This window comes from Luteibacter sp. P1_D3 (assembly GCF_056406135.1).
In genome coordinates this window covers 172383-286235 of sequence record NZ_JBFUAT010000002.1, presented here as the reverse complement: position 1 = coordinate 286235, position 113853 = coordinate 172383, and the positions used below count along the sequence as shown (strand labels likewise).

The following is a 113853-nucleotide window of genomic DNA, read 5'->3' as shown; positions in this document are numbered from 1 at the left end:
TAATCGTCGGCGCCGACTTCCAGGCCGATGATGCGGTCCGTGTCACCGCCCAGTGCGCTAAGGATGATGACGGGCGGCCCCTTGTCGGCCGCCAGGCGCCTGGCCGCGCTCAAGCCATCCTCCCCCGGCATCATCACGTCGAGCACGACAAGGTCGGGGCGCTCGCGCTCGATCGCCAGGTTCATCTGCAGGGCATTCTCGGCCGACTGCACGCGATACCCGTGACCACCGAGGAATTCCGTGATCAGGCTGCGCAGTTCGGGGTCGTCGTCGACGACGAGGATGAGCGACTGAAGATCCATGGCCATGCATAGCTTGATACCAGATCAGTCTACGGCGCGTTTGCCGGCTCGGCAAAGAAGCCGACACAAAGCGGACACACGCGGACAACCGGCGGTGACGGGCGCCCATTAGCGTGGGCTCTCCCGCTCGGTCCCATGGATGCCCAACGCATGAAGCCCTTTCCCACGCTGCCTTCCCTGTTGTTCGTTTTTGGCGCGCTCCTCGTCGCGGTCGCATCGGCCCAGGAGCCGCCGCACGCCCGGCCACCGCAGGATCCCCAGATCGAGGCGGCGCTCGACGATTGCTGGATCGATATCGACGGCAAGGCGGATGACCCGGACGATGGCGTCGATGCCGACCTGATGGATCTGTGCATGGCCGACAAGGGCTTCGATACACCGCCGGAACCGCCTCCGCGCCCCGATGGCGGCCCGCCGCCTCGTCGTTCCAGTCCCTGATCCGGGAGTCGCACGCATTGTCTACCTCGTACCACGACTTACCGACACGCTCCGGTACGCCGGCATACAGTCCTGCCGCGCTGCAGTTCTGGCAGGACTTTTCCCGGCGGCAGGGCATGAGCACGATGCTCGATGGCTACGCCGGCGAACACCTGCGCCTGGCCACCTTCCGGCACAGCCCACACGTCATGACGGGCGACTCCCTGGCGCGCATCCACCGGGGCGCCGCGCTCCTGTGCCATCACGTGGACGGTGGCGCCAGCGTCGAGCAGCACGGGCGGCGGGGCGATATAGCCACGGGCGACTTCTGCCTGATCGACCTCTCCCGGCCCTTCCGCCTGCAGATCGGAGTTGCCACGGTGCAGACGCTTTACCTGCCCCTTACAGCGCTTCGCGAGGCCATGCCGAGGCTCGATCAGTTGTCGGCGATCGGTCTTCACGGGCACCTGAGCGCCGTAGGCTATCTGCGCGTGCTTTTCCACGAGCTTTTTGCGCACGCCTCCGAACTCACGGAGGCCGTGGCCGATCGCGTGGCCGACGCGATACCGCACATGCTTGCGGCGGCCTTCGAATCCATGGCGGCGGTAGAGACCTCGCCTTCGCAACTTCGCCAACAGTACAAGCAGCAGGTGCGGCGCTTCGTGCGGGACCGCCTGGCCGATCCTGCGTTATGTGTCGAAATGATCGGTGCCGGGGTCGGGTTATCCCCTAGCTACCTCTTCGAGCTGTTTGCCGACGAATCGATGACCCTGATGCGCTGGGTGCGTGCCGAGCGGCTCGCGCGGTGCCGTCGTGAACTTGCGGATCCCGCCCTGCGTCACCGCAGCATCGCGCAGGTGGCGCAGTCATGGGGCTTCGGTGACATGACGCACTTCAGTCGTTGCTTTCGCGACGCTTTCAGTACGTCGCCGCGCGAATTTCGCCAGTCCAGCCTTGAAGGAAGGCAGCAGCAATAAGTTCCTCCGGACGTCTATACGTCCGACAAATCGTCAAGTTGCACGGCATTTTCCGCCGCATGCGAACGTCGACTTAACACTAAATTGAGGTTGTGGCGATCGCCACGACTCACGACGTTTCAAGCGCGTCGCCGGGCCACGTGGGGAACAGCGCCTGCCGGGCGCCCGCCCGGCGGCGACGCCAATCCATCTTTCGGGGAGTGCTTCACAGTGCTGATGAATCAATTCAAATGGGTGCGCCTTAGCCGGATCAGCCTCGCGCTGAGCGTGGCCTTGGGTAGCGCGGGGGCCATCGCCCAGTCGACGACGGGCAGTATTTTCGGACAAGCACCGGCGGCCGCAGGTGAAACAGTGCAGGCCAAGAGCACGTCGGGCCTGACACGCGAGGTGGCTGTCGACGCGGAGGGGCGCTACAGCATCGGTTCGCTGCCGCTGGGCACGTATACCGTGGCACTCATGCAAGGCGGCAAAGCTGTCGACTCACGTGGTGACGTCACACTCCGCGTCGGCTCGGGAACGGAGGTCTCGTTTGCGGCCGCCGCAGCCGGTGCGACCGCGCTGGGCTCGGTGACGGTCTCCGCCAACGCCTTGCCGGCGATCGATGTAACCAGCGTCGACGCACGCACCGTCATTACGTCCGAGCAGCTGGCGAAACTGCCGCTGTCGCGCAGCGCCGAAGCGATCGCCTTGCTCGCACCCGGTGTCGTTCCGGGCTATAGCGGCTTCAAGAGCGGCACCACCGGTGGATCGCTGGTGTCGTTCAGTGGCTCCTCGGTCACCGAGAACGCTTATTATCTCAATGGCTTCAATACGACTGATCCGTTGAGCGGATTCGGCGGCATCAGCCTTCCGTATGGTGCGATCGACCAGCAGGAAATCCTCAGCGGCGGCTACGGTGCCGCCTACGGTCGATCCGACGGCGGTGTGATCAGCCAGAGCGGCAAGCGCGGCACCAACGAATGGCACTTCGGTGCGCAGGTGCAGTGGACGCCGGGGTCGCTCGAAGGCGTGAGTCCCAGTTCGTACTACGTCACCGGAGCGAACGCAGGGGACATCTACCGTCGCTATTCGGACAACAAGTCCTGGACGACCACCGAGAGCGCGTATGTCGGCGGCCCCCTGATCAAGGACAAACTGTTCTTCTTCGCCGCCGTCGAAGAGTCGAAGAACGTCGGTAACAGCGTGGGTTCGGTCACGTCGTCGTACAACACGAACTACGAGTATCACGATCCGAAGTGGTACTCGAAGATCGACTGGAACATCACCGACAACAACATCCTCGAATTGACGGGCGCCTCGCAAAAGGATTCGTACAAGGGCAACCTCTACAACTACGACTACGCGACCAACACGACCGGGTCGTTGAACAGCTACGACACGTCGACCAAGCAAAGTGCCGACGTCTACGTCGCCAAGTTCACCAGCTACATCACGGACGATCTGACGCTTACCGCCCTCTACGGCAAGCAGAAGATGACGTACTACAGCACGACGCCGGGATACGATCCGTCTCTCACGTACATCAATGGTTCGGAGTTCGAGAACCCCGCCATCACCGGCGGCAACTCCATCGTCAATTCGCAGACGGTGCTGACCGCCAATGATCCGAGTCACCGTGCCACAACGAACAACCTGCGCCTGGACCTGTCGTGGAAGATCGGCGATCACACGATCACCGGTGGTATCGACAACCTCAATTCGCACGATATCGATGACGGCGAAACCGGTAATGCCTGGCTATACGGCTACGGTGACCCGGCGACCGCTATCAGCGACAGCCCGTTTGTCGCCGCACCGAATACCGGCGCCGGTGGTGAAGAGGGTTACTACGTATCGAAGTATCTCTACAGCACGGCAGCGTCGGTGCGGGTGAAGCAGCGGGCGCAGTACATCGAAGATAGCTGGCAGGTGGACGATCGCTGGCTGGTGAAGATCGGCCTGCGTAACGACCAGTTCACCAACTACAACCCGAACGGCGATGCTTTCCTTCGCATGACGAAGCCGCAGTGGGCACCTCGCCTGGGCTTCAGCTGGGATGTGAACGGCGATTCGACGCTCAAGGTCTATGGCAATGCGGGCCGCTACTACCTGGCCATGCCCGCCTCCGTCGCCCTGCGTGCGGCCGCCGGCTCGCTGTACACGAACCAGTACTACACCTACACCGGTATCGACGGTAACGGTAATCCGACCGGCCTGACCCAGCTCGCTTCGGCGACGGGCGGCGCGGTGTCGGCGAACAACGAATACGGCCAGTCGCCGGATGCGAAGACGGTGGCGGCCAGCAACATTCAGTCCGAGTACCAGGACGAATACCTGCTTGGCTTCACCCAGCAGATCAACCCGGACTACGTGTGGGGCATGAAGGCGCAGGTCCGCAAACTGCGCAACATCCTCGACGATATCTGCGATACCGACACGATCACCGCCAAGGCCCAGTCGCTCGGTTATGACGTGGACGCCAGCTCGCTCAACGGCTGCTACCTTTCGAACCCGGGTCGTAGCAATACCTACCGTATTCCGGACGGCGCGGGCGGTTACAACAGCGTCAGCGTGTCTGCCGACGATTTCGGCATGCCGAAGGCCAAGCGCAGTTACTACGGTCTGGAAACGTTCCTCGAGCATCCGTTCGATGGCACGTGGCAGGCCAAGGTGGATTACGTCTTCTCGCGTAGCTACGGCGATACCGAGGGACAGGTGCGTTCCGATATCGGCCAGACCGACGTCTCGGCGACGGTGGACTGGGACTTCGGCAAGCTCATGGAGAACTCCAACGGCCTGCTCTCCAACGATCGCAAGCACCAACTGAAGATCTACGGTTCCTGGCAGGCGGCGAAGGAGTGGATGCTCTCGGCCAACGTGGCGATCCTTTCCGGTACGCCGAAGACCTGCCTGGGCTATTACGGTGCGGATGAAAGCAATCCGGTCGGTTACGGCAGCTACTACCACTACTGCGGTGGTGAAGCCTCACCGCCGGGTGCGGCCGGTCRCCAGCCCTGGCAGCACATCGTCTCGCTTTCGGCGGAATACCGTCCGATGTGGGCAAACCAGAAACTTGGCTTCAATGTAATGGTCTATAACGCGCTGGGTGAATCCGTGCCCACGGCGACGTACGTGCTTTATGGCAGCACTGCGGCGCTCAATACCAACTACAACAAGGTCACCTACTTCAGTCAGCCGCGTTATGTGCGTTTCGGCATCAACTACGACTTCTGATAGCGCGCCTGCTTAAACCCGAATACCAATAATAAGTGCTCGAGCCGGTGACGGCTCAACTCCCGGGCATAACGAGTCTCCCCAGATAGGCCGCCGATACCCCATCGGCGGCCTCTTTTTTTATGCGGATAGCTCGCGACGCGAGCTCATGTTTCTGCGGCTTTGCCGCCTCACGCTCGTGCTGCTGGGGAGTCGCGATCGGGTCGACCCTTGGGACCGCCGGCGCAGCTCTTCGAGGCGGGCCGTAGCTGCGCTTTCGCTCGCACGGGAACTGAGCGGCCCTCAGCTCATGCGGCCCCAAGGGCCAACTCGACCGCGACACCAGACGGTGAGGTTGCTTGATGCAAAAGCGCAACGCGCGCTTCGCCAGTCATCATTTGACAGGGGAGAGGCTGCGCAAATGCAGGAGCCGCTTCAGCGGCGAACCCTCAGGCTCTCGCGCTTTCGAGTGAGGCCTTGTGCTGTTCGGGCGAGCGGTTCAACAGCCCGCACGATGCGAGATAGAGCTTCATTCGTGACACCAACGCTGAGGGTTCGCCGATGAATCGGCTCCTACACCAGAAGCGCTTCGAGCTTGTGGGCGGTGAGCTCGACCGGAAACCACCTCAGCGTTCGGTGGCGCGAGGGGCAAGGCCCTTGGGGCCGCATGAGCTGAGGGCGGCCCCGACCAGCTGACGGAGCGAGGGACCGGCTACCGCCCGCCTCGAAGAGCTGCGCCGGCGGCCCCAAGGGCCTTGCCCCTCGCGGCTTTCGTCAGCGATTACGGCGCCGGCTTCATCGCTCTGTTGGCTTTTCGCCGATGAATCGGCTCCTACATGGCTTCATCGCCGATGAATCGGCTCTTACCGTTTTTCTAGGGGCGCTGCTGCGAGCGGAGCAGGTCGCGGATCTCGGTGAGGAGAACGACATCCGCGGCCGGTGCGGCCGGGGCTTCTTCTTCGCGGCGGGTGAGGCGGTTGATCGCCTTGACCACGATGAAGATCGCGATGGCGACGATGAGGAATTGGATCAGCACGTTGATGAAGACGCCGTACTGGATCGCCACTTCGGCTTTCTTCGCGACCGCATCGGCCGGTTTGAGCACCCACTTGTAATCGGAGAAGTCGATGCCGCCGATCAACCAGCCGATGGGCGGCATGATGATGTTCTCGACCAACGAGGTGACGATCTTGCCGAAGGCGGCACCAATAACGACACCGACGGCCAGGTCGACGACGTTACCGCGTAGAGCGAATTTCTTGAATTCCGCGACGAAACTCATCGGTGGTTTCTCCTTATTGGCTGAACGTGGAACGTAGGAAACTAGCGGGCTGGATGTCGGCAGTTTGCGAAGTCAGCTCACGCGCCCTTCGAGCGTGGCCACGCCATCGAGGGTCGCACGGAATGTGTCGCCACGCATCAGGGCGGAAACACCGGCCGGCGTGCCGGTGTAGACGATGTCGCCCGCCTTGAGCTCGAACAGCTTCGACAAGGCGCTGAGGATTTCAGGCACGTCCAGGACCATGTCACCCAGGGTGGCCTCCTGGCGCAGCTCGCCGTTGATTTCCAGCGAGATGCGCGTGGCGGCGGTCGGGATGACTTCCGATGCCGGGACCAGGGCCGAGATGGGCGCCGAATGGTCGAAGCCCTTGGCGACGTCCCACGGTGCGCCCTTGGCCTTGGCCTGCGCTTGCAGGTCACGGCGCGTCAGGTCCAGGCCCACGCCGTAGCCCCAGACCAGCTTGCCCGCCTCTGCGACGGACAGGTCCGAGCCGCCAGCGCCCAAGGCAACCACCATCTCGACTTCGTGGTGAAGATCGCTGGTGGCCGAGGGGTAGGGTACGTCGGCGCCATCGGTGACGATGGCATCGGCGGGCTTGGTGAAGAACATCGGGTTCGCCTTGTCCACCGAGGCACCCATTTCGCGGGCGTGGTCGGCGTAGTTGCGGCCAATGCAGAAAATGCGGCGGACCGGGAAACGCGCGGTCTGGCCGACGACGGGAATGCTCGGCTGGGCCGGCGCGGGGATGATCGTATTCATCGCATCAGGTTAGCAGGTGACACCTGTCACGGCAGATGACTGATGGGCGGAAGTGGTGCAGCGTCGGCCCGGGTCGCATGATCTTGCTATCCAGTGGGATCTCAGGGGCAGAGGGAAGCATGAATTCGAACGCTGAGCTGCTGCGGCAGCTGAAGATCGATAAATCGCACAAGGAAGCCCATGGGGGCGGGGGCGGCGGCAAGGGCCTCCGCCTCGCGCTTATCGTTGGGGGCGTCATCGTGGTGCTGCTCGCCGTGGGCGCCGGTGCCTGGGCCCTGGTCGCCCATCGGCCGGTCGAGGTGACGACCGCCACGGCGGTGGTGCCGTCCGCCCATGCGGAGGCAGGGGCGGTGCTCCAGGCCACCGGTTACGTGACGGCGCGTCGCCAGGCCACGGTCTCCGCCCAGATCACCGGCACACTGACCGAGGTGCTGATCGAGGAGGGCGACCGGGTAAAGAAGGGGCAGGTGCTCGCCCGCCTCGAGGACAATGCCCTGCGCGCCGGTCTCGACGCCGCCCGTGCCAGTGCCGCGGCGGCCCGCGCCACCGTCGCCCAGACCCAGGCCCAGCTCGACCAGAACCTGCGCGACGCCGATCGCGCCGAGTCGCTGGTCGGACGGGGGTTGGTATCGAAGCAGGTGTCGGAGCAGGCCCGCACCCAGGCCAATACCTTTCGCGCGCAACTCAACACGGCGCGACGTCAGGCGGATTCCGCCGACGCGCAGGTGCAGGTCGGGCAGGTCAATCTCGACTACACCGTCATTCGTGCGCCCTTCGACGGCGTGATCACGGACAAGGCGGCACAGGTCGGCGAGATCGTCTCGCCGCTCTCCGCTGGCGGTGGATTCACGCGCACCGGCGTCGGCACGATCGTCGACATGGACTCCCTGGAGATCGATGTCGACGTCAACGAGGCCTATATCGGCCGCGTACAGCCCGACATGCCAGCCGAGGCGGTGCTCGACGCGTACCCGGACTGGACGATCCCGGCCCATGTGATCGCCATCGTGCCGGCCGCCGATCGGGGCAAGGCCACGGTGAAGGTGCGCGTCGCGCTCGAGAACAAGGACGCACGCATCGTGCCCGACATGGGTGTGCGAGTGTCTTTCCTGGAACGCCGCGCCACCGCGACATCGACGCTTCCCAAGGGCGTGTTCGTTCCCGCCGCGGCCATCGTGCAACGCGACGGTCACGACGTCATCTTCGTCGTCACCGACGACACGGCACGGCGCCGTGTCGTGACCGCCGCGACAACGGGCAGCGCGGACATGCGCCTGGTCAGCGACGGCGTGACGCCGGGCGACACGGTCGTCGTCGCACCCCCCGCATCCCTCGCCGACGGCACCGCCGTCAGCATCGCCAAAACCACACCCTGACGCGTACGGAGACAGAACGATGGCTACCCTGATCGACATCCAGGATCTCTCCAAGGTTTACGAACGCGGCCGACAGAAAGTGGAAGTGCTGCACGGCGTGAACCTGAAGATCGAGGAAGGCGACTTCCTCGCCCTGATGGGACCTTCGGGTTCGGGCAAGACCACGCTGTTGAACCTGATCGGCGGACTGGATACGCCCACGGGCGGCAGCATCACGGTGGCCGGTGAGCGCATCGATCGACTCGGCTCCGGCGCGCTGGCCAAATGGCGTGCCGCGCATGTCGGCTTCGTCTTCCAGTTCTACAACCTCATGCCCATGCTGACCGGCCAGCGCAACGTGGAACTGCCGCTGTTGCTGACCAAGCTCTCGGCGGCGCAGCGCAAGCAGAACGCGTCGATCGCGTTGCAACTGGTGGGTCTGTCCGACCGCGCCACACACAAACCCTCGGAACTCTCCGGCGGCCAGCAGCAGCGTGTCGCGATCGCACGAGCCATCGTGTCCGATCCGACCTTGCTCGTCTGCGATGAACCGACCGGCGATCTCGATCGGCAATCCGCCGAGGAGATCCTCGGTCTCCTGCGTGAACTCAATCGCGAGCATGGCAAGACCATCGTGATGGTCACCCACGATCCCAAGGCCGCCGAGTACGCCAACCACACGCTACACCTCGACAAGGGCACCCTCGTCGAACAAGCCGTGGCCTGAGGGAGGACCTCCGCATGAAATACATGCATCTCATCTGGGCGGCGCTGTTCCGGCGCAAGTCCCGTACCTTCCTGACCCTGGTGTCGATCCTTGCCGCCTTCCWGCTCTTCGGCATGCTCGACGCCACACGCGCGGCCTTCGATTCGGGCGACAGCGTGATCGGCGTGGATCGCCTGATCACCACCTCGCGTTATTCGATCATCCAGTCGCTGCCGGCCAGCCTGCAGACGCGCATGGAAGCCATCCCCGGTGTGAAGTCGGTGGGCTACGCGAACTGGTTCGGCGGTATCTACCAGGATCCGAAGAACTTCGTTCTCAGTTTTGCCGTCAGCGACAATTACCTCGACATCTACCACGAGATGGAATTGCCGGCGGACCAGCGGAAAGCGTACGACAACACGCGAACCGGTGCGATCGTCGGCGATGCGCTGGCCAAGCGCTTCGGCTGGAAGGTGGGCGACAAGATCCCGCTGCAGTCGACGATCTTTCCCCAGCGTAACGGCGACAAGACCTGGCCCTTCGACATCGTCGGCATCTATACGCCGGCCAAGGGCGCGGCCAACGGCACGGACCAGCAGTTCTTTTTTCATCACAAGTATTTTGAAGACGCCAACGCGTTCCACAGCATCGGCACCACCGTGGGCTGGTATGTGGTGAAACTCACCTCCGCCGACAAGGCCGACAGCGTGGCCAAGGCGATCGACGCGCTGTCCGCCAATTCCGATCACGAGACCAAGACGCAGACCGAGCAGGCCTTCAATGCCTCGTTTGCCAAGCAGCTCGGCGACATCGGCCTCATCGTCTCGGCGATCATGGGTGCGGTGTTTTTCACTCTCATCCTGCTTACCGGCAACACCATGGCGCAGGCGGTGCGCGAGCGCACGAACGAACTGGCCGTGCTGAAGACCATCGGTTTTTCCAGCCAGAGCGTGCTGGGCATGGTGCTGGCCGAAGGCGTGCTGTTGCTGGTCTTGGGAGGCGTGTTGGGGCTGGCAGCGGCTGGCGTTGTCGTGCCCATAGTCACCAAGCTAAGCGGTGGCGCACTCAACCTCCCGCCAATCGGTACCTCCACCTGGATCCTCGGACTCGTGCTGATGGTCGTGATCGGTGCGCTCGTCGGCGCACTCCCCGCCATCCGCGCCATGCGTCTCAACATCGTCGACGCGCTCGCCGGGCGCTGAGGAATACTCCATGACTGCCTTGAAGAAACTCGGTTTCGGCCTACTGATGCTGCTCATCGTCGCGGCCTTCCTCGCCCTCTGGATCGCCTTGCCCTGGCAAGGTGTCGTGGCGCTCGCTGTGGTGCTCGCGCTTTGGATGGCCCTGACCCGCCGCGGACGACAGACCTGGCAGGTAACCCGCGTGGGGCTGGCGACAATCACCCAACGGCTGGGCTCGTCCTCGGTCGTCGTGGTCGGCATCGCCGGTGTGGTCGGCGTGCTGGTGGCCATGCTGGCCATGAGCGACGGCTTTGCGGAAACGCTGCGATCGACGGGTAACGATCGCACTGCGATCGTGCTACGCGGCGGATCGCAGGCCGAACTCAATTCGATCCTCGACCGCGACAGCGCCAATATCGTGATGCAGGCGCCAGGCGTGAAGAAGGATGCGCAAGGCAAGCCGATCGCGTCCGGTGAGTTGGTGGTGGTTGCCAACCTGCCACGCCGGGGCGATCCGAACAGCGACTCCAACGTACCCATTCGTGGCGTGAGCGACGACGTCTGGAAACTGAGGGACCAGGTAAAGATCGTCGAAGGGCGCACGTTCCGACCCGGGCTAGGCGAAATCATCGTCGGCAAGGGTGCAAAGGCGCAGTTCGAGGGTATCGACGTGGGCAAGACCCTCCGCCTTGCCGGGCAGAGCTGGACCGTGGTTGGTGTCTTCGAGTCGCACGATGCGCTCGAGTCCGAACTGTGGGCCGATACGCAGAGCGTGGCATCGGCCTATCGCCGCGGCAGTAGCGTGCAGTCGGTCACCGTGCTGCTGGATTCGCCGAAGGCCTTCGACACGCTCAAGGCCAGCCTCGTCGCCGATCCGCGGCTGAAGGTGGATGTCAGCACCACCCAGGAGTACTTCAGCAAGCAATCCGAAGGCCTGACCAAGGTGCTGCGTGCGGTGGGCATCACGGTGGGCGTCATCATGGCCATCGGCGCGATCTTCGGCGCGCTCAATACGATGTTCGCCGCCATCCAGGCACGCGCCCGTGAAATCGCCACGCTGCGTGCGATCGGCTTCCGCGGGGTTCCGGTGGTGGTCTCGGTCATGCTCGAAACGATGATGCTGGCCCTGCTTGGCGGACTCATCGGGGCGGGCGTGGTCTGGCTCGTCTTCAATGGTTATTCGACCTCCACACTCGGCGCCAACTTCAGCCAGGTGGTGTTCCGCTTCCATGTCAGTGGCGCGCTGTTGTGGACCGGCATCAAGTGGGCGCTCGCCATCGGCTTCATCGGCGGGCTGTTTCCGGCGCTTCGTGCCGCGCGCGTCCCCGTGACCACGGCGTTGCGGGAGCTTTGAGCCGGATTCCCGCGCGGCGCATTACAGCGCGTCGCGCGGTTCGCGAACGCCTGGCTCGCCCTGCTCGATGCACGCATGAGCATGCATCAACCAGCGTCCGCCACGGTCCAGGCAGGCGTCGTACTCCAGGTAATCCGCGACGGGCGAGGCGGCGCCCGTCGTCGGACCTGCGCGAAAGCTCTGGCAGGAGGCCACGGCAAGGATGGCGATACCAAACAGTGTGCCGCCGCGGGCACAGCTCAGGTAGACGCACCGCGAGCACTGCGACGACTTCGGGGTAAGGCCAGACATGGGCGCTCCTGCGAGTGAGAGCCCGAGCCTAGGTGTCGCTATGACCGACCAACATCGAATAATTCTGAAAAGTGATCTGCAAAGGGTGTAGATGCGACCGACTTCACAAAATACGGTCGTCAGGCCTTGCGCGTACGCATCAGTGTGATAGTGCCGACGCCCACCAGGATGATGGCCATGCCGGCGAGATCGAACGGCCCCACGTGTTCGCCGGCCACGGCCACGCCGAACAGCACGGCGACCGGCGGGTTCACATAGGCATAGCTCGTGGCCAGCGCCGGACGCACGGTCTTGAGCACGTAGAGGTAAGCGCTGAAGGCGACGATGGAGCCGAACACGATGAGATAGGCCAGGGCGACGGTGGCGCCGACCTGCGGATGCGCGGGGAATCGCTCGCCATGGAGCAGGGCGATGATGGTCAGCGACACGCTTGCGCAAAGCATCTGTGCCGCCGTGTTCATCGGACCTGACGGCATGTCCTGGCGCTTGGACCAGACCGAACCGAATGCCCATGCCATCGCGGCGCAAATCAGCGCGATCGCACCGAGCGGCGATCCGGACAGCCCGGCGCCCAGGTTGAGCACGACGACGCCGACGAAGCCCAGCAGGAGGCCGACGGTCTCGCCACGGGTGGGCCATTCACGATAGAGGCCACCGAACACCGCCGCGAACAGCGGCATGCTCGCCACCGCGACCGCGGCGATACCCGAACTCACCGATTGCTCGGCGAAGCAGACCAATCCGTTGCCCCCGGCCAGTAGCAGGGTGCCGACGATGGCCGCGTTCTTCCACTGACGGGCGGTCGGCAAGGTCACCCCGCGCAGGCGCAACACGGCGAACAGGAGCACGCCGGCAATGGCGAATCGGATCGCCGCGAGCATGAAAGGCGGGTAGCTCACCAGGGCGTAGCGGATGCCGAGGTAGGTCGAGCCCCAGATCAGGTACATCGATAACAGGGACAAGGGCACCAACCAGCGCGGGCTGGTGGCGACCGGGGCATCTTTCACGGTACAGGCGGCGTCGGACATGGGGGATCCAGGCTGAATCCGGAACGATATCGTCGCCGCGCGGGCGGCGGTAGCGAAACGTTCGAAGGTCAGCCTTGAGCGGCGCTCATGGCGCGTTCGGTCGCCAGCAACTGCTGCTTGATGTCCACGCCCCATCGCCAGCCGCCCAGGCTGCCATCTTCGCGGATGATGCGATGGCAGGGCACGAGCAGGGCGAGCTTGTTGCTGCCACAGGCGCGGCCGATCGCCCGTGCCGCCTTGGGCACGCCGAGCTTCGCGGCGAGCTCGCCATAGCTGAGGGTTTCGCCGCGTGGGATACGCGTCAACGCATCCCAGACACGCCACTGGAACGCGGTGGCGGCGACATCGATCGGCGGCATCGCCGGCGTATCGCCCTCGTCCCAACCGAGGTCCCGGGTGACGCGCGCGATAGCGGCATCGAGCCATTCGTCGCGGCCTTCGTCCACGCGTTCGCGGGCGGCGAGCGGGAACTCGTCGGCAAGTCGCGTTTCCAGGGCCGCATCGTCGTCGCCCAGGGTCACCGAGCAGATGCCCTTTGCCGTGGTGGCGACCAGCAGGCGTCCGAGCGGTGTGCCGGTGGTGGTGTAGCGGATCGAGGCGCCGGCACCGCCGGCCCGATAGCTGGCGGGTGTCATGCCCAGCTGACGGTCGCTTTCCTCGTACACGCGACTGCCCGAGCCAAAACCTGCCTCGTAGACCGCGTCCGTCACGGGAGCGCCGCCTCGCAAGGCCTCGCGCAGTTGCCCGAAGCGCCGCGCACGGGCGTACTCCGCCGGGCTGACGCCATAGCGGCGACGGAAGGCGCGTTGCAGGTGGGTCGGGCTGAGTCCCGCCACGGCGGCGAGCGTGGCGAGATCGCTGGCGCTGTCGTCGCGATCGAGCGCGACGCGGACACGTTCAAGGGCGTCGTCGGTGGCGGGGCGCATGGGCTGGACCTGGGTTTTCATCGTGGCCTCCAATCGTTGGAGACCAGCGTAGGCGGGGGCGTGCCCCGTCACCATCCGCTTCTTGCGCGGACAGGAACTTAGTGGTGCACCGGGTCGTGCTGGCGGATCACGACGAACTCGCCCTCGAGGACCTTGGGCTCCTGCGCGTGCGCGGTCGACGCCGCCGACGGGCGGGGCGCGGCAGAAGCGCCACCGCGAGCGAGCTTCCACTGGCGCACGGCCAGGAAGACGAGGCCCCCGGCCAGCAAGACGCCAATGACGACCACACCGAACACCAGCAGGACGCCAAGCACGGCCAGTCCGGCCACGATGGACAGGGCGCGGGCGAGTGGATTCCGCGAGCGACGAACGGGCGGGAAGACGAAGCGCATTGGTTAAAAATCCGTATGGCACAATGACATGCGTGGTACCCCTTTACCTTGGGGCAACCCATCCTCATAGACAAGTGCCATGACTCCTAACGCCGACACCCCTCCTCTCTGCCTTCTGGCCGACATCCCCGACGGTAACGCCATCGAAGTCGAAGCTCTCGTCAACCATGAGGTGGAGTCACTTCTGGTCTACCGGCACGGCGACGAAGCGCGCGCCTATTTCAATGTCTGTCCGCATGCCGGTCGGCGGCTCGATTACGCGCCTGGCCGCTTTCTGGTCCGCAGTGGGACGATTATCTGCGCTGTGCACGGGGCCACTTTTACGGCAGACAGCGGTGACTGCACGGCGGGACCCTGCCGCGGCGACCGGCTCAGAGGTGTGCCTGTCACGGTGCTCGACGGTGAAGTACGGCTAGCTTGAGATATGTCTCAAACTTAGCGGTACATCAGGTTGATCGTCACCAGGGTCAGGGTCAGCACGATGATCGTCAGGGGCAGGCCGACACGCAGGAAATCCTTCGCGCGATACCCACCGGGACCGGCGACCATCATGAGTGCCGGGTGGCCCGAGGGGAGCAGGAACGTGTTCGATGAGGACACGGCTACGATCAGCGCATAGGCCGACGGATTGCCGCCCGTACTGACGGCGACACTGATCGCGATCGGCACCATCATCACCGTGGCGCCCACGTTGGACATCACTTGCGAGAACATCAGGGTGAGCACGGCGATGGACAGCTGCAGCGTCCACTGCGGTGCGTGGCCGAGCACGGCCAGTACTTCCTGGGCGATCCACGAGGCGGTGCCGGTGGAATCCATCGACCAGCCGAGGGGAATCAGGCACGCGGTGACGAAGATCGTCTTCCAGTTGATGGCCTTATAGGCCTCGTCCATGTTCAGCACGCCGGTCAGCAGCATGCCGACTGCGCCGGTCATCATGGCGACGGACAAATCCAGATGGGTGAACAGCGCCAGGCACTTCGCCAGCACGAAGAAGCCCACGGCCTGCCAGATCTTGCCGGGGCGCGCCTCTTCCTTGGGGATATCGGTCACGACGACGAAGTCGCGATCTTCCTCGGCCAGCAGCAGATCGCGCCATTTGCTGTGCAGGACCAGGGTATCGCCGGCGCGCAGGCTGACCGCGCGGACGTCTTCGCGGAAGACTTCGTCGCCACGGTTCACGGCGAGCACCGAGATACCGAAGCGCTTGCGCAGCCGCAGTTCGCCCACGGTCTGCTTGATGAAGCGCGAGCTGGGCGGCACGACCGCCTCGGAAATACCGGCGCGCGTGGTGTTGAACTGCTCGCCGAGTTGGCGCATGCGCATGGAAACGCGGCACAACTGGTTGTTGGCGAAGGCATTGATGGCATCGCGTGGGGCCAGCACGCCGAGCACCGTGCCTACCCAGATCATCTGGTCGGACGGCGGCGCCACGCGGCTCTCGTTACCATTCTTGATCGCCAGGATCAGCGGAGCGCCGTGCAGTTGCTCCACTTCACCGATGCTCATGCCGACCAGCGGGCTCTCCGCGGTGACCGTAAGTTCGGCGGTTTCGCCGGCGATGCCATAGGTGTCGGCGAAGTAACTTTCCGTGCGGCCGGGCGTCACCTTGAGTCGATCGTCTTCGCGCTCGGGCAGCAGCTTGCGGGTGAACAGGTAGAAGAACAGTACGCCGACGACCGCCAGCACGAGACCCACCGGCGTCACGCTGAACAGGCCGAACTTGGGAATGGTGTGCGCGCCGGGCGGCAGGTTGCTGTTCGCACTGGCGATCAGGTCGTTGAGAACGATCAGTGGCGAGTTGGCGATCAGCGTGGTGTTGGTGGCGGTGAGGATGCAGAACGCCATGGGCAGCAGCAGGCGCGACATCGGCACGCCCGTACGGGCGGACAGGCGGCTGGTCACGGGAATCATCAGCGCCGCCAGTGCCTGGCTGGGGATCACCGCACTGAAGAGGCTGGTCACGCTGTTGACCACCACGCCCAGCCGCGATTCGACGCCGCGGGCCATGCGCATGACGAAGGCAGCGGTGAGGTTGAGCACGCCGGCGCGGTCGAGGCCGGCGCCCATGATCATGATGGCGATGATGGCGATGACGGCGTTACCGGCAAAGCCGTTGAACACCTGGTCGCCGGGAATCAGGCCGGTGAGGCCGATCGCGACCACGACAAGCAGGGCCACCATGTCGGCCCGGATCCACTCCAGAACGAGCATGAGCATGGTGAAGCCCACCAGGCCCAGCACGAGCATCATTTCGGGAGTGAGGGTAAGAGCCACTAGCCGGCTATCCGGTTCCGGTCGATTGGGACGTGCGGTGGCATGGTCTTGCCAGGCGGCGATTGATGCCGCAGGAGTATACGCGTTGGGGGTGGCTCCCGGCTGAAGCGGGCCGCATCGCAGCCCGCTTTTCTGTGATCAGCGACGTCCCGTCATCGGCTCAGGTTGCTCAGGGCGAGATCGAGGATCGAATCGCCCCGGCCGCTCATGACCGCTTTCAGCGCGTAGAGGCTGAAGCCCCTCACTTGCTCCCCGCTGATCTTCGGTGGCATCGACAGCTCCAGGCGGTTGCTGACCACGTCGAGCAGGGCCGGCCCCTCGTGCGAAAGCACCTCCGCGACCGCCGAGGACAGGTCACTGGCGCGGGTCACCCGACGGCCGTGGATGCCCATGGCGTTAGCCATCGCCGCGAAGTCGGGGTTCTTCAGTTCGACGCCGGTTTCGAGCAGTCCGGCCGCCTTCATCTCCAGCTCGACGAAGCCCAGGGTGCCGTTATTGAGCACGATCACCTTCACCGGCAGCCCTTGCTGGGCGAGCGTGATGAAGTCGCCCATCAGCATGGTGAAGCCGCCATCGCCGGAGAGCGAGATCACCTGGCGGCCCGGATGCGAGGCCTGGGCGCCGATCGCCTGTGGCATGGCGTTGGCCATCGAGCCGTGCACGAAGGAGCCGAGCAGTCGACGCTTGCCGTTCATGCGCAGGTAGCGCGCAGCCCAGACCGTGGGCGTACCGACGTCCACGGTGAAGATCGCATCCTCTTCCGCGAGCTCGCTGACCAGTCGGGTGAGTTGCTGCGGATGGATCAGGTCGTGCCCCGGTTCGATCGCCGCCAGTTCGTCGAGGTCCTCGCGGGCCCGTGTGTAGTGAGAGAGGCAGCGATCCAGATGGCCGCGCACGCGCTTGGGTTCGAGTCGCGGGAGCAGGGCACGGATCGTCTCGCCCACGTCGCCGACCACGCCGAGGTCGACCCGGCAGCGCCGGCCGATATTGCCCGGGCGCAGGTCCACCTGGGCAACCTTTGCCTCCTCCGGATAGAACTGCCGGTAAGGGAAGTCGGTGCCAAGCATCAGCAGCGTGTCGCAGTCTTCCATGGCGTAATAGCCGGAACTGAAGCCGATGAGGCCAGTCATGCCCACATCGAAGGGATTGTCGTACTCGACGTATTCCTTGCCGCCAAGCGCATGCACGATCGGCGATTTCAGCGCATCGGCGAGGGCGATGAGGTCGTCATGAGCGCCGGCCGTGCCGCGGCCACAGAGCAGGGTGATGCGCTTGCCCGCGTTGAGCAGGGCAGCCAGGGCGTCCAGTTCACGCTCGGCGGGGATGACCTTGGGCTTCGGTGGCAGCAGGCCGGCCGCGGGCGTCACCGCCTTCACGAGTGCCTTGCGCATCGCCACGTCGCCGGGAATCACCACCACGGCGACACCGCGCTGGCCGACGGCGGCGCGAATGGCCGAATCAAGGACATGCGGCATCTGCGCCGGGTCGGACACCATCTCGCAGTACACGCTGCATTCGCGGAACAGCTCGGTCGGATGCGTTTCCTGGAAATAGCCGCTGCCGATCTCGCCACTGGGAATGTGTGCGGCGATCGCCAACACCGGCGTACGCGAACGGTGGCAGTCGAACAGGCCGTTGATCWGGTGCAGGTTGCCGGGACCGCAGCTGCCCGCGCAAACGGCCWGTTCGCCGGTGAGCTGGGATTCGCCGCCGGCGGCGAACGCCGCGGCTTCTTCATTGCGTACATGGATCCACTCGATGCGCTTGCGCTCGCGCAGGGAGTCGGTGATGGCGTTGAGGCTGTCGCCGACCAGACCGTAGATGCGGCGGACACCGGCTTCTTCGAGGGTCTCGGCAATCAGATCGGCCACGCTGGAGATAGACATCGGGGGGACTCCGTAAGCACGAAGCCCCCTTTATGCCGGGCGGACGGTCAAGGTGCCGTCGTCGTGCCCTGCCATTCGTACAGGTAATCCCAGACGCCATGGCCCAGCCGGGTGCCGCGGCGCTCGAAGTGGGTTTCGATGCGCCATGCGGGACGATCGGCACTCACGCCGGGGCCGACGCGGTTGTGCCAGCCCGGTGCGGCTTCCATGGTCTCGCGCATGTGTTCGGCATAGGCCTCCCAGTCCGTGGCCAGGTGAAGCAAACCGCCTGGGGCCATGCGCGAGGCGAGCAGATCGATAAACGCGGGCTGGACCAGTCGGCGCTTGTTGTGGCGCTTCTTGTGCCACGGGTCCGGAAACCAGATGCGCACTTCGGACAGGCTGCCGGCGGGGATGTCGTGTTCGAGCACTTCGACGGCATCGTGCTTGTAAAGCCGCACGTTGGTGGCCTCGCGTGCCGCCAGCGCGTTCATCAGGCGGCCGACGCCGGGACTGTGGACTTCCACGCCGATGTAGTCGCGCGCGAGATCGTGCTCACTGGCCCAGGCCAGCGCTTCGCCGTTGCCGAAGCCGATCTCGAGCACGCGCGGCGCCTCGCGCTGGAAAATGGCACCCAGGTCACGTTCGCTGCCGTGGTAATCCAAGCCGAAGCGGGACCAATGGTCGTCGAAAGCGCGCTGCTGCGCCGAGGTCATCCGGCCTTCGCGCAGCACGAAGCTGCGGATGCGGCGGAGGTAGGGCGCGTCGCCCGTGGTGTCGTCGTCGTTCGTCATCTCAGCCGACCAGTCCGTCGACGGGGCTCGATGCCGACGCGAAGCGCTTGCGTGGAATGCGGCCCGCGCGGAACGCGGCGCGACCGGCTTCCACGGCGAGTTTCATCGCATGCGCCATCAGCACCGGGTTTTTCGCGCCAGCGATGGCGGTATTCATAAGCACGCCGTCGCAGCCGAGCTCCATGGCGATGGCGGCATCCGAAGCCGTACCGACGCCGGCATCGACGATCACCGGCACCTTCGCGTTCTCGATGATCTCGAGCAGGTTGTAGCGATTCTGGATGCCGAGGCCCGAACCGATCGGCGCGGCCAGCGGCATGATCGCGGCGCAGCCGATGGCTTCCAGGCGACGGGCGAGGATCGGGTCGTCCGAGGTGTAGACCATGACGTCGAAGCCGTCGGCGACGAGTTTCTCGGCGGCGACCAGCGTCTGCACCACGTCGGGATAGAGCGTGCGCTCGTCGCCGAGCACTTCGAGCTTGACCAGGTTATGGCCGTCGAGCAGTTCGCGGGCGAGGCGGCAGGTGCGCACGGCATCGTCGGCGGTGTAGCAGCCRGCCGTGTTCGGCAGCAGGGTGAAGCGGTCCGGCGGCAGCGCGTCGAGCAGGTTCGGCTGGCTCGCGTCCTGGCCGATGTTCACCCGGCGAATGGCCAGGGTGACGATCTGCGCGCCGGCGGCGTCCGTCGCCCGACGGGTCTCGTCGAAATCCTTGTACTTGCCCGTGCCGGTGAGCAGGCGCGAGTGGAACGTGCGTCCGGCGACGGTGAGCAGATCGTCGTCGGCGGGGGAGTAGTGATTCATGCGGAGTCTTCCGTCGGTGGGCGCGGCTCAGCCGCCGCCAATGGCATGGACGATCTCGACCCGGTCGCCATCGGCAAGCAGGTGGTTCGCGTGCGCGCTGCGCGGCACGATCTCGAGGTTTATCTCGACCGCTACGCGCTTGCCGGCATAGCCGGCGGCATCGAGCAGGGACGACACCGATGTGCCTGGCGCGCAGTCACGCGCATCGCCATTGAGGGTGATATGCATCCGCCGATTGTAACGGGCGGCCGTGGCCGCCGCGAACTACGTGCCTGAGCGAGCTGGCCTCAGCGGCCGCGCCCGTAGCCGTTGCCGCCGCCATTGCCGCCGCGTAGCGGAACCCCGGTGCCTGGCTGGTTGCCCGTGCCCATGCCGGTACCCGGCTGCGAGCCGCGATTGGCGTTCGCGCCGGTGTTGACGGGAATCGGCTGGGGGTACGGGTTCCAGCGGTTGTCGCCGTTGTGGTGCGAGTCGCGATCCTGGCGGGGTGGCGGAGCCGCTACGACGCGGGGTGAGCCGTTGGGTGGATTGGGCTTCTGGCCGACGCTGACCGAGTTTCCGGGGGGCTGGTAGCCGTTGCCACCGTGGTTGTTGCCATTGCCGGGGTAGCTACCGTTGCCGGGGTAACCCCCGTGATCGTGGTCGTGACCGCGGCCGTAGCCGTTGTTGCCACCGTTGTTCGGGTAGTTGCCGTTATTCGGGTAGTTGCCGTAGCCGCCTGAGTAGTAGCCGCCGTAGTTGGCTGTCTGGTCGCCATAGCCGCCGTTGCCGTAGCTCCCGCCCTGGCCTTCGTAGCTGCCGGTGGAGACCTGGCCGTTGACGTAGAGGCGAGCGGGTTGGGGCAGGCTTCCCGTGCTCACGGTTTCCCGGCGCTCCGGCGTGGACGGGCCCGAGATGTAGCTGACGCCAGGCTTGGGCATGTCGGCCGTGGACACCGTACGGGACTGGGCCGAGGCCGCTCCGGCTGCGGCAAGCGCGAGCCCGGTGACGACGGAAAGCGAGAGCATTCGATGCATGGCCCGGTCCTCGTAAGAATTCCCTGGCACGATTATGCGCCCGCCACCGGGGCTGGGCGGGGCGGCTCCCTGGAGCGTTCAGCCGGGCGCTACCTTTCCCCTGATGGCGTCGACGTATTACCATCCCCTGCCGACGCGGGTGTAGYTCAATGGTAGAGCTGTAGCTTCCCAAGCTACTGACGAGGGTTCGATTCCCTTCACCCGCTCCACAACCTGCTGTAGCCCTTGGGGCACAACGGGTTCGGGCAATAAGCGATACCCGGGAACGGCCTTCGAATAGGTATCGTTTGAGGTATCGCCCTCGTGCCAAAGCCCCTCTTCCTGCATCGCCCCGCCGGACTCTATGTCCGCTTCCGTGTGCCTGCCGACCTCCTTGGCGTCGTCGGTTCCCGCTTCCTGGTCCGCCCGCTCAAGATGGTCAAAGGCAACCGTGTACGTCGAGAACAATCCCCGGATTACTCAGGATGAAATGCGGGATATGGTCGAGAAGGTGTTTCTACACCAATTCTATTTTGGCAAGCGGCGACCCCCTTCCAGCCCTTCTGTCATTGTGCAATCCAAAAAAGAGGCCGACCTCCTCGCATACGCCGACAGTCTGCTCGGCATTATGGGGCGGTACCTTGCATTTTCCGGAAACCAACCTGACGGACACTTTGTGCGTTTCAAGCGACTGTCCATGTCTTACCAACTCATTTTCGACGGCGTTAGGAAGCGGGTTTGGCGTGGAACAGCATCCCTGATGCCCTTTTCGATGACGCCAGAGCCTGAGCAGACCAAACCTCGACCTGTTGCCTAGAGCGCGTCTTAGTGTTGGCTTCGCCAACACGACACTAAAGCAAAGCCCGGCAGACCCGTCCGCTGTGCAGACCCGGCCGGCTCCAAAAGCAGAACAGCTGAAAAGCAGGGCGCCTGGCATTGCCGGCGCCCTTTTTCTTTGGGCCAGAGGCAGACCACTCCCCGCTGGTCCCTGCAATTCATTTGGACGTCCAAACGCTTGACAGGCCGCGATTCTCTGCTTTGATGTCTGCGACAGGTCGCGCACATGTGCGACACATTGCCCACCCCAGGACAGGGCGGGTAGACCAGACCAAGGAAGGCCATGACCGCAACTCCAGCCAAACACGCCCGCCCCCATCTCGAAACCCATAGCCTGTGAGGTCGAGTCCTCTTTGCCACCCCGGCTGTATTGCAGCATGTGGATGTCGGAGAGCCCCTGGAGGTCGTAGGGCAGCTCGTCCGCATCAGGTTCTGCCGTGGCGCCGGCGGGGGCGGATCTGTCTTCCGGAGGTACAAGGGCGGCCACGGGTGGGGCGGCAGGCTCCGGGGCGGACAACGGCGCCTTTACCTCGACCGTGGCCGGGACCATCACCACGGGCGGGATGGCCGTGGCAGGGGATGGGGCGGTCGGAGTGGACACTCCGGACCGGGGCACGCCATTGCCCACCACCGCAGCATGCCTTGCCACATGGTCGAGTACCGGCAGCAAGTGGTCCAGAAGACAGGCCAGCGTGCCGGCAGTGTCCGTTTCAGACGCCGTCAGGCGAAAGCCGTGATATTCGAGTTCCCAGCGCGGGGCACTTTTTGCCGCATTAAGAACGGAGGTAATGGAGGGGGGATGCATGGCAGCGGAACCTTGTTGAATTGGCCGCTGGTTTATAGAAAAAAAGAGGTCTGTCAAGCATTTTCCAGCCCGATCAAAATAACATACGTTTAACGAAATATTTGGCTCTGGGCCTTGTTTGACGCCATTTTGGCGATCAAGGTTTTTCGGATTTGACCCAAGCCCAAGGAGCGCCGTTCACAAATATATGCAAATTCGGCAAAATAATTCGAGGCGAATTGGCCTTTTTGGTCAAATAATCGCCAATACCGGGCTTGACAAAACCGGCACTGTTGTCAGATTGGGGGAGTCAATTCAGAAAGGTCCACTCCAGTGCCGCAACTGAGAAAAAATCTCGAAAATCGCGTCTAGAAAAGGAGTAGGGGAGTATTCGCAGTCTAACGTATACATGCTACTTCTCCAACCTAACTCACTGATTTGACTAATCCAACCAAAAGGCTAATCAAAATGCCAATTGGCTAAACTCTATCCAAATCGGAATAAGGATTTTCCATTGAACGTGCCATCCGCCCCATCCCTCGCCCGCCATTTCGCCCAAGTCCACCTAACCCTCCAGTCCTCCCAGCAATTTGACCCCGACGGCCGCGTCCACACCGTCTGGTGCCTGACCCAGTCGGAGACGGGAAAACCCTATTGGATAGGCGACCAGAAGCACTTCACGTCGACATCTGAGCTCTGGGCATCATGGAAAGCCCACCAGCTCTCCCTGCATCTCCAGCACCAGCAGGCCCTGCGCCTCGTCCGCTTCTACCTCCGGAATGAAGCCGACCACTTCGAACCGTTCAATGCGTGGCTCGATTACCGCGCGGTTGCCCGCGCTGCCCAGTTCGACGAAGTAGACGTTGAGTGCTGGCCGTGGACGGCTGCCACCGCCTCGATGGACCGCAGGGACCGCCTGCAAACCCCGGGATGGCCATGGTCTGATGCACCGACGCTGGCAGTCATTCGCAGGTGCATAAAGCGGTCTGACGGCAATGGCTGGGCACGCCGTGCGCTGAAGGTCGCGGACTTCGACCGTCAATCTGCGGTTCGTTACACCGCCGCAGTCAGACAGCTTGTGCAGTCAGAGCGCAGGAGGATGTTCGACCGGAAGATGCCGAAAGCCAGCAGCACAACGACTGCCCGGCCATCCCGCCGGCTTTGAATTCAAACATGGACGACGGACGGGCAAGGAGGCCCTTTCATATGGACAAGAAGCTACAGCGGTTGCTGGAGGACGCAGCGTGGGACGGAGATGCCATCGCTGTTGTTCGCCTCATCAAACATTCGGATGTCGACCCTGCCGCTGACCACTCGACAGCACTGTTGCACGCCGCCCACCGGGGACACTGGCGGTGTGTTGAATTGCTCTTGCCAGTGAGCAATCCGCTCGAACGAGACAGCGAAGCACTGTGGCGGGCCGCAAAGTATCGGCATGGCAGAGTGGTACGGCTGCTGGCACCTGTGTCGGACACATGGGGCTGGTCGGAGGACCTCTGGACCCAGCTCCCGTCGCGTATGCGAGCCATGATTGAGCGGGCCAATAACGTGTAGGAAAACCCTGACAGAAATCGCTGTGCGTGCGTGCTCAAATCAGGCCAGGACGGGCGTTACAAGACCGGGCGCCCGGTACGCGTCATAAACAGGGGAAGTGAATGGCAGTTCCGGAAGATGTTTTTGATGTGGTCGAACCGTTCGACATTCTCAGCAGGCTCGAAACAATCAGCGACCCGCGCGGGGAAATGATGGCCGCTTTTTATCGCGCGTCCACCATGGAGACCATCGACCGCACGACGGGCCAGGAGGTGGTCACGTATGGCGCGCTGCTTCGGGACTTCCGTACGCAAAGAGCAACCGAGGTGATGCCTCACTCAGGGCTCGAAGGTCACTTTGTTGATGAGGATTGGTTTCGCGACACCGTTAACCTCGAATTCCAGTTTCTCCTCGCACCCGCGATTGATGCCATTGACCGTGTGCTCAACGGTCCCTCCGCGTTGCGGGACGAAGCCGGCGTCAGCATGGCGACGCTTCACATCTTTGAAGACGAAAACAAACAGCTCCTGGAAGACCTTCGCGCTGACCTCGAAGAGCGGGTGCCCGACCTTTTGGAGTTTGGCCAACTCCGCCTCGCGCTCACCATCGATGCTGCCAGCGATTCCTTTGTTGGAGACAACCCTCACACGGGCCAGCCTGCCGTGTCCGGCTCGGAACTAGCGCGAATCCTTCGCAAACTGGCGGACGACATCGACGGGAAGAGCGGTCGGGTGCTGCAGGGAATGGTGTGTACCTTGTATGACACGCCGGGACGCCCGGTCGGTAAAGCAAGCGCCATTCCGCTCTAGGTTCCTACTGGTACGGGAAAGGCGGATGCGCAAAGGCTTCACTCAAAGCTCCACGCCAGCGGTCGCCGCCCTGCATGCCCCTTGGCCGGACCAGCCCGGGTCAGGAAGACGGCTGGAGGGTGTCGGACGCGGCCTTGGGCCGCTTTTTCTTGGAGAGGTAGCATGCCGTCGGGAATGGCGTATCTGGATGAGAGTGGGGACTTGGGCTGGGAGCTGAGCCTGTCTTACCTACATGGGGGGCTAGCCGATATTTCGTTTGCCGCTGTAAAGGTTGGTCTCCACTATCGCAGGTTTGGCAAGGTCGTCGACCAACTAAGAAACCTACAAAAGCGGACTTCTGAATCAGAGAAGACGTGGCAAAACGTCTCATGGTCGCGACCGCACCAGGCGACCCTTCAACGTCCGAAAAAGCCTGACGTCAAACAGACGGCCAAAGCCGGATGACACCCGCTGTCATTTAACAAATCCGGCGTACACTTGCCCGATGCTCCCCGTCCGCCATGTCCTCGTCGTCCACCACGCCCCCATGGTCGTCGAAGCACTCGACATGACCTTGACCGGGCAGGGCTTCACTGTGCATCCGGCGGCAACGTTCAGGGATGCCAAGGCGCTGTTGTCGGCCCTCGGGGAAGGTGTTGTGGCTGTTGTGGTCCATGCCGACATGCCAAACCAGCCCAAACCCGGAACTCTTCTCAGGCTCGTGCGCGTGTCGCACCCGGCCGCCGCCCTGGTTGTCTTGTCCGCCCGAGGGCGCCAAGAAATAGGACCATTGCCTCGCCGGGCAGTCTTGCTGCGCGAGCCCTTTGACCGGGCAGAATTGATGCATGCCATCGCCCATGCATCGGACCCGAGAATTGCCGGGCTGGCGACGCGCACCCTTGAGTGAGTCTGGGGGGCCCTGAACGCGACCTCCGGTGCGACCCGGTTGGCGGGCAACCTACCAAGACCCAACCCGTCGGTGCGCACCGTTTCCCGGCTATCACCTGCATTACCCACATCGCGCCATGCGTCGGCGGCGTTTACCGCGTTCGTGGAGGCGTTCCGCCACCTTGCACCGGGCAGGCCGCGCGCGGTCTCGGGGGTTGATGAGCGCGGCGTGCACCGGAAGCGACTGCGGCGTCATCACTTATCGCCCACGAGGGCGCATCATCAGGCGATGACCCAGCGAAGTGTTCCACCGGACGCGTCTGACCTTGCCTCGCAAACCCGGCGCAGGGCCAACCTTCGCCATCTTGTCCAGTCGCTCGACGCCGCCGGTGTTCAATCGTCGAGTGTCCAGGCGGGCATCGTGGCGAATATCAGCGGTCGCGAGCTTGACGCATTGCTGGACTGCGACCCCATCCCGGACGCGCTTGCGCGAGAAATCGAGTGGGCCATGCATCGCCCGGATGGCTGGCTCGACCGAAAGGCGGAAGATGTGCTCGACGACTGAGGGCGGCCGGCATGGCGGTTCTGATAGAGCGTCAAACGCCAGCTGGAAGCGGTGAATTCCGGAATTTTGACTCAATCTCCAGGACCGCTGCTGCAAAAGCCATTGGCGCCTCCAGAATCATCATGTGACCGGTTCCTGCGATGATGCGCTGTCCCGCTGCCCTTGAGGTCACGGTCGTCGGTGCGACCAGGGCCTGCACGGAGCGTGCGCCGCTGATGAGGTAAGTCGGGACGGCTTCCATCACGGCGAAGACCGCCTTTGCGTAATCCGGATGAACCGTTTCCACCAGCAGCGACCGCGCCATCGCCTGAATGACGGGCGCGCTCTGGTGATGCAACCACTCATGGGCCTGTCGCACATTGGCTTGCGTCGGTTCCACATGGTCCTGGGCCAGAAACGCGCCAGGGTTTTCCCTGACACGCTTTAGCCAGAGGGTCACGTTGTCGAGCGTCATTGGTGCCAGGCGAGACGACAAAAATGCATCGCTCGGCATGAGGTTGCCTTCCGCGCTGACCAGGGCAGCAACGCCTCCCGGATAGGCCTGCGCATACCGTACACAGAGGGCAGCGCCTGCCGAATGACCGACCAACACCACGGGCTCGAAGCCGAAGACCCGCTCAATGGCCTCCCGAAGATGGGTTACCTGCCCGGAAACGGTCACGCGGGAACTGGGTGCATCGGCATGTCGGCCGTACCCCAGCATGTCCGGCGCCAACACCCGGGACAGGTCCAGGCCTTTTCGCAGCTCCGGATTGTTCATGTGACCGATGAAACCATGGACGTACACAATCGGACGTTGCATCGCGCGTTTCCCCCGAAACACGATGGACCATGACCGGACCGAAGATTTGTGTCCACGCCGCCGGGTGCCTTGCCGCCCGGACGCCGGAATCTCTAAGGTCGCCTCAGACGACTGTACTGCTAAACAGGCGCAAGAAAGTGGCCATTGACCCGTGCCGAGCACTGCTCCCAGCCGGCTCCCTGCGGTTTCATTCCTGCCACCGGGATGGGACCATGGCTTCTTGCCTCCACTGGAGCAACCGTTGATAAAGACCCTTATTTGGCGTCCCCTGCAACGCCTTGGCGATTTCATGTCCGGGTCGGCGACGGGCGGTCTCGTGCTCATGGGCGCGGCAGCCCTGGCCATTGTTGTCGCCAACTCGCCGGTGGCGCCGGCTTACTTTGCAGCATTGCACGCCACCATCGGGCCACTGAGCGTGCTGCATTGGGTCAACGACGGCCTGATGGCTGTGTTTTTCCTGCTCGTGGGACTGGAAATCAAGCGCGAGTTCATTGATGGCGAGCTTGCTTCCAGCCGATTGCGTATCTTGCCCGGCATTGCAGCGCTGGGCGGCATGGTCGTGCCCGCGCTCCTGTACCTCTTGGTTAACCGGGGCGACACGGAATCCCTCCGTGGATGGGCGATTCCATCGGCCACCGACATCGCCTTTGCGCTCGGTGTCGCGGCGTTGTTGGGGAGCCGGGTTCCGGCATCCCTCAAGGCGTTTCTGGCCGCGCTTGCCATCATCGATGACCTCGGCGCCGTCGTCATCATCGCCCTGTTTTATACGCCGGACATCCAGATGCTCTACCTCGGCCTCTCAGTGGTGGTGGTTGTCGGAATGGCAGTCATGAACCGCCTCGGTGTGCGTCATCTGTGGCCGTACCTGCTCGCCGGATGCGCGCTTTGGATTTTGGTCCATACCTCCGGTGTGCATGCGACCCTTGCCGGGGTCGCCACGGCCCTGTGCGTGCCCCTTCGTGATGCCCAAGGGCGCTTGCCCTCGGACGGGGACTGCACGCATTCGCCCCTGTTGCGGCTCGAACATGCCCTGCACCGGCTGGTTCCTCTGATGGTCCTGCCGTTGTTCGGATTCGCCAACGCTGGCATCTCGTTTTCCGGAGTCGGGGTCGACCAGTGGCTGGCCGCAACGACTGTCGGCGTGGGCCTCGGGCTCGCCCTCGGAAAACTCATCGGGGTCTTCGGGACATCCTGGCTTGCCATCCGGCTGCGGTGGGCAGCCATGCCGGGCCGCGCATCAACGACCCAGCTGCTTGGCACCGCACTGCTGTGCGGCATCGGATTCACGATGAGTCTGTTCATTGGCATGCTGGCGTTCCCCGCCCATCCCGAACTCCAGGACGAGGTCAAGCTCGGCATTCTCGCCGGCTCGGTCCTGGCCGGTCTTGCCGGGTGGCTGGTCTTGCGCTTTGCCACAAGATCCACACCGGGCGGTGCCTCGGGCTGAGCGCCCGGAAGTTCATGCGGTCGCCAGACGCCCGCAGACCTTTGCGTTGACGCGGCCTTTCCACGGGTCTTGCGACAGTGCCCATCATGTATTCCCCAAACTCCCGCCGCCTGGACCCCATCCGGGTCGCGGCCCTGCGGCGCAGTGGCATCCTGGACCAGCCGGGTGATGCCCAGTTTGGTCACCTGACTGAACTGGTCCGGATGATGCTCGGCGCGCCCGTGGCCATTGTCTCCATCGTCGACGAACACCGGCAGGTGTTCGCGGGTCACTGTGGCCTGCCTGAGCCATGGGCGTCACTCGGGGAAACCCCCATCACCCACTCGTTTTGCCAACATGTGGTCGAGCGGGGGGAGGTCCTGTCGGTCTCCGACGCCAATGCCGAACCACTGGTCAGGCACAACCTGGCCATTGAAGACCTCGGCGTCATCGCCTACCTCGGCGTGCCCATTCACCTGCCGGGTGGCGAGCTCATCGGGGCGCTTGCCGCCATCGACACCCAACCGCGCTTGTGGACCGACCACGACCGGAAATTGCTCGAGTCAGTCGCGGTCATTGTCGACAAAGAGATTCGGGTCGGCGCATCGGAACGGAAATTCCGCACCTTGTTCCGGGAGATGCAGGAAGGCTTTTATGTGGGTGAAGTCATACGGGACGAAAGCGGGCGTGGCGTCGACTTTCGCTTCGACGAAGTCAACCCGTCGTTCGGCCGGCTGACCGGACTGGATATCGCGCAGACCAATGGCGCGCTGCTCAGTGCCGTCGCCCCAGACGCTCTCCCGGTGATGCTTCAGGTGTTTACCGAGGTTGTCGACAGGCATGCCGGCCGGGTGCATGTGGGGCCCTCGGCGCTGCAGGGCGGCCGCTGGTTTGAGACGCGCATGACCCCACTCGGCAACGACCGCCTCATTGGATTTTTCAGTGACGTCACCGACCGGAAGTCGGCCGAAGAGCTCCAGGATGTGCTCAACCAGGAAATGAGCCACCGGCTCAAAAACACCCTGATGATGGTCCAGGCGCTTGCCCAGCAAACCCTGCGGACAGTGACCGAGCGCGAACCGGTCGAGGCGCTTGAAAAGCGCATCACGGCCCTGAGCTCAGCCCACGACATCCTGTTTGAGAAAAACTGGACGGACGCTCCCGTCGAAGCCATTTCCCGTGCTGCGATGGAACGCCTGTGCATCGGTGAGCGGGTCGGTTTTCACGGCCCACCCGTGCAATTCGGTCCGAAGGCGACGCTTTCGATGTCGTTGCTGCTCCACGAGCTGGCCACCAACGCCCTCAAGTATGGCGCCCTGTCGACTGCAACCGGCCGCGTGGAGTTGTCCTGGCGGGAAGACGACACGCACTTTCACCTTGCATGGCGCGAGCTCGACGGCCCGCCGGTCAGCCCGCCTGTGCGCAAAGGCTTCGGTTCACGGCTCATCGCCATGGGCCTCGGGTCGGGCCGCGTCCAGACGGAGTATCTCCCCCACGGATTTTTGCTGGAGCTCTCGGCTCCGGTTTCGCATTTGCGACAGGCGTCGATGTAATGGGTCAGGCAACTCCGTTCAAACCCGTGGTCCTCGTCGTCGAAGACGAACCCCTTATCCGGCTGATGGCCATCGAACTCATCGAAGACGGCGGCTTTGACGTTGTCTCTGTGGCGGATGCTGCCGAGGCTGTGCACGTTCTCGAAACACGCCTCGACATCCGCATCGTCTTTACCGACATTGACATGCCTGGCGACATGGATGGCATTCGCCTCGCCGAACTGGTGCGTGGACGCTGGCCGCCCATCGAGATTGTGGTGACATCGAGTCACATGCACGTCACCAGCGAGCAAATGCCCGAACGTGGGGTGTTTCTGCCCAAGCCCTACGAGGGGCGGGAGCTTTTGGCCCTTTTGCATGCGATGGCCGGCCATGGTCCGGATGCATCCAGAGCTCCCTGACGCCTGGCAGTCTGCGGCTTAGGAACGAAAAACAAGCTACTCAATGGCACCTTGTTGCAGCGGGCGTCGCGTCGCCTTGCTGCTATCGGTCTAGGAATGACGCAGGCAGGATGACACCCGCGTTTTTGATGGCCGTACGAAGTTCGGTTGGGATAAACGGCTTGAGCACTTCCACCGCATGGGGCGGCTGGTGGCCGTCCGCTGCACTGTGGTCCGACAGCATGAGCACGGTCGACAGCAGGCCGCCCTGGCGGCTGCGGGCGTCGGCGAGATAGGCCCCGGCCCTGTCGTCGTCGGAGGCAGGAACACAGGCTGCCAGCAGGTCGATGAAGTTGAGCCCGGCCGCGTGGTCGAGGGCTGCGCCATGGGTGGCAAACGCCGTCGCATGAAATCCCCATGATGCGAGGATGTCAGTCAGGGCTTCTGCGAGGTTGCCATCCGGCTCGATGACCACTGCATCTGGCGCGGTGATGTCCATGTTGACCCAGAAAGAACCACTGATCCTCGGGCCAAGGCGAAAGGTCAAAGACATGGGCGAACTCACCGTTGCCGTTGACGGCTGGGTACGGGCGTTGTGTCGAGATTCTTCTGCCAGTGAGCAATCCCCTGGCCCGAAACAGTGAGGCACCCTGGCTGGCGGCTCGCCACCGGCACCCAAGATGCGTACGGCTTCTTGTCACTGTTTCGGATAGCTCAACGTGGTCTGGCGACCGGCGGTCCCATCTGTCCAGGTATATGAGTGCCGTAATACTGAAGGCGACGCGTGTCGATGAGCCACCCAAAGAGCAGCACGCTAAACGCGGTCAACGGTAACCCGGGATTGCCTGAAGCTCGTCGGCCACCCGCAACAAGCCGGCACCGTAGCTGGGTATTGGCGAACCCCCCATCGGTCCCAGTTCTACGCACAGGACCCCTGCTGCTGCTGCCAGCTCCAAGAGTCCCAGCGCGCCGGCTTTGGAAGCCAGAAGACGAATGCGGATGCGGGCCTCATCCAAATCACCTTGAAGAATGGCCTCGCCTGTCGCGTTTGCATCAATGGCCACCATCGCCAAGGTGGTCATCGCAGGCTCGAATGTGTGCATGGCTCGATTCCGATAGAAAGTTTTGCCCCAGCGAAATCTGCGCCAGATGTGACACCGTTTCATCCGAAAAACTACTGGTAAGGCAGGCAATATGCAGAATCTCGGTGTCGCCACGGGGAGGGCTTCACAGTTGGCTTTACGTCAGGCTAGAATTTTTTCATGTGGCTGCAAGACGACCAAAACATGTTTGCCGCCGACCTCGCGTTCGAGGCGCTGTCGATGAATGAGGCGGCTCTCCATCGGAATTTCGACGAAGCCAGGTTTCGCGCCCGGGTGATTGGCGGCAAGGCGTCCGCCGAAGGCCATTTTGAGATCGTCGAATTGGCCGCGCGCATTGTCAACGCGCTGGGCGAGCCTGGGACCATGCCACGTCGGGGATACGGCAAACCGATGCTTGAATTGGCGAATCTAATTGGCGCTCTGATTGATGAGCACGTCGCTTGCCCGTGTATGGAAAGACAGCCTGTGCGGCAATGAAAGGCCGCCCGTCACAAATGTGAAAGCAACCAACTCATGCGAATGCGTGTGTGGCCGATGCATGCATTGTCCGATATCCATCTGCAGAACCCGTCATGCCCGTCCAAGCCGCACGCCGCGCCAACCTGCGTACCGTCATCCGTCTTCTGGAAGAGGACGGCCTTATAACCCGGGCAAGCCAGGCCGCTTTTCTTGAAAACGCCGTCACTGCATTCAAGCTCCAAGCCATGCTCGACGGCGCGCGCATCGAAACTCTGTTTGCAGAACATGTCGAGCACGTCCTCTTCAAGCCTCGTGGCTGGATGAGTGAGTGTCACAGCGCGGAAGCGCTTGATAAGGATGAGACCTCGCCGGGTGTTCCTGGCTAAGTGAGAGCGCTGTTGCGCCGTTGCTTTCAGAACGGGTCGGTGCGGTGGTCGTCATCCAGCCAGCCTTCCCGCCGCTGCATGGTCCATTCGACGTTCCTGGCGAACGGTCCACTGATGACATCGTGCTCCAGCATTCCCTTGAGCGAGGCCGCCTGTATGGTCAGGAACGCGGCTTGGGCATCGAGGCCCCGAAACCCGTCGGCTGCCAATTCAAACAAAAGGCCGCGCAGATTGAGCCGTCGGGTTTGCTGGAGGTTTTCCATGTCGGCGGGCCCTCAACCAAACCACAGTTGTATCAGGACGAGAGGGACCCGGCGATGACCAGGGTCACGTCAGGCCATATGCGGTAACTCTATAGAGAAAGGGCCGCCAGCACGGTCTGCGTCTTTGGACTGACGTCAATGACGACGATGAGCGCGTCGTCCGACTGCCGCCAGCAATCCCGAAACAACACCGCTGCAATCAAGGCAGGGTGTCGCTGGAAAAGGCCGGGATACTTGGCAGGGCTCCAGTTGGCCCGAATGCCATCCGTATGCATGACCAGACGGCACTTATTTGCAACCACGTGGCGGTAAGTCCGGAAGGTCGGCGAGCCTTGGCCTGCAACACCTGGATAAGAGGCAAGCCCGGACCGGCGGTCATCGAAGACAAGGGCGGCGTCGATGTTGCCGAGGCCACAAAAATCGACGGATTTGCGCTCGGGGTCGATTCGCGCAACTGCCCCGGCCGCACCCACGGTGCCTTTCAGGGCGTCGTGCACCGTGCGCAAGTCTTCCGAAGGCGACACCGGCGCCATGTCGCGGAGGGCTTCCACAGCGGCAGTTGCGGCATTTTGCGCCAATGGCCCGTGACCCAGGCCATCGATGACCATCAGGGTGAGCGCCTCAGGGGCGGCTGACAGGGCCCACGTGTCCCCCGAAAACGGGGCTCCGGCCAACGGCCGCTCAATCACACCGAAGGGGAGGTCGGGCGCGTCGTTGCCGGGTTGGACCCGGACCAGCAAACAGGTGCCTCTATCGTCTTGCCAGCAGTCACTGAAAACCGTGACACCCGGCAGACGACTGGCGAAGTCAAAAGGCCCGACGGCGGGAGTGATGAGGAGCATCTCGACGCCGTCACCGGGCAGGCGCCTTACATCCACACTGCCGGTTGCATACCGGCCGACGTCAAACTGAGTTGAAAGAGAAAGGGCAGCGTCGCGCACTGGCCCCGGTGCGGTGACTGCAAACAAGGCGCCGGCCAATGCCGCAGTGCTCGTCCGGTCGAGGAGAACATGCCGGTGGGGAAGGGAGGCGAAAAAATTCATGCGGCACTTTAGCGGAGCCAAGGGCAAATAAAATGCCTATCCAGGCGGTCACGGTGTTCACTTTCCTTCGACGGCAAGAGGTCGAGTCGCCGGTGCCTGCCTCCTACACTCAGGGGAGCGCGCTCGCCGCCCTCGCCGAAACGCTCAACCGGATTGACGGGTAAGGCGCCCCCCGGCCTGAACTTCATCGTCGCGGAAAGGGGATACCTAAGACGGCGCCAACCTCATTGTCGGCCGGTGCTGGCTGAAACGGCGAGTCGTCTCTTCCCCGGCACAAACTACTCCGCTGTGGCGACTCGATTCCCGCCCGCCAGATAAGCCTGCACCCGCAGCGCGTCCGGTCCCACTTCGAGCGAAGCGGCGAGAACGGTGGCGGGACTGACGTTAAGGACCAAGCCCCAAGCAATCACATCAAAGGCGTCGTCGACGTCGATATGGGTCGTGTGGGCAGCATAATCGTCAGACACGCAGGGACTCCACATTCCGGACATCCTTAGATTGGCGGCCATTGTGTCAAAAATTCATTCAAGGCATTTGACGGCCTGCGTGACAACCGTGAAGGAGTTGACCTTTTGCTGCGGCTCACCGGACCGTTGAATATCAGGCCGCCGACTGGAGGGTGCGGTAAGCCCGCGCGATGGCATCAAGAAGCTCGCCAGCGCCAAACGGTTTTGACAAGCGCACAGCCCTTGCCGGAATGTTCGGAACGTCTTCGAACGACCGGGAAGAAATCATCACAAGGGCGATGTCGGTCCTGAGGGCAAGCTCGTCGAGAATCGGCACGGCCTGTTTGCCGGCCGCAGACGGCATTGTGGCATGGCACACCGCGACACGCAGTGAGGGCATAGAATCAAGTGCCTCCATACCCGCTTCAAACCGGCCGGCAACAACGACGGTGTAACCCCTGGCCTTCAACACCTCGCCCGCCATCTCGGCGAGCTCGCGGTGGGGGTCGAGAATCAGAACGGTGGGAGGTGTCATGGGCCAGTATGCGCGCCCGCAATTTTATTGGTTGGGATATTTTCGGGACAACGAATCAAGTGTCCGCCGCGTGCCAAAGGCGTCAGTCATGACATGTGCGCCGCCAGGACGGCACGGATGGCATGTCCACAGGTCGCCGTGCCGGCTCAGCGGGGGCCACCACCGCGCAACCGGTTCTCGTTTGCCCGCCGCCGACCTTGAATGAGCGAGCGGTGGCACGGGCATCATTCACCCGAACGTTTGGGCTCGGTCGATGGCAACAGACAGAGCCTCGATGGCTTGCCCGTAGCCGGGTCTCGGTGCAGTCGAGCCCCGACCCGGAAGGTCGACCACCCTGCTGACTGCGCGGCCGACTTCGCTCAATCCCGCAATGTCTGCGTTGGCTGTAATAAGGCGGGCACGGAAACGGGCTTCCTGGATGTCACCGTCCAGCATGGCCTGACCGAGGGCGACAGCGTCGACAATGATTTCAGCGTGCTGAAGGATGGCGTCTTCGTTGTTGGTCAGCCATGGTCGGAATGGCGTTCGTGACCGGAGGCCGTGTTTCGGATTGGCCCCAGGCTGGGTGGGGCGCTGCCGTCATGGCTACGGCGTGTCTCGTCTTTCGGATTCCCAGTGTTGCAACCCTCCACGGTGTCCGGCGGACCTCGGTCATTCTTCTTGCAGCAACCATCCGCGAGGTCTGCCCAGACAATGAAAGCCTTGCATCCCTGAAGGACAACCTCTCGTCCCTGTCGGAGGTGAGCGACAAGCAGACACTGCGAATACAGGCGTGCCTCGGTCTTTATTGGGCTGCCCTTGTCTGGTTCGTCGCGACCTGGGTGCTCGCACCGGGCGTATCCCAGGCAACAAGGAATGCATCTGCAGGGTGGGCGTTCCTAGCCAGCATCGTGTTTGTCCTTGCCGGCATTGGGTCGGTGGGGTACGGAACGGCCTCCCGGCTGTTCTGGCAGACAGTCGGCCTCGCATTGGCAGAAGCCGCGTCCGGCACGGTTGACGTGGGACAGCCGCTTCCGGACGGGGTGGAGCGTGCCAAGTCGTGTTGGCCGCGACGCCACCACCTTTCCTGGCGTTCGAGCCCAAGGTTGCAGCCAGTCCGGGAACCGTGGAATCCATGGGCCGGATGGAGCGCGAGTTGGCCGCGCTGCAGATGCAAACCTCGGCAGTCGAGGACTCCTACGGTCCGGATGTTCTGCACCTGACCATCGTCAAAGGGCATTTGGGCAAGTGGCTCGGCAACGCCTCGGTCGTTCGCTGGCTGGCCCGCCATCGGCCCGAATACCTCAAGGAGTTCCAGAGGATTTCCGAGACTGCAGACGTGGGTGTGGGATAGGCAAGCGTCAGCGCTGCTTTTGTACGAGCATTGCCAGGTAAAGGGCACTTTTATGAGTGATGAAACGCTTTCCGTTATCTTTCGCCACGCCGATTTTACCGAGCACCAGAATATAGGCGCCGGCAAGCTCTTCGAGATTCTCGGCACCCACCATTTCCAGAAGGACTTGTTTGTCGGCTTCCGGTACGCGAATGCTTGGCTCGGTCAGTCCTCCGGTGTTGAGATAAATTGCGCCGTCCTTCCCGTGCCGGGCATCTGACAGAGACCCCCAAAAGCCTCTGTATTGTCCGGCGGGAACGTTGGCAACCTCACCGAACTGCACAAAAAATTCGCGCGCCGGCATCTCGATGACACCGGTGAGCTCAATGATTTGATTCGAGGTGGCGAGTCCATGGCCTTCAACGAGGGATCTCAGCATGGCCCGGAGCCGCTTATACGTTCGGGAACGCTGCTCTCCATTTGAGCCGCCGAAGAAGCGGCCCTGCCCATGCTGTCGGTCGGACGGGTTGCCTCCGGGCGCCCCTGCGCTCCCGACGTCCAAGCGAAGATYGACCACAATGCGGTCGCCTGGGTTCAACCGCTCGTCTTCCCCGTCCCCGCCGTCCACACCCCATGCGCCGCCTTCCTGGCTTGCAAGGCTGCATCCGGGCTTATGAGGACGGCCTCCAAAGCAGGGCGCCCGTCCATCCGCAGATTGTTTGCGGAAAAAGGCCGGCCCTTCGCACTCTGGACAAACGAGGTTCCGCCGATAATTCTCCAGGGTTACTGAAGGTAATTTGGAGAAGTCGAACGCGGTGTAGGGCTTGTCGTCGAGCGTGCAGCGAGCGTGGTCCATGTGCGCCTTCCATGTGGGTGTCCATGGGTTCGGCTGTTTGGGAGATTTCTGGAGGCAAAAACCGTGGCTTCGGCCGATTACGCATATCGGTTGTTGCCAGCCGAATCGGTCTGCCGAACTTGCTGGTATCCTTCCGGCATAGTCCCGTTCTGGGTATCGCGCCGCCCAACCCCTTGTCTGGCCTGGTTATTGAGGCAGTTCAGGGGGTTAAAAGAGGAGCCAGGGTGTTCCCTTCACCCGCTCCAGGTCACCTACTCGGCGCGCTACCCTACCTGCCCCCTATGTCGATGCCCTGGATGCCGCCGGGTGCCGCGTCGACGTGCAGGCGAGCACGGAGTTCCGGAAGCGACTGCTGATGTCTATCTGCATTTGATACGCACGCGGTGACGAGACCATTCCGGAGTTGGTCGAACTCGCGAAGCCATCGCTCTATTTGCCCGCGACGGGGCCCAGAAAACGTCTTTCGTTAGCTCAGCCTGTGTGGTTGCCTTGGTCATCATATGGGCGGAAAAAAGCCCATTAAGGCACATTTGAAGATTAAGGGGCGGAAATCAGCCCATATTAGATTTCTTAGTAAGAGGCGTATAATTGCCGGTAATCGGAGATATTGCCCGCAATAGGCGGAAAGGTGCCGTTATGTCACAGACATCATTTGATACTGTCGACGAGCTCGMCGATCGGATTGGCAGCTCGCTCAGGGATATACGTCTGAGCAAGGGACTCAAGCAGACGACCCTCGCCGACAAGGCAGGTGTTTCCCCGCGCGCTCTCCGTGCCCTCGAAGCGGGCGAAGGTTCCTCGCTGGGTACGTTTCTGAGCGTGGTGAAGGCACTCGGTGCGGTCGACATCATCGATGTCCTCAGCACAAAAGCTCAAATCAGCCCCATGGCGATGCTGACCAGTGGCCGCTATCAGCGATCCAGGGGGTCCAGGTAATGGCGGCGCCCAAGCACGTCGATGTCGTTGAAGTCCGGATCTGGGGACAGACGGTCGGTGCCGTAGCGCACGATCCTGGCCGCAGTGCCTTCGTTTTCGAATACGACAGAAAATGGGACGGCGGACGGATCGAGCTTGCTCCCCTCAAGATGCCGTTGAAGCATCAGCCGCCTGTTTTCAGTTTTCCGGGTCTGGACCGAGAGGCCTTTCAGTTTCTGCCGGGATTGCTCGCGGATGCTCTTCCTGACCGGTTTGGTAACCGACTCATCGACGCCTGGATGGAGCGGCACGGCGTCGCCAGCAGCAGCATCACCGCACTCGATCGCCTTTCTTATATGGGAAAGCGGGGCATGGGGGCGCTGGAGTTTCGCCCGGCACGCGCTGCGGCCCGCGCGTCATCCGCGCCGATCGACATGGCGAACCTCGTCGAAGCGGCACGGCGTGTGGTCGCAGGTACGATCCATGATGACGACCAGTCCGCCAACACCCTTTCTCGCATCATCGCCGTTGGTACGTCCGCAGGTGGCGCTCGCCCCAAAGCCGTCCTGGGCTGGAACCGCAAAACAGATGAGCTGATCTCCGGGCAGTTCGATCTGTCCGACGGATTCGAGCACTGGCTCCTCAAGTTCGATGGTATGGGCGAGGATCAGCAGTTGGGTCCCTCCCAGCAGTACGGCCGCATCGAGTACAGCTACTACAAGATGGCCACGGAAGCAGGCATCGTCATGTCGCCCTGCGAGCTTCTCAAGGAGAACGGCAGGGCACACTTCATCACCAAGCGATTCGATCGACTGGGCAACGATAAGGTTCACGTCCAGACGTTATCGGCGCTCACGCATGCCAGTCACAATGATCGTCAGGCGAACGCCTATGAGAGTCTCTTTCGGGTGGCGATTGACCTGGGCCTCGACGACGAAGCACTCAATCAGCTGTTTCGCCGCATGGCATTTAACGTTGCAGCGCGCAATCACGACGATCACACCAAGAACTTTTCCTTCCTCATGCGTGAGGGTGGGGCGTGGGAGCTTTCGCCCGCGTACGACGTGACGTTTGCGTTTGCACCGGAGAACATCTGGTTGAAAGAGCACCTGATGAGTGTCGCTGGCAAGTTCGACGGCATCCAGACCAGTGATCTGATGACGGTGGCGGAGCGCTTCTCGGTGCCGGGTACGAAAAAAGCTATCGATGACGTCAACACGGCGTTGAATGGCTGGTCGCATTTTGCCCGCGAGGCGGGAATAAGGGCCGACGAGGTCGAGCGCATCGGTCAGCTTCATCAAGTGCTATGAGGCGGTCCGCTTCAAACTCGCAAACTAGTGCGAGAAATTCGCATTTTCGCGCCGTTCTCCTGAGGTTTGTCTGTCGCTAGACTCCGCGAAATCACGGAGAGATACAGCGATGCATACATCACAGCGGAACGCCTCGTCAGGTCGCATCGGCATGGCCCTTGTCAGTCTTCTGTTGAGCTTCGGCGCCTCGACGCTCAGGGCACAAGATGCCCAGGAATCCACGCCGCCACCAAGCAACGACCAACTCGCCAACGCGAAATGCATCTCCGGCATGGAGAAGTTTCTCCCCGGTGAGTACTTCTACTGCCTCGCCACCCAGAGCTACGGCGAGAACAAACACCGGTACGCGGACAAGTTCTTCAAGGAAGCGGCGAGCTGGGCCAGCAAGCCTGCCCAGTACGTCCTCGGCGTCATGGCCTTGAACGGCGATCAGCAACCGGTGAATCGACCGCTCGCGCTGGCGTGGTTCGCCCTGGCATCGGAGCGACACACCGCGCGGTTCCAGGCGCCGTACGATGAGCTGAAGGGCCAGCTCAGCCCGGCGGAGCTGGCCAAGGCGGACGACTACCTCGCCTCCATGAAAAAAACCTATGGCGATGCCGTGGCCGCGCCGCGTGCGGAAGAGCGCTATCGCGATGGGACCCGTCGCCTGGTCGGTGCCGCGGCATCGGGCACGTATTGCATGGAAGGCCTTCGCGATCCGAGCAAGCTCGCCGGTAGCGGGAGCATGGATGCCGACACGGTCAGCGCCATGACCTCTTCATGCGTACCCTCACCGGTGGTCGTGAAGTACGTGGACAGCAAGGCGGGCGAGGTGTTCGAGGACTGGAGCGGGCATGTCACCGTGGGCGCGATCGACACGGCGTCGCCTCCGGCCGACGCGGCTGGCCCGAGGTCATCGGGCCAGCCGTAGCGCCGAGGGGGCGCCGACAGCAATCGCAAAAGGTTGGGAAAAGGCTCGCAGGCGATCATTGTGTGTTCAACCGTCCCTCGAGCCCGCGCCCGCCATGCACCTCCTCCTGTTGGAAGACGACGCCGAACTGGGCGAAGCGATCAAGCACGCGCTTGAACAGCAGTCCTACGCGGTGACCTGGCTCTCCGATGGCCGCCATGCCGCAGCGGCACTGGCCGACGGGGCGGTGGACCTGGTGCTGCTCGATCTTGGCCTGCCGGGCAAGGACGGCCTGGAGGTGCTGCTGGAGGCCCGTCGCGCAGGGGTGAAGACGCCCATCCTCGTGATGACCGCTCGCGACGCACCCGAGGCCCGCATCAAGGGACTGGATCTCGGCGCCGACGATTATCTGGTCAAACCCTTCCATCTCGGCGAGTTGGCCGCACGCATCCGTTCCCTGACCCGACGGGCCCAGGGCCTGGTCGACAACCGGGTGGAGGTGGGCGGGCTGGTGCTCGATCTGGCCACGACCGACGTCGTCTTTCGTGGCGAGCGCATTTCCCTCACCCGTCGCGAATTCGCCGTGTTGCGCATCCTGATGGAGCGCGCCGGCCGTATCGTCAGGCGGGAATCTCTCGAAGACTCGGTCTACGGTTTCGATACCGTGGTGGATCGCAACGCGATCGAGGTGCAGGTGCACTGGTTGCGCCGCAAGCTGAGCGCCGAGGTGATCCACACGGTGCGTGGCATCGGCTACATGATGCCGAGGGAGCCCAAGTGACATCCGGTAGCCTGCGCACGCGCATCACCTGGCTGATCATCCTTGTCCAGGTGGTGGTGCTCATCCCTCTGGGGACGATCAGTTACCAGCGCGAGCTGAGCGAGATGAATCACCTGCTCGACGGCCGGCTCGCGCAGGCGGGTCGGACGCTGGGTACGCTCATCGCCTACGGTCAGGGCGACTACGCGACGCAGGATCCCGCTCGTACGCTGGAGCTGGCCACCGAGGCACAACGGGGCACTGTGGTGGTTTCGGTTCACGCCAAGAACTACGAGCCGGAGGTCGGGTTCCAGGCCTATGATCCTCACGGCAAGCTGATCGCGGCTACCGCCAACCTCGCCGATCTTCCGCCGCCCGATCCGAACGAACGTGGCTTCAGCAACAGGGAGCACGACGGCGCGCGCTGGCGCCTTTTCACGCTGACCAATCGCTTCAACCTCACGATTCGTATCGGCGAGCGCGCGGACAACCGCACCGACATTACCAATGGCCTGATGCTGGAGCATGGACTGCCCCTGGTGATCGGCTTGCCGCTGCTCGCCTTCCTGGCCGGGCTGGCCGTGAGGCGGGGGCTCAAGCCGGTGGACACGCTTACCCGCATTCTGGCGCGACGCGAGCCTGGCAGTCGCAAGCTCATTGCCGTCGAGGGATCGCCAGACGAGATCAAGCCACTGATCGTTACCCTCAATCAGCAGCTCGCCCGACTGGAGGACGCCCTCGAGCGCGAGCAGCGCTTCGCCGGCGATGTCGCCCACGAACTGCGCACGCCGCTCGCCGCGACCATGATCCACATGGAAAGCGCGCTCATCACCGACGATCCGGTGGAGATTCAATACACGGTGCGTAACGCGCGCCGTAGTCTGGCGCGCCTCGCTCGCCGGATCGAACAGATCCTCGCCATCGCGCGCCTGGAAGCGGGTGCGGCCTCGCAGCACCGCGTTCCGCTCGATCTGGTCACCCTCGCTACCGAGGTGGTGGAAGAACTGGCCGCCGGGATCGCCGACAAAGAGATCGAGCTCAGCCTGAATCACGACGACGCCGAGCTGGTCGTGCCCGGTCATGAGGTAGCCCTGACCGCGATGTTCCGCAACCTGGTCGAGAATGCGCTGCGGCACACACCCGAACGCAGCCACGTCGACATCACGCTCGGCCGCGATAAGGGTCGGGCCTTGATTACCGTTTCCGACGACGGGCCCGGTATTCCCGCCGAACGTCGCGAGGCGGCCTTTCAGCGTTTTCACCGCGGCTCGGAAGGCGAAGGGACAGGTTTCGGCCTCGGCCTGAGCATCGTCCAGCGTGCCGTCGAACTCCACGACGGCTGGATCACCTTGCTCGAAGCACCGTCCGGAAAAGGACTGGTCGTCCATATTTCCATCGCAGCCGCGCCGACCGTCGACAGGCCGCCGAATCGCTGACAAAAGATTTCCAAAAGCATCGGCAAGGAAACTGACTCGCGGCACTCCTGCCAGGTCGGATTCCATCCATACCGCCGATGATTCGTAACGCATCACGCCACGTGACCGGTGTCAGCCCATGCTGGCACTAGTCCGCATCGCACTGGCGCGGCCATACACCTTCATCGTGCTGGCCTTGCTGATCCTCATCGCCGGGCCGCTCGCCGCGTTGCGGACCCCTACAGATATCTTTCCGAACATCGGCATTCCGGTGATCAGCGTGGTCTGGACGTATAACGGCCTGCCACCCGATCAGATGTCGGGACGGGTGATCTACTACTACGAGCGACAGCTCACCACGTCGGTCAACGATATCGAGCACATCGAGTCGCAGTCGTTGCCCGGCGTCGGCATCGTGAAGATCTTCTTCCAGCCTGGCGTGGATATCCGCACCGCGACGGCCCAGGTCACGTCCATCTCGCAGACGGTAGTGAAGCAGATGCCGCCCGGCATCACGCCGCCGCTGATCCTCAACTACAACGCATCCACCGTGCCCGTGCTGCAAATGGCGTTGTCCAGCCCGGTGTTGTCGGAAGCGACCATCCGCGATATTGCGCAGAACTTCATGCGGCCGACGCTGATCTCCGTGCCCGGGGTAGCCATTCCGACGCCGTACGGTGGCAAGCAGAAGCAGGTGACCCTGGACCTCAATCCGCAGGCGTTAGCCGCGAAGGGGTTATCTGCCCAGGATGTGGGCAACGCACTGGCCGCGCAAAACCAGATCATCCCTGTGGGCACGGCGAAAATCGGCACGTTCGAATATCACGTCCAGCTGAATAACAGTCCTTCGGCCATCGACGAGCTGAACGACCTGCCGATCAAGACGGTCAACGGGGCAACCATCACCATCGGTGACGTCGCCCACGTTCGTGACGGCGCGCCGCCGCAGAACAATATCGTCCGCGTCGACGGCAAGCGTGCCGTTCTCATGCCTGCGTTGAAGAATGGCAATGCGTCCACACTCGACGTGGTCGCAGGCATCAAGAAGTTGCTTCCCCTCATCGCGGAGACACAGCCGGCCTCGCTGAAGATGAGTCTGCTCAGCGATCAGTCCATCTTCGTAAAGTCCGCCGTGACCTCGGTGGCGCGGGAGGGTGTGATCGCCGCGGTGCTTACGTCGGTGATGATCCTGCTGTTTCTGGGTAGCTGGCGCTCCACTGTCATCATTGCGCTATCCATTCCGCTATCGATCCTCTCCGCCATCACCTTGCTGTCGCTGTTCGGGCAGACGCTGAACGTCATGACCCTGGGAGGGCTCGCCCTGGCGGTAGGCATCCTCGTGGACGACGCGACGGTGACCATCGAGAACATCAACTGGCATCTGGAGCAGGGTAAAGGGGTGATGACCGCGATCATGGACGGCGCCAAACAGATCGTGACGCCGGCCTTCGTATCGCTGCTGTGCATCTGCATCGTCTTCGTGCCGATGTTCATGCTCGACGGCATCGCCGGTTTCCTGTTCCGCCCGATGGCGCTCGCGGTGATCTTCGCCATGGTCTCCTCGTTCATCCTGTCGCGCACGCTGGTCACCACGCTTGCCATGTTCCTGCTCAAGCCACATCGCGTCGAAGCCGGTGCGGGCGCGCATCCGGAAGACAGTTACATCAATCACCACGAGGGCGACCAGCATCGTCCTGTCCGTCGTCACCCGCTCGTCGTCGTTCTGCTGGCGTTCCAGGCGGGCTTCGAGCACCGCTTCACCCTCGTTCGCGATGGCTACTACGGCATGCTCGCCATTGCCATGGAACATCGTCGGCGGTTCGTCGTGGGATTCATGGGCTTTGTCCTGCTGTCTTTCGTCCTCGTTCCCACGCTCGGTCGCGATTTCTTTCCGGCCGTCGACTCGGATGCGATATCCCTGCATGTGCGGGCGCCGATGGGAACGCGCGTGGAAGAAACGGCGGCGGCATTCGACCGTATCGAGGGTGCCATTCGCGAGGTGATTCCACCCGACCAACTGCAGACCGTCATCGACAACATCGGCTTGCCGATGAGCGGCGTGAACCTCGTCTACAGCAGCAGCGGCACCATCGGCTCGCAAGACGGCGATATCCAGATCGTGCTGAAGGACGGGCACCGGCCGGCAGCCGGTTTCATCAAGCGACTTCGCGAGACGCTTCCGCGTCAGTTCGCTGGCACGCAGTTCGCGTTTCTTCCTGCGGACATGACCAGCCAGATTCTCAACTTCGGCGCGCCCTCTCCGCTGGACGTCTCCATTGCGGGGCGGGACAGGGCAGGGAATGAAGCGTACGCAGAAAAGATCATGAAGGAACTGCGCAAGGTCGACGGCATCGTCGATGTGCGCCTCCAGCAGAGCTCCAGCTATCCGCAGCTCAATGTGAAAGTGGATCGTGTACGGGCCGATAGCCTGGGAATCACCGAGCGCGACGTCACCAACAGCATGGTGGCCTCGCTGGCGGGCAGTTCGCAGGTGGCGCCAGCGTTCTGGCTCAACCCCCGAAATGGCGTGTCGTACGCCATTGTCGCGGCGACGCCTCAATACCTGATGGACTCCATGGCCGACCTCAAGGCGCTCCCTGTCACGGCTTCCGGCGACGGTGCGACGCAAATCCTGGGCGGTGTGGCCAGCTTCACCCGCGGCCCGAGCGATGCGGTGGTGTCGCACTACAACATCATGCCGGCATTCGACATCTACGCATCCATCCAGGGGCGAGATCTCGGTGGCGTCGCCAGTGACGTGCAGGCCGTGCTGGCGCGCTTCGCATCGCAGCGGCCAAAGGGATCCCTGGTGAGCCTGCACGGTCAGGTCGGGACGATGAATCAGGCCTTCAGCGGTCTGCTGCTTGGCCTCGTTGGCGCCGTGTTGCTGATCTACCTGCTGATCGTGGTGAATTTTCAGTCGTGGGTGGATCCGTTCGTCATCATCACCGCACTGCCTGCCGCATTGGCCGGTATCGTCTGGCTCTTGTTCCTCACGCACACCAGCCTGTCGGTGCCGGCACTTACCGGCGCGATCATGTGCATGGGTGTGGCAACAGCGAATGCGATTCTCGTCGTGAGCTTTTGTCGCGAGCGTCTCGCCGAGCATGGCGACCCGGTCAAGGCGGCGCTCGAGGCCGGCTTTACGCGGTTCCGCCCGGTGTGCATGACGGCGCTGGCCATGATCATCGGCATGTTGCCGATGGCGCTCAGTCAGGAGCAGAACTCGCCGCTCGGCCGCGCCGTGATCGGTGGCCTCATGTTCGCCACGTTCGCCACCTTGCTCCTCGTGCCGGTCATCTTCGCCATCGTCCATCGTCGGACGGTGGGCGTTCCATCCAGACAGAACCTCATCGGGGAACAGCCTCATGTCGCATGACCCCACCGTCGCCCTGTCAAGGCGGCCTCCGCGCGTTCGCCTCTGGCTCGCCATCGGCCTGGCGCTTGCCGTGACCGGCGTCATTGCCGGCCTGTCACTGCGTGCCGTGGAGTCGCACGATCTCAGCACGTGGACGCGGGCCCAGTTGACCCCGAGTGTGCAGGTGATCTCGGCATCGGCCATGGGCGATACGCAGGCACTAACCCTGCCGGGTCACCTCGATGCATGGATCGCCACGCCTATCCATGCCCGCGTCGCGGGCTACCTGAAGGCCTGGCACGCGGACATCGGCCAGAAGGTGGTCGCGGGCCAGTTGCTGGCCACCATCGAGACGCCGGAACTCGATCAGCAGCTGGAGCAGGCGAAGGCCGAACTCGCACGTGCCCAGGCGGGCGTACGCCTGGCCGAGACCACCGCGAAACGCTGGAAAAACCTGCTCGAGTCCCATTCGGTGTCGCATCAGGAAGCCGACGAAAAGGCCAGCGAGGCGGAGACGGCGGCGGCCAACCAGTTGGCGGCGCGAGCCGACGTGGATCGCCTCGCCGCTCTCGAGTCGTTCAAGCGGATTGTCGCTCCGTTCGACGGCACGGTGACCGCGCGCAACACCGACATCGGCGACCTGATCACCGCGAACACGAGCGGGGGCGAGCCTCTTTTTTCCGTTGCCGATACACACAGGATGCGACTGTATACGCAGGTTCCGCAGGGCTACGCCTCGTCGATTCTGCCGGGCATGAAAGTAAAACTGTTGGTGCTGGGCCACGGTGGTGAAACCGTGGAAGGCAAGCTGATAGGCACGTCACAGGCGATCAACCGGACCTCGGGCACGCTGCTGGCCCAGTTCGAGGTGGAGAACCCGCAGCAGGATCTGCTGCCGGGTGATTTCGCCGAAGTGCAGCTGACCACGCATGCCGCTGCCCATACGGTGACGGTGCCGGCGACGACGCTGCTTTTTCGCGCCGCCGGGCCGCAGGTGGCCGTCCTGGGCAAGGACAATAAAGTCATCCTTCGCGATGTGCACATTGCGATGGACCTGGGGGACAAGCTCGAGATCGATCGGGGCCTTCAGCCACGTGACCGGATCATCGATCACCCCACCGATTCGTTGAGCCAGGGTGACGACGTCCGGCTCGCGTTGCCGACGGACGGAGGGCATCGACGTGCCAAGGATGCGTGAGTCGGTGCTGCGTCTGTCCTCTGTAGCCGCGTTGCTGATGGTCGGCGGATGCTCGCTGGAGCCGGCCTACGTGAGACCGACAACAGGCAAGCTTCCCGAGACGTACAAAACCGCGGCGTATCCGCCGGGGTGGACCCAGGCGCAGCCCGACGACGCGAGCGCACGGACGCCTTGGTGGCAGGTCTATGGCGACCCGGTGCTGGACGGACTCGAAGACAGGCTCAACACCGGCAATGCGGACATCGGTGTCGCGCAGGCGCGTCGCGACGCGTCGCTGGCCTATCTGCAGGAGCTCGGCGCGCAACAGTCGCCCCAGGCCGGCGTCGACGTGAGCCCCACGAATGACCGTCAGTCGGATAACCGCCCTCTACGCGGATCCGGTCAGCCCGACGAATACGACACGCGCACGATCGGGTTCCGCGCTGGCTACGAACTCGATCTTTGGGGGCGCATTCGCAACGAAGTGGCGCAGGGAAAGGCGCGTAGCGATGCGGCCGAGTCCGACCTCGCGAACGCGCGGCTCAGCTTGCAGGCGCAGCTGGCGGATCTCTACATTCGCCTTCGCGGCGAGGATGTCGAGCGACAGATTCTCGACGACTCCCTGGTCGCCTTCGGCCAGGGCCGGACGATGACGCAGGATCGCATGGATGGCGGCGTCTCCTCGGGACTCGATCTCGCGCGGGCCAATGCGTTGTATGCCGACGCGCAGGCCCAGGCTACCGAACTGGGCGTGCAACGGGCGCTCACCGAGAACGCCATGGCTGTCTTGATCGGAGAATCGGCATCGACGTTCTCGCTTCCGGCAAAGGACATAACGCTCGCCGTGCCGGCCATCCCCGTGGGCGTGCCCTCTACCTTGCTACAGCGTCGGCCCGATATCGCCGCCGCCGAGCGCCGCGCGTACGCAGCCAACGCAGGCATCGGGGTGGCCCGCGCGGCGTTCTATCCGACCGTGAGCCTCGGCGCCGCCCTGGGTTGGCAGGATGTCGGCCATGGGGATCTGCTCGCCGCGGGGAATCGGTTCTGGAGCCTCGGACCGTCGGTGTCGCTGAACTTCCTCGACGGCGGTCTACGTCGAGGACGTGAGGCCGAGGCAAAGGCGGAGTTCGCCGCCGCTTCGGCGCACTACCGCAGTGTGGTGCTGAATGCCTTCCGGCAGGTGGAAGACAACCTGTTGCTGTTACGCGCGCTGGGTCGCGAAGGCGAACAGGAGAACGCGGCCGCGGCCGCGGCAAGACAGTCACAGTCGCTGGCGACCAACCGCTACAACGAAGGGGTTGTCAGTTACCTCGAAGTGGTCACGGCGCAAGCGGCCGCCTTGAAGGCGGAGCGCACGGCAGAACGCGTCCGCACCCGGCAGCTACAGGCCAGCGTCGACCTGATTCGGGCCCTCGGCGGTGGTTGGAGCGACCGCTGATCGTCAGGTCCGGATCGGCGAGTCGCCATCCCTTTTCATATCCCTAGGAGAAACCGCAGGATGTCACACCTCTACCGGAAGCTTGGGTACGCCCTGGCTGCTATCGCCATCACCGGCTTGTCGGCGGGATGCACCGTCATGACGGAAACAAAGACGGTCGAAACCTCCGATACGTACCAGCTCTGGTCGGCCCGAATGGATCGGATGCCGTTCCTGTTCCACTTGCCCGATGGTCAGCTCGAAGCCTTCGACGATCGCGGTCATGCCTGGAGTGAGGCAGCAAGTCAGGTTGAAGCGAGTGATGCCGATCGTGTGGAGGTCTACGTCGGAAGCTTTTCGGGGTTGCCGACGTCGTTGTGCGACGGCAAGACGCAGCTGTCGTCGACGTCCGCGACGGCGCCGACGGCCAACGTCGTGTCGGCCCTGTGCGACCGTTCCCGAACGGTCGTTTCTTTCAGCGACCAGGCCAGGTCGAGGGTTCTTACGGCGAGAACGACCTACATTGCCCGCACCCGGCATCTGCTCCTGAACGGCATCTGGAAGAGCGTGGCGCAGGAGCCGGACCCGAGGCCGTACTAAACCGAGGCCGTACTCAGGCCCGACATGCCGAGGCAACGATTTGCACGGCGGGCGGCACTACCTGTTTTGGGCTGTGACCGCCACGCGCACCATGGAAACGGCACGAACGAACTACCGCAACATCCAGGGCCTGCGTGCCATCGCGGCCTTGATGGTCCTGACCAGCCACCTGTTCTGGGACATGCCGCCGATGCGCACACACTGGGCGAAGACCTGGTTCGTGGCGGTCGGACCGTCCGGCGTCGACATCTTTTTCGTCGTGTCGGGCTTCATCATCTACCACGTGACCCGGCGCTCGGCGGCGCGGGCGGCGGTGGTCGGGCGGGGCAGGGTGCTTTACGAATTCATGATGAAGCGCGTCATCAGGATCTATCCGCTGTACTGGATCGTATTCGGCGCAGCAAGCGTGATGATGATCTGGTTGCCGCCGGTGAGTTCCTTCGTGAAGAAGCCGCAGGTCGAGCTGCTCTTCCTGATCGACGGGCTTCCCAATTTTCGGGTCCAGGCGGCCTGGACACTGACGTTCGAGATCTATTTCTATGCGATCACCGCGCTGAGTCTTGCGGTGTTCCCCACGCGGGTCCACGTGGGATGGCTGATCTGGTTCGCCGTCGTCGGCGTGGCCACCTTTCTCGCCACCGTGTTCGGCCTGCGCATCCCCCTGGATTACGTCTTCGCACCCATTGTTCTCGAGTTTCTGCTGGGCATCGGCGTCGGCGTACTGATCGAGCGTGGCGAACACCGTTTCCGCGCCGTCGCGATCGGGATCGGTGTCGTGTGGTTACTTCTCGGGACGCTTCCACTCCAGGCGGATGGTGGACGGGCTGCGCTGTCCTATCTCTTGCGTCTGGGCTGCTGGGGGCTGCCGGCTGCCCTCATCGTCTACGGCACGGTGGCGTTCGAGTCAGACGGCATGCGCCGCGTCATGCCCGCTGCCTTGCAATACCTGGGTAACGCCTCTTTCTCGATCTATCTCTGGCACGCGGTGATCTTCATCGGGGTTGCCGCGGCGTTCGATCGTCTGGGCTGGGTGGGCGTAGTCAATCGTTCCCTGCTGGCCGTTGCCATGGGTCTGGTCGGTCTCGGCGTGGGGCTCCTCAGCTACCACCTCCTGGAGACGCCCTTGCTGCGAATACTCGGCCGACGATTCCTCGGTCACGGCGTCGCCTCGCACTCGATGGATCCCGCCTTGCCCACACACGGCCACTGACGAAACCCTGACATGACACCGGCGACCATGGCAGCCCCACGACAAAGCCGGGAACGCCATGTCCGAAACCATTTTCGAAGCCCTGCGCGAAAGCCACGTCATCCAGCGCTCCCTGATGCGCAAGCTGATGCGCTCCGACCCCGGCGAGCGTCGCGTGGAGCTGTTCACCGCGTTGCGCATCGAGCTGGCCGCGCACGAGGCCGCCGAAGAGCGCTTCCTCTACGTACCCATGCTGATGGACGACCGCGGGCTGCATCCGTCGCGCGACGCCCTGGCCGATCACCACAAGATGGATGACCTGGTGGAGGAGCTCCAGACGGTCAGCCACGCCGGCCGCAAGTGGACGGCCAACCTCAGCAAGCTCTCTGACGAGCTGCACGAGCACCTTCGTGAGGAGGAACGCAGCTTCTTCCAGCTTGGTGGCAAGATTCTCACCGACCGGCAGAAGACCGGGCTGGCGAAGAAATATCGGAAGGAATACGTCGCCATGCACAAGAAGCTTGCCAGCGAATAGCTCCGACCAAGCGACCGGCACGGCGGCGCGGTACTCTTGTCCCCAACGTCCCGTTTGTTCCGAGGAATCGCCGTGTCCGACCGCAAGAACGTTGCCTGCTGGCTCACCGATATGGACGGCGTGCTCGTCCATGAAAACAAGGCACTCCCGGGTGCGCCCGAGCTGATTCGCCAGTGGAGGGACCAGGGGACTCCCTTCCTCGTGCTGACCAACAACTCGATCTTCACCCCACGCGACCTGAGCGCGCGCCTGCGCACCTCGGGGCTGGACGTGCCCGAAGAGCAGCTCTGGACCTCGGCGCTGGCCACGGCCACCTTCCTGAAGGATCAGTCACCCGGCGGCTCGGCGTTCGTCATGGGCGAGGCGGGTCTCACCACGGCGATCCACGAGGCCGGCTTTATCATGACCGACACCGCGCCGGACTATGTCGTGCTGGGCGAAACGCGCACCTATTCGTTTGCTGCGATCACCAAGGCGATCCGGCTCATCGGTAATGGCGCACGTTTCATCTGCACCAACCCGGATGCGACCAGCCCGAGCGCCGAAGGTCCGCTGCCTGCGACGGGCGCCGTCGCCGCACTGATCACCCGTTGCACCGGCCGCGAGCCCTACGTGATCGGCAAGCCCAATCCGATGATGTTCCGCTCAGCGATGAACAAGCTCGGTGCCCACTCGCATAACACCGGCATGATCGGCGACCGCATGGACACCGACGTCGTCGCGGGTATCGAGGCGGGTCTGCATACGGTGCTGGTGCTCAGTGGTATTGCCACGCGCGCGGACGTGGAGGCGTATCCCTTCCGTCCCGCCGAAATCCTCGATTCCGTCGCGAACCTGCTCGAGGGCTGATACGACCATGAGTGCGACCCTGGATAGTGCGGACCGCCGCACGCTCGACCGTGGCGATGTGAAAACCCTGCTCCTTTCGGCGCTTGGCGGCGCCCTGGAGTTCTACGATTTCGTGATCTTCGTCTACTTCGCGAAGACGATCGGGCACCTGTTCTTTCCGCCCGGCACGGCGGTCTGGCTCGCGACGCTGCAGACGTTCGGCATTTTCGCGGTGGCTTACCTCGCCCGGCCGCTCGGCGGCATCGTCATGGCGCACTTCGGCGATCGCATCGGTCGGAAGCGGATGTTCACGCTCAGCGTGTTCCTGATGGCGGTGCCGACGCTTCTCATCGGCATCCTGCCGACGTACGCGACGCTAGGTGTATTCGCCCCGATCCTGTTGACGTTGCTCCGCGTGGTGCAGGGGCTGGCCATCGGTGGCGAAGTGCCCGGTGCCTGGGTGTTCGTGGCCGAGCATGTGCCCAAGCGCCGCGTGGGACTTGCCGTGGCCAGCCTTTCCGCCGGTCTCACCGCGGGCATCCTCATGGGCTCGCTGCTGGCGGCATGGCTCAACGCCACCCTGTCCGAAGCCGACATGCTCGACCACGGCTGGCGCATCGCCTTCATCCTCGGTGGCGCATTCGGCTTCATCGCGGTCTACCTGCGTCGGTGGCTGAGCGAGACGCCCGTGTTCGCGCGCATGCGTGAGCGCAAGGAACTCGCGGAGGAGCTGCCCGCCCTGGTCGTCATTCGCGACCATCTTCCGGGAGTGCTGCTGTCGATGGCGGTGACCTGGGTGCTTACCGCGGCGATCGTGGTGGTCATCCTGACGACGCCGACGGTCATGCAGACGAGGTTTCATGTCGAGCCGGCACGCGCGTTCACCGGCGGAAGCATCGCGGCGTTCACCCTGTGCCTGGGCTGTATCGGTGGCGGCCTCCTGGTCGACTGGATGGGGACTGCCCGCGCCATGCTGCTGTCCTCGGTGGGCCTGACGCTCAGCACCTACGCGCTGTACATCGATCTTCAGTCCGGCGGTGTCCACCTGTTTCCCCTTTATGCGCTCGCGGGCGTCTTCGCCGGGGTGGCGGGCATCGTCCCCGCCGTCCTGGTGGCCTCGTTCCCACCGCCCATTCGTTTCTCCGGGATTTCCGTGTCCTACAACGTGGCCTATGCCATTGCCGGTGCGGCGACACCCGTCCTGGTCGKCTATCTGGCCACCACGGCTGGCGGCCTGGGGCCGGCGCACTACGTCGCCATCGTCTCGCTCGTTGGGGTCGCGGCATCGATCTACATGATGGTGAGCGGGCGGGGCGCCCTAAGCCGCTGAGGGTGGCCGACGGTTCCTGGCCTGTTCACGTCGATTTCATGGGCGTGACAGGCCGGGGCACCCCTGCCATCGTGCCGGTTGAAACCCGGCACCAGCTTCGGCATGCTTTTGCATCCGGACCGTTCCCCCGGTCCACCGCCGTCCCCCTACCTTCGCACCAGACCCATGACTGATGTCATCACCCTAGGCTGGCGCGAACGGCTTGCACTTCCGTCGCTCGGCGTCACCGTCCTCAAGGCCAAACTCGATACGGGCGCGCGCTCGTCGTCGCTGCACGTCGAGTGGCTCGAGGTCGATGAGCGGGCGGATGGCACCTGGCTGCGCTTTCAGGTGCGTACGACGCGCCGGGGCGGTGTATCCGCGCCATGCGAGGCCAGGGCCATCGGCCAGCGCACGGTGACGGACTCCGGCGGCCATGCGACCACACGCTGGTTCATCCAGACCGAGATCGAGCTGGCCGGGCAGTCGTTCCTCGCCGAAGTGAACCTAACCGACCGGCGGCACATGCTGTTCCCCCTTTTGCTCGGCCGGACGGCGCTGATCGGGCGCTTCCAGGTCGATCCCTCGCTTTCCTATTCACAGACAGCGCGCCGCGCGGTCCGGGAACCCACATGAAGATCGCCATCCTGTCGCGCAACGCGCGGCTGTACTCCACGCAGCGACTGGTGGAGGCGGCGCGCAAGCGCAAGCACACCGTGCGCGTGATTGATCCGCTGCGCTGCTACATGAGCATCGCGCCGCAAATGTTTGCGATCCACTTCAAGGGCAAGCCGCTCGGGCCCATCGACTGCGTGATCCCGCGCATCGGCGCCTCCAGCACCTTCTATGGCACCGCCGTGCTCCGCCAGCTGGAACTGATGGGCGTGTTCACGCCTAACCCGTCCGATGCCGTCCTGCGCGCCCGGGACAAGCTGCGCAGCCTGCAGATCCTCGCGGTGAAAGGAGTGGACATGCCGGTCACCGCCTTTGGCGACAACCCCGACGACACCTCCGACCTGCTGGCGATGCTCGGCGATCCCCCGCACATCATCAAGTTGAACGAGGGCACCCAGGGTGCCGGCGTGGTGCTGGCCGAGAAACGCTCCGCCTCGCAGAGCGTGATCGAGGCCTTCCGCGGCCTCTACGCCAACTTCCTCGTCCAGGAGTTCATCCGTGAGGCCAACGGCAGCGATCTGCGCTGCTTCGTGGTCGGCGATCAGGTCGTGGCGGCCATGCAGCGTTCCTCGGCGCCGGGTGAGTTCCGCGCCAACCTGCACCGGGGCGGCTCGGCGGCCTCGGTCGAACTCTCCGACGACGAGCGCCGTGTGGCGATCCAGGCCGCCTCGGCCCTGGGCCTGGAGGTGGCCGGCGTGGACCTCCTGCGCTCGTCCCGAGGCCCCCTCTTGCTGGAAGTGAACGCCTCACCGGGCCTGGAGGGGATCGAAGGCAGCACCGGCGTGGACGTCGCCGACGCGATCATCGCCCACTGCGAACGCCAGCTTGCCGCGCGACCCGTGCTCGCCAAGGCCCGCCGCCCAAGGGCCCCGAAGGGATTAACAGCGATTTAAACGGGCCTCGCCTATAAAGGTCGCACTGTGATTCCGCGACGCGGGGTGACGGTATCGGGGCAGTAGTTCTTTCGGCCCGGGCGGTTTTCCGTCCGGGCCTCTCTTTTACTGCTGTCCGCTTCACGGATTCGGCGTTAAGCTTCCGGTCGCAATACTGATAAGACTCACCCGCGACCGCACAATGGAGTGCCGAATGCGCGTTCTGGTCATCGAAGACAACACCGACATCGCGACGAACATCGGGGACTACCTCGAGGATCGCGGCCATGTCGTCGATTTCGCCGGCGACGGCGTCACCGGGCTGCACCTGGCTGTCGTACACGATTTCGACGTCATCGTGCTCGACCTGACCCTACCGGGTATGGACGGGCTGGATGTCGCGAAGAAACTCCGCCACGAGGCGCACAAGCAGACGCCGGTGCTCATGCTCACGGCGCGCGACTCGCTGGAGCACAAGCTCACCGGCTTCGAGTCCGGCGCCGACGACTACATGACCAAGCCCTTCGCCCTGCAGGAACTGGCGGCGCGGCTGGAAGTGCTGGCGCGACGCGGCAAGGGCCCGCAGAGCCGGGTGCTCAAGGTGGGCGGGCTTACCTACAATCTCGATACGCTCACCGTGAGCCGCGAGGGCAAGTCCATCCAGCTCAATCCGATCGGCCTGAAGCTGTTGCAGGCGTTGATGGAGGCCAGCCCGTCCGTGGTGACGAGGCAGGATCTCGAGCAACGCGTGTGGGGCGAGGAGCTGCCGGATTCGGACTCCTTGCGCGTACACATCCACGGGCTGCGTGCGGCCATCGACAAACCTTTCGAGAAGCCGCTGATTCACACGCGTCACGGTATCGGATATCGCATGGTCGATCCGGATGCGGTCCAGACGTAAGCTTCGTTTTCGCCTGATAGTCACCTTTACGCTGTTCGGCTTCAGCCTGAGCGCTCTCTTCGCGTACGCGGCGATCAACATCCGTGAACGCGTCGAAGAGCAGCTGATCAATTCGGCACTCCAGGACGAGGCGGACTCGCTCAACGAGCAGGTGCGCGCGAACCCGGCCGAGCGGCCGCAGTTCAAGATCATCAACGCGGCCACGTTCAGTGACCGCACGATCTATAAGGCGCCGCTGAACTGGCAGTCGCTCGACACGGGCGTCCATGATCTGTACGAGACAGGCAAGGACGGCAAGCCTTACCACTACAAGGTCGCCGTCCGTCACGCGGGTGGCATCATCAACTTCCTCCAGTTCGACGTCTCGCGCGACGAACTGGGCAAACGCCAGCTGATCACCAGTGTCATCGCAGCCGTCTTCCTGTTCGGGCTGTTCTCGCTCGTGCTCGGTGTGTGGCTGTCTTCGCGCGTGTTACGGCCCGTGACCGACCTGGCACGCCGCCTGCGCGACTTCCGCCGCGTCGGCAAAGCCGAGGCACTCGCTCCCCACTTTGCCGACGACGAAGTCGGTGAACTGGCCGTGGCGCTGGACGAATACGCGATGCGACTGACCTCGGTGGTCGAGCGCGATCGCGAATTCAACTCCGACGTGAGTCATGAGCTGCGCACGCCGCTGGCGGTGATCGCCAGCACGACGGAACTGCTGCAGGGCTCGCCCGACCTGACCGACAAGCTGCGTGAGCGGCTCAAGCGCATCGAACGCGCCTCGCGCCAGGCGACCGAACTGATCGAAGCCCTGTTGCTGTTGTCCCGCGCGGAGCGCCGCGGTCCGACGCGCGGTGAAACCACCGATGTGGCCAAGGTCGCATCGGACGTGATCGAAAGCCAGCGCCCACAGATGGGCGGCAAGCCGATCGAGATCGAACTGATCTCCGATGGCACGGTGACGGTCAATGCGCCTGCGTCGGTGCTTTCGGTCGCCTTGACCAACCTCATCGGCAACGCGATCAAGTACACGATGGAAGGCAAGGTCACGGTGCGTGTGCTCGACGGCCGTGTGGACGTGATCGACACCGGTCCCGGGATCAAGCCGGAGGACGCCGAGAAGCTGTTCCAGCGCGGCATTCGCGGCGAGAGCGCCACGGGTGGTGGTGCCGGCCTCGGCCTCGCGATCGTGCGTCGTCTGTGCGAACTGTACGATTGGGATGTCTCCCTGCGGCCGCGTGCCGACATGGCCGGTGCGATTTCCACCATCGACTTCCGCTGATCGAAGACGGCCGTCCAGCCGTCCTGTCACATAAGCTGTCACTAAGCTGCCATTTTCCTGCACGACTATCCGAGGCTTCCACGGCGCGTGATGGACACCCTCAGGGGAGGTGTGTCGCGACGCGTCCGCGAGTGTAAGGATGCAGCCTCTTGTTCAAGCAGACCGTTCTGGCCATCGCCCTTGGCATGGCCCTCTCTTCCGTCGCTTACGCGAATGACATCGCCACCAGTCCGATCGTCCCGCCCGACCCGTCCTCCAGCGCCACCAAGCACGACAAGGTGCAGGACCTCGACGCGGTTTCCGTGATCGGTACCGGTGAAACACGTCAGGTACAGCGCCTGCGTCCGTCGGACCAGAAGGCCTTGCCGCCAGGAACGAGTCTTCAGAAAGTCCTTAACACGCTACCGGGTGTGAACGCGCAATCGGTCGATGCGCTGGGCACCAACGAACAATCGATGACGCTCAGCCTGCGTGGTTTCAGCGGTACGCGCCTGGGCTACACGCTCGATGGCATGCCACTGGGCGACAGCGCCTATAACAATTACAACGGTCTTTCGATCAACCGCGCGCTGATCTCCGAGAACTTCGCCGGCGCCGAGCTTTCCGAAGGCATCGGCAACCTGGGCACGCCATCCACCAGCAACCTCGGTGGCACGATCGCCTACACCTCGAGCGACCCGCTGAAGACGATGGGCGGTCGCGTTTCGCAGACGTTCGGCAGCGATGCCAACCGCCGCACGTATGCGCGCTTCGATACGGGCGAGTACAACGGCTTCTCCATGTACCTGTCGGGTGCCAAGACCACGTCCGATCTGTGGAACGACCAGACGGCTTACAACGGCTCGACCACGAAGCAGTTCAACGGTAAAGCCGTATGGGATCTCGACTGGGCGCGCTTCACCGGATTCGCGGATACCTCACGCACGTCGCAGGCGGACTACTTCTACCTGTCCAAGAGTGAGCTCGCGCGCGGCCTTGGTTGGGACTGGGGCGGCTCCGCGCCGAACTGGCAGAAGGCGATCGGCAAGGCCTATTGCAACGCCGGCACGCTCAACGCGAAGCTGTGCGACAAGAGCGGCGCGGACACGGATGCGGACGGCGCCTTCACCGCCGGCCAGATCCTGCGCAACGACGATCTCTACTACCTCGCCGGCGATTTCTTCCCGAGCGATTCGGTCACGATCCACGCGCAGGTCTATCACCACGAAGACGCGGGCGAAGGCCATAACTGGAACAGCGGCACGTACTCGTACCCGGGTACGCCGCAGCAGTTGCCGATCATCTTCCGGAACACGCTCTATACGATCAATCGTTCGGGCGCGATCCTTTCGGCGGGTTGGGACATCGCCAACCAGCATATCGAGGGCGGCGTCTGGTACGAGCACAACGTATCGACGGCATCGCGCTACAGCAGCTATGTCACCGGCCCGCGCGATCTCAGCGGCCCGATCGACGCGACGCCGGACCTCGGCGTGTTCGACCAGCGCACCGTATGGAATACGCGTCAGGCCTTCCTGCAGGACACCCTGCGCTTCCTCGACGACACGCTGACGATCGACGTCGGGGTGAAGAGCCCGCACGTCACCTCGCGTGCGCAGGCACTCCCCGGAGACGCGGTGAAGCCGATCCCTGCCAACTCGAACAACCAGTTCGCGACAGGCTCGCTCAGCGCGAGCAAGGCGTTGCTGCCGCAGTTCGGTGCACGCTACAAGCTTGCCGAAGGACAGGAAGTTTTCACCAGCTTCTCCAAGAATATCGCCATGTTCCAGGGTGGGTTCAAGCTGGGGCCGCAGGCTGTCGCGCAGTCGATCTGGAACACGCAGGGTGACCTCAAGCCCGAGAAGTCGCGCAGCCTCGAGGCCGGCTACCGCATCGAGACGGACCAGGTGGCCGCCTCCGTGGCGGCGTACAACGTGCGCTTCGACAATCGCCTGCTGCAGTACAACCCCTGTGACTCGCGCCAGCCGGTCGGTCCCAGCTGCGGCAACCGCTTCTACAACGTCGGCGGCGTCAACAGCCACGGCGTCGAGCTGACCTTCGTCTGGCAGCCGACCAGTCACCTTCGCTGGTACAACTCTGCGTCGTTCAATCGCTCGACCTACGCGAACGATTACGTCCAGGCCGGCGTCGTGCAGCACACCAGCGGCAAGATCCAGACTGATACGCCGACGAAGCTGTTCGCCACGCAGATCGACTGGACGCAGGGCCCGTGGTTCGCCTCGCTGCGCGGCAAGTACACCGGCAAGCGCTATTACACGTACACGAATGACCAGGGCTTCGGCGGCTTCACGACCTGGGACGTGTCGGGGGGGTATGACTTCGGCGCGCTGTCCATTGCGAAGGACGTGCGCCTGTCGGTCAACGTGACCAACCTCACCGACAAGCGCTACGCCAGCAACTTCGATTCCAGCGCGTTCGTTCCGAGCGATCCGGCCGGTACCGCCTACGTCTTTCATGCCTCGGCACCGCTGCAGGTCTTCGGCACGCTGGACGTGCGCTTCTGATGGCCCGCCGCATCGTCGCTCTGTGCGTGACGCTAGTCCTGGGCAGCGCCTCGGCGCAGACCGTCGATGTTCGCGTGGCGGATATCGCCACCGCTCCGCTGCCCCGTTCGGTGGATCTCGGCGGCAAGACGTACGTCGATCACGGCCTGGTTGCTGCGGGATCGCTTCCCGCGGGGACGATCGACTTCCTCGGCGACACCCTGGGGTCGTTCTCGTCGCTGATGATCGAACCGGGGAGCTGGAAGCGGGAAGGGGATACGTATACCGGTGTCCTGTGGACTCTGCCCGATCGCGGACGCAACGATCCCGAGCACAACGTGTTCTTCGATTACCGGGGGCGGCTGCATCGTTTCCGGTTCACGATGAAAGTGGCGGAGCCAACGACGAAAATGAGGGAGCCGGCTAGGCCGGCGATGCCTGCGGAGCGCGGTGCTGGTGCCTCGGCGCCATCTGCTTTCGCCGCTGAAGCGGCTCCCACAAGGGGCGTGGTATCTCTTGTCGTGGATGGCGGGCGCGAGCTGCGTGATTTCGACGGCAAGCCGTTCACGGGTGCGGAGCCTGCGAAGGGCCTACGCAAGGAGCGCGGCATCGTGCTGCCTTCGCCGGCGAGTGGGATCGGTGCGGGCAAGGTGTCGCTGGATGCGGAGTCGTTGCAGTTCACTCGCGACGGTGGCTTCTATGTAGGCGACGAATACGCGGCCAACGTGTATCGCTTCGATGCGAAGGGCAGGCTCACCGGTATCGTCGTGCCGCCAAAGGCCGTTCGTCCGCTGGATACCGAGGGCAAGCCGGACTTCACCTCGCTGAGGCCCCCAGCGACCGGCCGTCGCAATAACCAGGGTGTCGAAGGCATGGCGTTGTCGCCGGATGGCACGCGTCTTTTCGTGGCCTTGCAGAGTGCGCTGATCCAGGACACCGCGCCTGGCGATGCATCCGGACGGGTGCTTACCCGAGTGCTGGTCTACGACGTGAGCCGCAACGCCCAGCCGAAACGACCGGTCGGCCACTACGTGCTGCGACTGCCCGCGTATGCCGATCTCGGCAATGGCGCCGCGCCAAACAAGACAGCCGCGCAAAGCGAGATCCGTGTCCTGGACAACCACACCTTCCTGATGCTGGCGCGTGATGGCAACGGCCTGGGTGCGGACGGCGGCAAACCCATCGTCTACAAGAGCGTGCTGCTGGTCGATACCGACGGAGCAAGCAACCTGGCAGGAACCGTTTACGAAACATCGACCACGTCGGTGGTGGGAAGCGATGGACACCTGCGTAGCGATATCCACGCCGCCGCGTGGAAGCCGCTGGTCAATCTGCTGGACCCCACCGACCTTGCGCGGTTCGGTCTTGGCCTCGATGCCGACGGGAAGGGTACAACCCGGTTGTCGGAAAAATGGGAGGCCATGGACCTCGTTCCCGCGCTCGATCCGGAGCGGCCCGACGACTGGTTCCTCCTCGTCGGCAACGACAACGACTTCATCGCGAAGCACTGCGTCATGGATGGCCAGAACTGCGATTCCGCCATCGATAACGATAACCGCATCCTCGTGTACCGGCTGACCTTGCCGGGCATGCGTTCCACCGCCGCCTCCAACCACCGATAAAGGGTTATGCGCATGATGAAACGTACGGTTCTTTCGCTGCTATCGGCGACGCTCATGCTGGGCTCGGTTGCCAGTCACGCCAACTCACCGGCCTACGTCGACAGCAAGGAATACAAGGTGCTGGTCGACCCGACGCGGTTTGCCAGCAATCCGTCGAGCGCCGCCGCCACCTTGCTGACGAATCTCTCGGCGCGTCTGTCGACGCTGGGTTTCGACAAGACGATCACCGGCAACTTCGCCGCCGGCGATCGCGACACGCTGGCGTATTACGACACGCCGGGCACCTGTCCGCTGAACAAGCGCGGCTACTCGGTGCGCACGCGTGCGGGCGACGATACGGACATCCAGTTCAAGTTCCGTCACGCCGACGAAGAGCTGTCGTACTGGACGGACGTCTCGGGCGCGGGCAAGAACAAGGAAACCAAGCTCGAGACCGACGTGACGCCGGGCAACCTTGTGCTGGCGCATTCGACCAAACAGGATGCGACCACTACGCCGACCACGGTCGCGGCACTGATCAAGCTGTTTCCGGGTGCAACCGCGTTGTCCGATGTATCGACATCGTCGTTGTCGAAGGTCGCGGGCGTGACGGTGACGCAGCAGGAGTACGCCGGTCCGGTGTCCGACATCGGTGAGTCCGTGGCGGAGTTCACGCTGACGCTGTGGTACATCGATGGCGCGGCAACGCCGGCGCTGGCCGAACTGTCGTTCCGCGTCGACGCGGATGCGGACAAGTACTTCACCACACCCGTATTGACGCGTTCACAGACGTTGAATGCGGCGATCGGTTCGATCGGCAATGGTTGGAATATTGCCAATGACGGCGGGAAGACGAGCTGGCTTTACGCCTATCGGTCGTCTTCGTACCCGAATGGGTTTTGTAACTAAGCAGCGTTAAGAGCATCGCCGCCGAATCGGCTCCTACCGGGGTGCTGTGCTCCTGTAGGAGCCGATTTATCGGCGATGCTTCAAGGCCTCAGAGTGCTTCGAGCCAGCCCCAGCGATCGGCGGTCTTGCCGCTGAACAGGCCGAAATACAGCTCCTGCAGGCGACGGGTGATCGTGCCGCCCTTGCCGTTGCCGATCTGCTTGCCGTCGACCGCGCGGATCGGCGTGACTTCCGCCGCGGTGCCGCACATCAGGATCTCGTCGGCGAGGTAGAGGTACTCGCGGGGCAGGTCACGCTCGACCACCTCGATGCCATCCTCGCGGGCGAGGGTCATCAGGGTGTGGCGGGTGATACCGGTGAGGATCGATGCGCTGGCCGGCGGGGTGTGCAACACGCCGTCGAAGACCAGGAACAGGTTCTCGCCGGCGCCTTCGCTGAGCAGGCCGGTCGAGGCCAGGGCGATACCTTCGCCGAAGCCGAGGCGACGCGCTTCACGCGCGATCAGCTGGCCGGACAGGTAGTTGCCGCCCGCCTTGGCACCGGCGGGAATGGTGTTCGGCGCGAAGCGCTGCCAGCTCGACACGCAGGCGTCGATACCATTTTCCAGCGCCTCGGGACCGAGGTACGGGCCCATCGGCCACGTGGCAACGGCCACGTCGGTGGGGCATTCCGCGGAGAGGCCGAAGCCACCCAGGCCGCGGAAGGCGACGGGGCGCAGGTAGGCTGCCTTGAGGTCGTTCTTCTTGACCACGTCGCGGCAGGCCGCGGCGAGTTCGTCGATCGAGTACGGGATCTCGATGTCGTAGATCTTCGCCGACATGTACAGGCGCTTGAGGTGGTCGGTGAGGCGGAAGATGGCCGCGCCGTCCGGCGTCTCATAGCTACGGATACCCTCGAACACCGAGGATCCGTAGTGCAGCGCATGTGCCATCACGTGGACGGTGGCATCGCGCCAGGGCTTGATCTGCCCGTTCTGCCAGATCCAATCGGGGTAGTTCTGCATGGGTACGCTCTCCTGGGGACCGCCCATGATAACGCGCAGTGCGGCCCCTGCCATGGCGCAACGCGTCAGGCCGGCGGGCGGAGCCAGAGGCAACCCGAGTCACGCACCACACTGAAGTGGGCGCGACGGGTGGCGGCGTCGTTCCCGGGCGCGGCTGTCACGGCGTCGAGCCCCCCGGCTTCGTTGCCCTCGACCGCCAGCAGGGACTGGTGAACCAAGGCATTGATGTTCCTGATGTTCTCGACCGCGCCGCCGCTACCGTAGCCGCTCCACAGGATCAGTCCGCCGATGCGATTGGCGTCGCGGTTGGCGAAAGCCTGGGCGATGCCCTCACGGAGCCCCGCCACGTCCTTCGCACACAGCAGGCCGGTGCTAGGGCCGGCAGGCGTATCCGCGCCACTGGAGCTGGCGGCCGCTGGCACCGCCGGGGGCATGATCGACGTCGCGCCGATGCTGGTGCACTGCTSGTCGGAGAATACGGGGCGGCCATCCGTGCCGATGCAACGGTGGATCGTCGTCTGCGCGGCGGCAGGCAAGGCGATCAGGAGCAGGAGGAGGGCGAGGGCACGAAGCACGGTGGCGGCACGAGTGGCGGCGGTGCGTCATCATCCATGGACGCACCTTAGCGGAGAGTGATGCCGCGCACGTTTAGCGCGCGGCGAGCCGCTCCAGCACGTTGATCGTGGCCTTGGCCCGATTGATCGTATAGAAATGCAGGCCGGGCGCACCGCCATCGAGCAGGCGCTGGCAGAGTTCAGCGACCACTTCGGCGCCCAGGTCGCGCACGGCGGCCGCATCGTCGCCATGCGCCTGCATGCGCTTGACGATCCATCGGGGGATCTCCGCGCCGCACTGCTCCGAGAAGCGACGCAGCTGGCTGAAGTTTGCGATCGGCATGATGCCGGGCACGATCGGGACCTTCACGCCGAGCCGTGTCACGTCGTCGACGAAGCGGAAATAGGCGTCCGGATTGAAGAAGTACTGGGTGATCGCACCATCGGCACCGGCGTCGACCTTGGCCTTGAAGTGGCGCAGGTCAACCAGCGCGTTTTCCGCCTGCGGATGGGTTTCCGGATAGGCGGCCACTTCGATATGGAAATGGTTGCCGCTGTGCTCCCGGATGAAGCTGACCAGCTCGGCCGCGTAGCGGAAGTCACCGGGCGAGGCCATGCCCGAGGGCAGGTCGCCGCGCAGGGCGACGATGCGCCGACACTCGGTAGCCTTGTAGAGGTCGAGCAGCGCGGCGATTTCGGCCCGCGTGCCGCCCATGCAGGAAAGATGCGGCGCAACCGAAAGGCCGTGGTCGGCACGCAACCGTTTCACCGTTTCGTCGGTGTAGCTCAGTGTCGAGCCGCCGGCGCCGAAGGTGACCGAGACATAGTCCGGCGCGTGTTTCTTCAGCCGGGCGACGGTCACGTCGAGCTGGGCACGCTGCTCGTCGGTCTTGGGCGGAAAGAACTCGAAACTGATAGCGGGCATGGGCACGGTTCCCGGAGCGATGCCTGAAGTATATATCTTTCCATCCAGATGGAAAGATGGCTAGAGGCGTCATGCACATCCCGCATCTGTGAGCGAATACGGCACATGGGCACTCGACACGTTTATCCCGTGGAAGTTGTCGAAATCGTCCTACGACGTAAGAACTATGTGCGTCGCACTGGTGCCGAGGAATAATCGCCACGCTTGAAATACCGTGCAAGCTTTACGAAAAATCATGTCGACCCGTTAACTTGGATTGGAATCCAAGCTTCAATTGTCTCTACCCACGAAGGACTGCTGGCCCCATGAAAACAATTGACGAAGAAATCAGGATTCTTAAGGGCTCTATTTCCGCTAGTAAGGGCAATGAATACCACGAGCTAGGGCTTGTCGACGAAATTATTCTGTTCTTTACTTCGCCGAAGACGCTATCAGCAAATGACTGCATGAAGCTTTTGGGGTTCCAGCGCGAACTAACTAAAAATGAGTGGCTAGCATTTGCTTTATCTAGACCAAGCGTATTTCGTGCTCTTCATGGCACCGTCGAGGCAAGCTGCTCTCTGTTTGATCGTGATGCCGATAAATTTGAAGTTGAGCGTGAATATAATATTGTCAAGATGGGAAAGGAGGCTGAGGGCTTCATTATTGCTTACCCTAATATGTGTAAGGCAGAGCCTTATACAAGTCTTTCTGCCGTGAAAAGTGACATCAAATTCATCAGAGAATTGAGTGATGATGATTTTGAGCGCCAGTCCATGCTAACGATATGGTTTAACTTGAGAGTTAAGCCGATGAGGCCTTTATTCTCTGGGATGACCAATGAAAAATTATCATTCTTCATTGATGTGATTTCCATCGCACTTGGATCGGGGAGCCTTGGAGGAATGGAAAACGTTGGAGTAAAAAGCGAATGGCTCGACATGAGACCCGACCTCATCCAGTCGTTTCCATTTCTTGGTTCTCCGGGAGAGCCTAAAAACAGCGAAGAAAAAGGTCTGCTGATAAAATATGCCGAAGGCGAGCTTTATCGTGGTGAGTATGACCGGTGACGTATAAAGGATCTCATCGTAAAAAAACTTTAACCTTAGCGCATAAGTGCCTGCTCATGGCGTGGCTGGTCGATCGATCATCCTGGGCAGGCGTGAAACTCTAGCGCACAAAAAAGGCGCCCCCGAAGGGGCGCCTTTTTTGTGTCGCAATACCGCGATCGATCAGTAGCGGTAGTGGTCCGGCTTGTACGGGCCTTCGACCGGCACGCCGATGTAGTCGGCCTGGTCCTTGGTCAGCACGGTCAGCTTCACGCCAATCTGCGCCAGGTGCAGGCGGGCGACTTCTTCGTCGAGCTTCTTCGGCAGGCGATAGACCGTCTTCTCGTACTTGTCCTTGTTGGCCCACAGGTCGAGCTGGGCAAGGGTCTGGTTGGAGAAGCTGTTCGACATGACGAAGCTCGGGTGGCCATGGGCGCAACCGAGGTTCACCAGGCGGCCTTCGGCCAGCATGTAGATGGCGTTGCCCTTGGCGAAGGTGTAACGGTCGACCTGCGGCTTGATCGTCTCGCGGGTGACGTCCTTGGCGCCGTTGAGGCGATCCATCTGGATCTCGTTGTCGAAGTGGCCGATGTTGCAGACCAGGGCGTTGTTCTTCATCGCCGCCATGTGCTCGAGCGTGATGATGTCCTTGTTACCCGTGGTGGTGACGTAGATGTCGCCGAGGCCGAGGGTCTCTTCGATCGTGGTGACCTGGAAGCCTTCCATCGCGGCCTGCAGGGCGTTGATCGGGTCGATTTCGGTCACGATGACGCGGGCGCCGAAGCCCTTGAGCGAATGCGCGCAACCCTTGCCCACGTCGCCGTAACCGCAGACCACGGCCACCTTGCCGGCGACCATGAGATCGGTCGCGCGCTTGATGCCGTCGGCCAGCGACTCACGGCAACCGTAGAGGTTGTCGAACTTGCTCTTGGTCACCGAGTCGTTGACGTTGATCGCCGGAACCAGCAGCTTGCCGGCTTCGGCGAGCTGGTACAGGCGATGCACGCCGGTGGTGGTCTCTTCGGACACACCGCGCCATTCGGCGGCGACCTTCTTGAACCAGCCCGGACGGGCGGCGGCGGTGCGCTTGACCAGATCCTTGATGACCTGCTCTTCGTGGTTGCCGCTGGGCGTGTTGACCCAGTCGCTGCCGTCTTCGAGTTCGACACCCTTGTGGATGAACAGGGTGGCGTCGCCACCGTCGTCGACGATCAGCTGCGGGCCGAGTTCGCCCGGGTGGGTCAGCATGTCGAGCGTGCAGTCCCAATACTCTTCCAGCGACTCGCCCTTCCAGGCGAACACCGGCAGTTCGCCCTCGGCGAGCGCCGCGGCGACGTCGTCCTGGGTCGAGAAGATGTTGCACGARGCCCAGCGGACCGAGGCGCCCAGCTCACGCAGGGTTTCGGCCAGGACGGCGGTTTCCTTGGTCACGTGCAGCGAGCCGGAGAGGCGCACACCCTGGAGCGGCTTCTCCTTGGCGTAGCGGGCGCGAATCTGCATCAGGCCCGGCATTTCTTCTTCGGCCATGCGGATGCGGCGGCGACCGAGCGCGGCCTGCGTGATATCGCGGACCTTGAAGTCCTGGAAAGCGGTGTCTTTGGTGACGGCGTTCATGGGGCGTAGCTCCGATTGGTTACGGGGGCGCCGTTGTACAGGAGGCCGCGCCGAGCCTGGCCTATGGGAGACCCCATGGTCGCAGCGCCCCTCGGCGGGCAAAACGGTCTCCCATTGTATCGCGGAATCCGGATGCAGGGATGAACACATCTTTTTAGGTACTCTCGGGGTTCCGATGACTGCAGAGAGCCCGATGGAAGCCGCACGCGATCCCGAATTCCTGCCCCACGACGGCCCCTTGCGCGAAGACGTGCGCCGTCTTGGTACCCTGGTCGGCCAGATGCTCGCCGAGCAGGGCGGCCAGGCCTTCTACGAGCGCGTCGAGCACGTGAGGACGACGGCGATCCACCGCCGGCGCAGCGGCGCGGCCGTAGACGCCCTGGCCGCACCGCTCACCGGCCTGGAAGCGGCCGATGCCGAATCCCTGGCCCGCGCCTTCGCCACGTATTTCCAGGCGGTGAATACCGCCGAACGCGTCCACCGCATCCGTCGTCGCCGCGACTACCAGCGGGAAGGCGGAGCCCCCCAGCCCGAATCGCTGGCCGCGGTGCTCGGCCGCCTCAAGAAGGACGGGGTCGGTCGCGACGAACTCACGGCGCTGCTCGGCCGTCTCGATGTCGAGCCCGTGTTCACCGCGCACCCCACCGAGGCCGTGCGTCGCTCGCTGCTCGAGAAAGAGCAGGAGATCGTGCGTGCCCTCGTCGACGAGTTCGACCCGACGCGAACGCCGCAGGAGCTGCGCGACGACGATGCGCGCATTCTCATGGCGCTGTCCGCCGGCTGGCAGACCGCGGAAGCCTCGCCGGTGCGGCCGAGCGTGCAGGACGAGTTCGATCACGTGGGTTTCTACATCGCGCGACCGATCTACCGCGTGCTGCCGGCACTGTACGAGGCCCTCGAGCAGGCGCTTGCTGAAACCTACGGCGAAGGCGTCACGATTCCGCGGTTGTTGCGGTTCGCCACATGGGTGGGCGGCGACATGGACGGCAATCCCAACGTCAACGCGGAGACCATTGCGGCGACGCTCGGCGCGCAACGCTCGCTGGTTCTGGAGCGTTACCTCGAGGACGTCGCCGAGCTGGGCCGACTGCTCAGCCAGACCGACGATCGGGTGGCGCTCGACGACCGGCTCGTTCGCCGGTTGGAGCGCTATCGCGAGGAACTTCCCGAAGCCGCGGCAGCCATCCGTCCGCGTCACGCGGATATGCCGTATCGCAGCTTCCTGAAATTCGTCGCCGCGCGGCTGGAGGCGACGTTGCAGGAGAAGCCTGCGGCTTACGCCGCGGCCGATGAATTCATCGACGACATCGCACTGGTCGATGCCAGCCTCGTTGCCCATGGCGGCAAGCATGCCGGTGCCTATGCCGTCGGTCGCCTGCTTTGGCGTGCACGCACGTTCGGCTTCCATCTGGCCCGGCTGGACGTTCGCCAGGATGCACGTGTGCATGACGAGGCGCTGTCCGCCTTGCTCGATGACGTGGAATTCGCGAACCACGACACGGCCGCGCGCGTGAAGGCACTACGCCCGTACGCCGCCGGCGAACGGAGCTTCGTCGCCGGCGACGATCACGAGGCCGCGACGATGCTCCGCGAGGTGTTCGCCACGCTGGCCGATTCGCGCAAGCGCTACGGTCAGGAAGCCACGGGCCTATACATCATCAGCATGGCCGAAAGCGCGGCCGACGTGCTCGCCGTGCTGGCGCTGGCCCGTCGCGGTGGCCTGGTCGAAGACGGGCGCGTGCCACTCGATGTCGCCCCGCTGTTCGAGACGATCGACGATCTCGCCGGTGGCGCCGAGACCTTGCAGGCACTACTGGACGATCCGGTTTACCGGGAGCACCTCAAGGCGCGCGGGGATCGCCAGTGGGTGATGCTCGGCTATTCGGACAGCGGCAAGGACGGCGGCACGCTGGCGTCGAAGTGGAGTCTGCAGCGCGCCCAGGTGGACCTGCTCGAGGTGGCATCGAAGGCCGGCATTCGCGTCGCCTTCTTCCACGGTCGCGGTGGCTCGGCCAGTCGCGGCGGCTCGCGCATCACCCCGGCCCTGATGGCCTCGCCCCGCGGTTCCGTGGGCGGTGTGCTGCGCGTGACCGAGCAGGGTGAAGTGATCCACCGCAAGTACGGCATTCGTGCATTGGCCGTGCGTAACCTTGAGCAGACGCTCGGTGCGGTGATGCGTGCCTCGTTGCGCCCGCGCGACGTCGATGCGCGCGAGCCGGCATGGAAGGACACGATGGCACGGCTCTCTGCGGAGAGCCGCAAGGCGTACCGCGCGTTCGTCGACACCGAAGGCTTCGTCGACTATTTTCGCGGCGCCACGCCCATCGATGTCATCGAGCGCATGACGCTCGGTTCGCGTCCGGCACGTCGCCGCAGCATGAAGGGCGTGGAAGACCTCCGCGCGATTCCCTGGGTATTTTCCTGGACGCAGTGCCGTGCCGTGCTCACTGGATGGTACGGGTTGGGCAGCGCGCTCGACGTCGTCGCGAAGGATTGCGGCGAGGAGCGCCTCGTGGAGATGGCGCGTGAGTGGCCCTTCGTCTCGACCATGCTGGACGATGTGGAAATGGTCCTGGCGAAGGCCGATATCGACATCGCCGAAGCGTTCTCGAAGCTCGCGGGCCCCCTCCACGAGCGCTTCTTCCCGATGATCCGCGCGGAGTTCGAACGGACGGTGGCGTGGGTGCTCAAGCTGAAGGGCGCCGATGAACTGCTGGCCGGCGACCCTCGCCTGGCGACGTCGATCCGTCTGCGCAATCCGTACGTGGATCCGATGAGCCTGCTCCAGGTCGACCTGCTCAAGCGCTGGCGGGCCACGGACGGCAAGGATGACGCCCTGCTCAGTGCCCTGGTGGCCTGCGTCAACGGCGTGTCGCAAGGGCTGCAGAACACGGGCTGAGCTATTTGCCATACAAAAAGGGTGAGGCGGCGCGGCGCGCCGTCTCACCAGGTAAAGAGAATGCGTGCCAACGCCTAAAGTCTGCGCGCGCGCTGCCGAAAACGCCGGTGTAGGGGCACCCGCAAGCGGTGCCCGATGACCTGGCACAAGGCTCCGTATGAACAGCATTTTCCATCGCGCCGCGGCGCGCAGCATGAGCGTGGGCGCGCGCCTCACCCTGCTCGTGGTCGGCATCGTGGCGCTCGGCGTCGCGGCGTTGACCATCGTGGTGACCACCATGGTCTCGCGGGAGCTGGAGACGCGGGCCCGTGCCGATCTCGAGCGCGGCAACCGGGCCATCATCGCCACGGTGAACACGTTCAGCGGCGCCCTGCTCGCCGAGTCCGATCGCTTCCTCAGCCTGTTCGAGAGCTATTACCCCGGCAGCTTATCGGTAGACGACAAGCACCGCGTGATGATGGGTGGGCACACCGTTCCCACCCTGCTGCATGACGGCAAGGCGATCAACGGCGATTTCGCCCAGGTCGACGAGTTTTCCACGCGTGCGCATGTCGTGGCGACCCTGTTCGTCCGCGACGGGCCGGATTTCATCCGGGTCAGCACGTCGCTGAAGAAGGAAGACGGATCGCGCGCAGTCGGCACGTCCATCGACCATGCCCACCCGGCGTTTCCGCAGCTCTTGTCCAACAAGTCGTATGGCGGCCCTGCCGTCCTGTTCGATCGCCCGTACATCACTCGTTACGAGCCGATCCACGATGCATCCGGTAACGTCGTGGGCGCGTGGTTCGTCGGCGTCGAGATCGCCAGCGAGATGGCCAATCTCTCGCAGGAGATCGCTTCGATCCACATCGGCCAGAGCGGCTACTACTCCGTCGTCGATGCGAGCGCCGGCAAGCGATACGGTACGTTCATCGTCGACCCGATGACGAAGGACGTCGCAGCCAGGGCCGACGGCGCTGCGCTGAAGGTGATGGATGTCGATGGCCAGCCGGTCTTCGGTCGCATGCTGTCGGGCAAGCACGGCGAGTTGCGTTACCGCGTGAGCGTGGACGGCCGCACGGTGGATCGCCTGGCCATGTATGCCACCGATCCCGCCTGGAGCTGGCTGGTCGCCGGCACGGTGGACATGGATGAACTTTACGGACCGGTGAGGCACCTGCGCATGGTGGCCATCGGTACGGCCATCGGCATGGTCGGCGTGCTTTGCCTGCTGCTCTTCATCGCGATCCGGGCGCGCATCACGCGACCGCTGTCGCATGCGGTCGAAGCTGCCCGGCGGTTGGCCGAGGGCGACCTTACGGCACGCCTTCAGACCACGCGCGGCGACGAGATCGGCCAGCTGATGCGTTCCATCGATGGCATCGGCGACGGGCTCGGCGACATCGCCCGATCCGTGCGCAAAGCGGCAGCGAGCATGGCGGGAAGCACGTCCGAGATCGCCGCGGGCAACGCTGATCTGTCCACGCGCACCGAAACCCAGGCGCACGAATTACAGATGACCGCATCGAGCCTGGACGAGCTGACGCGTACGGTGCGCGACAACGCCGGCAATGCGGCGCGGGCCAGCACGCTGGCCGAGCACGCCAGCATCGCCGTGCAGCAGGAGGCGAGTGCGATGCAGGGCGCCGTCGAGGCGATGAACGGCATCCAGGCCTCGGCCCAGCGCATTGCCGACGTCATCGGCATCATCAACGGCATCGCCTTCCAGACCAACATCCTGGCGCTGAATGCAGCGGTCGAAGCAGCGCGCGCCGGTGAGCAGGGCAGGGGCTTCGCCGTGGTGGCCGAGGAGGTTCGCAACCTTGCCCAGCGCAGCGCGACGGCGGCGAAGGAAATCGAATCGCTGATCACCGAGTCGGTGGAGCAGGTCGACGCCGGTCACGGCCTGGTGACCGAAGCGGGTCGCAACATGACGACCGTGCTCGGTCGCATTCGCGATGTGGCCGACCTGATGGGCAACATCAGCCGTGCGACGAACGATCAGTCCGACCAGATCGGCCGGATCAACCACGCCGTATCGCGCATGGACGATTCGACCCAGCAGAATTCGGCGCTCGTCGAAGAGGCGGCTGCCGCGGCGAAGAGCCTGGAGGATCAGGCGGGCGAGCTGGCGCGGGTCGTGGAAGTGTTTCGGTTGTAGGCCCAAGAGCATCGCCGATGAATCGGCTCCGACAGAGAACATCGGCTCCCACAGAGAGCTGTGCTGCTCTTGTGGGAGCCGATTTATCGGCGATTGGGTGCTAGCGACAACGTTTCAGCCTTCCAGCTCTTCCCACCGAGCAAACGCCGTATCCAGCTCGGCCTGCACCTTGGCCAGCTCCTCGTTGCCACGCGTGATCGCCGCGGCATCCTGCTGGAAATACTTCGGGTCGTTCATCGCCGCGGTGCGTTTGGCGATCTCCGCTTCGAGCTGTTCCAGCTTCGCGGGCAGCAGATCGAGCTCGCGCTGTTCCTTGAACGAGAGCTTCTTCTTCGCTGCCGCGATCGGCGTCGACGCCGGCGTGGGTGCGGCGACGGGAGCAGGCGCGCTCTTCGCGTTGGCCGCACGCGCTTCGGCGATGATCGGCTTCTGACGCAGCCACTCGCTGTAGCCGCCGATGTATTCGCCGACCTGGCCATTGCCTTCGAGTACCAGCGTGCTGGTCACGACGTTATCGATGAAGTCACGGTCATGGGACACCAGCAGCAGCGTCCCGGTGTAGTCGCCGAGCAGCTCTTCGAGCAGCTCCAGCGTTTCCACGTCGAGGTCGTTGGTCGGCTCATCCATCACCAGCAGGTTGGACGGCTGGGCGAACAGTTTGGCCAGCAGCAGGCGGTTACGCTCGCCGCCCGAGAGACGGGTGATCGGCGCACGCGCGCGCTCCGGCGAGAACAGGAAATCCTGCAGGTAACCGATGATGTGCTTGCGCTGGCCGTTGAGCTCGATGTACTCGCGGCCTTCGGCCACGTTGTCCAGCGCGTTCAGGCTGTCGTCCAGCGTGGAACGATGCTGGTCGAAGTAGGCGATCTGCAGGCCGGTGCCCAGGGTCACTTCACCCTGCTGCGGCTTGAGTTCGCTGAGCAGGATCTTCAGCAGCGTGGACTTGCCCGCGCCGTTGGGACCCATGATGCCGACCCGGTCGCCACGCATGATCGTCGTTGAAATGTCGTCGAGCAGCGTGCGGCCGCCATAGGCCTGCGTGACGTTCTTGGCGTCGACGACCTTGCGTCCGCCTGCCTGCGCGACGGCAAGCGTGATCTTGGCCGTGCCCGACTGTTCGCGCCGCTCGGCGCGCTCGTTGCGCAGCGCCTTCAGCGCGCGCACGCGGCCCTCGTTGCGGGTGCGGCGTGCCTTGATGCCCTGGCGGATCCAGACTTCTTCCTGGGCCAGCTTGCGATCGAAGTGCGCGACGGCCTGGGCTTCCGCGTGCAGGCGCTCTTCGCGACGGCGCAGGTAGTTGTCGTAGTCGCCCGGCCAGCTGGTCACGTTGCCGCGGTCGATCTCGACGATGCGCGTGGCCAGCGAACGCAGGAAGCTGCGGTCATGGGTGATGAAGACGATGCTGCCGCTGAAGTTCTTCAGGAAGGTTTCGAGCCAGGCGATCGCCTCGATGTCGAGGTGGTTGGTCGGCTCGTCGAGCAGGAGCAGGTTCGGATCCCGCACCAGCGCCTGGCCGAGCAGCACGCGGCGCTTCATGCCGCCGGAGAGGTCGGCGAAGTCGGTGTCCGCCGGCAGCTCGAGCCGTTCGATCACCTGTTCCACGCGGGATTCGAGGTCCCAGGCATTGAGCGCCTCGATCTTTGTCTGGACCTCGCCCAGCGCGTCCATGTCGCCTTCTTCGAGGGCGTGATGGTAGCGGGCGAGCAGGTGTCCCAACTCGCCAAGCCCGTCGGCCACGACATCGAACACGCTGCCGGTGGTGTCCTGAGGCACTTCCTGGGTCAGGCGGGCGATGCGGGTGCCGCCCTGCAGGCGGATCTCGCCGTCGTCGGCGTGGATTTCGCCGGCGATCAGCTTGAGCAGGGTGGACTTTCCGGCGCCGTTGCGCCCGACGATGCAGACGCGCTCGCCGGCATCGAGGGAAAGATTGACCTGTTCGAGCAGGAGCGGGCCGCCGACGCTGTAGTCGACGTTGAGCAGTTGGATAAGGGACATCCGCCCATTCTACCTGCCCAGGAGGCCCTTCAGGCGGTGTCGACCCGGTAACGGGTGTGCTGGCGCCAGATAACGCCGGGTCGCAGGATGGCCCCCTCAAACTCGGGGCTGTTGACCTGGTCGGGGAAGGCCTGGGTCTCCAGTGCGAAGCCGGCAAAGGGTCCGTAGGGGTCTGCACCACGGCTGGGCTGACCGGTGAGCTTCTGCCCGCTGTAGAACTGCAGGCCAGGACGGTCGGTCTCAACGGTCAGGCGACGGCCGCTGGAGGGCTCGTTTACCACGGCCACGGTCCGCAGCGCCGAGCCGGTCGGCGGGCGCGGGATGTAGCAATGGTCGAAGCCGCCGACCAGGCGCAGCTGCGGGTCGGGCCAGTGCAGGCGCGAACCGATGGGTGCGGCGTCGCGGAAGTCGAACGCCGTGCCCGCTACATGCTGGCGACCGACGGGGATCGCCCCCGCGTCGATGGCGAGGAACTCGTCCGCGTCGATGCGGATCACGTGGTCGCGGATATCCGGACGCCGGTCGTTGAGATTGAAGTAGGGGTGGGCCGTGAGGCTCAACGGCGTCGGCGCATCCGAGGTCGCTTCGTATTGCAGGTCCAGCGTGCCGTCGTCGTCGAAACGACAGCGGAGTTCCACGTGCACCTCGCCGGGAAAGCCACCGTCGCCTTCGGGCGAGACCAGCCGCATCACCAGCGAATCACCGTCCGGTTCCACGTCCCAGCGCTGCAGATGAAAGCCGTCCTGGCCGCCATGCAGATGGTTGCCGCCATCGTTGCGGTCCACCTTGTAGTCGATGCCGTCGAGGCGGAAACGACCGCCGCGTATGCGGTTCGCCCAGCGGCCGACGATGGCGCCCATGTACGCATTCGAGTCGAGGTACTGCTGTGCCGTGGCATGGCCGAGCAGCACGTCGCCCATGCGGCCCTGGCGATCGGACGATTGCCAGGAAAGCAGGGTGCTGCCCAGATCGGTGATGTCGATCTGCGCATCGCTCGCGTTGCGCAGGGTCCAGCGGTGGAGCGGTCGGCCGTCGGGAAGCTGTCCCCAGGCGGTGGCATTGGATACGGGCATGGATAAAGCGGTCCCTGCGGGCAACGGTCAGGTTGCCGCCGTCTTGCGATGAAGGTCGAGGTATTGGCGTGGCGTACAGTCGTACTCGCGCCGGAATACCGCATACATGTATTGCAACGAGGTGAAGCCACAACGCAGCGCGATATCGGCCAGGGGCACATCCGAATTCGCGATGAGGTCGCAGGCGGTATCGAGTTTGTGCGTGAGGATCACCTGATGCACGGTCTGCTTGAGCTCGCGCTTGAAGTGTTCTTCGAGCACCGTGCGCGATACGCCGACGTAGTCGGCGACCTGCTCGGTCTTGATGCCGAGACAGCCGTACTGGCGGATGTAATGGCTGGCGCGCATGACGTGCGGGCTGCGTATCGGATGGAACTTGCTCGACGCCTGCACGTTGATGCCCACCGGCGGTACCAGGACGCGCGTGCCGGCGCAGTCCATGCCGCGCAGCATCTGGTGCAGCAGATGGGCGGCCGTGCGCCCCATTTCCTCCGCGCCCTGGATCACCGAGGTGAGCGGGATGCGCGTGAGCAGCTGGGCCATGGGATCGTTGTCGATGCCGACGATGGCGATCTGCTCCGGCACGGCGATGCCGCCCATGACGCACGCCTGCAGCAGCTGACGGGCGCGTGCATCGGTCACGGCGACGATACCGATCGGTTTGGGCAGCTCGGCCAGCCAGGTGACCAGTTCCTCGACGGCCTGTCCCCAGCCGCCGGCACTGGTCGGCGAGCCCTGGTAGACCAGGCCCTCGACCGACTCCTCCGCGACGATCGCGCGGAAGGCGTGCTCGCGCTCGTGCGCCCAACGGCTGGTCGGGTGCGGCGGCAAGCCGTAGAAGGCGAAGCGGGTGAGGCCCTGCTCGATCAGGTGGTCGTAGGCGAGGCGGATGAGCCGGGCGTTGTCGGTGGCGATGTACGGCACTTCGGCCGGGTAGTTGGCCGGATCGTGGTACGACCCGCCGACGGCGACGACCGGGATGTGCAGGTCGACCAGCGTTTCATGGGCTTCGGGGTCGTCGAAGTCGGCGATGACGCCATCGCCGCGGAACTGGCCGATGTCACGCATGCGGCTGCGGAAGTCCTCTTCCATGAAGAGATCCCACTCGACGCGCGTGCTGTTGAGGTAATGCCCAATGCCGGCGATGACCTGGCGGTCATAAACCTTGTTCGCGTTGAACAGAAGGGCGATGCGATGGGGTGCCATGACCGGGGAAATTACCACGCCATCCGTTAAACCGGTCATGACGCACCGCGGCAAAGAAAACCACGGGAACGGCGATTGAAATCGCAATTGCGCCGCATGGCCCCGGATCGGCAGGATCGACGGGATTCGTTCCCACGTTCGTCAAGGAATTGTTATGTCGTACTTTTCCAACATCCCCAAGATCGCCTTCGAAGGCGCCGGCTCGGACAACCCGCTGGCGTTCCACCACTACGACGCCAAGAAGCAGGTCCTCGGCAAGAGCATGGCCGAGCACCTCCGCCTGGCGGTGTGCTACTGGCACACCTTCGTCTGGCCGGGTTCGGACGTGTTCGGCGCCGGCACCTTCGATCGCCCCTGGCATACCGCCGGCGACCCGATGGAAAAGGCCCGCGAAAAGGCCGAGGCAGCGTTCGATTTCTTCAGCCGCCTGGGCACCCCGTTCTATACCTTCCATGACACCGATGTGGCGCCGGAAGGCGCCAACCTCGCCGAGTACAAGAACAACTTCGCCGCGATGGTCGACGTGCTCGAGAAGAAGCAGGCCGAGACCGGTGTGAAGCTGCTCTGGGGCACGGCCAACGTGTTCAGCAACCCGCGCTACGCCGCCGGCGCCGCGACCAACCCGCAGCCGGAAGTGTTCGCCTATGCGGCGACCCAGGTCCGCCACGCCATGGAAGCCACGCATCGCCTCGGCGGCGCCAACTATGTGCTGTGGGGTGGCCGCGAAGGCTACGAGACCCTGCTCAACACCGACCTCAAGCGCGAGCGCAACCAGCTCGGTCGCTTCTTCCAGATGGTCGTGGAACATAAGCACAAGCTCGGCTTCAAGGGCACGATCCTGATCGAACCGAAGCCGCAGGAGCCGACCAAGCACCAGTACGACTACGACAGCGCCACGGTCTACGGCTTCCTGAAGGACTTCGGCCTGGAGAACGAGGTCAAGACCAACCTCGAGGCCAACCACGCTACGCTCGCCGGTCACTCGTTCCAGCACGAGGTCGCCACCTCGATCGCCCTGGGCCTGTTCGGTTCGATCGATGCCAACCGCGGCGATCCGCAGAACGGTTGGGATACCGACCAGTTCCCGAACAGCGTCGAAGAGCTGACCCTGGTCACCTACGAGATCCTCAAGGCCGGCGGCTTCACCACGGGCGGCTACAACTTCGATACCAAGGTCCGTCGCCAGAGCAGCGCGCCGGAAGACCTCTTCCACGGCCATATCGGCGCGATCGACGCGCTGGCGCTGAGCCTGGAACGCGCCGCGAAGATGATCGAGCGCGATGCCCTGGCCGACTTCAAGGCCAAGCGCTACGCCGGCTGGGATGCGGACTTCGGCAGCAAGATCCTGCAGGGCGGCTTCACGCTGGCCTCGCTGGCGGATGAGGCACTCTCCCGCGACATCCATCCGAAGCACGTGTCGGGTGGTCAGGAGTTGCTCGAGAACATCGTCAACCGCTATATCTATGGGTGATATGAGACCCGACATGGAAGCTTCGGAACGCATGTACCTCGGTATCGACCTCGGCACCTCCTCCGTCAAGGCGGTGCTCGTCGACGACGCGGGAGAGGTGCGCGCCAGCGCCACCAGTCCGCTCGAGGTATCCCATCCCCGGCCACGCTGGTCCGAGCAGGACCCGGCGACCTGGTGGTCGGCGACCGAGGCCGCCGTTGCGGAAGTTCTCAAAGGAACCGATGCCCGCCGTGTGGCGGCCATTGGCCTTTCGGGGCAGATGCACGGCGCCACCCTGCTCGATGCGTCCGACACCATCCTGCGACCGGCCATTCTCTGGAATGACGGCCGCTCGGACGTCGAATGCGCCGAACTCGAAAAGGTCCCGGGCTTCCGCGAGATCACCGGCAACCTGGCCATGCCGGGCTTCACGGCGCCCAAGCTGGCCTGGGTGCGCAAGCACGAGCCCGACGTGTTCAGCCGCATCGCCAAGGTCCTGCTGCCGAAGGATTACCTGCGCCTGCTGCTCACCGGCGAGTACATGACCGATGCCTCCGACGCCGCCGGTACGCTCTGGCTGGATGTCGCCAAGCGCCAGTGGAGCGACGCCATGCTGGCGGCCACGGGGCTCGATCGCTCGCACATGCCGCAGGTGTTCGAGGGCAGCCAAGCCGCAGGGCGGCTGCGTAAGGAGCTGGCCGAGCGCTGGGGTATGGATACGGTGCCGGTCGCGGCGGGTGGTGGTGACAACGCGGCTGGTGCGGTGGGCGTCGGTATCGTCCGGGATGGTCAAGCCATGCTTTCGCTGGGCACGTCGGGCGTCTACTTCGCCGTGTCCGACGGTTTCCGCTCCAGTCCGGAACAGGCCGTGCACAGCTTCTGTCACGCCTTGCCCGACACCTGGCATCTCATGTCGGTGATGCTCAACGCCGCCAGCTGCCTGGACTTCACGGCGCGCCTGACCGGCCAGAAAGACGTGCCGGCCCTGCTCGCCGAAGCCGAAGCGCGTGGCCTCAAGCCCGATGGCCCGATGTTCCTGCCGTACCTCACGGGTGAGCGCACGCCGCACAACGACGCCCATGCCCGCGGCTCCTTCACGGGACTGGGTCCCGAGACCGATCGCGCCGATCTGGCCAACGCCACGCTCGAAGGTGTCGGACTGGGTCTGCTGGACGGCCTGCTCGCGGTGGAATCCACCGGACTGGTCGCCGAGGAGATCACGGTCATCGGTGGCGGCTCACGCAGTGCGTACTGGATTCGCATGCTGGCCGACATCCTGGGCAAGCGCCTGGTCCTTCGCAGCGGTGGCGAGGTCGGCCCGGCACTCGGCGCAGCCCGCCTGGCCCATCTCGCGGTGGATCCGCAGGCCACGCTGGAGGAGGTCTGCCCGATGCCTGCCGTGACGGCGACGTACGAGCCCGATGCAGCGCGTCATGCTTATTTTCTGCAAACGCGCCACCCTCTGTTCCGCCGTACCTACGAACAGTTGAAGTCCCTGACTACCGACGCCGTTCACGGCGACGATTTCCGCCCTTCCTGAAGGGCGATTCCATAAGCACGGAGATAAGCATGAAGCAGAAGGCTCTACACACGGTGCTGGCCGTATCGATGATCGCCGCAGGCGTTTTCGCCGCTCCGCAGGCGCATGCAAGCAAGGAAAAACCGGTCATCGGCTTCTCCATCGACGATCTTCGCGTCGAGCGTTGGACGAAGGACCGCGACTACTTCAAGGCTGCCGTCGAAGCCAAGGGTGGCACCGTCTCGGTGCAGTCCGCCGATGCCAACGAGCAGAAGCAGATCCAGCAGATCGAGAACCTGATCTCGCGCAAGGTCGACGTCATCGTCATCGTGCCGTTCAACGCCAAGACGCTCACCACCGTGGTCGCCGAAGCGAAGAAGGCCGGTATCAAGGTGATCTCGTACGACCGCCTGATCCTCAATGCCGATGTCGATGCCTACATCTCGTTCGACAACGACAAGGTCGGCCAGATGCAGGCCCAGGGCGTGGTCAACGCCGCACCGAAGGGTAACTACTTCCTGCTCGGCGGCGCGCCGACCGACAACAACGCGAAGATCCTTCGCGAAGGCCAGATGAAGGTCCTCAAGCCGCTGGTCGACAAGGGCGACATCAAGATCGTCGGCCAGCAGTGGACGAACGAGTGGCTCGCCTCGAACGCTCAGTCGATCATCGAGAACGCGCTGACCGCGAACAAGAACAACATCCAGGGCATCGTCGCCTCGAACGACGGCACCGCCGGTGGCGCCATCGCCGCCCTCAACGGCCAGAAGCTGGCCGGCAAGGTCGCCGTGTCGGGCCAGGATGCGGATCTTGCCGCCATCAAGCGCATCAAGGCCGGTACGCAGACCATGACGGTCTACAAGCCGATCAAGACGATCGCCACGGACGCCGCCAACCTGGCTATCGACCTTGCCCAAGGCACCGCGCCGAAGTTCACCTCCAAGATGAACAACGGCAAGGGCGATATCAACACCATCCTGCTCACCCCGACCCTGCTGACCAAGCAGAACGTCGACCTCGTGGTGAAGGACGGTTTCTACACCCAGGCCCAGGTCGGCCCGTAAGCGAAGCGTTAGCGTAAGATCGACGACGCCCCGCCGGATGGCGGGGCGTCGTCCTGCTAAAGGAAATATCGGTGAGCGAATACCTGTTCGAGATGCGCCAGATCGTCAAGGAATTTTCCGGCGTGCGCGCGCTCAATGGCATCGACCTGGCGGTTCGTCCAGGCGAATGCGTCGGCCTGTGCGGCGAAAATGGCGCCGGCAAGTCGACCCTGATGAAAGTCCTGTCCGGTGTGTATCCCTACGGCACCTGGGAAGGCGAAATTCTTTTTGACGGCAAGCCCCTGCGCGCGCACTCGGTGCGCGACAGCGAGGATGCCGGTATCGTGATCATCCACCAGGAGCTGATGCTGGTTCCGCAGCTCTCCGTGGCCGAGAACATTTTCCTCGGCAACGAGATCCGCAAGTTCGGCGGCGTGATGGACTTCGACGCGATGTACGCGAAGGCCGATGCCCTGCTTGCCCGGCTCAAGCTGAAGGACGTCAACGTTGCGGCGCCCGTGATGAACTACGGTGGCGGCTATCAGCAGCTGTTCGAGATCGCCAAGGCGCTGGCCAAGAACGCACGCCTGCTGATTCTCGACGAGCCGTCCTCCTCGCTGACCTCTTCCGAGACCGACACCCTGCTGTCGATCATCGAGGACCTCAAGAAGGAGGGCGTGGCCTGCGTCTACATCTCGCACAAGCTCGAGGAAGTGGCGCGCGTCTGCGACACGGTGACCGTGATCCGCGACGGCAAGCACATCGTCACCAAGCCGATGAGCGAGATGACCACGCACTCGATCATCACGGCGATGGTCGGCCGCGATATCGAAAACCTGTTCCCGAAGGTGGACCACGACATCGGTGAGGTGATCTTCGAAGCGAAGCACGTGACCTGTTGGGACGTGGCCAATCCGAACCGCAAGCGTGTCGACGACATTTCCTTCGAAGTGCGCCGCGGCGAGATCCTCGGCATCGCGGGGCTCGTCGGCGCGGGTCGTACCGAGCTGGTCTCGGCGATCTTCGGTGCCTACCCGGGTCGTTCCGAGGCCGAGCTGGTCCTCGAAGGCAAGCCGATCAAGATCAAGAGTCCCGAGCAGGCGATCAAGGCGGGCCTTTCGCTCGTGCCGGAAGATCGCAAGCGCCAGGGCATCGTTCCCCTCCTGGGCGTGGGCGACAACATCACCCTGGCCACCTTGTCGCACTATGCGCACGCCGGCCAGATCGATCGTCAGGCGGAACTCCAGGTGGTCGAGACCGAGATCAAGCGTCTGCGGGTCAAGACGGCAAGCCCGGAACTCGCCATCATGGGCCTGTCCGGCGGCAACCAGCAGAAGGCCGTGCTGACCAAGATGCTGCTGCCCGGTCCCAAGGTGCTGATCCTCGACGAACCCACTCGTGGCGTCGATGTCGGCTCCAAGTACGACATCTACAAGCTGATGTTCGAACTGGCGTCCAAGGGCGTCGCGATCATCATGGTCTCTTCGGAAATGCCCGAGGTGCTCGGCGTGAGCGATCGCGTTCTCGTCGTCGGCGAAGGCAAGCTGCGCGGTGACTTCAAGAACGTCGGGCTGACACAGGAGCAGGTGCTTGCCGCCGCCATCTCGCATGCCGCCGAAGGTCCGGCGCACGCGGCCTGATCCTCCCACCACTTCACGCGATACCAGGAAGCTCCTCCATGCAGTCGCAGCAAATCCAGCAACTGTTCGTCCGTTACAAGATCCTCGCGCTGCTCATCGCCGTTGCGATCATCTGGGTGTTCTTCCACATCAAGACCGACGCGGCCTTTGTCACGCCGGGCAATCTCTCCAATCTGTTCCGACAGATGGCGATCACCGGCATGCTCGCCTGCGGCATGGTCTTCGTCATCATCGCCGGTGAAATCGATCTCTCGATCGGCTCGCAGCTCGGCCTGCTCGGCGGCGTGGTTGCGATCCTCACGGTCAATCAGGGCTGGGGAACGTGGCCGTCGATCGGCGCCGTGCTCGTTCTCGGCCTGCTGATCGGCGGATTGAACGGTTACATCGTCACCAAGCTGCGGGTGCCTTCGTTCATCGTCGGCCTGGGCGGCATGCTCGCCTTCCGCGGCATCGTGCTCTACATCACGGGCAGCTCCACCATCGCTCCCGCGCCGGACAACCTGATCACGATCGGCCAGGGCTTCGTTCCGCCGAGCGTGTCGGTGTGGATCGGCGGCCTGATCTTCCTGGCCATGGTCGCCTTGACCGGACGTCGTCGCGTACGCCGCGGAAAGCTCGGTCTGCAGCAGGCCGCGTTGTGGGTCGATGTCGCGAAGATGGTGGCGGTGGGTGCCTTCATCTTCGGGTTCGTGCGCATGCTCAACGACGCCAATGGCATCCCCATCCCGGTGATGATCCTGCTCGGCCTGCTCGCCGTGTTCACCTACGTCTCTACCCAGACGGTGTTCGGCCGGCACATTTATGCCGTCGGCGGCAACATGGAAGCCACGCGCCTTTCCGGCGTCAACGTGGCACGCGTCAAGCTCGTCGTATTCGCCATCATGGGTCTCATGTGTGCCTTCGCCGGCATCATCACCGTGGCGCGCACCGGTTCGGGTTCCCCGTCCGCCGGTACGGGCGGCGAGCTGGACGCGATCTCGGCCTGCTTCATCGGTGGCACGTCCATGCGCGGCGGCTCGGGCACGGTCTACGGTGCGCTGATCGGCGCCCTGGTCATGGCCAGCCTCGATAACGGCATGCAGCTGATGGACGTCGACAACTCCTGGCAGATGATCATCAAGGGCGTGATCCTCGTCCTCGCCGTGTGGGTCGACGTACTCTCCGGTTCCAACCGCAACGGCTGATCGCCCGCCAAAAAGCATCGCCGATGAATCGGCTCCTACCGAGCACGCTGCGCTTTGCCAGGTAGGAGCCGATTCATCGGCGAACGGGTGCTGGCCGCACCCCTCAAGGAAGACCATGAACGACCTAGAAAACCTCCAGGGCACCTGGACCCAGACCCGCTTCGAAGAAAACGGCGTCATCAACCCGCCAGACGTCCACGGCGGCAACGGCGGGATCACCACCTTCAAAGGCGACACTTTCGCGGTGAACCTGCCCAGCGGCGAGCTGCTGCTCGCCGGGCGCTTCATCCTTGACCCCAGCACCACCCCGCGCTCGATTACCTGGATCGACAGCATGGGTGACGACGCAGGCAAGTTACTGCCGGCGAGCTATGTGCTGGAAGGCGATTCGTTCGTCTTCATCGCGGGGGATGAAGGCATGCCGCGGCCAGTTGAGTTCGTGACGTCGCCGGGGTTGACGTTGCGTGGGTTCGTTCGGCGTAGCGCGCGGTAAACGCATCGCCGATGGGATTTTCTTCTGCAGCTGTCAGTAACCCGCTCCCCAAAAATCCGTTCCACCGGCACTCGCGCTGTCACGCGGGCAATAGACGTTGCGGCAAGGGCTCGGCATCCCGCTGTGGATCTTGAGATTGTGCTTGGTGTTGTAGTCGTCGAATTGCTTTTGCAGTCGTCGTTGCTCTTCGGGCGATATCTGGTTAGCGAGGAAGTACTCCATTTCACTCGATGTGCTGTTTGTGAAAGACTCGATGAGCGGCTGGTCCATATTTCGGGCAAGCATTCTTCCCACCGTCGCATGTCCCCGTGCCACGCCAGCCGTGCGGGCGCCGGAATGGCTGGTGCTGGCTGCCGTGTCGACAGGTAATGCGCTAACCGTCCCGGCACACAGCACGCCCATAAGGGAGGTTATCAAGGCTCGCACTGACATGGACGAGGTCATCATGGTCGGTCCTTCGAAACGATGAGGTAGTCGTAGCGTCACGATAGGCTACCCATCGACGACCGCCTATAGAGCGGACGTCGTAGGGGATATCACGCGTTTGCGGCAGTCACGGGCCGGCGCCTTTGATCTCATCCGAAAAACGCATGAGCGATGGCACGCCCTTGCGATCACTTACCGGTATTCAACGCCCGAGCCATCTTCAGATGTTCTTTCAGGGTCGGCAGCGTCTTCTTCGCAAACGCCTGCAGGTCCTTGTTCGAACCCTTCTCCACTTCGACTTCGAAGATGGCCACGGCCTTCTGGTGGTCGGCGACCATCACCTTCGCAAACTCCTTGTCGAACGCCGCACCATTGAGCATCTTCAGCGCGTCGATGTCTTTCTGGTTTGCCGGCGGCGGCGATTCGGCCGTGGCGTAGCCGCGGTCACCGGCAGCGAGGGTCTTCAGTTCCTCGCCTGCCTTGGTGTGGTCGGCGATGATGTGGTGGGCAAAGGTCTTCACCTTGTCCGAACCCGCGTTGGTGTCGGCGAGTTTCGCGGCTTCGATCTCGGCCAGACCGGCGCCACTGGCGTTGGTGACGAAGCCGGCGTCGGTCGGCGTGCCACCCTTGGAATCGGTGTGCTGGGCCAGGGCCGCCATGGGCAGGGCAGCGGCAAGGAAGGCAGTGGCGAGGATACGGGGTACGGTGCGGTGCATGGCGTCTTCTCCGGTAGCGACCCTTCAGGTGTCGCATCCGGGCGATGAAGTCGCCGTGACCTTCGCGGTTAAGCAGGGGATTGCGCACGATGGGGTCCCTGCGTGGAATGCCCGGAATTGGCCAGCGTCGCCCACATATCCCGGGTGTTGCCGAAGCCGTGCAGGAGAACCACGGCGGCGCCCGTGCCGCCTACGTGAACGTGGAGGGTGGCACCGTCGGTAGCGATGTCGTGGATCCGAAACGAAAACGGGCGCCCGAGGGCGCCCGTTTTCTCATGGCTCAAGACGCGTTCGCTTACTTCGCGCGAACAGCCTTCACACCAAGACCGGCGGCATCGCGCAGGATCTCGGCCTTGTCCGTCTTCTCCCACGAGAACGCCGTGAACGTGTTGCCGTTCTTGTCGGTGACCTCGTAGGGCTTGCGGCCGAAGTGGCCGTTCGATGCGGTCTGCTGGTACATCGGGTGAACCAGGTCGAGCATCTTGATGATGCCGAACGGGCGCAGGTCGAAGTGCTTGCGGATCAGCTTCTCGATCTTCTCGTCGGGAATCTTGCCGGTGCCGAAGGTGGTCACCGAGATCGAGGTCGGCTCGGCCACGCCGATGGCGTAGCTGACCTGGATCTCGCAACGGTCGGCGAGGCCGGCCGCGACGATGTTCTTGGCGACGTAACGCGCGGCGTAGGCGGCCGAACGATCGACCTTGGACGGATCCTTACCCGAGAACGCGCCACCACCGTGACGGGCCCAGCCGCCGTAGGTGTCGACGATGATCTTGCGACCGGTCAGGCCGCAATCGCCCACCGGGCCACCGATGACGAACTTGCCGGTCGGGTTGATGTGGAACTTGGTGCCCTTGTGCAGCAGCTTCGCCGGCAGCACGGGCTTGAGGATCAGCTCGCGCACGCCTTCGATGAGGTCCTTCTGCTTCACGTCCGGATCGTGCTGGGTCGAGAGCACGACGGCGTCGATGGCGACGGCTTCGCCGTTCTCATAGCGCAGGGTGACCTGGCTCTTGGCGTCCGGGCGCAGCCACGGCAGCGGCGAGTTCTTCTTCTTGCGGACCTTGGTCTGCTGCTCGACGAGACGGTGGGCGTAGTGGATCGCCGCCGGCATGTATTCGCTGGTCTCGTTGGTGGCATAGCCGAACATCAGGCCCTGGTCGCCAGCGCCTTGTTCTTCCGGCTTCTTGCGGTCCACGCCCTGGTTGATGTCCGGGGACTGCTTGCCGATGAGGTTCAGCACGCCGCAGGTCTCACCGTCGAAGCCGACTTCGGAGGAGTCGTAGCCGATATCGAGGATGACCTTGCGGGTCAACGCTTCGAGGTCGATCCACGCGCTGGTGGTGATTTCACCCGCGACGATGGCGACGCCGGTCTTCACCAGCGTCTCACAGGCCACGCGAGCGCGAGGATCCTGGGCCAGGATGGCGTCCAGAACGGCGTCGGAGATCTGGTCGGCGATTTTGTCCGGATGGCCTTCGGAGACCGACTCGGAGGTGAAGAGGAAGTTGCTCATCGTGGGTATATATCCTTCTTTACGGATAAAGAGATAAATGGGGGCGCGCCATGATACACGGCCTTTGCCGGGTTTGCAGGGGGAAGGGTACGCCCCGGGGGTGACGATTGCATGGATGTTCAGGCGGCGGCGCCTATCGGGGGCTTGCCGGAACCACGTTCACGCGTGAAACCTTGCCGTCGAGGCCGTTGCGGTACCGGGCCTTCACGTCGACGTAGCCGTCCTTGTACGAGGTATGGAACGAGGGAATCGTCACGGTGCGGCTTCCGAGGTCCTTGAGGACGCGAACCACCGTGTAATCGTCGGATCGCTTTCCATCGGGGGCGTCGAAGACGGTGAAGGTTGTGCCGGCGCGCAAACCGAACAGGCGGGCCGAGCGGGCCTCGTCGTTCTCGCAGCCCCGGCGGTTTCCGCTCTTGAAGTTGATGGTGGTCGCCTCGCCGCCGGGAATGCCGCACACGATGTTCTGGGTTGCGTTCTTGCCTTCGTACAGGACGATGCCGCCCTGATTGAGGACGCCGGCGAGCTCGAAGGCATCGCCTTGCTGATAGTGGTCGATGACGATGTAATTGGGTGGGCGACGAGCGGCGTTGGCACAGGTGCCGTACACGCGGTCCATGAGCTTGTCGTACCGGTTGTCCGTCCTTGCATGCAGAGATTCCCCGACGCCATGGAAATGGTTCATGGCGAACAGGCGGGGCCACGATTTTCCCCGAAACTGCACCTGTCCAGGCTCCAGGGTGCCGGCCCAACGGCTCTTGCACGAGGTATCGTGCGTGAAAATGGTCTTGCCCAGCTCCCAGTAGTTTTCCGTCGTGCCGGCCCTGGACGACATGATGGTCGCCACGCCGCTGGGAAGCGTGTATCGACCGGCGTTTTCGGATTTCAGATCGAAGATCAGCAATCGCTGATTCGCCGCGATCATCTGTCGAAGCGTCGGCCAGCCCGGGGTCGTCCATCTGTCCGGGTCGAAGGTCAGGCCCCCCAGGTGGGGGACCCTTGCCAACTCGGTGCGTAGCGCGGCCGAGGAGACGTAGTCCTCCAGATGGATCGTGACGATGGCCTGGCGATGGGCTAGAAGGAAGGGAACGATCTCGTCGTTGAGATGCTTGGCTAGCGGCTGGCCGGCAAAAGAGCATGAGCCGTGGCAGACCTTGACCCTGCCCTGGTGCTCGTGCAGATCCAGCGACAAGCCGCGCACGCCGTCGCGAAGCTGCTGGGGGATGCTCCTGCTCTGGCTCGAGGGCACCCAGGTATTGAACGCATTGTGGGTAGTGACCCACGTGTACTGGTCGAAACGACGATCCAGATCGTGGACATACGGGCGCTCCCCCGCGATAGCCTGCGTGCTTGCGAGGGCAAGCAGCAGGGCGATTCCTTTCTTCCTCATGTGACGCTCCTTCCGATGGAAGGCCGTAGGTTATGAGGTTGTGTACCTTCGCTCCGTCAGGGAATGGGGTGGATGTGCTGCGGGGTTTGCCCTGCGCCCGCGTCAGTGAGCGCTGACGCGGGCGGGGAAACTCATCGCCGCTGAAGCGGCTCCCACAACGGCGGAGGCGGCTCTCCAGGTAGCGGGAGCCGCCTTGGCGTCAGACCGCCACGGCCAGTCTCTCGCGAGCCGCCCTGGCCACCTCGACCATGCTCTTCAGGGCCTCGGAAACCTCCGGCCAGCCGCGGGTCTTCAGGCCGCAGTCGGGGTTCACCCAGAGCTGGTCGGGACGCAGGACCTGGAGGGCCCGGGCCAGGAGGTCGGCCATTTCGGCTTCGGTCGGGACGCGTGGCGAGTGGATATCGTAGACGCCGGGGCCGATGCCGTTCGGGTACTGAAACCGGGTGAAGGCGTCCAGGAGCTCCATGCGCGAGCGGCTGGTCTCGATCGAGATGACGTCCGCGTCCATCGCGGCGACCGCCTCGATGATGTCGTTGAACTCCGAGTAGCACATGTGGGTGTGCACCTGGGTCGCATCGCTGACGCCGCCGGCCGTGATGCGGAAGGCATCGACCGCCCAGGCGAGGTACGCGTCCCAGTCGGCGCGACGCAGCGGCAGGCCTTCGCGCAGCGCCGGTTCGTCGATCTGGACGATGCCGATGCCAGCCTTCTCCAGATCGTGCACTTCGTCTCGCAGCGCCAGGGCGATCTGTCGGCACACATCGGCGCGGGGGAGGTCGTCGCGTACGAAGGACCACTGCAGCATCGTCACCGGTCCGGTGAGCATGCCCTTCATGGGCTTATCGGTGAGCGACTGGGCGTACGCTGACCACGCGACCGTCATCGGTGCGGGACGCGCGACATCGCCATAGATGATCGGCGGCTTGACACAACGGGAGCCGTAGCTCTGCACCCAGCCGAGCGAGGTGAAGACGTAGCCGTCCAGCTGCTCGCCGAAGTACTCGACCATGTCGTTGCGCTCGGGTTCGCCATGCACCAGTACATCGATGCCGGCCTCTTCCTGGAAGCGCACGACACGGCGCACTTCGTCACGAAGAATGGCCGCATACGCGTCGTCGTCCAGCTTGCCCGAGCGATGCGCGGCGCGCGCGATGCGCAGGTCGTTGGTCTGCGGGAACGACCCGATGGTCGTCGTCGGCAGATCGGGCAGGCCGAAACGCTCGCGCTGCACGTCGGCGCGGAACGAAAAGGCCGAACGACGCTGGCCGAACTGCGGCGTCAGCTGACGTACGCGGGCGCGGACGTCGGCACGCACGACGTCGCCGGAGGTCTGGCGGCTGGCGACGATCTCGTGCTGCCGGGCCAGGGTCTTCCGTGCCGCGTCATCACCGGCGACGGCGTCGGCATAGCGACGCAGTTCGGCGATCTTCTGCCGGGCGAACGACAACCATCCGGCCAGGTGCGCGGGGAGGTGTTTTTCTTCGGAGACGTCGATCGGCACGTGCAGCAGGGAACACGAGGTCGACAGCCAGAGGCGGTCGTCGCCGAGGCGCGCGAGCAGGCGGTCCACGCGGGGGAGGATGGTCGACGGGTCGCTCAGCCAGATGTTGCGGCCATCGAGCACGCCGGCGGAAAGCACGCGGTCGGCGGGCAAGGCATCGAGTACGGCGTCCAGCTGGTCGGGCGCGCGAGCGAGGTCCACGTGCAGGCCGGCTACCGGTAGCGACGTGGCGAGCTCGAGATTCGCACCGAGTTCGCCGAAGTAAGTGGCGAGCAGGATGCGTACGCGACCGTGTGCGGCCACCGCGGCATAGGTACGCCGGAACGCTTCGCGCCACGGCGCATCCAGATCGAGCACGAGGGTCGGCTCGTCCACCTGCACCCAGTCGGCACCCGCGTAGGCGAGGGCGTCGATGACACCGAGCCAGGCAGGCAGCAACGAGTCGAGCAAGGCCAGCGGGTCGCTGCCGTCGACGGTCTTGGACAAGCGCAGGAAGCTCACCGGCCCGAGCAGGACAGGGCGTGCCACGTGATCCGCCGCGAGGGCCTCACGGTATTCGGCGACGACCTTGTCCGGGCGCGCGGCGAAGCGCTGACCCGCCTCGAGTTCCGGCACGATGTAGTGGTAGTTGGTGTCGAACCACTTGGTCATTTCGAGGGCATGCAGGTCGACATCGCCGTCCTGGTGGCCACGGGCCATGGCGAAGTAGCCCGCGAGCGGGTTACGGGATGCGAGTGCGCGGTAGCGCGGCGGGATCGCGTCGACCAGCACGGCCGCATCGAGCACATGGTCGTAGAGGGAAAAGTCGTTCACCGGGACGCTGTCGGCACCGGCGTCGCGGGCAAGCTTCCAGTGGCGCTGGCGCAGGTCGCGCGCGACGGCGAGCAGTTCGTCGGCGCTGCTGTCTCCTTTCCAGTGGCTCTCGAGAGCGCGCTTGAGTTCGCGGCGCCGGCCGATGCGGGGGAAGCCCGGATACGTTACGTGTGGCATGGATGATTCCTCTTCGTGGCAAAGAGGAGGGAAGGGCGGCTGGGCGCCGACGCCTACGCACCTGCCACGCGGGGCACGGCAGGTGAGGGGACGTCATGCGGGCTAGCCGTCGACCTTCGCCCCCGCGGGCGAACCGGATGCCGCCCTTGCGGGACGGCGATCCAGGTCGGACGGAGCGTTCGCGCCCATGACGGCGCGTTCGTTCCGGTCGGCGGCAGGTCTTCGGGCTCGTGGATGTGGCACCGTGCCGGTGCCGCCTTGCCCGTCGCTTCCCGGATCGTTACCGATCCAGTGCCTGTGACGGGCTCGTCTCCACATACCGCTGCGGGGCAGCGCCGGATTCCCACCGGCTTCCCTCTTAGCTTTATCTTTCTATTCGAATAAAGAGATAAAGACCGCTGACGGGCGGAAAATTAGCCGTATGGACGCCCAAAGTCAATCGGCGGCGATGCATCGCCTCGACATCCCGACGGCGACCATGAGCCGACATCCCCCTGGAGCGCCGCATGACCGGAAGACATATCGTGATGGCGACGGTGGGGTCGCAGGGCGATCTCTTTCCCTTCCTCGCCGTCGGTCGGGAGCTGCGTCATCGCGGCTACCGCGTGACGATTGGTGCCCACGGCATCCATCGTGACGCCGTCGCTGCGGCCGGGCTGGACTACGTGCTTGCCAGCGGGATCGCCGAGCCCGAGGACAAAGCGGCCTTCGCCGCGCGCGCCTTTCATCCCTGGCGCGGTCCGCGCTTCGTGGTGCGCGACCTTGCCGCGGCCGATGTGGCGAGCAGTTACGAGGCGCTCGCGCCCGTTTGTGCCGACGCGGATGCGATCGTGACCTCGACCCTGGCCTTCGCGGGGCAGATCCTCGGTGAGACCCGGCGGATCGCCTGGTTATCGGCCGCGCTGTCGCCTGCCGTCTTTCTCTCGGCCTTCGATCCCCCCGCCACGGGCATCGACTGGCTCGATCGCTTCCTGCGTACGTCACCCCGGCGAGGCGCATGGGTGCGGCGCCTCGGCGAGACGGTGACCTCGCCCTGGACGAAGGCGGTACGACACTTCCGGCAATCGCTCGGGCTGGCCCCGGTGTCGGTCTGGGGCGATCCCTTTCATCGCGGACAGCACGCGCGCGATGGCGTCCTCGCCATGTACTCGCCGCTGTTGGGTCGGCCCCCACCGGATTCGCCGGCTCACACCGTCGTGACGGGGTATTGCCGCTACGCGCCGTTCGCCGACACGCTTCCTCCAGACCTCCGCCGCTTCGTGGACGACGGCGACGCGCCCCTGGTTTTTACGCTGGGCTCGGCGGCCGTGCATGCGGGGGAGAGCTTCCTCCACGAGAGCATGGCGGTCGCCACGGCCCTGGGTCGACGCGCGGTACTACTGACAGGATCGCCTGAGATGCGTGAGCGACTGCCTGGGGTCTTGCCCGATGGCGTGGTGGCGGTGGAGTACGCCCCCCACGGTGCACTGTTCGCACGCGCGGCGGCGGTCATTCATCACGGCGGTATCGGCACGACGCAGGAAGCGTTGCGCGCAGGCTGTCCCGAACTGGTCGTGCCGCATGGCTTCGACCAGCCGGACAATGCGGCGCGCGTCGTTCGTCTCGGCGTGGGGGATGTGCTGGCGGCGTCGCGTTATCGCGCTGATGTCGCGGCGGCGAAACTACGCGGGCTCTTGATGGACGAGAGTGTCGCGGCGCGGGCACAGCGTGCAGCGGCGGTGATTCGCGTGGAGGACGGTGCGCGTGTCGCGGCTGACGTGATCGAGCAGGCGATTGCGCGGCGTCTGTATCACTAGGCCCGCTGCCGCGGGAAAGGAGCATCGCCGCTGGAGCGGCTCCCACATGGCGGTTGCTCTGTGTAGGAGCCGATTCATCGGCGATGGGTGCTGACGATTACGCAGCAACCTGGGCCTTAACCCCATAACGCGACGCCGGCACCGACTTCGACAACTCCGGGAACAGCGCACGTCGCGCCGCTTCGAGCCCGTCGACCAAGGCAGCGGATTCGACGGCAGGAATCGTCACCAGCTCGCCCGCGTCGAAGCCGGCCAGCGAGGCATCGACCATATCCTCCGCACTCATCACCCATTCCTTCGGCAGGTTATCGATGGACGTGCCGGCCACGGGCCAGAAGTCGGTCGCGGTCGCACCCGGCAATACCGCCTGAATCTGGATGCCCTTATCGGCAAGCTCGTGATGCATCGACTGGCTGAGCGCGAGCATGAAGGCCTTGCTCCCGCCATACACACCGTTGAGCAGCTCGGGAGCGACCGCCACGATGGACGAAATGTTGATCACCGCGCCGCCACCGCGTGCGACGAGCCCCGGCACCGCTTTGTAGGCAAGGCGCGTCGGTGCGGTGACGTTGAGCGCGATGAGGTCGGTCATCTTGCCGATGTCCGCCTGGAGCATCGGGGCCATGGCGCCGACACCGGCGTTGTTGACCAGCAGGCTCAAGGCCGCCGTCTCGGCGATCACGGCTTCCACGCGGCCGAGATCGTCGTCGCGCGTCAGGTCGGCAGGCACAACACGCACCGCGCGGCCGGTGGACGACGTGATGTGTTTTGCGAGGGCGTCGAGTTTTTCCTTGCTGCGCGCAACGAGGATGAGATCGAAGCCGCGCTTGGCGAGACGGTCCGCATACACGGCGCCGATGCCGCTGGACGCGCCGGTGACGAGGGCGGTGCCGGGATTGCTGGTGGTCATCACGAGAATTCCTGTCTAAGCGTGCGTATGCACATATTGAGGTAAAAAAAGGGGTGTCAGGGCTTCAGGCCATCTGCCCGATCCGATGCATGGTCTCGCGCGTGGCGGTCGCCGTCGCGCTGCCGAACGTTGCTTCGTATTCGGCCTGCGCTGTCGCCCAAAGCTCACCGGCCTGCGCGGTCTTGGCATGACCGGCCGGGGTGAGCAGGTAGACGTTCTGGCGTGAGTCGTCGACCGACGGCGCCACCGCGACGAGACCGTCGCGCTGCAGGGGTTTCAGCGCGCGAACCAGGCTGGTGCGATCCATGACCATGTCTTCAGACAACTCACGCATGCCGATACCGGGACGATCTTCCAGCAGCACCAGCAGGGTGAACTGCGAGCTGGTCAGCCCGGAGGGCGCCAGATGCCGCTCGTAGGTCCGCGTGATCGCACGGGCGGCCTGACGGGCGGCGAAGCAATTGCACAGGTCGATGCGGGAGGTCATGGAGCGATCATGATCGTGCATACACACACATGTCAAGCACTCTGGCCCGCTGCCGCGGGATCGCCGATGAATCGGCTCCTACGGACAGCGGGGCGTTGTGGTTACTCGAAGCCTTCGACGGGGTGGGGCGCGTAGGCCTTTTCGAGGGTCGCCGTTTCTTCGTCGGAGAGGACCAGGTCGATCGCCGCCACGGCATCGTCCAGATGATGCGGTTTCGATGCGCCGACGATAGGGGCGGTGACACCGGAACGATGGGCGACCCAGGACAGGGCGACCTGTGCGCGTGGTACGCCACGTTCGTCAGCGACCTTCTTCACGGCCTCGACGATCGCGCGATCGGAATCCTCGGTGGCGTTGTACAGGGTCTTGCCGAACACATCGCTTTCCTGCCGGATGCTGCTCTGGTCCCAGTCACGCGTGAGGCGGCCACGTGCCAGCGGGCTCCACGGCAACACCGCGATGCCCTGGTCCTCGCAGAACGGAATCATCTCGCGCTCTTCCTCGCGCTGGAGCAGGTTGTAGTGGTCCTGCATGCTGACGAACTCGGTCCAGCCGTGCAGGCGCGAGGTGTAGATCATCTTCGCGAACTGCCAGGCGAACATGGACGACGCCCCCAGGTAACGCACCTTGCCTGCCTTGACCAGGTCGTGCAGCGCTTCGAGGGTTTCCTCGACCGGCGTGGTGTGATCCGCGCGGTGGATCTGCAGCAGGTCGATGTAATCCGTGCCGAGGCGCGCGAGGCTGTCGTCAACGGAATGGAAGATCGCCTTGCGCGACAGGCCGCCGCCATTCGGCCCCTTGCGCCAGTGAAAGTAGGTCTTCGTAGCGATGACGACTTCATCGCGCCGCGCGAAGTCCTTCAGGGCGCGACCCACGATTTCCTCCGACGTACCGTCCGAATAGGCATTCGCGGTGTCGAAGAAGTTGATGCCCAGATCGAGCGCCTTGCGGATGAACGGGCGGCTCGCTTCCTCGTCCAGCGTCCACGCGTGGTTGCCGCGGTCAGGCACGCCGTAGGTCATGCAGCCCAGGACGAGCGGGGAGATGTCGAGGCCGGTGCGGCCGAGTTTCACGTAGCGCATGGGGAGCTCCGGTGGGGACTGCGGTAAGTTTGATCCCTCGGAGGGGTACGGGAAATGAAACATCTTTAATTTCGGCTGGCGCTATCGCCGCTGAAGCGGCTCCCACACAAAGCGCCCCCTTGAAACACGCCAAACCCTCCCTAACTTACGGTCCAGCGAAGACGCGATGCCCTTGCCGGCCCTCACCGGCGGGGCGTAGCATCTCCCCCTCACCCAGAGAGCCCAGCCATGTTCCGCTGCAAGCATGATTTGATGTTCGTCACACCGATCGCCCCATGGGCGCGTCGCGGGTGCGCGCGTCCCATGCCTGGCGGAGTGTCGTTCACGTAACGACGCGCCGGCCTCGAAGAACACCGCAAGCACCCGCAAGGGTGCTTTTTTTTGTCCCGATTTTCTCGACTCAATTCTGCAAGTCCTCACCGGAGCAGCGTGCCATGAAGAACAGCCGCGACCCTCGATCCTGACCGTCCCGCTCAGCCAGGGGCGGCGGTAACAGGATCGGGGAGTGCCTCGCTCGAYGATGTATCGAGCCCCTGGCGACCCCATCAGGAACCGTTAGCCATGAGTACCACCCCGCGCGAAACCCGCATCCCCGTCAGCCGTTGGCGCAACCTCGGCATCATTGCGCACGTCGATGCCGGCAAGACCACGCTCACCGAACGCTTGCTCTACAAGACCGGCACGATCCATCGCACCGGCGAAGTGCACGACGGAGCGACCACGACCGATCACATGGAACTCGAGCGCGAGCGTGGCATCACGATCGGCGCCGCGGCCGTGCGCGCCAACTGGACGCCCGACGGCGGCCAGCCGCATCGCCTGACCCTGATCGACACGCCTGGGCACATCGACTTCGCCATCGAGGTGGAGCGTTCCCTGCGCGTTCTCGACGGCGCCGTTACCGTGTTCTCCGGCGTCGCCGGCGTGCAGCCGCAATCGGAAACCGTGTGGCACCAGGCGCGTCGTCACGGCGTGCCGTTGATGGCCTTCGTCAACAAGATGGATCGCCCCGGTGCGGACTTCGATGCCGTTGTCGCGCAGATGCGCGAGAAACTCGGTGCGAATCCGTGGGTGGTCGCGCGCCCGATCGTCGAAGGTGAACACATGACGGGTCTGGTCGATCTCGTTGGCGAACGCATCTGGCGCTTCGACGATGCCGGTACGCCGAGCATCCATGCCTGGGACGCCACCGAGCGGGCGACCCATGCGGACGCGCGCGGCGACCTCGTGGCCGCCGTGGCGGACCGTGACGAAGCACTCGCCGAACTCTGGCTCGCCGATCAGCCGATCGACGCGGCCACGCTGACGGCTGCGCTGCGTCGCGGCACCCTGGCCCGTGCTGGTTCGCCGGTGTTGCCGGGCTCGGCGTTCCGTAACGTCGGTATCGAGCCCCTGCTCGATGCATTCGTCGCCTACCTGCCTTCGCCGCTCGATCGTCCCGCTGTCGTCGCGCACACCGACGACGGTGACATCACGGTTGCGCCCGATGGCGATGCGCCGCTGGCTGCGCTGGTGTTCAAGGTGGTCAACCAGGCTCACGGTCCGCTGGCGTTCGTGCGCGTGTACTCGGGCCGCCTGCATGTCGGTGACGCGGTATGGCGTAGCGGCACGGATCGCGTGCAGCGCGTCGGCCGTCTCGCCGTCGTGCGTGCGGAAGATACCGAGGCGGTCGAAGCTGCGGAGGCGGGTGACATCGTCGCGATCGCAGGCTGGAAGGATGTCGCGACGGGCGAAACGCTGGCCGATTCGCACCACCCCCTGCGCCTGGAAACGATCCAGGCCCAGCCGGCCGTGCTGTCGTGGCGCCTGTCGCCGGAACGCTCGGCTGACCTGCTCAAGCTCGGCAACGGGCTCGCGCGCCTGGCGCAGGAGGATCCGTCCTTCCGCGTGGGCACCGACCCGGATACCGGCGAGACGCTGGTCTGGGGCATGGGCGAACTCCATCTGGAAGTGATGGTGGAACGCCTGCGCCGCGAGTGGGGCGTGCAGGTGCGTACCGGTTCGCCGCGCGTGGCCTACCAGGAAACCCCGGCGTCGGCCTCCGGTCCGGTGGAAGGCAAGGTCGCCAAGCAGACCGGTGGCAGCGGCCAGTACGCACGCGTGGTGCTTTCGGTCACGCCCACGGGTGAGGACAGCAATCGCTTCGAGGACAAGACCACGGGCGGCGTGATTCCCAAGTCGTTCCAGCCGGCCGTGGAGAAGGGTGCCTTGTCGGCCCTGCTCGAAGGTCCGCGCGGTTACCCGGTGGTTGGTGCGCACGTCGTGGTCACGGACGGCCAGGCCCATGCGGTGGACTCGAACGAGATGGCCTTCCACCGGGCTGCGCAGATCGGCGTGAAGTCGGCGCTGGAGGCGACCGGCACCGTGTTGCTGGAGCCGGTGATGCGTGTCTCGGTGAGTTCGCCGGGATCAGCGGTCGGCGATCTGCTGGGCGACCTGCAGCGTCGTGGCGGCCAGATCGTCAACCTCACCGACACGCAGGAGCGTACGGAGATCGAAGCCGACGTGCCGCTTGCCCAGCTCGAGGGCTACAGCACGGCGCTGCGCTCGTTGAGCCAGGGCCGCGCCTCGGCCACGGTGGCGTTCCACGCCTACCGCCCGGCGGCGGTGCAGGAGGCGTCACGCAAGCTGGCGTGATGTTGGTTTTGTGGGGCGATTCATCGGCGATGCGGCGTTACATCGTCGCCGCTTCGTTGGCTTTTCGCCGATGAATCGGCTCCCACATTCCTTATTCGCCGATGAATCGGCTCCTACATTTCCTGTTTGCCGATGAATCGGCTCCCATACGGGGGCCCACCGGGTTACGCTCCACCCATGATTCCTTACCCCGACGCACTGGCCCTGTTACTGGGCGAAGCCGACGCGCTCGAGAGCGAGCGCGTCGACATCGATGCCGCCTCGGGACGCTTTCTCGCCAGCGATATCGTCAGCCCCCATGCGCTGCCCGGCTTCGACAATGCGGCCATGGATGGCTACGCCCTGCGCGCGCCCGGTGAGTCGATCGCCGCGGGCTCGACCTATGTGGTCGGCGCCATGCACGCCGCCGGCGATGACACCTACGATTACCCCGATGCGGAGGCCTGCGAGATCGCCACCGGCGCGCGCATGCCGGCGGGATTCGATACCGTCGTGCCGGTGGAACGCTCCGAACGCCAGGGCGATCGCGTGCGCTTCGTCGCGGACGAGCGTCGTGGCCAGAACGTCCGTCGTGCAGGTAGCGACATCGATGCCGGCACGGTCGCCTTGAGCGCGACGAGGCGAGTGGATCCCGCAGCGATCATGTTGCTGGCGGCCCTTGGCATCGCTCAACTGGATGTCGTGCGACGACCACGCGTGGCGATCATCAATACGGGTAGCGAGCTCAATCCGGGCGGACCGCTGCCGTTAGCCGGTATCCATGATTCGAATGGACCTTTCCTGGCGTCGAGCCTCGCCCGTTGGGGCGTAGAAACGGTCGGACGCACGCGGGTCCCTGATCACGGCGACGCGTTCCATCTCGCGGTTCGCAATGCGTTGGCAGCTCACGCCGATCTGATCGTCACGACCGGGGCGGTGTCCGCGGGGCGCTTCGACTTCGTCCCTGCCGCGCTCGCCTCGCTCGGTGCGCGCGAACTGTTCCACAAGGTCGCCATCCGTCCGGGCAAGCCGCTGCTGGCCGCGCGCTTCGACCGCGGTCCGCTGGTGGTCGCCTTGCCCGGCAACCCGATCGCCGTGGCAGTGGGCTATCGCTTCTTCGTCGCGCCGGTCTTGCGGGCGATGGCGGGGCTGGGGCCGGAGCAGCCGCGCCGCGCGCGCCTGGATGTTGTTTCCGCGACACGCGAGGGCCTGCAGTATTTCGGCCTCGGCGAGGCCACCCATGACGAGGGCGGTCATCCGATCGTCCGGATGACGCCTGCGCAGGCGGCCTACCGGATCCTGCCGTATACCCACGCAAATGCCTGGTGGTCGGCCGTGGAGGACCGTGTGGACTCGGTCGACACGTGGCCACTCGATCCCACGGACGCCCCATGATTATCGGCCTGATTCTCGCTGGCGGCCTGTCGTCGCGGATGGGCGAAGACAAGGCGCTGATGGAAATCGATGGCGAGACGATGCTCGACCGTACCGCCCGGACACTGCGCGCCCTGGGTGTCGACCTGGTGGCTGTGAGTGGTTCGCGTCCCGGCGGCATTCCCGATCGCTGGGCGGGCGCCGGTCCAGTGGGTGGGTTGGCCAGTGCCGCGGCGGTCCTTCCCGACGCCGAGTTGCTCGTCGTACCCGTCGACATGCCACGGCTGGAGGAGGCGGTGCTCATGCCCTTGCTGGCGCAACGCTCCCTCCCGGCGACGCGGTGGAAGGGTCATCCGCTGCCGATGCGACTTACGTTGAACGCTGGTTCGCGCGACGCGCTGGCCGCGGTGATGACGCTGAGCGGTCGCGACCGCTCGGTGTCCGCCTTGCAGGCACGCATCGGCACGACCACACTGCCCGGAGACCGGCTGGATCCGCTCTTCCTGGCCAACTGCAACACTCCCGACGAATGGCGCGAGGCGAACGCATGAGGGTACAGCTGGAGAACGATACGGTTCGCGTGCGGATCGACGAGGAAGAACTGGGCGAGCTGCTCGGCAACGTGGCCCTGCTCGGCTCGACCGCGTTCGGCAAAGCCTTCGTCATGCGTTACTCGGTCGACGCGACCGACGCGGTGACCTGCACGCTCGAAGGCAATGCCCACGAGTGGCGTCTCAAGGTGCCCATGAGCGAACTGTCGGCGCTGGAGTCACGTCTGCCAAGCAAGGACGGCCTCGTGTTCGACATCCCTGGCCACGACACGGTGGCGACGACCGTGCGCTTCGACGTCGACGTCAAGGACAGCCTGCGCCGTCGCCGAAGCTGAAAGCGATCAGATGATCCGCTGTGGCCGCGTATAGACGTTGAACCGCCCCGGTCGCGCGAAGCCGATCAGGGTCACGCCGCAATCGCTGGCCAGATGCACGGCCAGCGCGGTGGGTGCGGAGATCGCGACGACGATGGCGATCCCGGCCACCGCCGCCTTGGTCACCATTTCGTAGCTCGCCCGGCTCGTGATCACCACGAACCCGTCGTTGGCATCGATGTGTGCCGTACTCATCGCACCGATCAACTTGTCCAGCGCATTATGGCGGCCGACATCCTCGCGCACGCAGACGATCGCACCGTCGGGAAGCGCCCAGGCGGCGGCGTGGACGGAGCCGGTAAAGGCATTGACCGGTTGTAACGCGCGTAGCGACTCGAGGGCTCGCTCGATGGCGTCGACGCCGATCGTCGGGCCAAGGCCCACGGGTTCCGGGCGGCGCACGACGTCTTCGAGCTCCCGGCTTCCACAGATGCCGCAGCCGCTGCGTCCGGGAAGCTGTCGCGTGTGGGAGCCGATTTCATCGGCGATCCCTGCGGAGCGATCAAATGACGTCTCCGGCAAGCTCCCATCGCCGCTGAAGCGGCTCCCACAGGTTTTTGCCGTACGGATGTTGACGGTGATGCCTTCGAGCACTTCCTGGACGTCGATCCGTTCGATCTCTTCGATCGAACCGACCCGTCCCTCGGTCAAGGCGAAGCCACGCGCGAAGTCTTCCAGGTCCATGGGCGTCGCCATCATCACGGCGAACGGATCGCCGTCGACATGCATCGCGACAGGCACCTCCTCGGCCAGCCGATCGTCGTCCGCGCTCGCGATGCCGCGTTCGACGCGCAGCACCGGTCGCGTGGCGGTGCCGATCGGCGTGTGTCGGTCAGACGGCATGCGTGGCCTGCCGCTTCGGACGTGTGGCGCCCGGCACGGTGGATAGCGTGATGCGCACGGGTACTGATTTGTAGGCCGGCGTGCCGGACCGTCGGTCGTGGCTTTCCAGGGCGATCAGCGCATTGCCTTCGGGGTAATACATCGCCACCGATCCTTCCGCGATGTCGTATTCCACCGCGACGAAGCCATCCACGGCACGCCGCTTGCCATCGGTCGCGTTGACGCCGGTAGCGACCACGTCGATCCGGTCGCCGTGCTTGAGGCCGCGCGCGGCGAGGTCCTTCGCGTGCATGAAGATAACGTCGCGCCTGCCGGTGACGCCGCGGTAACGATCGTTCAACCCGTAGATCGTGGTGTTGTACTGATCGTGCGAGCGAATCGTCGTCAGCATGAGGTTGTCTTCATCCGGCAGGGGATCCTCGTCGAGGCCACGGGCAAGAAGAAACTGCGCGCGTTTGTCCGGCGTCGCCCAGTCACGTTCGCTCGCCGCCACGCGCAGGCGAAAACCGCCGGGCTGGCGCAAGCGCTGGTTGAAGTCGAAGAAGATCGGGAAGACCTTTTCGATGTCCTCGCGGATCAGGTCGTAGTCGGCGACCAGGCCGTCCCAGTCGACCCGCGTTTGCGGCAGCGTGGCTTTGGCGATGCCACGCACGATCCACGGTTCCGACCGCAGGTGTTCCGAGGCTGGCTTCAGGCTGCCGGCGGAGGCGTGCACCATCGACATCGAATCCTCGACCGTGACCGACTGCGGACCCGTGGCCTGCATGTCCAGCTCGGTGCGGCCCAGGCAGGGAAGGATGAAGGACTGTTTCGCCAGGATGAGGTGCGACCGGTTGAGCTTGGTCGCGATGTGCACGGCCAGATCCAGCCCGCGCATTGCCGCGAAGGTCTCTTCGGTATCGGGCATGGCGACGGCGAGATTGCCGCCGAGTGCGACGAGCGCCTTCGATCGGCCCTCGCGGATGGCGATTACCGCGGCGACCGCATCGTGGCCGTGTTCGACCGGCGGCTCAAAACCGTAAGTGCTACGAATACCGTGGTTGAGTTCGTCGTTCGGTTTTTCGGTGATGCCGACGGTGCGGTCGCCCTGTACGTTGCTGTGTCCGCGTAACGGGCAGATCCCGGCGCCCTGGCGGCCGATATTGCCGCGCAGGAGCAGGAGATTGGCGATCTGCTGCACGTTCTCGGTACCGTGCGCGTGCTGGGTGATGCCCATGCCGTAACAGACGATCGTACGCTCGGCCCTGGCGTAGATCTCGCCAGCGGCTTCGATCTCGACGCGGCTCAGCCCGGACTTCGCCTCGATGGCGTCCCAGCTCGTGGCGTCGACATCGTCGACCAGCGCCTCGTAACCCGTGGTGTTCGCCTCGACGAACGCGCGGTCGATCACGCCGGGCTGGCCGGCGGCTGTCGCTGCGCGGTCGGCGGCGAGCAGGTATTTCATCATGCCCTTGAGCACGGCCACGTCGCCACCGATCTTCAGCTTGTAGTAGGTGGAAGCGATGCGAACCGAGCTATTGGTCAGCATTTCCACCGGGTGCTGGGGCGAGGTGAAGCGTTCCAGGCCGCGCTCGGGCAGCGGATTGAGGACCACGATCGGGACGCCGCGCAGTGACGCCTCGCGCAAGGTCGACAGCATGCGTGGATGATTGGTGCCGGGATTGTGGCCGATGCAGAAGATGGCATCGCAATGGTCGAAATCCTCGAGCAGCACGGTGCCCTTGCCGGAGCCGATGGACTTCGGCAGACCGACGCTGGTCGCTTCGTGGCACATGTTCGAGCAGTCGGGGAAGTTGTTCGTGCCGTATTCGCGGACGAACAGCTGATAAAGGAACGCGGCTTCGTTCGAGGCACGTCCGGAGGTGTAGAACTCGGCCATGTTCGCATCGGGAAGGGTGCGCAACGCTTCGCCGATGCGACGGAAGGCCTCCTCCCACTCGATGGGCTGGTAGGTGTCGCTGGCGCGGTCGTAAGCCATCGGGTGGGTGATCCGCCCGAGGCCCTCGAGCGTGTAGTCGGTCAGATTCCACAGGTCGGAGACGGTGTTCTTTGCAAAGAACTCCGGCTTGACCCGCTTGGCCGTGGCTTCCCAGGTCACCGCCTTGGCGCCGTTCTCGCAGAACTCGAAGGAGGAGGTTTCCTTGGGGTCCGGCCAGGCGCAGCCGGGGCAGTCGAATCCGGCGGGCTGGTTCATCCGGTGCAGGGCGATGGTCTCGCGACCCAAGGCCAGCTGTCCGCTGACGGCGCGCGCCACGGCCCCGAGGGCACCCCACCCGCCGGCGGCGCCGTCGTAGTCACTGACGCCCGGTACGTTGGGAAGGTCTTTGTCGCTCATGGCTGCCGTCTCGATGTCTGCACCTGGCCTAATCCTAAACGGGAAGGCGTAAGTAAATCGCGCAGGACGTCGTCGCCTCGCTCGCGCGGGATTCACACCGCCTTGGCGGCCCGCCCGGCAACCTGCGCGCCGCTCGGCGTTCCTCCCCACGACGCCAGGAAAGTACAGTGTCCCAACAAGAGCTTGCCGCCATTACCCAGGAACGGCAGACCGCCTGCGGCCTGCCTGTCGGCGATCTGCGCGGCTTCGGCCGGGTGCGGGCCGATGCGTCGGTGGTCCAGCTCGCGCTGAACCGGGACGCCGGCCTGCTTCGCCCGGCGTATCCGCAGCAGCCCCTGATGACGCTCGCGGTGGACGGCGACCCGGCTTGGGTAGCTGCTTACGTCCCGGGCACCAATGTCCTGGAGTCCACGGCTCACACGGCTTCGGGCGAGCTCCGGGTGGTCGACTTCATGGCCCTGGCCGAGGGCCGGCCGGGGCAGGCCGAGGCGATTCCGTCCGGTCGTTTTGTGCGGATCGTGACGTGCACCGAGGGAGAGGTGGCCTTCGAACTGTCGTGCGCGCTGTGGGATATCGCCGCTGAGGCGGGTCCGACACGGGGCTGGCATGTGGCCTGTTCGCGTCTGCTGGCCTTTGATGAGGGTGTGGCGGCAAAGGCATTTCGACTCACGGCGGGTGAGAGCGTCGCGCTCGTCGTGAGCGAGAAGCCGGTGCAGGGGGGCGCCTCGCTGGTCGCCTCGGCCATGCATGCCCTGGGCGACACTATCCACTACTGGACCTGGTGGAGCGACCGTTGCCGCTACAAGGAGGCCGATTTCGACGTCGTCCTGCGCGAAGCGCTCGCACTCAAGCTGGGCTGCTCGGCCGCCGGTCTCCGTGTCGAAGACCCCGGGGCGACGGGGTTCGCGGTTGCTCCCCTGGGCGAGTCGACCCGGGCGGCGGCTCGCTTCCTTGCCCTGGGATACCGACACGAATGCGTGGAACTACTCGCCTTTGTCCAGCTCCAGGCGGTGTCCTCGGTCCCTGAGCGCTGGACGTCCGATACGTCGTTCACCGAGACCCTTGGACGCTACCTGGCGACTTACGGGGAAGTCGGTTTGCCTGAATCCCTGCGCGACGCCGCTCATGTGCCACCGCCGCAATCGCGCCTTGCCTGAGTCCGGCAGAGCGCCCTCCGGGCGCTCCCACTACGTGTTGCGATGCACAATATTCATGACGTGGTGCAAGTCATGCGTTCTGTGCATACCTGATAGTTCCCCGATCGCATTGTTCTGCGACCGTCGGGCCGACAGCATCGCCCCCGCTCCGCCATCGTCTGGCGGTTTCTCCAGGGGCTTCACCGATGATCCAGCGCTTCGCCATTGCCGCACTGTTTGCCGTTGCCACGTCTGCCGCGGTGGCGCAGACGACGCCCGACGCTCAAGAGCCTCGCCAGACGACGCCCGTGAAGCCGAAGGACACGGGTGGCCCGGTAGACCAACTGCGCGACGAGGGGATTTCGCTGCGCTTTGTCTGGGCCAACGACTGGGCCGGCAGTGTGCGCGGCGGCGAGCGCCTGGGTGCGACCAACGGCGGCGGCGCGGTGGGTGGCGCGGACCTGGACATGGGCAAGCTCGCCGGGATCGATGGCGGCAAGATGCATATCACCTTCGCCCGCTACTACGGCCACAGCGTCGCGGCCGACGATATCGGCGTGGTGCAGAAGGTGCAGGGCTACTGGTATCCGAAGCGCCAGTGGCAGCTCGCCCAGTTCAGCTGGGAGCAACAGTTTTCCGATAGCCACATCAACGTGCTCGCTGGCCGCCTCAATGCGACCTGGCAGTTCGCGCGCTCCACTTACGGCTGCCGTTTCGTCAGTGCCCCGGATTGTCCGTACCAGCTGACCAACACCACCGGTGGTTTCAGCGGCTTCCCGTACGTGAACTGGGGGGCGCGCGTGAAGTACCAGCCGGATGCGCGCTACCTGTCGATCGGCGCGTTCGAAATCAATCCCGAGCGTCGCAACAACAATGGTCTGGACCTGGGCATCAACAACGCGACCGGCGTGATGATCCCGGTCGAAGCCGGCTATGAAACCAGCTTCGCCAACGATCCCTACCCGAAGCACCTGAAGATCGGCGGCTGGTACAACTCCGCGGACTTCACCGATCCGGAATTGAACACGAAGGGCCTGCATCGCGGCCTCGTCGGCGGCACGGCGCGCAACTACGACGGTGGACGCTACGGTGTCTACGTGCTCGCCGACAAGGTCGTCTGGAAGCCGGATCCGAACAGCAATACACGTAACCTCGCCGTGTTCGGCTCGCTGACCGGTCCGCTGGACAACGCCGAGAACTACACGCTGCAGTCCACGTTCGGCCTGCTGTGGACCGGCCTGTCCGCCGCCCGTCCGAACGACTCGCTCGGCTTTCAGGGCACGCTGTTCCGATTCAGCCGCAAGGCGGTCGGCTACGAGGACGACCTGATCCACAAGAACAGCGGCACGAACGATCATTTCGCACGCAACGAATGGATGACCGAACTCAACTACAGTTACAAGCTGTTCCCGGTGGTCAGCCTGGTGCCCAACCTGCAGTACATCGTCAGCCCGGACATCCTCGGCAATACGGTAGGCGTGAAGCGTGTGCCGGCCAATGCGATCGTGATCGGCCTGCGCGTCATGGTGAACATGGGCGGCCCGGGCAGCCAGTGACGCCGCCCTCGCTGTGTTCGCGCCATAATCGGATCACCCTGGATACCTGGTGCGCGACGCAACCTTGGACCTGAAACACCTGCAGAGCTTCATCCGCATCGTCGAGTTCGGCAGCCTCACGCGTGCCGCGGCGACGCTGGATGTTTCCCAGTCCCTGCTCAGCCGCCAGGTCAGGCAGCTGGAAATGGAACTGGGCACTCACCTGCTGGAACGCAACGGGCGTGGCGTCGTCGCCACCGAGGCGGGCCGCGAGTTGGTCGAGCACGGACGCGGCATTCTCCGCCAGGTGGAAGTGGCGCGCCTGCAACTCGGGCAAGCCCGTGGCGTGCAGGCCGGCAAGCTCGCCATCGGCGTGCCGCCGAGCATCGGATCGCTGTTGACGGTCGAACTGGTGATGCGCTTTCGCGAGCGCTATCCCGCCGCGCAGATCAGCGTGGTCGAGGCTTTGAGCGCCAGTCTGCTCGAATGGCTGCAACTGGGCCGGCTGGACTGCGCGCTGCTGTACAACCCGGCCGTGAACGCGAACATGCGCTTCCGGCATGTCCATTCCGAAGAGCTGTACCTGATCGGCAGCACGCACGACGGCCGCGCCTTGCCCGACACTGTCCCACTGGGAACGCTTGGCCAGTACCCGCTGATCATTCCGTCGCCCCTGCATTCCGTGCGGCAGCTGATCGAAGCGGATGCGGCGCGGTATGGCGTATCGCTCGACATCCGGCTCGAGATCGACGCCGTGCGCTCCCTCCTCGACCTGGTGGAACGTGGTGTCGGTTATGGCGTGCTTTCGCGCAATGCATTGCTTGCACGGCGCGGCGAACACCACCTGCGTGCCGTCCCCATCGTGATGCCCAGCATCGTCACGCGCCTGGTCGTGGCCACACCCACGCAGCGGCCGATGAGTAGCATCACCGAGCGTACCCTCACGCTCGTCGACGAGCTGATCGCCGAAGGCCGCCTCGATCCCGCCGAGTGAGACGTTGCTCCCGTAGGAGCCGATTCATCGGCGATGCTCCGCCGCTTGCTGCATTGCAACAACTGCAATTCGCAACCCAAGTCATGACGATTCCGCATAACAGATAAGCGGCCCATCGCGTTGTTCGCCCCGCCGGCCAGGACGACCATCGTCCCGGTTCAAGACCGTGGTGACGATGACGATGGCTCATGAGATTCCTTGCTGGTACATGCGTGGTGGCACCTCGAAAGGGCCATTCTTCCTCGCCAGCGACCTCCCCGGCGACAAGGCCACGCGCGATGCGGTGATCCTGGCAGTCATGGGGTCGCCCGACGAGCGCCAGATTGATGGTCTCGGTGGCGCGCGGACCCTCACCAGCAAGGCCGGCATCCTGTCGATCCCCGACGATGGCACCGCCGATCTTGATTTCCTGTTCGCCCAGGTTGGCATTGCCGACGCCAGCGTCGATACGACGCCGAACTGCGGCAACATGCTCGCCGCGGCGCTTCCTGCCGCCATCGAAGCAGGACTGCTCGACGGCGACCACGGTACGACGACGCGCCGCGTTCGCACGGTCAATACCGGGGTCATCGCCGAGATCACCATCGAAACGCCGGTCGGTCGGCCGGTGTATGACGGCAACGCGCGTATCGACGGTGTGCCGCGACCGGCGTCGCCGGTGAGCTGCGGCTTCCTTGACACGGAAGGTTCGGTCAGCGGCAGCCTGCTGCCGACAGGTCATCTGCGCGACACCATCGACGGCATCGCCGTGACCCTGATCGACAACGGCATGCCGGTGATGATCGTCGCGGCGAGCGATCTCGGTGTCCGCGGTGACGAGCGCCCGGAAACGCTCGATGCCGATACCGCTCTCAAGGCCCGCATCGAAGCCTTGCGCCTGAAAGCGGGGCCCCTGATGAATCTCGGCGACGTCAGCAAGAAGCCGATCCCGAAGATCACGCTGGTCTCCGCACCACGTCACGGTGGCGCCATCGGCACGCGCACCTTCATTCCTCACGATTGCCATAGCTCGATCGGCGTCCTCGGCGCGGTCACGGTTGCCACGGCAGCGGTCTTGCCGGGCACCGTGGCCCACGATCTCGCGGTGGCCGGCGACGGCGACACGCGCACGGTGTCGATCGAACACCCCAGCGGTGAGTTCAGCGTCGAGGTCGGTCTCGAGGGCACGCGCGTGGTCCGCGCCGCACTGCTCCGTACCGCCCGGCTGCTCATGCGCGGCAGCGTACCCATCTCCCCCTCGATCTGGCGCGGCCCCACCGCCTGATTTCCTCTCTGGAGCTCTAACCCATGTCCGATACGAAGACCGCGCTCGTCGTGAGCGCTCATTCCGCCGACTTCGTCTGGCGCGCCGGTGGCGCCATTGCGCTGCACGCCGCGCAGGGCTGGCGCGTGCACATCGTCTGTCTTTCCTACGGCGAGCGTGGCGAGTCCGCGAAGCTGTGGCGCCAGGCGGGCATGACGATGGACCGCGTGAAGACCAATCGTCGCGCCGAAGCCGAAGAGGCCGCGGGCATCCTCGGCGCGAGTGTCGAGTTCCTCGACATCGGCGACTACCCGATGCGCGCGGACCTCGATGTCGTCTTCCATCTGGCCAAGGTCTACCGCGAACTGCGCCCCTCCTTCGTGCTGAGCCATTCGCTGAAGGATCCGTACAACTTCGACCACCCGCTGGCGACCCATATCGCGCAGGAGGCGCGCGTCGTCGCGCAGGCCCATGGCCATGAGCCCGAGGTGCCGGTGATCGGCGCGCCGCCTGTGTTTCTCTTCGAGCCGCATCAGCCCGAGCAGTGCGAGTGGAAACCCGAACTCTTCCTCGACATCACCTCGGTGTGGGAGAAGAAGCGTGCCGCCTTCGAGACGATGCGTGCGCAGGAGCACCTTTGGGAGTACTACACCCGTGTCGGCCTTCAGCGCGGCGCGCAGGCCGCGCGTAACTCGGACTTCAAGATCACCTATGCGGAAGCTTTCCAGCGCGTCTTCCCGCACGTGACCCAGGGTACGCTCGCATGATCGGTATCGTCGTTCGTAACCGCCCGGTGATCAGCGAGGATCAGGCCGCTACGCTCGCGGCGATGGGCGTCGCCACGGTGYACGAGGCGCAAGGCCGCATCGGTTTGCTGCAGCCGCCGATCCGCGCCATCCAGCAGGACGTCGCCATCGCCGGCAGTGCGGTCACCGTGCTCGCCCAACCCGGTGACAACTGGATGCTGCATGTCGCCGTCGAGCAGTGCCGCCCGGGCGACGTGCTCGTGGTCGCCTGCACTACGGAGAACGATGACGGCATGTTCGGCGACCTGCTCGCCACCTCGCTCATGGCGCGCGGCGTCGCCGGCCTGGTCATCGACGCTGGCGTGCGCGATACCGCCGAACTGCGCCGGATGGGCTTTCCCGTCTGGTCGCGTGCCGTGCACGCACGCGGCACGGTCAAGGCCACGCTGGGCTCGGTCAACGTTCCCGTCGTGATCGGCGGCCAGTACATCCGGCCCGGCGATGCGATCGTTGCCGACGACGACGGCATCGTCGTGGTTCCCTTCGCCACCGTCGACACGGCCATCGCCGCGTCGCGCAAGCGCGTACTCAACGAGGAAGCCAAGCGCGAGCGTCTCGCCGCGGGTGAACTCGGTCTCGATATCTATGACATGCGTCCGCGTCTGGCCGAGGCCGGGCTGCGCTATGTCGACGACCTGCCCAACGAGTGAACGATGAAATCCTGCCTGCCCCCCGATCCGAATCCCACGACACCCGAACAGGCCATGCCGCCGCTATCCTGTGACGCGCATTGCCACGTCTTCGGTCCGGCCGATCGCTTTCCCTATGCGCCCGACCGTAGCTACACACCGCCCGATGCACCCTACGAACATCTCGTGGCGCTGCACGATTTCCTCGGCTTCGATCGCGGCGTGATCGTGCAGGCGAGCTGCCACGGTACCGACAACACCGCCATGCTCGACGCCATCGCCCGTGGCCAGGGGCGTTACCGCGGCGTGGCCATCGTCGACGATGGCATCGACGAAACTGGCCTGGCGGCGCTGGACGCCGGCGGCGTCCGTGCCGTGCGCTTCAACTTCGTGCAGCACCTGGGCGGGCGCCCCGACATGCGCGTGTTCTGGCGGGTGCTCGATCGCGTCGCCGAGATGGGATGGCACGTGGTCCTGCATCTGGATGCCAACGACATCGTCGAGCTCCAGGACGTACTCGGCAAGATCCGCGTGCCGTTCGTCATCGACCACATGGGTCGCGTCCAGGCAGCCCAAGGCGTCGAACAGGAACCATTCCGCCTGCTCGTGGCGCTGATGCGCGACAATCCCCTGGCCTGGGTCAAGGTGTGTGGGGCGGAGCGCGTCTCCGTCGGCAAGCGTCCGTTCGACGACGCGATTCCCTTTGCCCGCACCCTGATCGAAACCGCGCCGGACCGCGTGCTGTGGGGAACGGACTTCCCACACCCGAACATCTCCAAGGACATGCCCAACGACGGCGGCCTGGTGGACCTGATGTTCCGCTTCTGCCCCGATGAGACGCTGCGCAAGCGCCTCCTTGTCGATAATCCTGCACGCCTGTACGACTTCACCTGAGCATCCTCATGTCCTTACCCACCGCCGCCAGCACGCTCCCGTCGCCGAAGCCGCGCAAGCCCTTCTACCGACAGCTCTATATCCAGGTGCTGGTCGCGGTGGTGATCGGCGTGATCCTCGGTTACCTGTCACCCGCCTACGCGGTGAAGATGAAGCCGTTCGGCGACGCCTTCATCGCGCTGATCAAGATGGTTATCGGCCCGATCATCTTCTGCACCGTGGTGACCGGCATCGCCGGCATGCGCGACATGCGCAAGGTCGGTCGTGTCGGTGGCAAGGCCTTGCTCTACTTCGAGATGATCTCGACGGTGGCGCTGTTCTTCGGTCTGGTCGCCGGGCACATCTTCCATCCGGGCTCTGGCTTCAACGTGGATCCGACCACGCTGAAATCCGGTGAGATCGGCAACCTGGTGGCCCAGGGTCACAACATCGAGTCGATCGAGTTCCTGCTCGGGATCATCCCGAACACCTTCATCAGTGCGTTCGCCAAGGGCGACGTGCTCTCCATTCTGCTCATTTCCGTGCTGTTCGGCTGTGCGCTCGCGGCAACCGGCGATCGCGGCAAGCCGGTCTACGACGTGATCGAAGCCGGTGCGCAGGTGTTCTTCAAGATCGTGCACTACATCACCGCGGTGTCGTCCATCGGTGCGTTCGGTGCCATGGCGTTCACCATCGGCAAGTACGGCGTCGTCTCGCTCGTACCACTGATGGAGCTGATCGGTAGCTTCTACGTAGTCTGCATCATCTTCGTGGTGCTTGTACTCGGCCTTGTCGCACGCATCGCCGGCTTCAGCATCCTGCGTTTCTGTGCCTACATCCGTGACGAGCTGCTGATCGTGCTCGGCACGAGTTCGTCCGAGGTGGTGCTGGCGCCGCTGATGCGCAAGATGGAAGAACTCGGCTGCCCGAAGGAAACGGTTGGCCTGGTCGTTCCGACCGGTTACTCGTTCAACCTCGACGGCACCAACATCTATCTCACCATGTCGATCCTGTTCATCGCGCAGGCACTGAATATCGACCTCACGCTCGAGCAACAGATCACCGTGGCCATCGTCGGCATGCTGACGTCGAAGGGTGCGAGCGGTGTGGCCGGCGCGGCACTGGTGATGCTGGCTTCGACGCTGAGCGTGGTTCCCGTCGTGCCCGTGGCCGGCATGGTGCTGATCCTCGGCATCCACCGTTTCCTCGGCACGGGGCTGGCGATGACCAACCTGGTTGGCAACGGCGTCGCCGCGATCGTGGTCTGCGCGTGGGAAAAAGAGCTGGACCGCGAGAAGCTCAAAGCCGTCCTCGCCGCCGCCTAAGCCCCGTTGGTAGGAGCCGATTCATCGGCGATCCCGCGGCAGCGGGCCAGGTTGCGGCGCTGTGGCGAGCACCCATCGCCGATGAATCGGCTCCTACCAACGGCCGGGCCTTGCTAGGCGGCCAGCGTGAGGCCGGCTTCCAGCGCGTCAAAATACTCGCGGGTCAGCCGCATTTGCGTGGCGGCGTCTTCGGCGCGGTTGACGACGTCGCGGAATGCCGCGTTCTCCGGGCGGTCCTTCGCATACCAGCCCAGGTGCTTGCGCGCGATGCGCACGCCCATCTTCTCGCCGTAGAACGTGTACAGATGCTCGAGGTGGCCGCAGAGGATGTCGCGGACCTCGGTGGGCGTCGGCGCGGCGAGGTGCTCGCCGGTGTCGAGGAAATGCGCGATCTCACGGAAGATCCACGGGCGGCCCTGCGCGCCACGGCCGACCATGATGGCGTCGGCGCCGGTTGCCGCGAGTACCTCGCGTGCTTTCTCCGGGGTGACGACATCGCCGTTGGCCATGACCGGGATGCGCACGCTGGCCTTCACCGCCGCGATGGTCGCGTATTCGGCATCGCCTTCGTATTTATCGGCGCGCGTACGCCCGTGCACGGCAAGCGCGGCGATGCCGGCATCCTCGGCGATGCGGGCGATGGTCAGCGCGTTGCGGTTGTCGCGGTCCCAGCCGGTGCGGATTTTCAGGGTCACGGGGATATCGACGGCCTTGACCACGGCGGCGAGGATACGTGCCACCAGCGGTTCGTCCTGCAACAGCGCGGAGCCCGACCAGACATTGCAGACTTTCTTCGCCGGGCAGCCCATGTTGATGTCGACGATCTGCGCGCCGTTATCCGCGTTGTATTTCGCGGCCTCGGCGAGCATGCCGGGGTCATAGCCCGCGATCTGCACGCTGACCGGTTCCGGTTCGCCGTCGTGGTCCATGCGGCGCAGCGACTTGGTCGTGTTCCACAGGCGCGGGTCGGCGGTGGTCATCTCGGACACGGCAAGGCCTGCCCCCATGCGCTTGCAGAGGAGGCGGAAGGGCTTGTCGGTGACGCCAGCCATGGGCGCGAGCACCACGCCGGGTGCGATGGAGTAGGGGCCGATGCGCATGGGACGATTTTACGCGATCCGCGGCGCGGACGCGTTCAGGCTGTCGCGGACCGCTCAGCGGGCGTTTCTGGCAGTCTTTTTCACGGCGGCGACGGCCGCCGCGGCATTGACCTCGAGCATGCCCTTCTTCTGCTCGCTGGTACGCAGGAGGATGGCGTGCACTGACGCCGGGTCGAGCCTGGGTGCCAGTGAGAGCATCAGGGCGACGATGCCGCTGACGTGCGCCGTGGCCATGGACGAGCCCGAGCTGAAGTCGTAGCCGCCGCCGGGCTGGGTCGTCAGGATGTCGTTGCCCGGTGCGCTGACCACGCCGGCGGGCGCGGCGTCGGACGCACTGGTGCGGACCACGATGACGCCGGGGGCGCCGTCGGGAAAGCCGCTCAGCTTGCCGTCCGGTGGCATGGCAGTGATGACGATGCGGCCCTCGCTGAGGATCTTGGCGAGCAGCTTGCTGAGGAGGGGGTCGGCCGGACCGCCCAGGCTGAGATTGACGATGCGTGCGTCCGTATCGTTCACCGCGGCCAGTGCCTTGGCCAGGGTGAACGAGTTACAGCGCGCGCCACCCCGGGCGTCGGGCGGGTACCAGCACGCCTTGTAGACACTGAGCCTGGCCTTGGGTGCGATACCGACCATGCCCTGATGGTTGTCGCCGATGGCCGCGATGATGCCGGCCACTTCGGTGCCGTGGCTGTCGCGGTCGAACGCCGACGTATCGTTATCGACGACATTGCGCGTATCGCCGATATGTCCGCTCAGGTCGGGATGGCTCATGTCTACGCCGGTATCGACGATGGCGACGCGAACGCCTTCTCCCTGACTCACGTTGTGGGCCAGCGCGGCGTCGGTTTCCACGAACCCGCGCTGCAGGTCGGCGTAGGGATCGTTGTATTTGTGTGCGTCGCCGGCTGTGTTACCGGTCCTGGTGTCGGCGGAGTACACCGAATAATCCTGCAGCGGCTGGGCGAGCTGCACGCGGCTGTCTTTTTGTAACGCGGCGATCAGCTGATCGCGGTCCACCCCCGGCGCCGGGTGGAGCACGACGCAGTACAGATCCAGCGCCTTGATCGGCCAGCCACTGACTTCCTGCAAGCCGTAGCGCTGTTTCAGGTCCGCGAGTTCGGCGATCGCCCGCTCCCCGGCACCGTAGTGCGCGGAAGGTGTGTAACCGAGCAGGCTGGAGCCCGCGTGCGTCGCCGCCGGTGCCAGCGGATTGGAAACCGCGAGCACGATGTCACGCTGGCTGTCCATGCGCTCGACCGAGTCGGTCGGCGAGGCTTTGGTACTCGCATCCGTCGATGGCAACGGACGCGCCGGGGCACACGCCGTCAACGTGGCAAGCAGACCCAGCAGTGCGATCACGCCGATCTTCATGGGCCGATCTTCATGGATTGGCGTTGACCGGTTCGGCGAGGCGAACACCATGTGCCACGCGCAGTCGCTGCACGACGGCGGGGGACGTCGCAGCACCCCCCGAAGGCATCACGGTATACGCGCCCACATCGTTCGGGCCGCCGATCACCTGCAACTGCATCGTGCGGAGCAGGGCGCTCCAGTCGGCGAGTCTCATGGCCGCGTCGGGAACGACGTGGATCGCGCCCGCCGGCACCGACGGCGCCTGCTGGCTCAGTGTGCGATAGGCCGGCGGCGGTGTGCCTTCGGCCCAGAATCTCGCGCCCAGGGCGCCCAGGCCGATCGCCTGGATGAGCACGGCGGCGACCAGGGCACGGGTCAGCCAGCTACCACCGGCGACACGCGCGGGTGCGGTTTCCACTTCGGGTGCATCGATGCGGGCGAGCAGGCGGCGCAGGCCGAGTTCGGGGTCGATGGAGACATCCGCCGGCAGCGACATGGCCAGGCGCAGGCGTTTCTGTTGTTCGAACTCGGCGCGGCAACCATCGCATTCGGCCAGGTGGCTCATCAGCCACTCGGTCTGTTCCTGCGGCGCACTGTCCTGGAGTACCCAGGGCATGGCTTCCCAGGCGCGGGCGCAATCGCGGCCGGTATCCGTCGGCATCCTCATGGCGCATTCTCCTTCGTAACGGACGTCGCGCCGGCAAGCCCCGGGAGCACGTTGCGCAGTTTCACCCGAGCGTGGAACAGGCGTGCTTTCACCGTGCCGACCGGGCACTGCATGATGACGGCGACATCGTCCAGGCTGTGGCCGACGCCGTAGACGAGTTCGATCACGACCCGCTGGTCCACCGTGAGGCGGTCCATCCCCTTGCCGAGCCAGTCACGCAATTCGCGGTCTTCGTCGGGGTCGTGGGAGGGG

At 64.3% G+C, this 113853-nt stretch carries 103 protein-coding genes, 1 tRNA gene and 2 riboswitches (2 of these 106 running past the window's edge); of the genes, 61 read left to right on the top strand and 43 right to left on the bottom strand.

Annotated features, from left to right (window positions below; translation table 11 throughout):
• A protein-coding gene (locus AC1DYM_RS03345) for a response regulator (protein WP_477335976.1) crosses the window boundary here: on the bottom strand, positions 1 to 302 show its start. It extends 412 nt beyond the left edge of the window; only the first 302 of its 714 coding nucleotides appear in the window; its start codon is at positions 300 to 302; its stop codon lies off the left edge, out of view.
• Between the two features lie 150 nt (positions 303 to 452).
• Here AC1DYM_RS03345 and AC1DYM_RS03340 point away from each other — a divergent pair, with 150 nt between their 5' ends.
• The 3 genes from AC1DYM_RS03340 to AC1DYM_RS03330 all read left to right on the top strand — a co-directional run bounded on the left by AC1DYM_RS03340 (position 453) and on the right by AC1DYM_RS03330 (position 4909).
• Positions 453 to 740, top strand: coding sequence for a hypothetical protein (locus tag AC1DYM_RS03340; RefSeq protein ID WP_477335921.1), 288 nt, complete (start codon positions 453 to 455; stop codon positions 738 to 740).
• A gap of 17 nt (positions 741 to 757) precedes the next feature.
• A complete protein-coding gene (locus AC1DYM_RS03335) occupies positions 758 to 1696 on the top strand; it encodes a helix-turn-helix domain-containing protein (protein WP_477335919.1) in 939 nt (312 codons plus the stop codon).
• A 216-nt stretch (positions 1697 to 1912) separates the two neighbouring features.
• A complete protein-coding gene (locus tag AC1DYM_RS03330) occupies positions 1913 to 4909 on the top strand; it encodes a TonB-dependent receptor (RefSeq protein WP_477335917.1) in 2997 nt (998 codons plus the stop codon).
• An 853-nt stretch (positions 4910 to 5762) separates the two neighbouring features.
• Here AC1DYM_RS03330 and mscL read toward each other — a convergent pair.
• Both mscL and AC1DYM_RS03320 read right to left on the bottom strand, forming a co-directional pair.
• A complete protein-coding gene (gene mscL / locus AC1DYM_RS03325; RefSeq protein WP_477335915.1) occupies positions 5763 to 6170 on the bottom strand; it encodes a large-conductance mechanosensitive channel protein MscL in 408 nt (135 codons plus the stop codon).
• Positions 6171 to 6242: 72 nt separating this feature from the next.
• Positions 6243 to 6929 carry a fumarylacetoacetate hydrolase family protein gene (locus AC1DYM_RS03320; protein WP_477335913.1) on the bottom strand — a complete coding sequence of 229 codons (687 nt, stop codon included), beginning with the start codon at positions 6927 to 6929 and terminating at the stop codon, positions 6243 to 6245.
• 119 nt (positions 6930 to 7048) lie between these two features.
• On the opposite strand from AC1DYM_RS03320, the gene AC1DYM_RS03315 reads away from it, so the two are divergent.
• From AC1DYM_RS03315 to AC1DYM_RS03300, 4 genes are read left to right on the top strand one after another with little or no spacing between them, the layout of a single operon-like run.
• Positions 7049 to 8305, top strand: coding sequence for an efflux RND transporter periplasmic adaptor subunit (locus AC1DYM_RS03315; protein ID WP_477335911.1), 1257 nt, complete (start codon positions 7049 to 7051; stop codon positions 8303 to 8305).
• 19 nt (positions 8306 to 8324) lie between these two features.
• Positions 8325 to 9011, top strand: a complete 687-nt coding sequence (locus AC1DYM_RS03310) for an ABC transporter ATP-binding protein (RefSeq protein WP_477335909.1) — start codon at positions 8325 to 8327, stop codon at positions 9009 to 9011.
• 14 nt (positions 9012 to 9025) lie between these two features.
• Positions 9026 to 10192, top strand: coding sequence for an ABC transporter permease (locus tag AC1DYM_RS03305; protein ID WP_477335907.1), 1167 nt, complete (start codon positions 9026 to 9028; stop codon positions 10190 to 10192).
• A 10-nt stretch (positions 10193 to 10202) separates the two neighbouring features.
• Positions 10203 to 11525 carry an ABC transporter permease gene (locus AC1DYM_RS03300; protein ID WP_477335905.1) on the top strand — a complete coding sequence of 441 codons (1323 nt, stop codon included), beginning with the start codon at positions 10203 to 10205 and terminating at the stop codon, positions 11523 to 11525.
• A 21-nt stretch (positions 11526 to 11546) separates the two neighbouring features.
• Here AC1DYM_RS03300 and AC1DYM_RS03295 read toward each other — a convergent pair whose 3' ends face one another.
• The 4 genes from AC1DYM_RS03295 to AC1DYM_RS03280 all read right to left on the bottom strand — a co-directional run bounded on the left by AC1DYM_RS03295 (position 11547) and on the right by AC1DYM_RS03280 (position 14162).
• Positions 11547 to 11816, bottom strand: a complete 270-nt coding sequence (locus AC1DYM_RS03295; protein WP_477335903.1) for a hypothetical protein — start codon at positions 11814 to 11816, stop codon at positions 11547 to 11549.
• Between the two features lie 119 nt (positions 11817 to 11935).
• Entirely contained in the window at positions 11936 to 12844 is a 909-nt protein-coding gene (gene yedA / locus AC1DYM_RS03290; RefSeq protein WP_477335901.1) for a drug/metabolite exporter YedA, read from the bottom strand.
• A gap of 68 nt (positions 12845 to 12912) precedes the next feature.
• Positions 12913 to 13791: a methylated-DNA--[protein]-cysteine S-methyltransferase gene (locus AC1DYM_RS03285; RefSeq protein ID WP_477335899.1), complete on the bottom strand. Its 879-nt coding sequence runs from the start codon at positions 13789 to 13791 to the stop codon at positions 12913 to 12915.
• Between the two features lie 77 nt (positions 13792 to 13868).
• Entirely contained in the window at positions 13869 to 14162 is a 294-nt protein-coding gene (locus AC1DYM_RS03280) for a hypothetical protein (RefSeq protein WP_477335897.1), read from the bottom strand.
• Positions 14163 to 14241: 79 nt separating this feature from the next.
• Here AC1DYM_RS03280 and AC1DYM_RS03275 point away from each other — a divergent pair, with 79 nt between their 5' ends.
• Entirely contained in the window at positions 14242 to 14583 is a 342-nt protein-coding gene (locus AC1DYM_RS03275) for a Rieske (2Fe-2S) protein (protein WP_477335895.1), read from the top strand.
• A gap of 14 nt (positions 14584 to 14597) precedes the next feature.
• Here the strand turns inward: AC1DYM_RS03275 and AC1DYM_RS03270 are convergent, their stop codons facing one another.
• From AC1DYM_RS03270 to AC1DYM_RS03245, 6 genes are all read right to left on the bottom strand, one after another.
• Positions 14598 to 16415: an SLC13 family permease gene (locus AC1DYM_RS03270; protein ID WP_477335974.1), complete on the bottom strand. Its 1818-nt coding sequence runs from the start codon at positions 16413 to 16415 to the stop codon at positions 14598 to 14600.
• A 176-nt stretch (positions 16416 to 16591) separates the two neighbouring features.
• Entirely contained in the window at positions 16592 to 18310 is a 1719-nt protein-coding gene (gene poxB, locus AC1DYM_RS03265; protein ID WP_477335972.1) for a ubiquinone-dependent pyruvate dehydrogenase, read from the bottom strand.
• Positions 18311 to 18372: 62 nt separating this feature from the next.
• On the bottom strand, positions 18373 to 19098 hold the full coding sequence (gene trmB / locus AC1DYM_RS03260; protein WP_477335893.1) for a tRNA (guanosine(46)-N7)-methyltransferase TrmB: 726 nt from the start codon (positions 19096 to 19098) through the stop codon (positions 18373 to 18375).
• Position 19099: 1 nt separating this feature from the next.
• Positions 19100 to 19900, bottom strand: coding sequence for a thiazole synthase (locus tag AC1DYM_RS03255; protein WP_477335891.1), 801 nt, complete (start codon positions 19898 to 19900; stop codon positions 19100 to 19102).
• Between the two features lie 27 nt (positions 19901 to 19927).
• Positions 19928 to 20128 (bottom strand): sulfur carrier protein ThiS, encoded by a 201-nt coding sequence (thiS, locus tag AC1DYM_RS03250; RefSeq protein ID WP_477335889.1) that lies wholly within the window; start codon positions 20126 to 20128, stop codon positions 19928 to 19930.
• 59 nt (positions 20129 to 20187) lie between these two features.
• Entirely contained in the window at positions 20188 to 20916 is a 729-nt protein-coding gene (locus AC1DYM_RS03245; RefSeq protein ID WP_477335887.1) for a hypothetical protein, read from the bottom strand.
• A gap of 135 nt (positions 20917 to 21051) precedes the next feature.
• Between AC1DYM_RS03245 and AC1DYM_RS03240 the strand changes: the two genes are divergently transcribed.
• A tRNA-Gly gene (locus tag AC1DYM_RS03240) sits at positions 21052 to 21125 on the top strand.
• Between the two features lie 2094 nt (positions 21126 to 23219).
• Here the strand turns inward: AC1DYM_RS03240 and AC1DYM_RS03235 are convergent.
• Positions 23220 to 23558 carry a hypothetical protein gene (locus AC1DYM_RS03235; protein WP_477335885.1) on the bottom strand — a complete coding sequence of 113 codons (339 nt, stop codon included), beginning with the start codon at positions 23556 to 23558 and terminating at the stop codon, positions 23220 to 23222.
• Positions 23559 to 23722: 164 nt separating this feature from the next.
• Here AC1DYM_RS03235 and AC1DYM_RS03230 point away from each other — a divergent pair, with 164 nt between their 5' ends.
• The 4 genes from AC1DYM_RS03230 to AC1DYM_RS03215 all read left to right on the top strand — a co-directional run bounded on the left by AC1DYM_RS03230 (position 23723) and on the right by AC1DYM_RS03215 (position 26290).
• Positions 23723 to 24070 carry an ankyrin repeat domain-containing protein gene (locus AC1DYM_RS03230; protein ID WP_477335883.1) on the top strand — a complete coding sequence of 116 codons (348 nt, stop codon included), beginning with the start codon at positions 23723 to 23725 and terminating at the stop codon, positions 24068 to 24070.
• A 101-nt stretch (positions 24071 to 24171) separates the two neighbouring features.
• Positions 24172 to 24858 (top strand): hypothetical protein, encoded by a 687-nt coding sequence (locus tag AC1DYM_RS03225; protein ID WP_477335881.1) that lies wholly within the window; start codon positions 24172 to 24174, stop codon positions 24856 to 24858.
• A 526-nt stretch (positions 24859 to 25384) separates the two neighbouring features.
• Entirely contained in the window at positions 25385 to 25744 is a 360-nt protein-coding gene (locus tag AC1DYM_RS03220; protein WP_477335879.1) for a hypothetical protein, read from the top strand.
• A 270-nt stretch (positions 25745 to 26014) separates the two neighbouring features.
• On the top strand, positions 26015 to 26290 hold the full coding sequence (locus AC1DYM_RS03215; protein ID WP_477335877.1) for a hypothetical protein: 276 nt from the start codon (positions 26015 to 26017) through the stop codon (positions 26288 to 26290).
• 31 nt (positions 26291 to 26321) lie between these two features.
• On the opposite strand, the gene AC1DYM_RS03210 is transcribed toward AC1DYM_RS03215, so the two are convergent.
• Positions 26322 to 27092 carry an alpha/beta fold hydrolase gene (locus AC1DYM_RS03210; RefSeq protein WP_477335875.1) on the bottom strand — a complete coding sequence of 257 codons (771 nt, stop codon included), beginning with the start codon at positions 27090 to 27092 and terminating at the stop codon, positions 26322 to 26324.
• A gap of 241 nt (positions 27093 to 27333) precedes the next feature.
• On the opposite strand from AC1DYM_RS03210, the gene nhaA reads away from it, so the two are divergent.
• The 3 genes from nhaA (at position 27334) to AC1DYM_RS03195 (ending at position 30472) form a co-directional block, all read left to right on the top strand.
• Positions 27334 to 28539, top strand: a complete 1206-nt coding sequence (gene nhaA / locus AC1DYM_RS03205) for a Na+/H+ antiporter NhaA (protein WP_477335873.1) — start codon at positions 27334 to 27336, stop codon at positions 28537 to 28539.
• An 86-nt stretch (positions 28540 to 28625) separates the two neighbouring features.
• The gene (locus tag AC1DYM_RS03200; protein WP_477335871.1) at positions 28626 to 30071 is read left to right on the top strand and encodes a sensor histidine kinase; all 1446 of its coding nucleotides are present in this window, start codon (positions 28626 to 28628) and stop codon (positions 30069 to 30071) included.
• Entirely contained in the window at positions 30071 to 30472 is a 402-nt protein-coding gene (locus tag AC1DYM_RS03195; RefSeq protein WP_477335869.1) for a response regulator, read from the top strand. The genes AC1DYM_RS03200 and AC1DYM_RS03195 overlap by 1 nt, the downstream gene beginning before the upstream one ends.
• Positions 30473 to 30554: 82 nt before the next feature.
• Here the strand turns inward: AC1DYM_RS03195 and AC1DYM_RS03190 are convergent, their stop codons facing one another.
• A complete protein-coding gene (locus AC1DYM_RS03190; RefSeq protein WP_477335867.1) occupies positions 30555 to 31004 on the bottom strand; it encodes an ANTAR domain-containing protein in 450 nt (149 codons plus the stop codon).
• A 271-nt stretch (positions 31005 to 31275) separates the two neighbouring features.
• Positions 31276 to 31554, bottom strand: a complete 279-nt coding sequence (locus AC1DYM_RS03185) for a hypothetical protein (protein ID WP_477335865.1) — start codon at positions 31552 to 31554, stop codon at positions 31276 to 31278.
• Between the two features lie 159 nt (positions 31555 to 31713).
• Here AC1DYM_RS03185 and AC1DYM_RS03180 point away from each other — a divergent pair, with 159 nt between their 5' ends.
• Positions 31714 to 32031: a hypothetical protein gene (locus tag AC1DYM_RS03180; protein WP_477335863.1), complete on the top strand. Its 318-nt coding sequence runs from the start codon at positions 31714 to 31716 to the stop codon at positions 32029 to 32031.
• A gap of 95 nt (positions 32032 to 32126) precedes the next feature.
• Entirely contained in the window at positions 32127 to 32399 is a 273-nt protein-coding gene (locus AC1DYM_RS03175) for a hypothetical protein (protein ID WP_477335861.1), read from the top strand.
• 26 nt (positions 32400 to 32425) lie between these two features.
• Here the strand turns inward: AC1DYM_RS03175 and AC1DYM_RS03170 are convergent, their stop codons facing one another.
• From AC1DYM_RS03170 to AC1DYM_RS03155, 4 genes are all read right to left on the bottom strand, one after another.
• On the bottom strand, positions 32426 to 32662 hold the full coding sequence (locus AC1DYM_RS03170; protein WP_477335859.1) for a hypothetical protein: 237 nt from the start codon (positions 32660 to 32662) through the stop codon (positions 32426 to 32428).
• Between the two features lie 89 nt (positions 32663 to 32751).
• Complete coding sequence (locus tag AC1DYM_RS03165; RefSeq protein WP_477335857.1) at positions 32752 to 33705, bottom strand: SpoIIE family protein phosphatase; 954 nt, start codon at positions 33703 to 33705, stop codon at positions 32752 to 32754.
• A 278-nt stretch (positions 33706 to 33983) separates the two neighbouring features.
• The gene (locus AC1DYM_RS03160) at positions 33984 to 34172 is read right to left on the bottom strand and encodes a hypothetical protein (protein WP_477335855.1); all 189 of its coding nucleotides are present in this window, start codon (positions 34170 to 34172) and stop codon (positions 33984 to 33986) included.
• 133 nt (positions 34173 to 34305) lie between these two features.
• Positions 34306 to 34686, bottom strand: a complete 381-nt coding sequence (locus AC1DYM_RS03155; RefSeq protein ID WP_477335853.1) for a hypothetical protein — start codon at positions 34684 to 34686, stop codon at positions 34306 to 34308.
• Positions 34687 to 35725: 1039 nt separating this feature from the next.
• On the opposite strand from AC1DYM_RS03155, the gene AC1DYM_RS03150 reads away from it, so the two are divergent.
• Positions 35726 to 36019 (top strand): plasmid partitioning protein RepB C-terminal domain-containing protein, encoded by a 294-nt coding sequence (locus AC1DYM_RS03150; RefSeq protein WP_477335851.1) that lies wholly within the window; start codon positions 35726 to 35728, stop codon positions 36017 to 36019.
• Between the two features lie 7 nt (positions 36020 to 36026).
• Here AC1DYM_RS03150 and AC1DYM_RS03145 read toward each other — a convergent pair whose 3' ends face one another.
• A complete protein-coding gene (locus tag AC1DYM_RS03145) occupies positions 36027 to 36854 on the bottom strand; it encodes a hypothetical protein (RefSeq protein ID WP_477335849.1) in 828 nt (275 codons plus the stop codon).
• Positions 36855 to 37490: 636 nt separating this feature from the next.
• Here AC1DYM_RS03145 and AC1DYM_RS03140 point away from each other — a divergent pair.
• From AC1DYM_RS03140 to AC1DYM_RS03045, 20 genes are all read left to right on the top strand, one after another.
• On the top strand, positions 37491 to 37790 hold the full coding sequence (locus AC1DYM_RS03140) for a helix-turn-helix transcriptional regulator (protein WP_477335847.1): 300 nt from the start codon (positions 37491 to 37493) through the stop codon (positions 37788 to 37790).
• The gene (locus tag AC1DYM_RS03135) at positions 37790 to 39079 is read left to right on the top strand and encodes a type II toxin-antitoxin system HipA family toxin (protein ID WP_477335845.1); all 1290 of its coding nucleotides are present in this window, start codon (positions 37790 to 37792) and stop codon (positions 39077 to 39079) included. The genes AC1DYM_RS03140 and AC1DYM_RS03135 overlap by 1 nt, the downstream gene beginning before the upstream one ends.
• 109 nt (positions 39080 to 39188) lie before the next feature.
• Positions 39189 to 39992, top strand: coding sequence for a hypothetical protein (locus AC1DYM_RS03130; RefSeq protein WP_477335843.1), 804 nt, complete (start codon positions 39189 to 39191; stop codon positions 39990 to 39992).
• Between the two features lie 94 nt (positions 39993 to 40086).
• Entirely contained in the window at positions 40087 to 40752 is a 666-nt protein-coding gene (locus AC1DYM_RS03125) for a response regulator (protein WP_477335841.1), read from the top strand.
• Positions 40749 to 42167 carry a sensor histidine kinase gene (locus tag AC1DYM_RS03120; protein ID WP_477335839.1) on the top strand — a complete coding sequence of 473 codons (1419 nt, stop codon included), beginning with the start codon at positions 40749 to 40751 and terminating at the stop codon, positions 42165 to 42167. Before AC1DYM_RS03125 ends, AC1DYM_RS03120 begins: the two co-directional genes overlap by 4 nt.
• 118 nt (positions 42168 to 42285) lie before the next feature.
• Positions 42286 to 45525 (top strand): efflux RND transporter permease subunit, encoded by a 3240-nt coding sequence (locus tag AC1DYM_RS03115; RefSeq protein WP_477335837.1) that lies wholly within the window; start codon positions 42286 to 42288, stop codon positions 45523 to 45525.
• Entirely contained in the window at positions 45515 to 46702 is a 1188-nt protein-coding gene (locus AC1DYM_RS03110; RefSeq protein ID WP_477335835.1) for an efflux RND transporter periplasmic adaptor subunit, read from the top strand. The genes AC1DYM_RS03115 and AC1DYM_RS03110 overlap by 11 nt, the downstream gene beginning before the upstream one ends.
• Positions 46695 to 48119 (top strand): efflux transporter outer membrane subunit, encoded by a 1425-nt coding sequence (locus AC1DYM_RS03105; RefSeq protein WP_477335970.1) that lies wholly within the window; start codon positions 46695 to 46697, stop codon positions 48117 to 48119. Before AC1DYM_RS03110 ends, AC1DYM_RS03105 begins: the two co-directional genes overlap by 8 nt.
• A gap of 60 nt (positions 48120 to 48179) precedes the next feature.
• A complete protein-coding gene (locus AC1DYM_RS03100) occupies positions 48180 to 48698 on the top strand; it encodes a hypothetical protein (protein ID WP_477335833.1) in 519 nt (172 codons plus the stop codon).
• A gap of 91 nt (positions 48699 to 48789) precedes the next feature.
• Positions 48790 to 49908 (top strand): acyltransferase family protein, encoded by a 1119-nt coding sequence (locus AC1DYM_RS03095; RefSeq protein ID WP_477335831.1) that lies wholly within the window; start codon positions 48790 to 48792, stop codon positions 49906 to 49908.
• A 58-nt stretch (positions 49909 to 49966) separates the two neighbouring features.
• Positions 49967 to 50422, top strand: a complete 456-nt coding sequence (locus tag AC1DYM_RS03090) for a hemerythrin domain-containing protein (protein ID WP_477335829.1) — start codon at positions 49967 to 49969, stop codon at positions 50420 to 50422.
• Between the two features lie 72 nt (positions 50423 to 50494).
• Positions 50495 to 51271 (top strand): HAD-IIA family hydrolase, encoded by a 777-nt coding sequence (locus AC1DYM_RS03085; protein ID WP_046967845.1) that lies wholly within the window; start codon positions 50495 to 50497, stop codon positions 51269 to 51271.
• Positions 51272 to 51278: 7 nt separating this feature from the next.
• Positions 51279 to 52580 (top strand): MFS transporter, encoded by a 1302-nt coding sequence (locus AC1DYM_RS03080; RefSeq protein WP_477335826.1) that lies wholly within the window; start codon positions 51279 to 51281, stop codon positions 52578 to 52580.
• A gap of 165 nt (positions 52581 to 52745) precedes the next feature.
• Positions 52746 to 53195 carry an ATP-dependent zinc protease family protein gene (locus AC1DYM_RS03075; protein WP_477335824.1) on the top strand — a complete coding sequence of 150 codons (450 nt, stop codon included), beginning with the start codon at positions 52746 to 52748 and terminating at the stop codon, positions 53193 to 53195.
• Positions 53192 to 54127, top strand: a complete 936-nt coding sequence (rimK, locus tag AC1DYM_RS03070; RefSeq protein ID WP_477335822.1) for a 30S ribosomal protein S6--L-glutamate ligase — start codon at positions 53192 to 53194, stop codon at positions 54125 to 54127. Before AC1DYM_RS03075 ends, rimK begins: the two co-directional genes overlap by 4 nt.
• Positions 54128 to 54320: 193 nt before the next feature.
• Positions 54321 to 55007 carry a response regulator transcription factor gene (locus AC1DYM_RS03065; protein ID WP_036110317.1) on the top strand — a complete coding sequence of 229 codons (687 nt, stop codon included), beginning with the start codon at positions 54321 to 54323 and terminating at the stop codon, positions 55005 to 55007.
• Positions 54991 to 56274 carry a sensor histidine kinase gene (locus AC1DYM_RS03060; RefSeq protein WP_477335819.1) on the top strand — a complete coding sequence of 428 codons (1284 nt, stop codon included), beginning with the start codon at positions 54991 to 54993 and terminating at the stop codon, positions 56272 to 56274. The genes AC1DYM_RS03065 and AC1DYM_RS03060 overlap by 17 nt, the downstream gene beginning before the upstream one ends.
• A gap of 185 nt (positions 56275 to 56459) precedes the next feature.
• On the top strand, positions 56460 to 58778 hold the full coding sequence (locus AC1DYM_RS03055) for a TonB-dependent receptor (protein WP_477335968.1): 2319 nt from the start codon (positions 56460 to 56462) through the stop codon (positions 58776 to 58778).
• Entirely contained in the window at positions 58778 to 60379 is a 1602-nt protein-coding gene (locus tag AC1DYM_RS03050; protein ID WP_477335817.1) for an esterase-like activity of phytase family protein, read from the top strand. Before AC1DYM_RS03055 ends, AC1DYM_RS03050 begins: the two co-directional genes overlap by 1 nt.
• Positions 60380 to 60391: 12 nt before the next feature.
• On the top strand, positions 60392 to 61267 hold the full coding sequence (locus AC1DYM_RS03045) for a hypothetical protein (RefSeq protein WP_477335815.1): 876 nt from the start codon (positions 60392 to 60394) through the stop codon (positions 61265 to 61267).
• An 88-nt stretch (positions 61268 to 61355) separates the two neighbouring features.
• Here the strand turns inward: AC1DYM_RS03045 and AC1DYM_RS03040 are convergent, their stop codons facing one another.
• The 3 genes from AC1DYM_RS03040 to metF all read right to left on the bottom strand — a co-directional run bounded on the left by AC1DYM_RS03040 (position 61356) and on the right by metF (position 63749).
• Complete coding sequence (locus AC1DYM_RS03040; protein WP_125902973.1) at positions 61356 to 62270, bottom strand: branched-chain amino acid transaminase; 915 nt, start codon at positions 62268 to 62270, stop codon at positions 61356 to 61358.
• 65 nt (positions 62271 to 62335) lie between these two features.
• Complete coding sequence (locus AC1DYM_RS03035) at positions 62336 to 62845, bottom strand: DUF4124 domain-containing protein (RefSeq protein WP_477335813.1); 510 nt, start codon at positions 62843 to 62845, stop codon at positions 62336 to 62338.
• A gap of 73 nt (positions 62846 to 62918) precedes the next feature.
• On the bottom strand, positions 62919 to 63749 hold the full coding sequence (gene metF, locus AC1DYM_RS03030) for a methylenetetrahydrofolate reductase [NAD(P)H] (protein WP_477335811.1): 831 nt from the start codon (positions 63747 to 63749) through the stop codon (positions 62919 to 62921).
• A 305-nt stretch (positions 63750 to 64054) separates the two neighbouring features.
• Here metF and AC1DYM_RS03025 point away from each other — a divergent pair, with 305 nt between their 5' ends.
• Positions 64055 to 64798, top strand: coding sequence for a hypothetical protein (locus AC1DYM_RS03025; RefSeq protein WP_477335809.1), 744 nt, complete (start codon positions 64055 to 64057; stop codon positions 64796 to 64798).
• Positions 64799 to 64960: 162 nt separating this feature from the next.
• On the opposite strand, the gene ahcY is transcribed toward AC1DYM_RS03025, so the two are convergent.
• Positions 64961 to 66391, bottom strand: a complete 1431-nt coding sequence (gene ahcY, locus AC1DYM_RS03020; protein ID WP_046967056.1) for an adenosylhomocysteinase — start codon at positions 66389 to 66391, stop codon at positions 64961 to 64963.
• Between the two features lie 18 nt (positions 66392 to 66409).
• A riboswitch (S-adenosyl-L-homocysteine riboswitch) is annotated at positions 66410 to 66490 on the bottom strand.
• Positions 66491 to 66584: 94 nt separating this feature from the next.
• Here ahcY and ppc point away from each other — a divergent pair.
• Positions 66585 to 69290, top strand: coding sequence for a phosphoenolpyruvate carboxylase (ppc, locus tag AC1DYM_RS03015; protein WP_477335966.1), 2706 nt, complete (start codon positions 66585 to 66587; stop codon positions 69288 to 69290).
• 157 nt (positions 69291 to 69447) lie between these two features.
• Positions 69448 to 71430, top strand: coding sequence for a methyl-accepting chemotaxis protein (locus tag AC1DYM_RS03010; RefSeq protein WP_477335807.1), 1983 nt, complete (start codon positions 69448 to 69450; stop codon positions 71428 to 71430).
• Between the two features lie 114 nt (positions 71431 to 71544).
• Here the strand turns inward: AC1DYM_RS03010 and AC1DYM_RS03005 are convergent, their stop codons facing one another.
• From AC1DYM_RS03005 to AC1DYM_RS02995, 3 genes are read right to left on the bottom strand one after another with little or no spacing between them, the layout of a single operon-like run.
• Positions 71545 to 73425 (bottom strand): ATP-binding cassette domain-containing protein, encoded by a 1881-nt coding sequence (locus tag AC1DYM_RS03005; protein WP_477335805.1) that lies wholly within the window; start codon positions 73423 to 73425, stop codon positions 71545 to 71547.
• A gap of 29 nt (positions 73426 to 73454) precedes the next feature.
• Positions 73455 to 74498: an aldose epimerase family protein gene (locus AC1DYM_RS03000; protein ID WP_477335803.1), complete on the bottom strand. Its 1044-nt coding sequence runs from the start codon at positions 74496 to 74498 to the stop codon at positions 73455 to 73457.
• A gap of 27 nt (positions 74499 to 74525) precedes the next feature.
• The gene (locus tag AC1DYM_RS02995; RefSeq protein ID WP_477335801.1) at positions 74526 to 75743 is read right to left on the bottom strand and encodes a XylR family transcriptional regulator; all 1218 of its coding nucleotides are present in this window, start codon (positions 75741 to 75743) and stop codon (positions 74526 to 74528) included.
• 115 nt (positions 75744 to 75858) lie between these two features.
• Between AC1DYM_RS02995 and xylA the strand changes: the two genes are divergently transcribed.
• The 6 genes from xylA (at position 75859) to AC1DYM_RS02965 (ending at position 83033) form a co-directional block, all read left to right on the top strand.
• The gene (gene xylA / locus AC1DYM_RS02990) at positions 75859 to 77175 is read left to right on the top strand and encodes a xylose isomerase (protein ID WP_477335799.1); all 1317 of its coding nucleotides are present in this window, start codon (positions 75859 to 75861) and stop codon (positions 77173 to 77175) included.
• 13 nt (positions 77176 to 77188) lie between these two features.
• Positions 77189 to 78694: a xylulokinase gene (gene xylB / locus AC1DYM_RS02985; RefSeq protein ID WP_477335797.1), complete on the top strand. Its 1506-nt coding sequence runs from the start codon at positions 77189 to 77191 to the stop codon at positions 78692 to 78694.
• Between the two features lie 29 nt (positions 78695 to 78723).
• On the top strand, positions 78724 to 79737 hold the full coding sequence (xylF, locus tag AC1DYM_RS02980) for a D-xylose ABC transporter substrate-binding protein (protein ID WP_477335796.1): 1014 nt from the start codon (positions 78724 to 78726) through the stop codon (positions 79735 to 79737).
• Between the two features lie 71 nt (positions 79738 to 79808).
• Positions 79809 to 81356, top strand: coding sequence for a xylose ABC transporter ATP-binding protein (locus AC1DYM_RS02975; protein WP_477335794.1), 1548 nt, complete (start codon positions 79809 to 79811; stop codon positions 81354 to 81356).
• A gap of 38 nt (positions 81357 to 81394) precedes the next feature.
• Complete coding sequence (locus tag AC1DYM_RS02970; protein WP_477335792.1) at positions 81395 to 82540, top strand: sugar ABC transporter permease; 1146 nt, start codon at positions 81395 to 81397, stop codon at positions 82538 to 82540.
• A gap of 115 nt (positions 82541 to 82655) precedes the next feature.
• The gene (locus tag AC1DYM_RS02965) at positions 82656 to 83033 is read left to right on the top strand and encodes a TIGR03067 domain-containing protein (RefSeq protein WP_477335790.1); all 378 of its coding nucleotides are present in this window, start codon (positions 82656 to 82658) and stop codon (positions 83031 to 83033) included.
• Between the two features lie 33 nt (positions 83034 to 83066).
• Here the strand turns inward: AC1DYM_RS02965 and AC1DYM_RS02960 are convergent, their stop codons facing one another.
• From AC1DYM_RS02960 to metE, 5 genes are all read right to left on the bottom strand, one after another.
• Positions 83067 to 83480 carry a hypothetical protein gene (locus AC1DYM_RS02960; RefSeq protein ID WP_477335788.1) on the bottom strand — a complete coding sequence of 138 codons (414 nt, stop codon included), beginning with the start codon at positions 83478 to 83480 and terminating at the stop codon, positions 83067 to 83069.
• A 167-nt stretch (positions 83481 to 83647) separates the two neighbouring features.
• Positions 83648 to 84175: a DUF4142 domain-containing protein gene (locus tag AC1DYM_RS02955; protein WP_477335786.1), complete on the bottom strand. Its 528-nt coding sequence runs from the start codon at positions 84173 to 84175 to the stop codon at positions 83648 to 83650.
• Between the two features lie 295 nt (positions 84176 to 84470).
• On the bottom strand, positions 84471 to 85691 hold the full coding sequence (gene metK, locus AC1DYM_RS02950) for a methionine adenosyltransferase (RefSeq protein ID WP_046967041.1): 1221 nt from the start codon (positions 85689 to 85691) through the stop codon (positions 84471 to 84473).
• A 133-nt stretch (positions 85692 to 85824) separates the two neighbouring features.
• Positions 85825 to 87081 (bottom strand): phosphoinositide-specific phospholipase C-related protein, encoded by a 1257-nt coding sequence (locus tag AC1DYM_RS02945; RefSeq protein ID WP_477335784.1) that lies wholly within the window; start codon positions 87079 to 87081, stop codon positions 85825 to 85827.
• 199 nt (positions 87082 to 87280) lie between these two features.
• Positions 87281 to 89572 (bottom strand): 5-methyltetrahydropteroyltriglutamate--homocysteine S-methyltransferase, encoded by a 2292-nt coding sequence (metE, locus tag AC1DYM_RS02940; RefSeq protein WP_477335782.1) that lies wholly within the window; start codon positions 89570 to 89572, stop codon positions 87281 to 87283.
• Between the two features lie 196 nt (positions 89573 to 89768).
• Positions 89769 to 89987: riboswitch (cobalamin riboswitch) on the bottom strand.
• A 91-nt stretch (positions 89988 to 90078) separates the two neighbouring features.
• Here metE and AC1DYM_RS02935 point away from each other — a divergent pair.
• The gene (locus AC1DYM_RS02935) at positions 90079 to 91368 is read left to right on the top strand and encodes a glycosyltransferase (protein ID WP_477335780.1); all 1290 of its coding nucleotides are present in this window, start codon (positions 90079 to 90081) and stop codon (positions 91366 to 91368) included.
• 97 nt (positions 91369 to 91465) lie between these two features.
• Here AC1DYM_RS02935 and AC1DYM_RS02930 read toward each other — a convergent pair whose 3' ends face one another.
• The 3 genes from AC1DYM_RS02930 to AC1DYM_RS02920 form a co-directional block, all read right to left on the bottom strand.
• Positions 91466 to 92278 carry an SDR family NAD(P)-dependent oxidoreductase gene (locus AC1DYM_RS02930; RefSeq protein WP_477335778.1) on the bottom strand — a complete coding sequence of 271 codons (813 nt, stop codon included), beginning with the start codon at positions 92276 to 92278 and terminating at the stop codon, positions 91466 to 91468.
• Between the two features lie 64 nt (positions 92279 to 92342).
• Entirely contained in the window at positions 92343 to 92765 is a 423-nt protein-coding gene (locus AC1DYM_RS02925) for a MarR family winged helix-turn-helix transcriptional regulator (RefSeq protein ID WP_477335776.1), read from the bottom strand.
• A 101-nt stretch (positions 92766 to 92866) separates the two neighbouring features.
• The gene (locus AC1DYM_RS02920) at positions 92867 to 93847 is read right to left on the bottom strand and encodes an aldo/keto reductase (RefSeq protein ID WP_477335774.1); all 981 of its coding nucleotides are present in this window, start codon (positions 93845 to 93847) and stop codon (positions 92867 to 92869) included.
• 561 nt (positions 93848 to 94408) lie between these two features.
• Here AC1DYM_RS02920 and fusA point away from each other — a divergent pair.
• The 4 genes from fusA (at position 94409) to AC1DYM_RS02900 (ending at position 98723) form a co-directional block, all read left to right on the top strand.
• The gene (fusA, locus tag AC1DYM_RS02915) at positions 94409 to 96484 is read left to right on the top strand and encodes an elongation factor G (RefSeq protein WP_477335772.1); all 2076 of its coding nucleotides are present in this window, start codon (positions 94409 to 94411) and stop codon (positions 96482 to 96484) included.
• Between the two features lie 177 nt (positions 96485 to 96661).
• Positions 96662 to 97858, top strand: coding sequence for a molybdopterin molybdotransferase MoeA (locus AC1DYM_RS02910; protein ID WP_477335770.1), 1197 nt, complete (start codon positions 96662 to 96664; stop codon positions 97856 to 97858).
• Positions 97855 to 98388, top strand: a complete 534-nt coding sequence (gene mobA, locus AC1DYM_RS02905) for a molybdenum cofactor guanylyltransferase (protein WP_477335768.1) — start codon at positions 97855 to 97857, stop codon at positions 98386 to 98388. Before AC1DYM_RS02910 ends, mobA begins: the two co-directional genes overlap by 4 nt.
• Positions 98385 to 98723, top strand: a complete 339-nt coding sequence (locus AC1DYM_RS02900) for a hypothetical protein (protein ID WP_477335766.1) — start codon at positions 98385 to 98387, stop codon at positions 98721 to 98723. Before mobA ends, AC1DYM_RS02900 begins: the two co-directional genes overlap by 4 nt.
• Before the next feature lie 6 nt (positions 98724 to 98729).
• On the opposite strand, the gene fdhD is transcribed toward AC1DYM_RS02900, so the two are convergent.
• A complete protein-coding gene (fdhD, locus tag AC1DYM_RS02895) occupies positions 98730 to 99605 on the bottom strand; it encodes a formate dehydrogenase accessory sulfurtransferase FdhD (protein WP_477335764.1) in 876 nt (291 codons plus the stop codon).
• Entirely contained in the window at positions 99595 to 101940 is a 2346-nt protein-coding gene (locus AC1DYM_RS02890) for an FdhF/YdeP family oxidoreductase (RefSeq protein WP_477335762.1), read from the bottom strand. The genes fdhD and AC1DYM_RS02890 overlap by 11 nt, the downstream gene beginning before the upstream one ends.
• A gap of 167 nt (positions 101941 to 102107) precedes the next feature.
• Between AC1DYM_RS02890 and AC1DYM_RS02885 the strand changes: the two genes are divergently transcribed.
• The 8 genes from AC1DYM_RS02885 (at position 102108) to AC1DYM_RS02850 (ending at position 110481) form a co-directional block, all read left to right on the top strand.
• Entirely contained in the window at positions 102108 to 103097 is a 990-nt protein-coding gene (locus tag AC1DYM_RS02885) for a hypothetical protein (protein ID WP_477335760.1), read from the top strand.
• Positions 103098 to 103282: 185 nt separating this feature from the next.
• On the top strand, positions 103283 to 104632 hold the full coding sequence (locus AC1DYM_RS02880; protein WP_477335758.1) for a carbohydrate porin: 1350 nt from the start codon (positions 103283 to 103285) through the stop codon (positions 104630 to 104632).
• A gap of 49 nt (positions 104633 to 104681) precedes the next feature.
• Complete coding sequence (locus AC1DYM_RS02875; protein ID WP_477335756.1) at positions 104682 to 105605, top strand: LysR substrate-binding domain-containing protein; 924 nt, start codon at positions 104682 to 104684, stop codon at positions 105603 to 105605.
• Positions 105606 to 105786: 181 nt separating this feature from the next.
• Complete coding sequence (locus AC1DYM_RS02870) at positions 105787 to 106869, top strand: 4-oxalomesaconate tautomerase (RefSeq protein WP_477335964.1); 1083 nt, start codon at positions 105787 to 105789, stop codon at positions 106867 to 106869.
• Between the two features lie 23 nt (positions 106870 to 106892).
• On the top strand, positions 106893 to 107615 hold the full coding sequence (locus AC1DYM_RS02865; RefSeq protein ID WP_046966254.1) for a PIG-L deacetylase family protein: 723 nt from the start codon (positions 106893 to 106895) through the stop codon (positions 107613 to 107615).
• Positions 107612 to 108304, top strand: a complete 693-nt coding sequence (locus AC1DYM_RS02860; protein ID WP_477335754.1) for a 4-carboxy-4-hydroxy-2-oxoadipate aldolase/oxaloacetate decarboxylase — start codon at positions 107612 to 107614, stop codon at positions 108302 to 108304. Before AC1DYM_RS02865 ends, AC1DYM_RS02860 begins: the two co-directional genes overlap by 4 nt.
• A 3-nt stretch (positions 108305 to 108307) precedes the next feature.
• The gene (locus tag AC1DYM_RS02855) at positions 108308 to 109177 is read left to right on the top strand and encodes an amidohydrolase family protein (RefSeq protein WP_477335752.1); all 870 of its coding nucleotides are present in this window, start codon (positions 108308 to 108310) and stop codon (positions 109175 to 109177) included.
• A gap of 8 nt (positions 109178 to 109185) precedes the next feature.
• Positions 109186 to 110481: a dicarboxylate/amino acid:cation symporter gene (locus AC1DYM_RS02850; RefSeq protein WP_477335750.1), complete on the top strand. Its 1296-nt coding sequence runs from the start codon at positions 109186 to 109188 to the stop codon at positions 110479 to 110481.
• A gap of 113 nt (positions 110482 to 110594) precedes the next feature.
• Here the strand turns inward: AC1DYM_RS02850 and dusB are convergent, their stop codons facing one another.
• The 4 genes in view from dusB to AC1DYM_RS02830 are tightly spaced (at most 54 nt apart) and all read right to left on the bottom strand, a layout consistent with a single transcriptional unit that may run on beyond the window.
• Positions 110595 to 111581, bottom strand: a complete 987-nt coding sequence (gene dusB / locus AC1DYM_RS02845) for a tRNA dihydrouridine synthase DusB (RefSeq protein ID WP_477335748.1) — start codon at positions 111579 to 111581, stop codon at positions 110595 to 110597.
• A 54-nt stretch (positions 111582 to 111635) separates the two neighbouring features.
• Complete coding sequence (locus tag AC1DYM_RS02840; RefSeq protein WP_477335746.1) at positions 111636 to 112952, bottom strand: S8 family serine peptidase; 1317 nt, start codon at positions 112950 to 112952, stop codon at positions 111636 to 111638.
• A gap of 10 nt (positions 112953 to 112962) precedes the next feature.
• Positions 112963 to 113601: an anti-sigma factor gene (locus tag AC1DYM_RS02835; protein WP_477335744.1), complete on the bottom strand. Its 639-nt coding sequence runs from the start codon at positions 113599 to 113601 to the stop codon at positions 112963 to 112965.
• A protein-coding gene (locus AC1DYM_RS02830) for an RNA polymerase sigma factor (protein ID WP_477335742.1) crosses the window boundary here: on the bottom strand, positions 113598 to 113853 show its end. 329 nt of this gene lie beyond the right edge of the window; 256 of the gene's 585 nt are visible here — the last part of the coding sequence; the start codon falls outside the window, past its right edge — the gene reads right to left on this strand; it ends in the stop codon at positions 113598 to 113600. Before AC1DYM_RS02830 ends, AC1DYM_RS02835 begins: the two co-directional genes overlap by 4 nt.

Bases quoted from the DNA above. Each gene is read 5' to 3' on its own strand.
- AC1DYM_RS03105 (WP_477335970.1), top strand. From the start codon at position 46,695: ATGCGTGAGTCGGTGCTGCGTCTGTCCTCTGTAGCCGCGTTGCTGATG.
- AC1DYM_RS03315 (WP_477335911.1), top strand. From the start codon at position 7,049: ATGAATTCGAACGCTGAGCTGCTGCGGCAGCTGAAGATCGATAAATCG.
- AC1DYM_RS03005 (WP_477335805.1), bottom strand. From the start codon at position 73,425: ATGTCCCTTATCCAACTGCTCAACGTCGACTACAGCGTCGGCGGCCCG.
- AC1DYM_RS02935 (WP_477335780.1), top strand. From the start codon at position 90,079: ATGACCGGAAGACATATCGTGATGGCGACGGTGGGGTCGCAGGGCGAT.
- AC1DYM_RS03280 (WP_477335897.1), bottom strand. From the start codon at position 14,162: ATGCGCTTCGTCTTCCCGCCCGTTCGTCGCTCGCGGAATCCACTCGCC.
- AC1DYM_RS03000 (WP_477335803.1), bottom strand. From the start codon at position 74,498: ATGCCCGTATCCAATGCCACCGCCTGGGGACAGCTTCCCGACGGCCGA.
- AC1DYM_RS03045 (WP_477335815.1), top strand. From the start codon at position 60,392: ATGATGAAACGTACGGTTCTTTCGCTGCTATCGGCGACGCTCATGCTG.
- AC1DYM_RS03055 (WP_477335968.1), top strand. From the start codon at position 56,460: ATGGCCCTCTCTTCCGTCGCTTACGCGAATGACATCGCCACCAGTCCG.
- AC1DYM_RS02945 (WP_477335784.1), bottom strand. From the start codon at position 87,081: ATGAGGAAGAAAGGAATCGCCCTGCTGCTTGCCCTCGCAAGCACGCAG.
- AC1DYM_RS03095 (WP_477335831.1), top strand. From the start codon at position 48,790: ATGGAAACGGCACGAACGAACTACCGCAACATCCAGGGCCTGCGTGCC.
- AC1DYM_RS03050 (WP_477335817.1), top strand. From the start codon at position 58,778: ATGGCCCGCCGCATCGTCGCTCTGTGCGTGACGCTAGTCCTGGGCAGC.
- AC1DYM_RS02870 (WP_477335964.1), top strand. From the start codon at position 105,787: ATGGCTCATGAGATTCCTTGCTGGTACATGCGTGGTGGCACCTCGAAA.
- AC1DYM_RS03010 (WP_477335807.1), top strand. From the start codon at position 69,448: ATGAACAGCATTTTCCATCGCGCCGCGGCGCGCAGCATGAGCGTGGGC.
- AC1DYM_RS03320 (WP_477335913.1), bottom strand. From the start codon at position 6,929: ATGAATACGATCATCCCCGCGCCGGCCCAGCCGAGCATTCCCGTCGTC.
- AC1DYM_RS02920 (WP_477335774.1), bottom strand. From the start codon at position 93,847: ATGCGCTACGTGAAACTCGGCCGCACCGGCCTCGACATCTCCCCGCTC.
- AC1DYM_RS03175 (WP_477335861.1), top strand. From the start codon at position 32,127: ATGCCCGTCCAAGCCGCACGCCGCGCCAACCTGCGTACCGTCATCCGT.
- AC1DYM_RS03040 (WP_125902973.1), bottom strand. From the start codon at position 62,270: ATGCAGAACTACCCCGATTGGATCTGGCAGAACGGGCAGATCAAGCCC.
- AC1DYM_RS03270 (WP_477335974.1), bottom strand. From the start codon at position 16,415: ATGATGCTCGTGCTGGGCCTGGTGGGCTTCACCATGCTCATGCTCGTT.
- AC1DYM_RS03060 (WP_477335819.1), top strand. From the start codon at position 54,991: ATGCGGTCCAGACGTAAGCTTCGTTTTCGCCTGATAGTCACCTTTACG.
- metE (WP_477335782.1), bottom strand. From the start codon at position 89,572: ATGCCACACGTAACGTATCCGGGCTTCCCCCGCATCGGCCGGCGCCGC.
- AC1DYM_RS02835 (WP_477335744.1), bottom strand. From the start codon at position 113,601: ATGAGGATGCCGACGGATACCGGCCGCGATTGCGCCCGCGCCTGGGAA.
- dusB (WP_477335748.1), bottom strand. From the start codon at position 111,581: ATGCGCATCGGCCCCTACTCCATCGCACCCGGCGTGGTGCTCGCGCCC.
- AC1DYM_RS03245 (WP_477335887.1), bottom strand. From the start codon at position 20,916: ATGCATCGAATGCTCTCGCTTTCCGTCGTCACCGGGCTCGCGCTTGCC.
- AC1DYM_RS02970 (WP_477335792.1), top strand. From the start codon at position 81,395: ATGCAGTCGCAGCAAATCCAGCAACTGTTCGTCCGTTACAAGATCCTC.
- AC1DYM_RS03065 (WP_036110317.1), top strand. From the start codon at position 54,321: ATGCGCGTTCTGGTCATCGAAGACAACACCGACATCGCGACGAACATC.
- metF (WP_477335811.1), bottom strand. From the start codon at position 63,749: ATGCCCGCTATCAGTTTCGAGTTCTTTCCGCCCAAGACCGACGAGCAG.
- AC1DYM_RS03210 (WP_477335875.1), bottom strand. From the start codon at position 27,092: ATGCAACGTCCGATTGTGTACGTCCATGGTTTCATCGGTCACATGAAC.
- AC1DYM_RS03225 (WP_477335881.1), top strand. From the start codon at position 24,172: ATGGCAGTTCCGGAAGATGTTTTTGATGTGGTCGAACCGTTCGACATT.
- AC1DYM_RS02865 (WP_046966254.1), top strand. From the start codon at position 106,893: ATGTCCGATACGAAGACCGCGCTCGTCGTGAGCGCTCATTCCGCCGAC.
- ppc (WP_477335966.1), top strand. From the start codon at position 66,585: ATGGAAGCCGCACGCGATCCCGAATTCCTGCCCCACGACGGCCCCTTG.
- thiS (WP_477335889.1), bottom strand. From the start codon at position 20,128: ATGCATATCACCCTCAATGGCGATGCGCGTGACTGCGCGCCAGGCACA.
- AC1DYM_RS03340 (WP_477335921.1), top strand. From the start codon at position 453: ATGAAGCCCTTTCCCACGCTGCCTTCCCTGTTGTTCGTTTTTGGCGCG.
- AC1DYM_RS03195 (WP_477335869.1), top strand. From the start codon at position 30,071: ATGGGTCAGGCAACTCCGTTCAAACCCGTGGTCCTCGTCGTCGAAGAC.
- AC1DYM_RS03170 (WP_477335859.1), bottom strand. From the start codon at position 32,662: ATGGAAAACCTCCAGCAAACCCGACGGCTCAATCTGCGCGGCCTTTTG.
- AC1DYM_RS03230 (WP_477335883.1), top strand. From the start codon at position 23,723: ATGGACAAGAAGCTACAGCGGTTGCTGGAGGACGCAGCGTGGGACGGA.
- AC1DYM_RS02840 (WP_477335746.1), bottom strand. From the start codon at position 112,952: ATGAAGATCGGCGTGATCGCACTGCTGGGTCTGCTTGCCACGTTGACG.
- mobA (WP_477335768.1), top strand. From the start codon at position 97,855: ATGATTATCGGCCTGATTCTCGCTGGCGGCCTGTCGTCGCGGATGGGC.
- AC1DYM_RS03310 (WP_477335909.1), top strand. From the start codon at position 8,325: ATGGCTACCCTGATCGACATCCAGGATCTCTCCAAGGTTTACGAACGC.
- AC1DYM_RS02995 (WP_477335801.1), bottom strand. From the start codon at position 75,743: ATGACCGGTTTAACGGATGGCGTGGTAATTTCCCCGGTCATGGCACCC.
- AC1DYM_RS02910 (WP_477335770.1), top strand. From the start codon at position 96,662: ATGATTCCTTACCCCGACGCACTGGCCCTGTTACTGGGCGAAGCCGAC.
- AC1DYM_RS03125 (WP_477335841.1), top strand. From the start codon at position 40,087: ATGCACCTCCTCCTGTTGGAAGACGACGCCGAACTGGGCGAAGCGATC.
- AC1DYM_RS02890 (WP_477335762.1), bottom strand. From the start codon at position 101,940: ATGAGCGACAAAGACCTTCCCAACGTACCGGGCGTCAGTGACTACGAC.
- trmB (WP_477335893.1), bottom strand. From the start codon at position 19,098: ATGACGAACGACGACGACACCACGGGCGACGCGCCCTACCTCCGCCGC.
- fusA (WP_477335772.1), top strand. From the start codon at position 94,409: ATGAGTACCACCCCGCGCGAAACCCGCATCCCCGTCAGCCGTTGGCGC.
- AC1DYM_RS03090 (WP_477335829.1), top strand. From the start codon at position 49,967: ATGTCCGAAACCATTTTCGAAGCCCTGCGCGAAAGCCACGTCATCCAG.
- AC1DYM_RS03180 (WP_477335863.1), top strand. From the start codon at position 31,714: ATGTGGCTGCAAGACGACCAAAACATGTTTGCCGCCGACCTCGCGTTC.
- fdhD (WP_477335764.1), bottom strand. From the start codon at position 99,605: ATGCCGTCTGACCGACACACGCCGATCGGCACCGCCACGCGACCGGTG.
- AC1DYM_RS03115 (WP_477335837.1), top strand. From the start codon at position 42,286: ATGCTGGCACTAGTCCGCATCGCACTGGCGCGGCCATACACCTTCATC.
- AC1DYM_RS02965 (WP_477335790.1), top strand. From the start codon at position 82,656: ATGAACGACCTAGAAAACCTCCAGGGCACCTGGACCCAGACCCGCTTC.
- AC1DYM_RS03135 (WP_477335845.1), top strand. From the start codon at position 37,790: ATGGCGGCGCCCAAGCACGTCGATGTCGTTGAAGTCCGGATCTGGGGA.
- AC1DYM_RS02960 (WP_477335788.1), bottom strand. From the start codon at position 83,480: ATGATGACCTCGTCCATGTCAGTGCGAGCCTTGATAACCTCCCTTATG.
- AC1DYM_RS03185 (WP_477335865.1), bottom strand. From the start codon at position 31,554: ATGCACACATTCGAGCCTGCGATGACCACCTTGGCGATGGTGGCCATT.
- AC1DYM_RS03190 (WP_477335867.1), bottom strand. From the start codon at position 31,004: ATGTCTTTGACCTTTCGCCTTGGCCCGAGGATCAGTGGTTCTTTCTGG.
- AC1DYM_RS02930 (WP_477335778.1), bottom strand. From the start codon at position 92,278: ATGACCACCAGCAATCCCGGCACCGCCCTCGTCACCGGCGCGTCCAGC.
- rimK (WP_477335822.1), top strand. From the start codon at position 53,192: ATGAAGATCGCCATCCTGTCGCGCAACGCGCGGCTGTACTCCACGCAG.
- AC1DYM_RS03215 (WP_477335877.1), top strand. From the start codon at position 26,015: ATGACCCAGCGAAGTGTTCCACCGGACGCGTCTGACCTTGCCTCGCAA.
- xylA (WP_477335799.1), top strand. From the start codon at position 75,859: ATGTCGTACTTTTCCAACATCCCCAAGATCGCCTTCGAAGGCGCCGGC.
- AC1DYM_RS03110 (WP_477335835.1), top strand. From the start codon at position 45,515: ATGTCGCATGACCCCACCGTCGCCCTGTCAAGGCGGCCTCCGCGCGTT.
- AC1DYM_RS03300 (WP_477335905.1), top strand. From the start codon at position 10,203: ATGACTGCCTTGAAGAAACTCGGTTTCGGCCTACTGATGCTGCTCATC.
- AC1DYM_RS03025 (WP_477335809.1), top strand. From the start codon at position 64,055: ATGAAAACAATTGACGAAGAAATCAGGATTCTTAAGGGCTCTATTTCC.
- AC1DYM_RS02925 (WP_477335776.1), bottom strand. From the start codon at position 92,765: ATGACCTCCCGCATCGACCTGTGCAATTGCTTCGCCGCCCGTCAGGCC.
- AC1DYM_RS03130 (WP_477335843.1), top strand. From the start codon at position 39,189: ATGCATACATCACAGCGGAACGCCTCGTCAGGTCGCATCGGCATGGCC.
- AC1DYM_RS03075 (WP_477335824.1), top strand. From the start codon at position 52,746: ATGACTGATGTCATCACCCTAGGCTGGCGCGAACGGCTTGCACTTCCG.
- AC1DYM_RS02880 (WP_477335758.1), top strand. From the start codon at position 103,283: ATGATCCAGCGCTTCGCCATTGCCGCACTGTTTGCCGTTGCCACGTCT.
- AC1DYM_RS03285 (WP_477335899.1), bottom strand. From the start codon at position 13,791: ATGAAAACCCAGGTCCAGCCCATGCGCCCCGCCACCGACGACGCCCTT.
- AC1DYM_RS02855 (WP_477335752.1), top strand. From the start codon at position 108,308: ATGAAATCCTGCCTGCCCCCCGATCCGAATCCCACGACACCCGAACAG.
- AC1DYM_RS02900 (WP_477335766.1), top strand. From the start codon at position 98,385: ATGAGGGTACAGCTGGAGAACGATACGGTTCGCGTGCGGATCGACGAG.
- metK (WP_046967041.1), bottom strand. From the start codon at position 85,691: ATGAGCAACTTCCTCTTCACCTCCGAGTCGGTCTCCGAAGGCCATCCG.
- AC1DYM_RS02955 (WP_477335786.1), bottom strand. From the start codon at position 84,175: ATGCACCGCACCGTACCCCGTATCCTCGCCACTGCCTTCCTTGCCGCT.
- yedA (WP_477335901.1), bottom strand. From the start codon at position 12,844: ATGTCCGACGCCGCCTGTACCGTGAAAGATGCCCCGGTCGCCACCAGC.
- AC1DYM_RS02850 (WP_477335750.1), top strand. From the start codon at position 109,186: ATGTCCTTACCCACCGCCGCCAGCACGCTCCCGTCGCCGAAGCCGCGC.
- AC1DYM_RS03100 (WP_477335833.1), top strand. From the start codon at position 48,180: ATGTCACACCTCTACCGGAAGCTTGGGTACGCCCTGGCTGCTATCGCC.
- AC1DYM_RS03165 (WP_477335857.1), bottom strand. From the start codon at position 33,705: ATGAATTTTTTCGCCTCCCTTCCCCACCGGCATGTTCTCCTCGACCGG.
- mscL (WP_477335915.1), bottom strand. From the start codon at position 6,170: ATGAGTTTCGTCGCGGAATTCAAGAAATTCGCTCTACGCGGTAACGTC.
- AC1DYM_RS03295 (WP_477335903.1), bottom strand. From the start codon at position 11,816: ATGTCTGGCCTTACCCCGAAGTCGTCGCAGTGCTCGCGGTGCGTCTAC.
- AC1DYM_RS03220 (WP_477335879.1), top strand. From the start codon at position 25,385: ATGGTCGTCGAAGCACTCGACATGACCTTGACCGGGCAGGGCTTCACT.
- xylF (WP_477335796.1), top strand. From the start codon at position 78,724: ATGAAGCAGAAGGCTCTACACACGGTGCTGGCCGTATCGATGATCGCC.
- AC1DYM_RS03275 (WP_477335895.1), top strand. From the start codon at position 14,242: ATGACTCCTAACGCCGACACCCCTCCTCTCTGCCTTCTGGCCGACATC.
- AC1DYM_RS03200 (WP_477335871.1), top strand. From the start codon at position 28,626: ATGTATTCCCCAAACTCCCGCCGCCTGGACCCCATCCGGGTCGCGGCC.
- AC1DYM_RS03155 (WP_477335853.1), bottom strand. From the start codon at position 34,686: ATGACACCTCCCACCGTTCTGATTCTCGACCCCCACCGCGAGCTCGCC.
- xylB (WP_477335797.1), top strand. From the start codon at position 77,189: ATGGAAGCTTCGGAACGCATGTACCTCGGTATCGACCTCGGCACCTCC.